Here is a 92680-nt window from a genome sequence, read left to right as displayed (position 1 = left end):
GGCCTGTTGGGCCTGTTATTCCAGTTACCCCCGTTGGACCTGTTGGGCCTGTTATTCCAGTTACCCCCGTTGGACCTGTTGGGCCTGTTATTCCAGTTACCCCCGTTGGACCTGTCGGGCCTGTTATCCCGGTTACTCCCGTTGGACCTGTTGGGCCTGCTATCCCGGTTACTCCCGTTGGACCTGTTATTCCAGTTGCTCCCGTTGGACCTATTGGGCCTGTTATTCCGGTTACTCCCGTTGGGCCTGTCGGACCTGTTGCTCCACTTGCTCCCGTTGGTAGAGTAAATGAGGAAATCGGTGGCAATGTCGGTCCTATTAAACTCGAATCCAGTGAACTAGCAGATAGATTTTTAGAGTTTAATCCTTCCCATTTCTTTTTCCTCTCCATATATCTCACTCCAAATAAAAATCATTTCTTAATTAAGAAAATATTAATTGTACAAAATATGATATATACAAGATGTACTATTCCAAATAAAATATTTTAAATAAAAATATTTCCTTAAATATACAAAATTCTTTTATAAAATTAACTTTTGTAAAAAACAACCAATATATTAAATAATCAATTCTGTTCATATATGGTAAAATATATCCATCGCTGATATGTCCAACTATGTAATTTTCATAGCAGCAAAATTACAACCAGACTTATACAACATGATTCAAAACAAATGAAGGAGTGTTTTAAGTGAAAGGACATATTCGAAAAAGAGGAAATAAATACTGTATCGTTATTGATATCGGTCCTGATCCAGAGACAGGAAAAAGAAGACAGAAGTGGTTTTCTGGATATAAGACAAAAAAAGAAGCACAGGCCGATGTAGCAAAGAAAATTACAGAGTTGAATGAAGGAACTTTTATAGAGCCATCTAAAGTTACGTTAAAGGATTATCTAAATCATTGGCTAGAAATTAAAAGTATGAGCATAGAAAAGAGCACCTTTGCTGGCTATAGGGCATTTATCAACCAACATGTTATACCTAGTATAGGAATGGTCGCGCTTCATAAATTAAATGTTATGCACATTCAAAAATGCTATAAGACTACGATAGATAAAGGGATTGCAAGCAATTCTATTCTGCTTATGCATAGAATTTTAAAAAGCGCTTTAAACCTAGCCGTAAAACAAAATATTATGTCTCGAAATCCAGCAGATTTTGCTGAGATACCTAAAAAAGAAAAAACCCCTATCCAGACTTGGACAGAGGAAGAAGTAAAAAAGTTTTTAGCTCATTCACAAGAATCACGATATCACATTGGGTATCTACTTGCAATAACTACAGGTATGCGTCTGGGAGAAGTTTTAGGTTTACGATGGCAGGATGTTGATTTTGAAAAACATACCGTTACAATAAATCAAACATCTGGTCATGACAATAAGATCAAAAAAACTGCAAAAACAAATTCTTCAAAACGCACAATTCCTGTACCTAATGAAACAATAGCCGCCTTAAAAAAACATAAAATTTTAATTAATAAAGAGAAATTAAGGTTTGGTTCTGCTTATCTAGATCAAGATTTAATAAATTGTAATGAGTTTGGAAGAATCATAAAAAGAGCACCTTTCAGAAAAAGTTTCATTAGGGCGACACACAAAGTAGGTATAAAAGAAATTAAATTCCATGATTTAAGACATACACACGCAACTATACTATTGAAACAAGGAGTTAACCCTAAAATCATCAGTGAGAGATTAGGTCATACAGATATTTCAATGACATTAAGTGTCTATTCTCATGTTTTACCGAATATGCAAGAAGAAGCCGTTAAAAACTTTGGTAAAAGCATCTTTGGATAACGTATGTTTGCAAAATGTTTGCAATTCATAAAAACAGGTCAAACAAACGTTGTTATATCAGGGCTTGTTTAACCTATCATCTTATATTCTTGATAAAATCTCCGAATCCCTATTGAAATATTTAATAATGGAGCGTTCTCACCACCGCGGGTTATGCATTCGAATCGATATACATAGGAGAAAAAATCTTGTGTTTTTTCATCTTTTATCGGCCCTGACATCGCCTCACAAATATTTTGTGATCTAAGAGGGGAAAAATAGATTTCTTCTTCATTTGTATTTTCTAAATATATAGGACGCTCACAAAAAATATGTGAGATTAAAGCGGGCACCCACTTAGAATACGTTTCATTATCATGTAGTACTGGCAAATTAGAAATCAAATCGGATTGCCATTCATATTTTGGTGGTTCTACTAATCTATTTGGTTTCCAATCATGAATAATCTCATACCAACTTTGAAAAATATAATCGAGCTGCTCTTGTCTAATAGGTTCTTTCGATACAATCCATGGTGTATTTTCATTTAATACGTACGGGTTATGCTGAATAAACAATATATCCGAAAACATATCATACAATCTTTCATTCAAACGTTTCAACTTACTCGTTAATAAAAATGTCTTATAATGTATCTCTACGATGTCCAGCCATTCAATAGGAAAGTATATAAATGATACCTTTTCATTTAAAAGGGGTTCTACTATATTTTCAAATGTTAGCAGCCTTAATTTTTTCATAAAATGATTCCTTCCTTTCTTCAGTTGTCTTGATTATCAAAAAGCTAGAACAATAGTTACTTAATCTCATCCATTTAAACCAAGTATTTAAAAGAAACGTAAAAACTGTTTATCTACATAAATTATTATCAAACCGACTCTTTTAAAAATTCAAAGTAATTATCATGTATAACACCTCTATTATATTTGAATTTCGATACATTCGAATTATACATTACACTTAATGCATTGTACTTATCATTTACAATATCTTTACAAAAAAACCAAAAAAGAACACCTTAATTCGGTGCCCTTTTTACAAATATCAACCTTTATGTAATTGAACATATAGATAACAGTAATCCCCCAAATGAAATTGCTCCTAGTAAACCTACTACAACTCCTGTTAAACAAATACAATCAGCAAGACAAATAGAAGACTGCGATAATGGAACAAATGACCTACTTGTACTCGAACCATATTGTTTTATTTTCTCATAATTCACATCTAACATTAGATGTAAACATGTTACACCATCCTCAATAGTATGTAGAGGTTCTTTTTCTAATCGCTCCAATAATTTACTATCAAAAGCAACTGATAGAGGATACTGCTTATCTAATTTCATATTTTGATAAATTAGTTGCAAACGAGATAATATATTGTTTTTCTTCTTTTCAGATGTTACTGTACATTTCATTTTATTAAATTCATTTAATAACAGTGTCAATTCATCTCTTTTTCCGTATAAATCTTTAGCTATTTTTCTCTTTAGTTTATACGAATGGATAATAGATTTTAGTTCAATCATATTCATACACTTCCTAATTACATATTATTTACCCGATTATTTTATAGATAAACAGTACTTTTTAATCTTATTTAAATTACACTCAAGCATCTTCATTTACTATCGATTAACATTACATTAACCTTACAAAGTTGTAATAAATTCATTAGCTAGAAGAAATCAATCCCTAAACCAGACAGATATTTGATGATAAAACCATAAGAAAAAAGCAATGATTAGATTTTAAATCTAGTCATTGCTTTATCCATCACCTCTTGATTACACCTATATATCTTATTGTTACTCTTTCACTTGAATGATTGAATATATCCATTAATAATGGCTATATTCTTTGTCGGCACGTACATATATAAAACTAATGTTTTTTAATTGATAAGGTGAAACTTTAATTAGCCCTCACCAATTGGGCTTTTATGGGTAGTCCGCCATCTAACTTCTCTTTGCTCCCGCTGAATTTTTTTAGGGTCTTACTGCCCTGCAAATAGCAGGATAAATGCAATCAATATTCATACGTTATAATAGTATCAGTAGTACCACTAAAACCATCAAAACAGTTAGAGCAACCACCACAACCTCCACAACCTCCACAACCTCCGCAACCAAAACAACCGAAGCAACCAATACAACGGAATCCACCACAACGGAATCCGCCACAACGACCTCCACCACAACCACCACAACGACCACAACCGCCACAGCGACGAGCTGCATCTTCAATATAGTAATATGGATATTGGTTTTGCTGGTCCCAATAGACAATATTTCCAGACCGGTAATCATTAAGACTTAACGCTTGTAGTTCTTGTTGAAACTGATTCATTTTCATAACCTCCGTTTATAAAATACAACCTCATTGATGCTTCCCTATATTTCTGTTCGTTACATCTAAGTAAAAATAGTGCTATAAACTAAGTTCAATACGTACACCAACAAAGTATGACTTATCACTAAATGATGCACCTTGTTCATATACCTATTTTTGCTATGGGCTCATTTTTATAAAGTGAAACTTTAATCAGTGGGGGGGAGTTCATCTCCCGCTGATTATTAGTCCTCACCAATCAGGCTTTTACGAACAGCCCGTTAATGCGGGATAAATAAAAATTAAAAAATATGAATTCTAGCGTCATATCTTCATACCTACTAAATTCAATTAATTTCTCAATAATTATGTTGTCATATCCTATATATTTCCGTCTGCCGCTTAGATTTTTCTGTACTGTAAATGCCTTTCACTATAACACCTCCAAGTAACCGGTTTCTATGACAGATAAGAAATTCCTACAAAGAAAAAAGCCCTTATTAGGGCTTTTCATTCTATTTCTCCAGCAAAACTCTCTATGAAATTCCTAATAGAAAAAAGACACACTTAGATTGATGCGTCTTTTTGTGATGCCTCTTTTGTGAAATCATATAAAGCAATTGCGCCTAAAAGAACAAGTATACCTTGAGGAACATCTAGTAAAATAGTTTTCCAAATTTCTGGAATTACCCATTTAATATCTGCTGCTGTTTCAAGATATGTTTGGAAATAGCTGATTGTGAAATTAATTATCCCTAAAAATACAAACAACGATAAACCAAATCGAATTAATTTCTTATTTGTAAACATATAACACCTCTCAAAATTCATTGGATATTCCTGCTTTTGCTTCTTTATATTTCCATATCTTTATATCTAATTTTAACACATAAAGAACTCAAAAAAATACGATATGCATATTTGCATATCGTATTAACCACACTCCATGATAATTTAGAAATTCCTGCAAAGAAAAAACAACTCCGTTACAGCTAACAGCTCAGGTTTCTTTTCTTATTTAACTTCATACCACCAACATTAACGTTCTTTGATTGTAAAATAAATGTGACAGAAGTTTATCCAGTTAATGCGTAGACAAGTAAATGAGCTAAATTATCGATATTCTATTTCGCCATATCCGTAGCACTAATGACTTTACGCAAATTTGACAAGAAAAAATATATAGATAGGTATGATCCGTACCTATCTATAACATTACTTCTATTCTTTATCCAATTACGTCTTTTACGTCTGTATCCACTGCCCACTTTTCTAATGTATAAGCCATTTCCCAAAATGAATATTCATATTGACTGCTAATAATAAAATGCTGTTTCATACGTTTGCGGTCTGCCTCTGTTACTTTTTCAGCGATAGTATCTAAACGTGTAATTTGTTCTTCAACTAGCGTACGGAACCAATCAGATCCATAAGCAGAAATCCATTCGTTATAAATTGGCTCTTCCGGCTGGCACTCTTTTAAGCGTTCGCCAATTTCATAATACAACCAATAGCAAGGTAAAATTACTGCAATGATATCTCCTAAATGCCCTTCATACGCAGCACGATACATATGTGAAGTATACGCATATGCAGTTGGCGCAGGAATAAAATTATCTTTTTCTTCTTTTGTTATCCCTAGCTTTTTAGCAAAATTCTCATGTAAAGATAACTCGGCCTCATATGTATTTTGAGCATGATGTGCCATACGAGCTGTCGTCTCTAATTCAAGAGCTTTTGCAGCTCCTAAAGTTTGTACTCTAGCAAAATGACTCAAATAATATGAATCTTGAAGCACATAATAGCGAAAACTAGCTAAATCTAATGTTCCTTCACCAAGTTTTTTTACAAAAGGATGGTTAAAACTCGCTTCCCAAATTGAATCTACTTCTTTACGTAATGATTGTGAAAAAGTCATTTAAATCCCTCCAATAATGTATAAAATATAAGTATTTATCCACAATTATTAAAGCTGTAAAATAAAAAAACTTTCTTTACAGGCGTAAAGAAAGTGAAATTGACAGTATTTATTTACTCATTAAATAGCAACGTCTTTCCCACTTCCCTACGCTGGCATTAACCAGATCAGGTACTAAGAGTCTCAAAATCACATTTGATCTCAGCCTATAAAAGGCTCCCCTAGTGGATAAATATTTTGTTTTTATAATGTATTCATCATAGCATACTTCGTGAAACTGTCAAAAGAATTAGTTATATAATCTCCTTAAAACCCTTCTTCATTTCTAACTTTTAATGATGTTTCAATAATTATATCTAATAGTTTGCTATAACTAATTCCCGCTGCTTCTGCACTTTTGGGCAATAGGCTTGATTGTGTCATCCCTGGTAATGTATTAATTTCCATTACATATGGAATTCCGTCCTTCACCATCATATCAACTCTTGCATAAACACTACATTTTAATGCTTTATAACAAGTCAGTGAAGCTTTATTTACACGTTCATTAATTTCTGCTGGAAGTTCGATAACTTCCTCAACTGTACTAGTATCATCATATTTTGCATTGTAATCAAAGAACTCGGCTGCATGTCGAATTGAAACTATAGGTAACTGTTTTCCATCCAGAATAGAACATGTAATTTCATCACCTTTTATATACTTCTCAATTACTACTTCAGAATCCCATTCGAATACAGTTTCTAGCATTGAGATCAATTCATTTTTATTGTAAACGATTTTCACCCCGACACTCGATCCGCCAGAGTTTGGTTTTACCACTAATGGAAATCCTAACTTATCTAACTCATCAAGATTTAGATCCTCCATTTTTGTAAGTTCAATCCAATCTGGTGTTTCTACACCTTCATAACGTAAAATCTTTTTCGAAATATTTTTATCCATACATATACTGCTAGATAACATATTACTTCCGCTATAAGGAATCCCTAAACTCTCCAGTGTTCCTTGAACTGTCCCATCTTCTCCGTATTTTCCGTGTAATGCGAGCAATGCAAAGTCAATGTCTTTCGCTTTTTCAATTAAATCCATTTTTTCGTTTAATGTAATTGGAACTATTTCATACTTATTTTTATCTAAATGAGCAATCATTTCATTCCCCGTCATAATTGAAACTTGTTTTTCAGACGATACCCCGCCCATAATAACACCGATTTTCATTTTCTCAACTCCAAATTTCATTTTTTAATGTATCACCAATTATTTTAATTCCCCGAACTATTTCTTCTTCTTTCAAGCGCGAAAACCCTAATCGGAAAGTGTTTGCTCCTTCTCCATCAGAGTAAAAAACATCTCCAGGTGAAAACGTAACGCCTTTCTCATAACACTTTTGTAAAAGTGTGCGGGCATTCATATGCTCTTCTAGCTCTATAAATAAATGAAGTCCACCATCTCCAGTCATTCTTTTAAAAGGAATGTACTGGTTACATGCCCCGACAGCTAACTCATATTTTTTCTTATAAACAGATCTTGCCTTTTTTAAATATTTTTCAAAATATCCCTCATGTAAATATTGAAACAGAACAGCTTGATCTAGCGTAGATGTGTGAATCGTTCTTGCTCTTTTTACGCTTTCTAAATAATGAATCAGCTCTTTATCTGCAATAATCCAGCCTACACGTAAACCAGGGAAAAGCACCTTTGAAAAGCTACTAATATAAATCACATTATTGCCAGCTCCCGCAAAAGTTAATAATGGAGCTAAATGTGAACCTGAATAACGTAATTCTTCATTAAATCCGTCCTCTATAATAGGAACCTTGTATTTTGAGAATAACCACATCAATTCCGTTCTTTTCTCTGAACTCGTAACAATACCGGTTGGATTATGATAAGAAGGAATTAAATAAGCAAAATCAAAATCTTTTTCACGCAAACTTTTTTCAACTTCATTCGTATCAATACCATCCTCATGCATATCAATCCCATGAACTTCAAGTCCATGTAAACGGAAAAGCTTAAGTGCAGCATGGTGAGTTGGATTCTCACAAATGACACGACCGGATTTTTTTGATAAAGAAGAGAGTACAATATCCAATCCTTCTGTAAATCCATTTGTAATTAGAATATCTTTATTCGAAATGTCTACACCTTTCATTTCCATGTAATGAAGTAAATAATTCATTAACGGTTTATATCCCTTTGCATATCCGTAGTTCAATACGATGTCCCCTTCAATGGACATACGAGTAAGAAAAGCTCTTTTGAAATTTTCAACATCAAATAGCTTCTCATCCGGGGCTATACTATTAAAAACAATCATTCCCTTTTCCCAACGAACACCATGTTTCATTAAATCTAATTCGTCCGCTAATGCGGTCACTGTATTAAGTTTATTTTTCCAATCTATTTCAACAGACGAAGTGTTAGATATATCCACCTTCGCAACAAAGTTCCCTTTTCCTTTAACTGCATAAATGAGTCCTTCTTGCTCTAAATCTGCATAAGCAGCGAGTACAGTGTTTCTACTCACACTTAGTAATTCACTTAGTTCCCTTGTTGATGGGATTTTTTGATCCCCGAGCAAATGCCCTTTCATAATCATCTTTTTCAAATAGTCTTTTAATTGAATATAAACGGGACGATCTTTAACAACTTTAAAATCCTTAAACAATTCCTTACCCCCTGCAATCATTTTTGCATATTTATTTCATTCTCAAAAGGTCCACGACATATGTATTTTTTATAAAGGGCGGTACGGTCTTACAAATCTTTTCGATATAAGTTAATTACATCTTTTAAAGCTGCAGCTGCTGCGCCTCGTGGATTAGAAGCCCCGCCAATTGTAGTAACTTGCCCCATCGTATCTGTAAAGAACGTAATTCCTTTTTCGGTCCCATTTACTTTTGCTAACGGATGATCTTTTTCTATTTCGCACGGTTCAACATTTAAATTCACATTGCCACCCTCATCCTTATATATTGATGCTATTAATTTAATAATTTTATGTTGTTTCTTAGCATTTTGTATTTGCTGTTTTGTAACGTGCTCGATTCCTTTTATATGTATATCAGTAAGTGTTTTCTCTGTTTCCATTAAGCTGTTAGTCAAAAGTAACAATTTACACGCACTATCTGAACCACTTATATCTAATATAGGGTTTGTCTCAGCAATCCCTTTATTTTGTGCTTCTTTCAGCGCTTCTTCAAATGTCATATCTTCCTCATACATTTTCGTAAGAATATAATTAGTTGTTCCATTTAATATTCCTTCTATTTTATCAATACTGCAACCGGCTAAACTAAATTGTCCAATATCTAGTGTCGGTAGTGCAGCGGCTGTTGCACCGCTATATCGAATTCGTACATTTGCGCCTCTTGCTGCTTCATTTATTTCTCTCCAGTTTGTAACGAGCGCACCTTTAGAAATTGCTACTATATCCATCTGTTTCTCAATCGCTTGTTTCATATATTGTTTCCCTGGATTTCCATCTTTAAGATTTGTAACCGTTGATTCTACCAATACAGTACCACTTATGCTAGTTATTGCACGTTCCTTCGGATGATACTCTAAATATTTTTCAATTGCAGCGGTACCGCCACCATACATCAATAAATGATGAAGAGATAAGCCTTCTTCATTATGTATTGCAATATTTCTCCCTAATACGCCACTTACAACTAATTGAATCCCATATGTTTCATATATATATGAATATTTTTCATTTAATAATTTTATAAACTCTCTGCCTACTGTTCCGTATCCTGATAATACAACTTGAATTTTCATAATATCCCCCATATTTTTCTACCAAATCCCTCTTTCAATATAATATAAAGCGCTCTCGAATTCCATCGAGAGCGCTTTATTATTACCTATTTCGGTAAACGTGATAGCTTTTCAGCAATTGTTCTATAAAACTCTTGAATGCTAGAAAAACCTAACGAGTCTGAAACACTTAACCCTACCATGTCGAGATGGTCCCAATTCGCTTTCGTTTCGATATGATTCCATTTTCCAACCTGTAATGACTCATTATTATTTACAGCAACATTAGAAGATGGTGCAATCATGGAATTTGTATTTACTACACCATCATTTTGCCACCAAGAAGTATCAACTAACGGACGGTTTTCTTCATATCTCGCATAAGAACCTAAGAAAAACGCATTCCCCATCAACACTTTATTCATCGTTATATGAGGTAAATGTAAACCTGTTATAGGTGCTGCTTGTGATGCATGTCCACTATAGGATAAGTAATACACATCCGGTTGTGTCTTTACCCAATTATTTAACTCCTTTGCACCATCTGTACTTAAATCCCATTGACTTATATCTTTTGTATTTTTCCAAAGTGAACTATTTAGAATACGATTACTATATTGGAAAAAGGACTCTCCAGCATTCTTCTTTATACCCCATTGATCCAATTTGAAATCATATAACGATAAATTATTGTTTCCTCCGAAGCTTGCAGTTGTAATGAGTAAATCTTTAACGAACGGTAGCAGAAGACTCCCATCCGCAAGTGTTGTACCGTTGTGAGGGGTTGCTAATGTTGTAACACTATGAACATATGATTTTCCGCCTTCAAATAGTGGTGATATTTTGGTGTTTGGGTGATTTTTCACATAATTCTTTTCTTCAAAACTGCCTTCTTTTAATAGCTGTACTAATGTTCTAATCGTTTGTCCACCCATGCTATGTCCAACTAAATGAACTTTATTTGTTTCAGTCCAATTCGGTGCAAAACCACTATAAGTTCTGCCAAAACGATTATGTCCATGTTTCTCAGCATGTACGGCACCATAGTCTACTGTCCCACCGTTAATTTGTGCATACAATTCACATGCACGATCCCAGTTACTAGAAACAGGTCCAACAGCAGCGGTATGTACCGTATAACCATTTCGTTTCAAATCTTCCTGTATATCATGAACACCACCCCAATATTTTACGCCCAGCATTTCTTCCCTACCCCATCCAGCAAATCCATTCACCAATATGATAGGATAATTATTTTGTTGCCTTTCTTCAGCGTATGATATTTTCGCTGCGAATGAACATACGGTCACTAATGCGAAAAAACATATTTTTAAAAATAACTTCCCCATACTTTCTCCCCCTAATAAAACGTTTACATTTTTCTTTTCGAAAAATTAACAGAATAATTTAACAACTTAAACATAATGTAAAGTATTTTATATACGTTGTATATATAGAAAACATATACAAATGTTGATAAATATTAATTCAAGTGAACATTTACTTTTTACAATATAACTTGTAAATCTGTTTATTTAGATTTATAATTAGATATAGTTTCCTCATGTTAAAAAGATTTAAAAACCATAAGAAAACTAATCTCATTGCTTCAAAAAGGAGGAAAAAACATGCAAATCGGATCAAATATTCATACATTATCTCAACCTACTAAAATAACTCCATCTACTCTTGAGCATAATACTATCTCTTCTACTAAACTTGAAAGTAAGAAAGTAAATGATCCTATCAAGTTTGATATTCGTTCATCTGAAAAAGAAATGAAACAGCCTGAGCATAAATTTAATGAATTAGATTTATGGAAGATGTTAAAGGATAAAGGTGTTCCTTTATGGATCATCCTTGAAATGCTACAAAAGGCTCGTAAAGAAAAAGAAGCCCAAAATAATTCAGTTCAAAATTCAAATGCGATTGAGGAAACAAACGAGACTCGATTAAATGAAGTAATGTAAAGCATAATAATTGATTTGTCTATAAACTAAAAAGAGTTCGAAGCTGATAAACTTTCTATCAACCTCGAACTCTTTTTTAAGACTTTTCTCCGATCGTTACAAACTGAACTGATACTTTCTCTTTAAAACCTTCAATTAGCTTTCTTACTTTTACTTTTTCATTAATTAATGTATTATCTGTCGACATTTTAGGTTTTTCATCACCTAACGACTTTTTTAAATGTAGAAGTTGCATATTCGTTTCATTCGCTTTTATTTCTTTATACACACTATTTTTCGCCACAATGATATACCATAGTGCTCCATAGTCACGTTTATTGCCAAGCCAAGCATCACTATCATATGCAACTGGTATCTCTTTTCCTTCTATTTTAATACTTTTAATATTCTTTTCTTCTTCATTTATATATAGTAGTGAGCTTTCTTTTGGAAAATTAGGTAACGTATCTACCAGTTTGGAAAGGGCTCCTTGGTCACGTTTACGAAAAATCTTTGCTTTAATCATCGCTTGTGCAGTAGATTCATTTAATATTAATACCTTTCCTTTTTCAAATTCCCCTGTTTTCACTGGGAAAATTTCATGTTCTTTCGTATTTTCCTTATAACGATTCATAATTGCTCCAGTATGATTCTCATCTCCAATGATTAATACACCGTTAGCTGGAAATAATTCTTCACTTTTAGCACATGCACTTAAACTAATTAAAATTAATATACATAATATGAAAATTGATAATGTTTTTTTCATTACAATTCCTTTCATAACTCATATTGTTTTTTTACATGCTTTTCTGCAATGTTACTTGCTGATGTTCTCTACTGTTCCATAGTTTTATAAAGCTTTTGTAGGTAACGCCAACGAGTGATAAAGAAGTATAAAACTTGTATACATATAAATGAAATTAAAATGGCGATAGAGCTATTTATGATAGAAAAGTCGACTAATTGTTGTAATGCCATATAAGCGACTACAGTATGAATCACTGCAACGACAATTGGTAAAAAGAACATTAATAATAACTGCCTCGTTACAACCTTTTTCAACTCACCTTTACTTAATCCCATTTTCGAAATCATTTTATATTGCTGTTGATCGCGATCTAAATCTGTATATAATCGGAAATAAATAAAACTAGCGGCGAATGTAAAGAAGACGATTCCGACTAAAATACTTACCATAAGTAATAAACCATTCTTTTGCTTTGCTTCCAACAAGTTTAATGTTAAAGCTTCAAAGTAGAAATCTCTGTCCCTAAGATCTTTATCAAATATACTCTTTAATTGATTGGAAATCTCTTTCGTTTTTATCCAATCATCTACAACAAATCCGTAAGTACGATATGAAATTTCTTCATTAACTGGGTCACTAGTAAGAGGCATTCCATCATATACTTGATCTTGAACAGCGATATAAATAGTTCTAGAATCATGTGGTAAAACTAAATTTTCTACAGCTTTTTTCACATGAAATGTCTTTGTCCAATCACCTTGAATGACTTCTATATCCTTTTTATACTCGCCATTTTTAAATTCTTGTTTTTGTGATACAACTCCAGGGATTAATAAAATTTCATCTTCTTTTTCAATGGTTTCTTGTTGATAGCCTAGTGCTTTAGCAAGATCGTTGTATTCACTTAACTTCATTACATTTACGCTATTTTCTGTGTATATATATGAAGATGAAGCCATTCGATACGGAATATTAGCATCAGAAAGGTGTTTTTTTATAATAGAAAGATTTTTATTCAATACTTTGTCATTTTCCAAACTTCCATACAAAAATGTATACGGATTTGTCATCCTTACCAAATCCCTATTTCCAATTGCGGCTGTTGTACCAATTGCTGTAAATGCAACTGCTGAAACAATAGATACTATAAAAAACATCGTTGCATTATCTTTCATACGGTAAATTAATTCTGAAAATGTTAATATATTTGTTCTCTTTAAAAAGAAAGATTCTCTCCTTTTAGCAAGGTGCAATATATAAACGCTACACTGAGTATATAAAAAGTACGTTCCTATAATTACTAGAAGCACACCTATTCCAAGCGTAATAAAATTGGTACTTGGTATAAAGCGAAATACTGAAAAATATCCATACCCTATACTAATTAAAGAAAGTATCGATAATAAAACTGAAGATTTCGGTTCAGGTTTTGGCTTTTCCTCTGCTCGAATAAGTTCCACAAGTTCCGTTACTTTTATCATTTTAAATGTAAATAATGAAACAATTAAAAACAAGAAAAGAAATGTAATAACTGTTAATAATACAGCTCGGACTGGTATATAAAAAGGTAAACCATTATTAATCATTAATACACTTGCACTTATCAATAAGACTAGTTTAGAAAATATGAGTCCAATGAAAATCCCTATACAAATTGAACCCAGTCCAATCAACATATTTTCAATTAATAATAATTTCTTAAGCTGTCTCATTGACATACCTTGCATCATTAAAATGCCAAATTCTTTCTTACGCGTCTTTAAAAACGAACTAACTGAATATAAAATAAAGAAAAATGAAAATACAAAAATCAATCCTTGCGAAACTGAAAATCCCAATGTACCAAATGCACTTATTGTTGCACTTGTCGATTTCAACTCACCTTGTAAATCAGGATGAAATAATAAAAGAGCATACGTAAAGAAAATCATAATAGAAAATGCACTACTTAAAAAATGGGCAGCATATGTACGCTTATTGCGAAAAATATTATTAAATGCGAACTGACGAAAAGTCATGCCTTTTTCCTCCTAACAAAGAAAGGACATCCATAATCTTTTGATAAAAAGTTTGCCTACTTTCACCACAATAAATTTCGTTATATAGTTGACCATCTTTAATAAAGATTACTCGGCTGCAAAAGCTCGCTGCATACGGATCATGTGTAACTAACATCATCGTTGCTTTTTCTTCTTTATTTAGAGTATCAAGCATCTCCATTACATCATTTGAAGATTTAGAGTCCAAGTTCCCTGTTGGTTCATCTGCAAGTAATAATTGCGGCTTATGAACGATCGCACGAGCGATTGCTGTTCTTTGAGCTTGTCCCCCTGATATTTCAAACGTTCTTTTACTCAATATATCAGTAATGTTTAACTTCTTTGCAATCTCTTCTACTCGTTTATTCATTTCTTGGACGGAAACACCATCTAAAGTCATCGGCAATACGATGTTTTCTTTTACAGTAAGTGTGCTAAGAAGATTAAATGATTGAAATACAAATCCTAATTGTTTTCTGCGGAATAACGCTAATTCTTCTGATGATAATTGAAAAGGATTTGTACCATTAATAAATATTTCTCCCGATGATGGAGAATCAATAGTAGATACCATATTTAATAACGTTGTTTTCCCACTACCTGACGGGCCCATAATTCCTACAAATTCACCTTCTTGAATTGATAAATCAATATCTACTAATGCTTTATAAGGTACTTTCCCTTTATATACTTTACTAATACTATTTGCCTGCAAAATTTCCATTTATATTCTCCCTTCATTTCCACTGCTCACTATAGAGTGTAAATGAATTGTCTTACAGCTCATATTGATTCACCTTTCATTTATCTTACACGCTTGTAAGATTTCTAAAAAAACTGATAACAAACCTATTTTCAAATCTATAAACAAAGCATATCTATCTTATAATATTTGCATATTGGTTAGAATTACAATGCTATTTTCTAATCTTTATTTTATTAATAAGAAAAGACCGATTTTTTTATCGGTCTTTTTACTTTCAAATATTATATTTTAACTATTGTATGTAGTTGAAGCATATTTGAGTTACCCATTAAATACTATTTCACTTTATAATAACCTCTGCAAAAAAAATGAGTGCTTCGGTTTCATTGCAATCAAAAACGAATTGTAAATATCTGAGGCGGAAATGAATGCGTTTATCCAACATATAAATAATAAAATTGATTTAATATTTCCTGATACAAAGAACGATATCATGGCAGGAACTACTGATAATACAATTATAGGCAAGCTCATAAAGACCCAAAATCTCGTTTTGGGTAAGACTGCATTTGTATTTAACCAAAAAAATCTTTTACTAAATGTTAAGCTAATATCCCCTTTTTTACTTATTACTAAAATGTGTAGACATTCGTGAATGATGAAGACTAACATACCTATTATGATAAGATAAAATATATTAATATGAGTGAAACCTGTTTCAAAAAAATAAGGTATTATAAAAATGATTATCTGAAGTAAATATACAAACTTCATATAATGTTTTCGGTACCAATTATTCTGTATAAAAGGAGTCCATTCTGAAAAATCCATACTTATTTGTGGCAAGTGACGAAACCAAATTATAATATGTGTTCCCCTCCCTCATTTAAACTAATTCCTGGCTTATAGATTTAATCTACCTACTAGCACTCAACCGTAAGTTTTATATGTAGCTCTTTAATAGACTTACCAGCAATTTTTGTTGACTAAGACTAAATGCTTCTTTATACCGCCCACTTTTCCCTTCCATTTTTTAAGTAATTGATTTGTAGAATGATTTGAGTAAGAAATTTGTATTATCATTGATACATAAATTCGACAAAATATTCCAATCACCTTTTCATAAATGATTTTCAACTGGATATCCCATGTACAGCTTGATTTCCCTATTTTGTTGAAAAGCAATTCCTTCAAGAAGTCATTACAATTGTACCTTTCTTATGTCAGCAGGTATAAAGTGAAACTTTAATCAGTGGGGGTTTTACTGCCCGGTAATGCGGGATAAAATGAATATAAAAAAGCTTAGAGTTTTAGCTCTAAGCTTTTTTATGATTTCGTTTTAATTCCTTTTACAGAGAAATATTTTTTATCCATTCAGATTTACTCAATACATAATGATTATATAGTTGATTTTCTATCTTCTGTTCACTCAAATAAGTAAACCCGCATTTTTAATAACTTTATTTGATGGTGCATTGTTAATTAAAGCAATTGCGTTGAGGACATTTAAATTTGTTTCTTTAAACAAATAGTCAATTAAACCTTTAGTCGCTTTTGTAGCATAGCCATGATTTTGATGTTCATTTGAGATAGCATACATTATCTCTCTGTTTGGTGAAGGGAGTTCTTCTTTCATGCCTGTGCAGCACCATCCAATGCATTCATTTGTAGCTTTCTTAAATATTCCTAGCTTTAACATACGATTATCTATGTTATTCGTAGTTTTCACTGCCTCAAGAAATACTTGGTTTGCTGGTATTTCATAATTTGCAATCCAATCCATCCTTTGTTCTTTTGTTGATTTCCAGTCTGGTAAAAACTTTTCTATTTCCGGTTGATTTGCTATTTTATAAATACTCTCTGCATCTTTGACCATAAACTCTTGCAAGTATATATCTCCACAATCTATTCTAAATAACTTAGTCAAACTCTCTTCTCCCATATTAATCCCCCTTACTTACGTTATAGCGCCTTAATCTGCTTCGTAAGTTCTATAAATCGTTCATCAAGTTCTTTATATTCTTTGTCGTTAGAAGTTAAAAAGCTTAATTTTCCTAATACTTCTTGTCTCTCTGTTTCTAACTTTAAACGTAGCTCTTCAATATCATCTCTTGTTTTAGTAGGTTCTTCTAGCTGCTTTTGTATCGTATTGTTTGAAAACACGAGTTTTGTGTTAGTTGTTTTCTCCAGAAAATATCGATCGTGAGATACAATTACTAATGTTCCGTTATACTCAGCTAATGTATTTTCAAGTTGTTCACGTGAAGGTAGATCCAAGTGATTCGTCGGTTCGTCTAAAATGAGTACATCTTTTTCATCTAGAATATAAGCCATTAGCTTACATTTTACTCTTTCTCCCATACTCATATGCTCAATCGGCTCTTTCCATTGAGACGCTTGGAATCCTAAATGTTTCATTAAATTTTGGACTTTTCCTCTTTCTTCAAACGTCTCTTTAAAAAATAAATTTTCCGGTGTTCTATCAAGCGGTAAATCAAAAACTTCTTGTGTTAAATAGCCTATGTTTGCAGATGGTGAAATCCATATTTCTCCTTCAGCAGTTTCCGTTCCCATAATCATCTTCAGTAATGTTGTTTTTCCACTACCGTTTGGTCCAACAATCGCAACTTTCTCACCGTGCTGAATTGTAAAATTAACGTTTTCAAATAATGCTTTCCCATGAAAGTCTTTTTTTAATTGCTTCACTTCTAAAAAGCGTTTTCCTACTTTTTTGTTCGCTTGAATAGAAAACTCAACTGAATATTCTTCTTTCACACGTTCTACTTTCGTTTTCTCCAGCTCTTTTTCGAGTCGTTTTCGTTTTGACTTCACTTGTGCATCCATTCGCTTCGCTTTTACACGATAGAATTCTTTCACACCTTCTTGTTTTGTAGACTGCGCGTGTGCCTTTTGTGACCATGAACTCAATTCTTTTATATGTGTTTCTACTTGTTCTATCTTTTTTTGCTGCTTTTCATATTCACGCTGCTGCGACTTCCTTCTTTGCTCACGCACTTTCATGTAGCTCGTATAATTACCACTATGCTCAATTAATTTTTTGTCCTCAATTGACCATATTTTTGTTGCGACAACATCTAAAAAATATCGGTCATGCGATACAACAATAACAGTACCTTTCATCTTTTTTATTTGTTTAATGAGAAATCCCGTACTGATCTCATCTAAATGATTTGTCGGTTCGTCTAATATTAAGACATTAGGATTTTCGGCAAATCCTTTTGCTAATCGAATTTTCAGCTTTTCACCACCACTTAAAGTATGAAAATCGTTCGTTGGCACGCCCCATTTCGCAAGAAGTTCTGCTTCTTGCGAAATCACATCATTACTAATAAAAGATTCTATTTCTTGCTCAACATATGCGGTTGTCATATTCATTTGCTGCCATTCAACAATCCCTTTTGAAGGCTCAATCTTTCCATTTATTAATTGAAGTAACGTTGATTTACCAGCACCATTTTTACCAATTAATCCGATAACATCCCCTTGTTTCACTGCTACATTCATTTTTTCTAACAAAGTATTTTCCATTATTTCAACGTAAACATCATTTAATTTTAAAATTTCTTTCATATTACCGATCCCTTTCATTAAGGGAGAACAAAAAAATCCTCCCAAAGTAATTTTGGCAGGATTAGTCGTTACATTATTTATACCCAAATAAGCTATTACGCAAATCAAATAGCAATACCGTTGTTTGGAATTGGGCAGACTAATCCTAATTTTTATAAATTGAAATTTATTTCATTTCAACATTTAAAAATAAGATTAGTTAATCATCGTCCACCCATCATTCCTTTCCGTCATTAATAACCATATTGTACCATACTAGTACTGTATGAGTAAATGCAATTATTTGTGCTGTTAAAAAGATTGCTTTCTTTTAGGCTTATTTATCATTTCTTAGCTTCATATTGAACAAGCACAAATTACATTGATTGTAATACGTCCTTTAGATTTCCCCAGTAGTAAACTTCTAAGCACTCTCTCTTATATAAATTTTATATAAAAACAAAATGTTATTCGTTACCCAATAACCACTTATTGTTTTTCGATAAATTTTTATTGATTATTCCCTTGTGATAAGCTATTATATCTTTACAGAAAATAATAATGTAAGGATTGAATTTATGGACAGGACATTAAAAATCACAAAGTTAAATATGTTTTTAAGGATTTTTCTCATCCCGATTATAGTAGGGATTATTGTTGGTATACTAACTAAATTGGGGCAAAGTATACTTCCTGGACACTGGAATTCATTAGCTAATCTAGGAAGCGTTTGGTTAGTTCCATCCTTTTTTGTGGCTAGCTTTAGTTATTCTAAGCGTTCAGCTATACTTTCTGGTATCCTTGCACTACTCGGTATGGTATTAGGCTACTATGGTTATGCAATAGTTATTAAAAATGTAGCTCACTCTATTTATTTTATATCTGTATGGATTGTATGTGCATGTATAGGAGGAACTATCTTTGGAATTGCAGGTTTTCTATGGAAAGATACTACAAATCCACTTCATAAATTCGGAAGCGCACTTTTAAGTGGAGTTTTTGTAACGGATGGACTTCACATTCTTTTAAATTTTGAACACTATAGTCACATGTTACCTGTTGGATATACCGAAGTCATAGTCGGGATTATCTTGATTCTTGTATTAGAACGCTCTAATGCTAATCGAATTTCTTCTTTCTTAATGATGGTTCCTATTACTATTTTAGGATTCATTGGATATAAATTATTAAGTTTGTTTGTTTAATTACAATACTGTATCATGAAAAAATAAAAGACTAATTCTATTATAATCCACAAAAAATATCACGAATTTGAACATTATACTTATTCATGTTAATACACTTATTCAAAGGATGGATACATAAAGCTACCTCTTTCAAAGGGATAGCTTTTTTCTTACAAAATCTATTTATCAATTTATTATTAAATCCTTCTAATTTAACAACCGTATTTATTAACGTGTCATTATACATACTAAGATGACCTTTTACTATTTCATATAATTGCTATAAAATAAGGCTAAAAAACCTATCTCCAAAGTTTTTTAGCCTAGATCACTTATCTACACATTAAAAAATTTAATTCGTACAACTGTACCTTTACTAACCTCTGAATTGATTTCTACACTATGTCCTAATTGTTTCGTAATTTCATATACAAGATATAGTCCCATCCCTGTTGATTCTTTAAAATCTCTACCATTTTCTCCTGTAAAGAAAGGTTTAAAGACTCTTGGTAAATCTTGCTTTGGTATTCCTACACCATTATCGATAATTTCAAGCACAACTGTATTACCTTCCTTACAAGCTTTCACTTTAATCTTTTCTCTACTACCTGATGAATACTTAATCGCATTCGATAGTATTTGTCCGATTAAAAATTGTAACCATTTCACATCACTTTCTACAGTAATATCCTTATCAATTTCAAGCTCTGGATATACAAAATTCCGGATAAAGAATCGTTTATGTTCATGTACCGAATCATTCACTATTTTATGTAGTTGTACCCTTTCTACATAAAAGTCTTGTGTAAACGCTTCTAAACGTGCGACATACAGAGCCATTTCTAATCCCTTTTTTAATCGATCAGTTTCCTCATTTATACTTTCAAAACGTGAATCTACTTCATCCTGTGTAATTAATTCTATTACAGATAAAGGTGTTTTCATTTGATGGATCCACTGATTCATAAAGGTTAAATGGTCATTATTTTTTCTCTCTTGCATTTGCAGCTGATTTTGATAATGTCTATATTGCACCTCAAGTAATTCTTGAAGAGCAGCCGATACAGCTGCAAAATCAGATTTTTGAACAGATTCATCCAAAGATTGCATGGGGTTTGCTAAGCGCTCATAAAAAGAACGATGTGTAAAATAACGAAACATTAAATAACTCCCCATAAAGAAAACACCTAGAAACATTGCATATAACGCCGTTGTAATATGATTATGCCCATCAAACCAATATACGAGAAATATAGCTAGTAGTTGAATTATGGTAAAGCAAATAAGTGGTATATGATCACGTATAAACAACCTTATCATTTTTCTATACCATTATCCCAAGTAATATGAAATCTATATCCAACACTACGAATTGTTTCAATCGCACCTTCTATATGCAACATTTGTAACTTTTTACGCACACGTGTTGTATTTACACTTAATGTATTATCATCAACATAAGATTCACTATCCCATAATTTATTAAGTAACACTTCTCTACTCACAACACGCGGATAATTTTTCATTAATGTCTCTAATAAAATAGCTTCGTTTCTCGTTATATCAATCTCGTCATTTCTAAGTTTCAATACAAGTCTTTCAGGATATAAACAAAGGCCATGTTGCTCAATCATTCGCTCTTCTAGTTTCGGTGCATAATCTCCATATGCACGTCTTAAATGACTACGAATTTTCGCCACTACAACTTCATAATGAAAAGGCTTCGGAATAAAATCATCGCCACCGTTTTCTAACGCCATAACTTGATCCATCGTGCCTTCACGGGCCGAAATGAATAGTATCGGACATGTTGAAACTCCGCGAATTTGACGACACCAAAAGTACCCATCAAAACTCGGTAAATTAATATCTAATAAAACTAACTCTGGTTGTTCTTCTAAAAAAATGTTTAATACATTTTGAAAGTCCGATACAATAACTCCTTGATAACCATATTTCGCAACATGTGTCGATAATAGTTCTGCAATTTTCATATCGTCTTCTACAATCATAATTTTGACCATTATTGAACTCCTTTTTAATCCGCAATCTCAAATATACTTATATAGAATAAATACTACCTCTTTTCACAAAATCCGTAAATTAAAAAAGGATGCTTTTATACAAAAGTATCCTTTTTCGTCCCTTATCTATTTAATATGAAATTTACTAAAAATAAATCCTAGTTTCTCCACATAATCCATTCCTAGTTCCATACGCGCTGTTTTCAGCGGATCCACAACTTGGCAAACTTTTAAATTACCTGCTGCCGATAATAAAAGCGTTGCATCAGCTTTAGACATTGCTAATTCTTCATGTAAAAATGTCACCATATTACGTACAGCACGATTTGCTGCATCATCTAACAATTTCTCTGAAGCAATCGTCATCATTTTTTCTTTTTGAATAGCCGTTGGTAATGGCCATTGTTTTCCTTTTATAATTTGAACTGTTACCGTTACCTCACCAGCAACCTCTACACCACTAACACCAATTTCACCATCACCCATTGCTGCGTGTAAATCACCTAATGCTAATAGTGCTCCTGGGACATTAACTGGTAGTAGTAATATTGTTCCTTCTTTAATTTCTTTACAGTCCATATTCCCGCCGTGATCATGCGGTGTGCCACATGAAATGCTCTCTTCTTTCGGTGCAGTACCAATTACCCCAATCATTGGATTAATCGGGATTTGTAGTTCACTTGAAAACAAAACATATTCATTATGTATTGGGACAATTTTCACTGTATTTTCATTTAACTCATCACTCATTACACCAAGGTTTGCACCTGTAGTTAAAACGCCCTGCTCTGCAATTTCAATTTTTTCAATCGTTACGACTAATATATCGCCAGGTTCTGCTCCTTTAACATATACAGGTCCAGTCGCTGGATTAATTCGGTTCCAATCTAATTCTTGAAACACAACATCTTCAGAATTGATTTGATTTTCAAAGCAATCATATGTTTCAAATACAAGACTGCTCCCAATTTCTACTTCCATACACGGCTTATTTTCTGGTGACATTGAGTAAATGATATGGTCTTTATGAATTCGATACATAATACCTCTCCCTTTTATATTTATCTACTATTACTAATTAGCTTTTTTTATACAAGCTCCTCATAAAATTAAATGTTATTTTTATGTAAAAAAGCACGCAGATTGTTTTATAACATACACTCTTTACTATAACAGAAAGGTGGTATCACTATGCCCCTTATTCCATACAACGAAAGTGATGTTGATTTACTAGCTCGATTAATTCGCGCTGAAGCTGAAGGCGAAGGTCGCCAAGGTGAGGAGTTAGTTGGATGCGTTGTAGTAAACCGTGTATTTTGTGATTGCTTAGATTTTAAACAACTCCGTACCGTGCGAGACGCTGTATATCAAAGCCCCGGCGGATTTGAAGCAGTACAATATGGATATTTTTATCAACGCGCTCGTGAATCAGAAAAAGAAATCGCACGAAAAGTTTTACAAGGTCAATGGCGCTGGCCTGCACGATGGGCTCTTTGGTATTTCCGTCCAGTTGGAGCTTGTCCACCTGAATGGTATAATCAGCCATTTGTAGGACAGTTTAAAAGCCATTGTTTTTATGAACCAAGTGGTGATGAATGTCCGAAAATGTATTCACGATAGTAAAATTTGCAACGCAAGTACTTAGAAATTTTGGTACTTGCGTTGCTTTTAACTGTGTTTTAGAAATCTAATAGTGTGATGAATTTTTCTATGCCTACTACATGTATTAATAATGGTATACGAGGACCATTTGATTGATTCATAATGAGCTTATATATAATAGTGAATAATTGTTTTTGATTTTCTTTCATTATTTTTTTATTTTCATGATGACAAATCGCATATAATTGCTCCATTAAGTTAGAGTAATCTTTATTAGAACGAAGTATTTTACAAACTTCTACTAGCCATTCTTTCTGCCTTTCATCTAATGTGTAGTAAAACTCTGCATTTTTCTCCTCATTTACCGCGATTAATTTTTCAGATTGAAAGTTTCTTATCCAATACTCTGCGCGATTACTTATCGCTCTCATTTCATCTAATGCATAGCTCCTATCTATTTTCTTTAATATCCCCTGTAAAATAGTTGAATCAAAATTTAATAATGGTAACGTTCCTGCTACTTGATTAAATTTCGGATATTCTTTAAACTCACTATCAACTCTAGAGATTTTAATTGCATCAAATAAATCTTCATTTTTGAGCGTTTTATTTTCATAACTATCTTTCAATCGCTCATACTCTGTATAATTACGAATCACATCTTCATCCAACCCAATATGAAAAGCAGCGCCTGGTTTGTATTTTGCAAACATAAAGAGAATTACTTCTGGTATATACACTTTCAATAAATCGCTTGGTGTAATACTATTCCCTGAAGAACTAGACATTTTTTCATGATTCCCTTTAATACCAATAAAATCGTAAGAAACGTAATGAGGCGCTTCTCGATTGAATATTTTCCTTGCAATTTCTTTTGATACATTATAACTACCCGTTTCTGATGAATGATCTCTACCGCCCGGTTCAAAAATAACATCCTCTATCATCCATCTCATCGGCCAATCGATTTTCCAGTTTAGTTTCATTTTATTTGTATTTAATACGGATAACTCTTTTTCATTTCCGCATTCACATTCATACCGCACTGTTTTTAATACTTCATTAAAATGTGTAATAGTTGTTGTATCTTTTCCGCACCTCTCACAATATAATGTAGCTGGATAAAAGCTCTCTCGCTCTTCTTCACTACACTCTCCAGTTTTAAAACCCATTAAAATATCATATATTTCTTTTCGTTTATACAAGGCCTCTAATATATTTTCGTTATATCTTCCGCTTCTATATTCATCATGTTGATAAATAAATTCTACTTCAATTCCAAATGCTTGAAGCGATTTTTCAAACTCTTTTTCAAAATGCTCCGCATACGAGTTATGACATCCATACGGATCTGGAATATCACAGTATGGCATACCAATATACTTTGCAAAAGATGGATCAATATTTTTTGGAACTTTTCTAAACCTATCATAATCATCCCACGAAAATATAAAACGAGTCTTTTTCCCTAAATCTTGAAGTGCTCTTACTACGAAATAAGTCGTTACGATTTCACGAAAGTTCCCAATATGAACAGAACCTGACGGACTAATTCCAGATGCACAAACAAACATTTCTTTATTTGGATGTTTCCTAATTAATTCATGTGCTACTTCATACGCCCAATGCATATATTACTCACCTCAATTATTTTTTGTTTCTCATTTCCAGTTTTATGCAACAAAAAAACTCCCACCCCCAAGATTATTCATCTTGAGGACGAGAGTTGTTAGCTTCGCGGTACCACCTCAGTTTGTTAATATGTCACCATATTAACCTCTTCAGGTACGGCAAAATATGCTTATACCCTATCTCTATAACGGGAGAACCCGTCGCACCATCCCTAAATAAATTAGTTCCTTGCGCAGCTCCAAGTCTTTTTTCATTAAGATGTATACCGCTCTTTCTCAGCTACCAGAGCTCTCTGTACGTATTCTTTCTTAACTACTCTTCTCTTCTATGCCTTAAATATTAGTTTTTTAATATGATAATTTATAACACTTTTATTGTCAAACTTTTCCGAATCGAAATCGTAAAATTATCTAAAAAAATTCTTTATCGCTTCTAATTGAATTTTGTGGCTACACTCATCACAACAATATGTCCCTTTTGGTTTCTCTTTAAATCGCTTATATTTTTCACTACCTTCGTAAACACGAAATATATTCTTACAAGAAAAGCAAACAATCTCATAAAACATCATATGCATTTTCCCCTCCGTGTTTATAAACCTTTTAATCACTTGAGAAGATTAGTTTTCTAGAGCACAAATCATAATATCCTCTGACTAAAAGGTTTACCTCTATTCTTATCGAATTATATTAATATCTTATAACGCGAGGTGAACATCTTGTTCAGTAATATAGACTTAGCTTTAAATGTTAAAGCAAGTTTAGCTGAAGGACCATGTTGGAATGAAAAAAAGCAACTTTTATATTGGGTTGATATTATGGAGAAAAAATTATGCATATATAATCCTACTACCAATACGAACCGAGTAATCGCTCTCAATCAACAAATTGGCTGTGTTGTTCCATATTTAGAGGACATATTACTCTTAGCTATGGAAAACGGCTTTTATTCTATTAATGTAAATACAGAAAAACTGACACATATGTTTGACCCCGAACCTCATTTAATAGAAAATCGTTTTAATGATGAAAAATGTGATCCCGCTGGTCGTTTCTGGGCAGGTACTACAGATACATACGGTATGAATGCTGCAGGTTCCTTATATTGTTTACATAATAATTTGAGTGTAGAGAAAAAAGTTTCACATGTAAATACTTCAAACGGAATCGCTTGGTCACCTGATCATACATACCTTTACTTTATAGATACACCTACTAAAAAAGTGGTTCGCTATCAATATAATATACGTACTGGAGACATTCATAATCCAAGTGATGTAATCATTTTCTCTGAAAATGATGGTCTACCTGATGGTATGACAATTGACGAAGAAGGTTGTTTATGGATTGCACATTGGGGAGGTTCAAAAATAACTAGATGGAATCCCTCTACTGGAGAACAAATATTAAGTATTCCAATTCCTGCGTTATATGTAACATCATGTACATTTGGTGGACCTAACTTAACTGATTTATATGTTACAACAGCCAGAACAAGAATGACGATTGAAATTAATCTTTTAACCGAAGAAATGATAAGTACTTTAAAAAGCATTTATAAAGAATGGAAAGAACTAAAAGTTGAAATAAAAGAATTAGCTTATAATATAGTTCTTAATGAAAGACACATTCGATTAAAAACAAATGCCATTACATTTGTCATTCGGAAATAATACTATAAAAAGTAAGGATATTTCCTCATATATTCATAGGAATACCCTTACCTTTTATTTTCATAAAATTATTTTGTTATTAGTTTTCGCATCATTTAAAATATAATTTTCTTTCGACATACTACTCAGCTATTAATTGAATTCATTAACTGGAAGAAATATTCTGCTTCATGAGTCTCATTCAATTTATACCATGAATGAAGTGTATCCGGCGCAAATACATCTAATTTTTTCAGTACTTCCATGGCAAATTCTAGAGGCGCTACACCCGATGCAGTAATAAGGTTTCTACTAGACGCTACAGGTCCCACTTCATAAAAATTTTCTCCTTTATAAGTAGGACAAACCATTTTCATATACTCTAAACTATTACTTGTGTGATTTATAGAATCCAAGTAACCGTAATTTGCAAGACCTATAGTTGCACCGCAAATTGCTGCTACAATTGTACCAAGTTTTAAAGCTTCATCAACTGTTTTCAAAATAGGTTTATGTATTTCTTCACTCCAAGTATTCCCTCCAGGTAAAATTAATAAATCGTTACTCTCAAGGATACATTCATCTAGGGAAATATCCGGCTTTATATTCAAGCCCCCCATTGAAATAATCGTTTCTCTATTTATTCCAACTGTAACTACTTTAAAAGGCGCTACATCTTTTTTGAAATATCTCCCTGTATTAAGTTCAGCAATTAAATGTCCGTATTCCCAATCAGACATCGTGTCAAATACATATAGATAGGCTTTTCTTGTTTGCATTCAATAACACTCCATTCATATACTACACTCTTAATTAAAACAAGTGCTCTTTTCAGTTTAACATTTTATTCAATATTTATGGTTTAAAATTCCAAATAAAAGAGCACTTGTTTCCGCAAGTGCTCTTTTGGGGATTTTGAGATACCCTATTAACGAAAGTTAAAGTTACTTAAAGTTAAAAGGTATTTATATTATATGCTTGTCCTTTTTATTTGTGCATAATCAATATATAAACATCTTTAATCATTCTTAATAACTTTTAGTTATCGTTCTTTCTTACATTTTATCATTAAGAAATTGATTGAAGGTTTATTTGCCATGTTCTTATTTGGTTCATCAATTTCCGAAACTTTTACTAATCTATATTGATTAAAATCTTTTTTTATAGATTCAGAATCATAAAAGAACATTTTTACACCTTCCATTATCTCATAATAATCTTTATCCAACTGTTTTCCTTTTCCGTACATGGGAGCTTTTTTAGAAACAGTTGTAAAAACCATATATCCGCCTGGTTTTAACTGATTATAACAATCTTCAATAAATTTCTCTCTTTCCTGTTCATTCAACAAATGAAGAAGTGCATGACTAAATATCCCATCATACAGTTTATTATCAAAAGGCATTTCGTTTACTGAACCGTGATACATACTAACATCTTCTAGTCCGTTTTCTCTTGCTAAATCGATCGCTGTTTTCGAAATTTCAATACCTGTTACATTTATACCATTATCGATAAAAACCTTTGCATTTCTTCCATATCCAATACCCGGAACTAATATATTCTTAACGTTCTTTTCAAGAAAAAAATCTTTTGTCAAAATTGCAGATTCTGTAGGTTCAAATCCCCACATCGTTTGTTTTTCGATAAAACTTGATTCCCAAAATTCCATTATGTATCTATCTCCTTATTTTCAATCCATTTTTAGTATCACATTAAAAACTTATAAATTTTAACGCTGCGTCTACCTATGCCAAATTAGTTTTTTACCACATTCACTATAAGTCCATTGAATATAGCACAATTATAAGCCTATATCTATTATAATGATTGGTTTAAAATCCACCCTATTTTATTAATCCTTACGTTTGTAGAAAAATAAAAAAGCCAATACTTCCGTTATAGTATTGGCTTTTTCTCACGAGAAATTATCTTTTTATATTGTACCGATCTAATACTTTTTCTAACATTTCTAAAGTTATTGGTTGTGCTTCTTTTATTAATTGATAACCAATACGACCATTCGGTTCCGCTGTAACTTGCTGTAAACTCTTTACGTCATGAATCCCTTTTTCTCTTAATTCCATATAAAGTTGTTGTTCCGACATTTTTGCCTGCATCAAATTCTCTTTTACAATCTCTCCGTTTTCAACAATTATAATGCTACTTCCATTTAAAAATTGTTCCACCTTCCTTGATTTCAATTCAAAGAAATGAATGATAAGTAATATGCTTGCAAATATGATAGCCGCAAATATAGATGGGACTACTTTTCTACTTAATACAGGTTCTACAATAATACGGCCAATTGATACAACTATAATGATTTCAGCTCTTGTCATTTGGCTCACAGATGTACTACCTGTCATTTTCAAAACAATTATTCCAGTAAAAGTTAATATAATACTTTCCAAAATTATATTCATAACTACCCAATCCTTTAATGGTGTATTTTACTATCATTCCCATCAAAGGTGTGTTTTACTTACCTATTAAGTTGTTAAATCCTTCAGACCATGATGGAAATAAAGGTGTCCATCCATACTCTTTACGTGCCTTATTATTGGAAGCTCCTCTTTCCCAACTATTTTTCCCATCTTGAACTTTAGGCTGAGGTGCCCCTATCGCTGCTGCATATATTGGTAACCATTCTTTACTAGTTGCTGGATAATTATCTACAATATTTACGATTCCTGCAGGCCAATTAAGGGCTAGCATAGTAGCTCTTGCAGCATCTTCAACATGTATAAACGAGCTTATCCCGTCTGATGCGATAATTTCATTATTACGAACTTGATTTGCTATTAATCCGTTTTCCGCATACCATGTTCCTGGTCCGTATAATGTGCCGTAACGAAGTATAACCGATTCAGGTAACTCAGTAACAGCTTTTTCTAATTTCAATATGCCATTAACAGTGACTTGCCGAGGCATAGAAGCAGTAATATGTAGTGAGTCTTTTTCAGTCGCAAATGTATCCCCTGATTCATACGCCCATGAAATACTTTGAGCGATTATTTTCTGTACCCCTACATTTTTAGCGGCATCGACAAGGTTACGAGTGCCTTTTGTTCTAATTTTTGCATTATCCTCAAAATTCCATGAAGACAATGACGTTAATTGATGAATAACTACATCGGGATTTGTTTCTTCTAATACAGAAAATACAGCCTTTCTATTAAATACATCAGCTATTACTGGTATGGCACCAATCTTTTTCATTGCTTCTACTTGCGAAGTATTACGGATCATCGCAAAAACTGTATGCCCATTTTTTATTAACATTGGCAATAAAGAACGTCCTATTACACCAGTTGCACCTGCTACAAATATTTTCATATATGTTCCTCCTCATTTAGTAATCATAAATGTGACGAAACATTTGTAAGGTATGTGACAAATATTTGCTTATTTTTTTCGTTATTCATATGAAACATATACTTTTAATGGTTTAATTATCCCTAAACTCAATTCATCAAAGCATTCTATGAGTGAAGTATAATGTATTTCATGTTGAAAGATCTCTTCTATAAATGGTGTTTTTCCTATTTCTTTAAAAAACCAATCTGCATGCTTTTGATAATCGTATCCGTCACTTGATCCAATGATTTGCAATTCTTTCTGATAAAAGTTAGCAATTAATGTTAGTTCTTCTATATTACCATCAGACAGTATACATATTTCACCATTAGTTTTAAGAGCTTTTTGCAAAGTATGGAACCCACTATTTGTAGCAGAACATTCAAAACCATAATTATATGTTTCTATTATTTTCTCTTCTGAATCATATATGTTTTTCGCACCAAACTTCTTTGCAAAATCTTTTCTATTTTTATTAGGCTCAACAACATCCACGTGCTCAACGCCTACATAGTATTTTAAGAAATAACAAGCGAGTAAACCAATAACTCCCATTCCAGTTATAAGTACTTTTTCATCCTGTCGCAGGTTTAGTTTCAATACTCCTTTAGCGGCATCACACGAAAGAATAGATAATAAAGCAACTTTAGGTTGTATAGAACTAGGCACTCGAATTACTTTATAACCCTTAACTATCCCTATCGTTTCATGTCCATAAAAAGAAACTACTTTATCGCCTACGTTTACATGTGTTACTTTATTACCAACTTGAATCACTTCACCATAACTTTCATATCCAGTTTTTCTTGGATAAAAAGGATTCGTATCTGTAACATCGGATCCATTATACTGTGGTAACTCGGCCCCAATGCTTATCGCTCCTGCGATTGTTTTAACGATAATTTCATCGTCCTGTATGTCCTTAATTTCATTTGTTTCCCACTCAAGTTGTTTAGGCCCTTTTACAATTAACTTATATTGTTCCATTTATATCCTCTCTTTTTATAAAGATGTTATAAGTAATATTGTTATCCATCTAGATTTCGACTAAATTTATTTACCTAATAGATGATAAATTACCCTTGCCCAAGTTTATACCTTTAATGCTCCTGTACATTTCTGTTCAGCGTCTAATACTTTAAAATTACTATTCTGATAACATTTTAAGAAAAGTTGTTGCCGCCCAAATGAAATACGCAAGTTGTGTCACGATATACATCGTAATTTCAAAACCTGTAAGCTTTCTTTCCCTTTTTATTTTCTTTAAATATCTATAAAAACAAAATGAACATAAAATCAGTAAAACAATAGACATTTGATATAGATTTTCCACTAAAAGAACTGCCATTTATTTCATCACCTTTCCAATAAAGTGAAACTTTAATCAGTGGGGGTTTTGTTCATCCTTCACTGATTATCAGCCCTCACCAGTCGGGATTTAACGGGATAAAAAATATATAGTTCAAGCATATCATTTTAACGGAACGAATTACCACAATTTTCAAATTGAATAAACTTCCTAAGTAAAAGAAGTCACTTTTCGGAAATGTTTCAATACAATATTATGTAATTCAATACTCACTATATAATATTAGATTAGGTTTTCTTTTACTGTACATGCTTAGGAGGAAGTTTTACATGCAATTGATTCATAACATACAAAAAACGTTTAATAACCTATGTAACTACGATACGGTCAATTTAATACACGCTATTCAATCATTAAATATTTCACTTCATAAAATATCTCCTTTTATTACTTCACCAGTTAATCTTGAATACGGAAGGAACGTTATCTATCAGTCTGAATTTGTAGAGATTTTAGTATTAAAATTCCCCAGCAAAGCAAAGACTTTTGTGCACGATCACGGAATATCTGTAGGATGTATACTAATAGTCAATGGTACGCTACAAAATATAACGTACGAAAATAATAGCGAGCGGATTGAAGAGTTTACAGAGGGAAATATTTTCACAGTAAAAAAAGATACTGTGCATAAAATGTATAACGCTACAGATTCAACAGCAATAACATTTCACGTATATTCCCCACCATTAAAAGATGTACAAATATATGAGTAGCCTTTAAAAGGAGGAAATATGCAAAATTTGAAGGATTACTATATAAAGAGCTTACAAGATGGTCGTAACGTTTGGCTCTATGGACAAAAAGTAGATGTAACTACAGACAAACATTTTGCAGGTACATTAAGTACCATTTCTAATTTATTTACATTGTTTGATGACCCCATACGAAGAGATTCTATTGGATATGTGAGCCCAAAAACGAAAGAATTTGTTCATACTGCATTTTTAGTTCCGAATTCCTATAATAAATTATTAATGAGAAGAACTGCATTTGAAACGTGGAGTTATGCTACAGACGGTGTAATGAGTAGATTATCTGATTATGCAAGATCGAGACTTACTGGCTGGTACGTATCAAGATATTTTTATAAAAAATTCGATGCACAGTTTCCAGATAAAATTACATCTTATTATGAAAAAGCGAGAGATAATCACTTGTTCTTAAGTGTAGTTCAACGTGACCCACAAATAAATCGTTCTACAGAATCAATATTGAATGCAAAAAATTTAGGGTTACTAAGAGTTACGAAGGAAACTTCTGATGGAATTTATTTAAATGGTGCAAAAATGGTAGGTACTGCTTCTCCTTATTCAAATGATTTATTAATCTATCCATTAGCAAAACTGACTGATACTCAAAAAGATTTAGCTCACTTTCTCATTGTGGCAGCCAATTCCCCTGGATTACATATGGTTTGTAGAGAACCATTTGCGAATGCAAACTCAAGTACAGTTGATTCCCCTCTTAGCTCACAGTACGATGAAATGGATGCACTATTAATCTTTGATAATGTATTTGTACCATGGGAACGTGTCTTACTGTATAACAACCCTGAAGCATTATGGAAATTAAAGTCAGATATAGCTTCTAGTAGTTTAGCTTATCATCAAGCAATTGTACGATTAGTAGTAAAACTAGAATTTATAACTGCAATTGCTTGTGAAATTGCTGAAGCGATCGGTGCTACTACTTATTTGCATGTTCAAGAGAAGCTTGGGGAATTAATTATGCAAATCGAAACAATTCGCGCACTTTTAATTGCTGCTGAAGTTGAAGGTACTACAAATAAAACGAAAACTTATTTGCCGAATTTTAAATATATCGAAACTGCAAGGAATCTTGGTTCCAAATATTATCCCCGTGCAATAGAAATTTTACAATTAATTGGAGCAGGTGGGTTCATTCAACTTCCTTCGAGCTCAAATGACTTCCAGAGTCCTATAGCTGATTTATTGAAAAAGTACTTTAAAGGAACTAATATAGATGCCGAACAACGCACAAAATTATTTAAGTTAGCCTGGGATACCATCGGAAGCCCCTTAGGATCTAGACACGAATTGTATGAAAGATTTTATGCTGGAGATCCAATACGAAATACAGCTATGCAATATGTAAATTATGATAAAAATCACTTTAAAAAGATGATAAGTAAATATTTACATTGATGAAAAAGAGCACTCTTTGCTAAGAGTGCTCTTAAAAAATATATAATTATCCAATTACATATATAATTGCTCCGGCCACAACTGCTACTTTTCTCTGTAATGGTTTCATCTTATTCACTTTTATTTTTATAATTCAGCTTTATTACTTCTGGTATATACTTCCTATCATATTTTCTCGTATAGATTTCTCTATCAGGAGTAACTAATTGTAAAACAATCTCACCATAAACCCCATCTAGTATTTCAAATTCACCTTGTGCATTTGAAATACTGCGTTCCTTACTTTCAATTGAATCTTCATATATTTTCACATTAAATATAGGTTCGTTATTTTGATCTACGATAATACCTCTTGAATACTTAGCAACTGCTATGCATTGATCCTCTTTTTTATAATATGTAATCACAACAATTGCACCTGCCACTATAGCGCTACATACAAACAAGAGAATGATTTTGCGCCTCACAACGAACCTCCTAATTCAAATTATTCTTTTCTAAACTGAAAATTAAACTGTCTTAATTGCTTGATTTCCTCAATTACTTTACGAATACCTTCTTCAATCTTATCTTCTTTTACATTCGAAACATTTAACTTTAACAGTTTTTCTTTAGGAAAATTCCTCATATAATTCTTATCAATAGTATCGACACTTATTTGAATGTCACCTAATTTTTGTATAAGTGTTTCTGTAACTGTGTTTTTCTGCATTTCTAAACAAGTGTGTATTCCAAATGTGTTTTGTCTATTATATGTAAATAATGATGGATTTTCATTTTGCACTTTTTCTAATGTTTCTGCTAGTTTTATTGATCTATTGTAGTAGGAAGAATTAATTTTACTTTTATGACGTTCAAACATACCGCTCTTTATATAAATTTCTAAAGCCGCTTGAGAAATCATTGGACTATCAATATCTAGTATCTTTTTGTATGTATAGAACGCATTTGCAATGGATGGTGGGATGACTGCAACTCCAACCCGTAAACCAGGAAAAATAATCTTCGAATAACTTTTCAAATATATGACATGACTACAATTATCCAAGCTATATAACGGATCTGCTTTTGAATCAGTTTCTAAATCTGCTAAATAATCATCTTCCACTATAAATACATTGTATTTCTTAGCCAATAGTGCGATTTTTTCTTTCTCATCTTTAGAATAAGAAGTTCCAAGCGGATGATGATATCTCGGTATCGTATAAAAGAATTTTATTTTTCCAGTTTGAAATATTTGCTCCAATTCATTCAAATCGATACCTTCATTCGTACGTTTAATACCGATTACAGGAACTTTATTTATTTCTAGATAATCAATATATAGATGATATGTTGGCTGTTCAATTAATACAGTTTCATTTCCATTCGGAAATGGTATAGAAGTTAATATAGCAAGCGCCTGCTGCACACCTGATGTTATAAAAATATTGTCTTCTTTCGTGAACACTTGATAATTTGCCAACTGTTTTTGAATGACTGGAATTAAAGATGGTAACCCTTTCGGTGTTCCGTATACGAACAAATCATTTTTATAAGTATCAATAGCCTTATTAATGCAATGCTGAAAATCTAAATATGGGAAAACATCTGGATCTGGTGCTGAAGAAGCGAAATCAATTATCTCGTTATTTTCTATGGTACTCCCAGATTTCTTAACAACGTAGTATCCACTTTGAGGGACAGAATATATAATGTGACGCTTTTCTAATTCATGAAGCGCACGTATAACTGTTGCCTTATTACATTCATATTGCGTAACGAGTGACCGTATAGACGGTAATTTCTTTCCTTCTTTTATATCTCCATTTTGAATCATATTTTCAATGTCATTTAAAATATGTAAATACTTATACATATTACACCTCCTTCAGCAATTCTATATTTGATTCCATCGGTTTTCTATTCATATAGCATTCATTCCTCAATTAGTTAATTTTCCGATCATCTATATCGTAAATCCCAATAGCATATGAATCATTTTCAATCCATTTCTTTACTGCTTCTATTTTAAGTACAACTTCAACTTCTTTTTCTATTTTCTGTCCAAGTTCTCTCGCCCCTACTTCATCATCGCTAATCTTAGTTTTTATATCAATGGTAACAGGTTGATTCTTTTTATAATTTATTTGCTGAATACCAAACCCTTCATATCCATTTTTTCTGAATACATCATCAAATATATGTCCAAAAACTTGATTCCATCTACTCTCTGCCTTTACAACTTCTCTATTTCTTTGAGTTATATTGATTTTATAAGACGTTACACCTTGTATCACCAATCTTTTATTAATATCATTTTTTATTTCGTTACTATCTTCGCTATCAGCAATCTCTAAATCTACTATCCTTTCTTTTTCATCTCTTATAGCAGCACTAAAAAAAGATTCCTCCTTTACCGCTGCTGTGGCAATATCCATCACTATAGAATCTTCACTTTTAGCATCTTCAATGTCATTCTCACAGGCACATAATAAAGCAAATGGAAATAAAAGTACAAGTAACTTCTTTCCCTTTCTCATGTAGCACCCCTCCAAACATTTTCATTTACGATAAACTTTTTACTTTGACATATAAATACCTTCTTTAATTATTAAATTTAACATTATTTCACATTTTCCCCACTTAACAAGGAAATTACAATTAATAAATAGAATATCTCTATGAATAAATAAAAAGTGAGGGATATATAATGCAACGTGTAAATACGATTGATATTAGTAATGTACTACAATTGGACAAAACTCTTTCGACTTTATTAAATAAAATGATTTCTTCAAAACTAGACCTTGAAAATTGGTTAAAAGAGCAGTCAAAAGTAATTTGGGACATCGAAGAACAATTAAGATCACATTACATCGCCTTTCAATGTAATACGGATGATGAAGAAATAAAGGATACTTTTGAACATGATCAACAATTTGTAAAGCCACTTTTAAAGCGGTACCAAAATTTATTGGATAATAAATATTTAGAGTCACCTTTTCGAATGGAATTAGATTCTAACGTATATGGTTTATTAGATACAAAAATAAAAAACGCTCAAAAGTTATTTTGTGAGGAAAATATTGAATTAGAAATAAAGGAAGACAAATTAATCACAGAGTACTTTGAAATCACTGGAGGATTAAGTGGAATTTGGGACGGAGAAGAAAAAACGATAACAGAATTACAATCCTATTTACAAGATTCGAATCGTGACACCCGTAAAAAGGCAAAAACCATTATTTCTGAAAAATTTTTATCTGTTGAAAAAGAACTCCAAAACATATTAAATCAATTAATTGAAATTCGCCATCAAAAAGCAAAAAATATTCAACTAGAGAATTATCGCGATTATATGTTCAAAAAATACGAGCGTTTTGATTATTCAGCGAAAGATTGCTATGAACTAGCTGAATCCATACGTAAGTATGTTGTGCCTCTTAAAGATAAAATATTGCTAGAGAAAAAAGATAAACTGCAAGTTGATACGCTTCGCCCGTGGGATGTATCAGCTGTAACTCCAGATCAAAAAGTACTTAAACCTATTGCAAATGAAAATGATTTAATTGAAAAGAGCACTCATATCTTTAATAAACTAGATGTTGAATTTTCAGCACTTTTAAACCGAATGTATAAACACAATTGTCTTGATTTAACAAGCCGCAAAGGAAAAGCAGCTGGTGGCTTTTGTGAGTACTTACCAGCTTCACAATTATCTTATATTTTTATGAACTTAAATTATACACAAGATGATATTGTCACTTTTATACATGAAATGGGTCATAGTATTCATAACGAACTCATAAAACCATTAAAATTACGACAGTATATAGAAATTCCAGCTGAAACAGCTGAGCTAGCCAGTATGACAATGGAGTTATTCTCGCTTAATTATTGGGATACCTTCTATACAGACAAAAAAGATTTAAAACAAGCAAAAATTAACTTCTTTAAAGATGTTATTTCATATTTACCTATTATGCTTATTGTCGATCAATTTCAACACTGGCTGTATGAAAATCCAAGTCATACTTCTGAAGAAAGAAATGAAAAATACTTACAACTTCAAAAACATTATCAGTCTAGCGTCATACATATTGATGGCTACGAAAACTGGATAGCAACGAGTTGGCTACCTGTACTCCATATTTTTGAAGTACCATTTTATTATATTGAATATGCGATCGCCCAACTTGGTGCATTACAAATGTATAAACAATATAAAGAGGAACCTAAGCAAGCACTAGAAAATTATAAAAAGGCATTATCACTAGGAAGCTCGCAATCTATAAAAGAAGTGTATGATGCAGCCGGTATTCGTTTTGATTTTTCTGGTGAAACAATTAAAGAACTAATGCTATTTGTAGAAAAAGAATTAGAATTACTTGAGCAATTATAAGAAGAAAGCTGCACCTATATTTTTGGTGTAGCTTTCTTCTTTATTTTATTAATCAGCTCTATGTACTGAGTATCCCCATATCCGATTGTTGGAAAAAGATAAAACAACTTTATTAATAATTCACGAGTTGATAAATCTTTATTTTTAGAGATGAATTTCATTACTGCATTATCTTCTGTTAACATTTCTAAAAATAAGTCTATAGCCTGATACATTACAGGTGGTACCTTATGAGAGGTCTTTTTATGGTTTACTAATACTTCATTGTATATAGAAGAATAATTCCCCAATTCAAGTTCAATTTGATTTACTTTAAATTCATCCTCTCTAAAGCTATTTAAGTATACCTTCCCTTCATAAGCAGACTGTTCAAGGTGAGAAAGTATGGTAAGTAGGTTCATTTGGCAAAACATATCTTCACCAAACCATAGAATAATACATTTATACTTTTTCGTAAAAAGGTTTTCTAACGGATCTATAACCTTTTTTATATAACTTTCTACTGAACTGTTATGTCCTTTCGCTCTTGTTTTAATAAACTCTTCATTAAAAACTTGAGTAGTAGCCGAGTTCACACACATTGCCTCATTAAATGGTGCATAATCAGAATCACCCATTAGCTTTTCGTTTTTAAATTCTTCATACATAACTTGACCATTTAATATGTTAAGTACCTCTTTATCAAATAGCTCACTCTTCCTATTTGGTAACTGTTCAACCTCTATTTTTCTAGAAATATTCATTTTAAACACCCCTTCTTTATTTAAATTTAGTTTAACAAATGATTGAATAGGCATTTTGTTAAGTTGGTATTCTCTTGGATTCATTCCAAAAACATTTTTGAAAGCTCTACTATAAGCCTCTTGGGAAGAGTAATCGTAATCCAACGCTACCTCAATTATCTTCCTACCTTTCTTTAAATCTTCCGTAGATAAATACAACCTTCTAAGAAGAATATAACGTCTAATACTGAAACCCGTTACTTGATGAAATTTAAAAGAGCAATAATAAGGAGAATACCCCATGTAACGAGATAATTCATCTAATGAAAATCTCTTTTTTAAATTGCTCTCAATCCAATTAATCATCTGCTGTATATGTTCATTCATTTCCTTCACTCCTTATTTAAAAGTATAGGAGAAGTGCGTTTCTTTCTTTTGATATTTCTTGTGTTTTATAACATGAGCCTTTCTCTAAAGTCTTTATAATCTATATATAAGTATTAATTTTATATTTTTTCATCTATCTTATTTTGTCATACCTTCTATTCATTTTTCAATTTAGCGTTAATGAGTATGTTGGCAACACCTTACTAATTATCAAAGGTCAATTTACATCATATTTCATTTTAAAGGATTTCAAAAATTAAACACGAATTTTATAAAATAAAATTCTTTTAATTCCCAAGTTAAAAAATTAAGGTTTGGAAAGGACGTTTCAATGAACAAGCTAGAAAAAGAAATACTTCAATTCATAAATGAACAGTATCCGTTGAATTTTATTAACATTAAGCCAATAACAAATGAGATGTATGAATGTCTTACAGAACAAGGTACATACTTCAGTAGAATTACAAACTACAAAACATATGAAGAACAGATAGAGGAAGTTTTATATACAAATTTTTTATATCAAAATGGTTTAGGTGTTCCACCAATAATCCCTTCATTACAAGGGAATTTTGTAGAAAAATTCACATTAGACAAGGAGATTTTTGCTGTATTATATAAAGCTGCTCCTGGTATACATTTACCAAGGTCTGAATGGAATTCTAATATATTTAAAAAACTTGGTAAACAAATTGGAAAATTACATCGTATATCTAAAAGCTTTGAAAAGATTAAACCAGTAAAACATATAAACGATTGGTATGAAAATGAAGAATATAATTTTCTTAAATATATCCCTAAAGAAGAAAATACAATAAGAGAAATTGCATCTGACGTTTTAACTTCCATAAAAGAGCTACCAAAATCCCCTTCAAATTACGGCTTAATACACGGAGATTTATGGTTAGAAAACATTTTAGTCGAAAATAATTCAAACTTAACAATGATAGATTTTCAAGACTGCGAAAAACATTTTTACATATTCGATTTAGCCGTTCCTATTTATAGTGCGATAGAATATTCATTTGCTGGAAATGGGAATATCGTTGACTATGAGTATTCTATTACAAAAGCACTATTTGAAGGCTACCAAGAGGAAAATGAGCTACCAAAAGAGATGAAAGACAAGTTTCCGTTATTTATTAAATTAAAGGAGATTTTTGAATATAGCTTAATGCATATGTATTGGGATAAAGAAGAATTAACGGAGGAACAAGTACGGATTATGAACCTTTATAGGATGAAGATCGAAAATAAGAATACCTATATCAATATTTAAGAATGCTGTTGTTTAACTGCAAGGAAACTTTGGTTAAACAACAGCATTTATTAATTAGCTGACAACCTTTTTTATGACTTATAAATACTGATTCAATAATCTTCTCAAATACACTTCATTTTGCGGTGATACTTTTTCAGAAAATCTAGCTGCAATAATAATAGGAGCCCATTGAAAAACTTCATCTCTTGATATGCCGGTACGACTGCAATATATATGTAAATACATCTCAGCTAATTCTACCGAAGATTTTGAGTACAACAAGTATGTTCGAAATACATCTGCGCGAATATCACCTGAACTAGCATCTACCCAATCTATAACTTTCACTTTCTCTTCCTTACTCAAAATCAAATTAAATGGATGAAAATCTCCATGACATAGCCTAAAATCAAATGTAATAAAATCTAATTTTTGTAATATATCCTTCTTTTTGCGTTCATCCAATTTATGCACAGATTTAATTTGACGCTCTAACCTTCCCCTCATTAACTCCATTTCATCTGTATTCACATGTATAGCATGGATCTTTTTTTGCTCATTAACACAAAGGCTGATATAACGCTCTGCCTCATTTAAATTATTAAGCAGAAGATCACCAATGTTGTCCCCTTTTACATGTTCCATAATAATTGCCTGTCTATTTTGTATCTTTTTCACTTCAAATACGTTTGGAACTGGCAACCCACATGAATACGCATATTTTTGTTTTTTTGCTTCATTCATAGACTCTGTATCTGGGAGGTAATCTTTCAATAATTTTACAACCTTATCATCAGTTAAATAAATTTCTGCTGTATTCCCTTTTGCAATTGGATTACCTAAAACCACTTTATTTCCCCCCTTAACATAAATTAGAATAACACCTTATACTTCTCTTTAAATTCACTATAATCCTAGCTAAAACCTTCTTCACGAATATACAAAAAACTTACCGCTTTCCATCCTTAAATAGAAAGCGGTAAGTTTAATTGTTTAGGAATATCCGAATGAAACTCTGATGTATGCACAATTGAAAATGTATATCCTTGCTCAATAAATGATACTTCATTACGTTTACATTCAAATGGTACACTATTTTTCTTAAAGTTATTTTGGATTCGCTGTAAAAATGCGACGTCTGGTGTTCCGAAAGAAACGTGTACTTTCGGTGATAGAGCTTTCATTGCAATTGGAATCCAAGGTCGCTGCCACCAAGTCGCGACGATATATGCAGTGCCACCTATAACAAAGTTAAAAATATCCCCATCTTCCATCGTTTTCATATTTAGATTTGATTTTAACCATTCCGTAAAAACAGGTACACTTTTAACAGGAAGACCAATTTCCCTTACGTATAAAATGTTTAAAGGTGAGTGTGGTACTAATACATCCTCTTTAACATAACTATGTGCGATAATTTCGAGTAGATTTCCATCTCCGTCTTTAAAGTATAAATTGAATAGACCATTCTCTTCACCAATTACATTTCCATTTTGCCATTTTACAATGAGTAATCCAGAGTCCTTTAACCATTTTGCTGTTTCATGGAATTTTGAATATGGGATTTCAAAAGCAAAATGTGCAGGTGCGATTGGTTCATACACTTCTTGAAAACTAATTGTTGTATAAGGTGTTACTTCAAATTGAATGAAGGATGCTGTTTCTTTTTTTATTGGAAAAGATAATATGTCCTTATAAACTTGTTTTACCCCTTCTATGGAAACCGTTTGTAGTTTTATATCTGATATATGTGTAATCACTTTACATTCCCCCTCATTTCTTATTATCTATTCGTATTGTATTACACTTATAAATAGATAAAATCAAACGGAAGGATGGATTTTTCATATAGAAACTACAACTTTAGTATGAATATGTTAGCTTCTTTTATTGCTAGTACACTAACGTTTCAAAACAAATATCCTCCATATTTCGGTTTTTAATTAACACTTTACTTATTTCTATTTTTTCAAATTTCCCCTGCATTGTTTCCATATAAAAAAGCTGCCTTTCCTTAAATGAAAAGCAACTTTTACGATAAAATACATTAAGGTTTTACAGCAATAATCATAAATCTTTTTGAATTAGTACGAATCCCTTTTTCAGAACTATACGTATCAATGAACTTTTGTAAAATAGTAAAATCCTCTTCCTGTTCTCCAAATCTAGGAATAATAGGAGTATGTTTTAATAAGAAAATGAGATCTTCAGACCTACTGTAATAATTAGTAACATCATATTCACGTACTTGCACGAGATCAAATCCTGCACTAATAAGTTCATTCATATACTTTTCTTTTAAAGTACCATCCCGTTCACCTAAGCATTGTCCTCTACCAAATGCTTCTTTCAGGTTTAATTTATCATTCTCACTTACTTGTTGTGTTAAGAAAAAGGCACCCTTTTTCATTACTTTTGCTAACTCAGATGCCAGAAACGGGGCATGACAACTTGAAGTAATATCAAAATGTGCATGTGGAAATGTTAAAGCTTCAGAACCCATTTGAAGAAACTCAACATTTTGTACACCTGATTTTTTCAAGTTAGAATGTGCCGTCTCAATCATGTCGTTAGAATTATCAATTCCAATCAACAATTTAGCTGATGATGCTATGTTAAGTACATTTTCTCCTCCGCCTGTACCAACATCAAGTAAAATATGTGATGGTTTACATCTTTCTTTTACCTCACTATAAAAGTCCCATGTATCTCCTACAGTTTCACATTTTATTTTGCTAAAATCCCATCCATTTAATCTTCCTACTTTATCATAGAAGCTTTTATACTCTAATTCGTTCATCTTATTACTTCCCCTTTGTAAAAATAAATTAAATATGTATAATAACCTACGACACTCCTTAATTATATATTATAAAATACAAATTATTAAAACAATATTTCCCTTCACACTACAATAAGTTTACATAACATTTTTATGGTTTATCTTTATCTATATATTCTAAATGCCCTCTTCCCCAACTACACATACTATCCAAAACAGTACTGACTGTTTTTCCATGTTCAGTTAAGCTATATTCTACTTTAGGTGGTATTTCTTGATAAATTTCGCGTTTTATTAGTTGATCTTGCTCTAATTCACGTAATTGCTTTGCTAACGTCCCTTGAGATATATCTGGTATTAATTTCTTTAATTCACCAAAACGTTTCGTTCCATCTGTTAGCAAAATAAATAAAATGAGTGGCTTCCATTTCCCACCGATTATTTGTAATGTTGCTATTACTCCTTTTAACTTCGGTTCTTGTAAATCCATTTTTCTCACCTCTCCTCAGATATCATAAAGTGAAACTTTAATCAGTGGGGGTTTTGTTCATCCCACACTGATTATTAGTTGAACCAATCGGGCTTTTACGGGCAATTGATCTCTTACCTAACTTCCTTACATTTTCCTAACTTTGAGGTGGGAGTTTTACTGCCCGTTAATGCGGGATAAACCATATTTAGAAATTTTTCCTATTACTTATCCGCATGTATAGCGATTAGTACGAAATTTGCGACTATGTACATACAAAGTGCGTACTTTTCACTTGCTACCTTTTAGCGAATAATAAAAGCATAGCAGTTATATTCTAATTTTTTTATTAAAGGAGTGGCTAAAATATGTCTATTACTACATTAAAAGATAGTCGTATCGTTATTATTGGCGGGAGTTCTGGTATTGGATTAGCAACAGCAACACAAGCAATTAAACAAGGTGCACATGTTATTATTGCCGGACGCTCGGAAGAAAAATTAAAAGTTTCTCGAGAAGTAATAAATAACAATCATCTTCAAACTTATATATTGGATAATCAAAATAAAGAGCAATTACAAAATTTTTTCAAGATAGTTGGGAACTTTGATCATTTATTCACACCGGGAGCCTCTTACACACTTGGACCGATTACCTCTACAGAGGAAATTGCTGAAAGTAGCTTCATCGGAAAGTTTTGGCCTCAATATTATGCCGTAAAATATGCAATTCCTTTTCTTTCAAACTCTGGATCGATTGTGTTAATGTCTGGTGCATTTAGTCAAAGACCACTTAAAGGGGCACCTGCTTATGGAGCTTGCAATGGTGCTATTGAAAGTTTAGGGAAAGCTTTAGCTGTAGAATTAGCTCCTATTAGAGTTAATGTTGTTTCTCCTGGAACAATACAAAGAGAGAATGAACAAAACGAAAATAGACTAGCTGCTTATGAATCTTATAAATCTCTTTCTCTTGTAAAAAGGCCTGGCCATAATAATGAAATTGCACATACTGTTCTATATTTAATGCAAAATAGTTTTACTACGGGTAATGTATTGTTTCCTGATGGAGGGTACACATATCATTAAATTATTTAAGACAAAAGCCCCTTATTACGGCGGCTTTTGTTGCTCATTTAAACATTGCTGAAATTTCCAATTAGATGATTACATTACTTTAGTACCAACTGGTTGGTTTTTAGATGATTCATTACAATCCGCTCATTTTGTACATTTGCAAATAAAATTGTGCTAGTAGTTGACGAATCGAATCTCGAAGTAATTTGTCTTGATATTTATGGATAAGTTTCCAAAGAAAAAAGGCATATAATTAATGCCTTTTTTCTTTATCATTATTTAACTGGATAACAAACTTCTGTAACCCACTTATTAGGATCCGATTCCATCGCTGGGCTCACATGATAAATATTAAACATCGGGCCTGCTAATTTGTAACCTTCTGTCTCAATCCATTTTGCCGCAGCCTCATTTACAGCTGTCATCTGTTCATAACTTCCATTAACTGTTATAGAAGCTACATTGGTTGATTTCATATTTTTAAATGTAACGTCTTTTGTATTTTCGTGCTTACCTAGAATACTTAGCTGTATTTCTATATCTACATCATTTTCTTTGTATTCACGATCATGGAAAACCGCAATACTATAACTCGGATGGGCAATACTAATATTTTTCATTTGAATTTCTTGCATTAATACACTCCATAAATCACCTTCGCAATTATACGATGGAATAATCTTTCTAACACTAGCTACAGTTCTTTCTGGAATTTCTTTTATTGAAACATGATAATTCATCTCAACAACATCCTCTCTCATCGTTTTCATTGAGTCTTCGAGGAGACGTAATTGTTTTTGGAGGTTATTCATGTCTTCTTTAATTTGAGCACTACGATTTAAAAATTGCTCTTTTATGCTATCTACATTATCGCATTCTATTATTTCTTTGATGGTAGCAATATTAAACCCCATAGCTTTTAATGTTTGAATTTGATTTACCTTTTTTAATTGGTCAGCTGAATAAAATCGATATCCACTCTGCTCATCGACTTTTACTGGTTGTAATAATTCCACTTTATCGTAGTGTCTCAACATACGTATACTAATGGAAGATAGTTTCGAAAAATCCCCTATTTTAAACATGATTTCCTCCTATAAGTTACATCTACTTTGAAGCTCAACTTCATCATAAACAATGACATTATGTGAGGGTCAACTATTTTTAACGATTTAAATAACAATTTAACATGTTATATTTATATAATTAAAAACCTATATTCCTGTTTTTATGACTACTGCAATTGACAATCCATCACTAGTTATTTTTCTCAAGACATTCATAAACCGCCATCATATCTCGTTTATCCAACTCACGAATACGATTAAAAATTGGTATTTGCCCAACAGCTTCTGTTAATACGCTTTCATTCACAACATCACTTACTTTTCCAGTTAACCACGTTTGTACATCCACGCCCTCGACAACTTCTTTTAACCCTTCGTCATTAATACCACTTGCATTACAAGTTACACATGGAATTGTTAGTTTAAAGACACCATCATGTAGATTATCTTCGGTTATCACTTTCTTACCTTTACAAAATGGACATGGATTACTTTTTTTAATTTTATTAATTTGGGTAAATATTTTTTTGTATCCAAACGCTTCGTATACATACGTAAGTTTTTTATATTTACCATTTGTGAAATACTTATTTATAATGTTTTCTCTCGTTTCATAAACATTAGGGAAATCACAAACAGTTACTTGATTATTAACACTAATGGATTCGATATTTCCTTTTATTTCACCCCAGAATGGTAAAACATTTTGTAACACCATTTCATAGTTTGAAAAGCTTGCTTGTTCTAATTCAAACATTTTCAATGCAACTTGTGCTTTTCTTGGCAATAAAGAAACATCTTCTGTCAATACCATATCGCCACCAACAATAGATTTCAATTTAACAAGTGTCGGTAAATCACCAACTGTTTTCAATACTTCATTAATAGGCTGATTGATTATTTCACGAATATCTACGTTACCAAATTTAAGTGGTTTATGATGATTTAAAACCGTCCCCTCGCAAATTGGACATTTCATCATTTTTTTTGAACTTTTAATTTCTTCTTTAATAGGTGCTTTTGAAATAACAATATATCCACCAATAATTGTATTAAATCCTACCCATGTTCTGCGTGTCTTTCCTTTTTTATCATAAAATGATTTTTCAAAATACCCGTACCAAAACGTATGCTTTTCTTCTTCTGACATATCATTATAGCTCTTTGACAAATCGTGACCAAGCTCATTTTTTATTTCTTCGAATAGAAATTCTATTTTTTCATGCTGATAAAATTTTAATACCTTCATGATTTCTGGATCGAATAGCCCATCCCAAAATGGAACACTTTTATCTTGAATGGCAATATCTTTATCAAAAACTTCAATTTGAAGACGTCCAGAACAAGATGGACAATGATTGTCCTGTGAATAGAAATCAAAACTTCTCGTATCTTTATTAATTGGATGAGCAGCTACAATATGATTAATTAATCCACCAATCTCATATAAGAAACTATATTGACTATATAAATGTCTTTCAAGATCAATAGCAATAACAGGTGCGATTGTATTAGATTCATATTCACCATAAATTAACCTAGCCATTGATGATAAACTTTTTAAAATACCGCCCTTATAAATATTTTCGGCATTTTTAAAATAGTTAATATGATTTTCTTCTAAATAGTGAACCCCTTTTTTCTGCTTAAGCATTGAAGAGATGTGTATTTTCTCTGTGCTATTCACATTACTTTTTTGACGATAGTAATCCTCATGATTGACAACATCCAAATGCTCTATAGATTCATTCTGCCTTTTTCCAAAATCAACTATATAATCAGAGCTTTCTAACATGTAACGATTATGCTCAATCATAATGATCGAAACTGATTCATCTTGCAGAATACCTCTAATACTATCGATAAATTGATTTAAAATATTTTGTGATAAACCTTTTGAAGGCTCATCAAAAATAAATAATGTATGTGGATTTCTAGTGTTTGCAAATAATTCCGAAACTAAATGAACACATTGAAACTCACCTGTCGATAATGTTTGTGTTTTTCTCTCTAATGTTAAATAGCCAAGCCCTAATTTAATTAGTAGGCTCAAACGTTTATAAGCGATATCTTCATTTGGAAGTTCATCAATAATATCCTCAATCGAGCGCTCAAAAATATCATCAATGTCTTCACTATACTTTGTCAGTTTCTTTTTAATATCTAGGAAAGTTGCTACAGTTGATCGACTTGTAATTGATTGATTTCGGTCTTGTCCTACCATAACTAATTTATCTTTTGGATATCGTTTCAAAAAATCTGTAGCTAGACATTCGTTGACAAGTGTAGATTTCCCACATCCTGATTCTCCTGTAACTGTTACAAGCCTGTTTTTAGGAATTTGAAACTCAGCCATTTGGATATTACGGCAATATAAATCATACAATGTATAATATTCTGTTGGTATTTCTTTATTTCGATCCCACAGTATTGACTTTGGTCTTGGTGATTCTTCCACAATTTTCCCGCCATATTTTCCGCTACCAGGTCCAAAGAACAATTGCTCATCAGTTGTAACTAGTACTGTATCTGAATGATCAATAAGCCAAATTTGATTTTTACACCCTAATCGTTTAATCTCTTCTAAAATTTGTAATAAAGTTTCATGATCAAGTCCAACTGAAATCTCATCAATAATAATTACAGCATTTTCACTTACTGCCATGAATTCGGCCAAATAAAGTCGTGTTAACTCTCCACCTGATAACGTACCCATAATTCGATTTAATGTTAAATAACCAATGTTCATATTAATAATATTTTGCAGTATATGCTGTTTTTCTTCACTAATATTTAACTCTTTTGCTAGTGAAAGAATAGATTCAATACTTAAATCATTAATATTTGAGATTGAATGTGGCTTGTCCAACAAATCAATTTCATGTTGTTCAATTTCTTCACTATAACGTTTTCCCTTACATTTTTTACACTCAACATTTTTTGTAGTACCACGGCCTTTACAACCAGTACACCAGCCTAATTGATTATTAAATGAAAAGACCTCTGGAGAAAGATTAAATACCTCAGCAAGTTTTTCCCGAACCTCTGTAAAAACACCAGTTTGAGTACCAATCGTTGAACGCGGATTAGACGAAATCGATGATTTTCCTAGAAAAAGTACTAAAGGTATTTCTTCCATCTTAATGGCACTAAAATTTGTTTCCATAATGTTAGGAAATAAATATTGATATTCAGCCTTTGGCAATAAAGAAACTAATCGTTTTTTTGATTCTTCACCAATTGTTTGGCAAAAAGTTGTTTTACCCGATCCAGATAAACCAGCAATTCCAAACGATTTATTAAACGGTATAGTTGCATCTAATTTATTTATGTTATTAGCAATTAATTGATTTACTTTCATATTAACCTCTATTCTTATTTATTCACAAAAGCATTTTTACAATACAATAATTACATAATGAATATTACCTATTATGCAATTATCCTCTCACTTCATTAATCTTATCCTTGTATATTTCAAACCACTGTTGCCATTCATCTTTAGAAAATTCTTTCTCTTCTCCTTCTAAAACGTAAGAAAAAAGATTTAAACAAATATGCCAACCAGCTATATCTCTCGGTGTATGATCTGTTAATTCATGAATGTACTCTTTTAGGAATAAAAGAGTACCATTTTCCTCTTTATGTATTTCAAATCGGACACGGTCTTTATCCCAAGTAAATTCAAGTACTGAGTTTAGTTGACACTCTAAAATATCAATGTTTATGAATGAACCGTCCATCATGTCGAACTTTATTATTCCACCAGTTTTAAGGCTTTCAATCTGTAAATTGGACATCCATTTTTTCAGCTTACTGTTTTCTGTTAATACAGACCAAACTTCCTCTACCGTACATGGAAATTCGCGTTCAAATTTTACAATATATCCACCAGTTAGTTTCCCAATTTCAGCTATCATTTTAATTGCCTCCTTATATAGAATATATGTTCTCATCTCATTTTACACGAATATAAATATAAAATAAATATTTATGTCAGCGAAGTGTTAATTTAAAGTGAATGGTGCTGAGAAAAACTTAAATATTTTCTAAATCGAGTTATATAATATTGAAAATTAAATATAGATTTGCGTACAAATAAAAAAGCCGCATTTGCGACTTATGAAATCATAGGATTAACTCCTGTTTTGTTGAATGATTAACGCTTAATCGCATCGACAATTAGCGATGGAAAACCAAGTTTATCGCCTTTATTTCTAGAATCATACCTTTTCGAACGGAAAATAACACCGTCGTTTGCATCCCATTCGTTGTAATAAAACCGACCATTTTCATCACAATATTCAAGTAAAACTACCTCGAATCCAGCAGTTTCAAACATTTTCGTTAATGTTATATAATTATGAACGATTTTATGACTTGCTGCTGGATGATCTTTCGGACCGGGTCCCCCTATTTGAACTATATTTTGATATACCTCATCCTGAAAGAATGCATCAGGGACTCCGCACCGAATATGACCAGATGGTTTTAAAAATTCATAACAGATTTCAGCTGCTCTTACACCTTCTTCAAAAGTAAGGTGTTCCCATACATGCTCAGCTAAAATAGCTGAAATAGAGTTGTATTCAAATCTTTCTTCCCACGTAGCTTTATCTAGTAAGTTAAGTTCATCTTCTTGCGTTTGAATCCAGCCTGGATTATTATTAAACACTCCAGCTCCGACAACTACTTTAATTTCGTCTTGTTTTATTGCCACCATGTTCACCTCTTAAACATTTTAATTCATTAATATATTCTATGTTTACTATTATCCTTCCTCCTTCAACAAATGTAGTAACATGAGTCCAGTACAATACCGAACTCATGCCCTAAAAACTCTCTAACGCAACAATCTGTCTAACTCTATAAAATTAGTTCATAATATACGATTTTTCTTACAGAAATATAGCACAGCAAACATTAGCATAATACCAATTACGTAAAAAATTGTTGTTCCGCTCCCACCAGTATTAGGAATTACCCAATTATTCTTCGCATTTTTCACTGTTATTTTTTGTGTCTTTACTGCTTCTGTAATTTCTATTTCTATTGGATCTCTAAGTAACATGTATCCGTTCGGTGCTTTTATTTCTTTAATCGTATACTTTCCAATTGCTAATTGGTTGGAAATTACCTTTCCTTTTTCATCCGTTATTAATCTACTAAGTTCTTTCCCTTCTTTATCTAACACTTGAAATACAGCGCCTTTTAGCTTTAATTCACTATCCTTATCATCAACTTTTTCAATTTCAAATTGCCCAGTCGGATCTGGCAATTTCTTATTTTCTATTTTAATTTCTACTACTGTATCTTTTTCTATTTTTACAGCTATTTTATCTTTTAATAATTCATAACCTTTAGGTGCCTCTATTTCCACTAGGGTATAGTTTCCTATTGGTAAGTCCTTTGATATCATTTCTCCTTTTTCATCTGTTATTAACTCTCCAACTACTTTTCCTTTTGCATCTTCTATATGAAACTTTGCCCCTGCTAGTTTTTTATTTTTATCACTTATGTCTACTTTCACAAGCTTCATTTTTCCCATTGGATCTGGCAATTTCTTATTTCCTATTTTAATTTCTACTTCTGCATCTTTCTCTACTTTTACAGCTATTTTATCTTTTGATAATTCGTAACCTTTAGGTGCTTCTTTTTCCACTAAAGTATAGTTTCCTATTGGTAAGTCTTTTGATATCGCTTCTCCTTCTTCATTTGTTACTAGTTCTCCAACTATTTTCCCATTTAAATCTTCAATTTTAAACTTTGCTCCCACCAATTTTTTATTATCATTATTACTATCAACCTTTTTTATTTTTACTTTTCCTGTACTAGGCTTGTTCCAATGTTTCCAGTTAAATTTGAAATTGTGAAACTCAAATCCACCAGTTTGTTGTACCGCACCAACAAATGCTTGTCCATTAATCGAACCGCCTTTTGTTTCTAATACAGCATTGGGAGCAAACACACTCCCAACTACACCATATCCCTCTGTTGTAATTTTTTTCGCATTTGGAAAAACCCAAATCATTTTCCCATATAGCTCAGTAAACGGGGAATTAGGCGAATATGGTTGTGATGTAGGAACTATATCTGTAGCCTTTCCAATATTGTTCGTGTCATATAGAATAGACCCATTTTTAAATGTAACCTCTATTGCATCTGAATACATTACAATAAAATCTTTGTCCTTAGCATTGGGCAAAAATACATCTCTTATATCTAAATTAATTTTCCCTGTCAATTCTGATGAAACATAAATATTAGGATTGTTTATATCTTTTCCGATTCCATGACTCATATTTGGAATTGGGGTATTCGTTTTATATTGACCTGCATTTTTACTGACTTGGTTCACTATATTGCGAAATTCATTAAATTTCGCGTCAATTTCTAGTTTTTCTTTATAAACGATACGATCATAAGAGGATTGTATGATGCGATCTGGATCACTCTCTTTTGTCATTACGACTATTCCGTTTTGAATGATAAAAGATTCTTCTCTTGATTTCTTAAATTTTCCAGACAATAACAAGGACGGATATCCCTCATCACCCCATTTTTCACCTACTATATTAGATGTTCCCGCTGCAGCACCTACAATTGTATACCCCGATGCATCCATATCACCTTGAACTGCAGTTGCTCCTTCAATGTCGCCACCTATTGCTTTATGGTTACCAAAGACAACTGCATTATAACGCGATATATCACCTAGACCTTCTAAGTTTGTCGTGGATCCATATACTTCTTTTGGTACATATATGACAAAACTTACACTTAACATTAACAAAACAATAAAATGAATACTTACCAGCTTTAATCGTAGCCTCAATTCCTTTGTTCCCACCTTTACCGTATTTTTTCTATAGTCGAATAAAATGACATATTCACCAATGAGGATTTACTTCATCTTTTATATACTTTATATACTTTATATACTTTCTTTACTTATCTCTGAATTTCCGGTCCCACTTCCCATTAATGCAGGATAAATAAATACATTCTATCGAGTTAACCTTTTCTTATAAATTACGACTAGAAACACACATAACAATAGGATTGGAACTATTACAGTCCACTTATTAAATATAAATATCTCTGTACTCACTTTTTGTTTTTCTTTCTCGTTTAACTCCACACGCACACCTCGAACTAGCAACCTATTGGTGTTTACTCCATAAGGCGTACACGTAATTAAAGTTGTATAATCTTTATTTTCTACAATTTGTAGATCGTCCGTTTCGTGTGGTAACACTACTTTAATTTGATCTACTTTATAAGCAAGAACTTTGTCTAAAGAATGAATATAAAAAAGATCTCCTTCACTCAACTTATCTAAATCTGTAAATAAGTTTGCTGATGGTAAACCACGATGCCCTGTTAAAATAGTGTGCGTATTTTCTCCACCTATCGGGAGCGAAGAAAAATCTAAATGACCTATCCCGCGGCTCAATACTTCCTCAGATGTCCCTTGATAGATTGGCAGTTTTATATTAATTTTCGATATTTCAATATACCCCATTACATCTCCTAAATTTAACGCATCAGCATATGCTTGATGATTACTTTTTTTTTCAGAAAATGGATCAGTAAATGTTTTCGTGGAAGTGTGAACTTGTTTATTATATTCAGCTGCTTCTTTTTCCCTACGTTCGACTTCTTTCTTTTGTAATGCTTTGATATTCTTATCGTAAGAGCTAATCTCAGAATAATGTGCACGAGTCGCCAACCAATTACTAATAGTAGGATATAAAAAAACACCTAATCCAAATAAAAAAATACCTCCCAAAACAAGATTTCGTTTCATATTTCCACCTCTGTATATGCTTAAATATCGAAAAGAGGGAAGCATTTTGCTTCTCCCCTTTTCCCATAGTTACATGTTCCTAAAATCTTAATTATTAGCAGACTTTTTTCTAAAGAAAACAAATGCCGCTGTAACCATTAACGTAAGACCTATTACAGTAAAAAGAGTCGTTCCTATGCCACCCGTTACTGGAAGAACCCATCCACTTTTATTATTTTCAATCGTTAATTTAACCGTTTGATTATTTTCGCTAATCTTTACATCAATGGGATCTTTTAATAATTGATAAGAAGCTTTTGTACCATCTTCTTTTGTATATGTTGGAGCTTTCGTTTCGAAAATTTGATAGTCTCCATATGGAATGTTAGACCATTTAATAACACCATTTTCATCTGATACACCTGTTACTTCTTTTCCTGCTACAACAACTATTTTTCCATTTTTATCTTTAAGTACAAACTCTGCACCTTTTAATTTATTCTTATTAGCACCATCAATTTTTGTTAACTCAATTATTCCAGTTGTTGGAACAACAACTACAGGTTTAGATTCCTTTTCTCCAATTACATCATTTTTATTTGTAAAATGTATTTTTGCTGTATTTAAAATTTCCGAACCAGATGGTACTCCTTCTTTTACTTGAGATTTAATTTGCAAATGAAATTCTTTTTTACCATCTAATTTTGTGAAATCTTTTACTGTAGCTGTTATCTTTTGACCTTCTATAGCTACCTCTACAATGCTTGCATTTACTTCTGCTCCATCAATTTTCACGATTGGCTTTCCTTGAATCACTAAACGATTATCCAAAGTATCTGTTACCACATATTTTTTGTATTCCTTAATGTCTTCTGGAATTAATGTTTTAATATCATAATTATAATTAGTTAACGGATTGATTGGTAACGCTTCCAATTTTCCGTTAATCTTTTTATCAATTGTTGGTTCTTCATAGTTTTTCACTTCTAATTTAACTACTGTACCAGAAGTAATAGTTCCATCTTCATTAATTGTTCCGGAGTTCTTAACAAAAAACTCACGTTTAGTTGGATCTATTACATAGCCTTTCGGAGCTTTTGTTTCTTGGAAATAGTATTCTCCATACACCAATCCTTGCACGCGAATATGACCATTAGCATCTGTTACTAACTCTTTTTTCACTTCTGTACCGTCTTTTTTAAATAAAGAGAATACTGCACCTGCTAATGCTTTTTCATTTACACCAGTTTTTATTAAATCCACTGCACCACGTTTAATCTCATTTTTTGGATACATGTGAACATCATAGTTTAGCACCTTACCCTCTTTATTCGTTAATGGAATATCCACTGTATACGTATTGGGATTTAGATTCACATGTGGAGGTCCTGCCACTTCTTTCACCTCATAACGTCCTAGCGGAAGATCTTTTAATACAGCTTGTCCGTTATCATCTGTTACTACTTGATTTGGAGTGGCTCCCATTACAGGTTTCACGTCTTCTTTTACGATTTTCCCATCGTTTGAAATTTTTTCAAAAGAAGCAACCCTTTTTACTTCAAACGTTACACCTTTTAATGGTTTCGCATCTTTTGGCACCTCTTGATTTGCAGAACCGTCACCTTCTAGTCCCTGCGCTCCATCTTTTTCTTGTTCATACTTATGAATCGTTAAAGTACCTTTAGATGGTGAATCCGCCTTTACTAATACACTAGACCATGTAGAAAATGTTAAGAAAAACACTAAAAGCACACTAAATATTCTTTTCATTTCTCTTATCCCCTTTACTACTTCTATCATTTTAAAAATCTCTTTATTACTATTACCTTCTTAAAAGCAATAGTGTGCCAAGTATCAGATTTAAACGAATAACATAAAACATAGTCGTCCAACAATCCATTGTTTACAATCACTTATTCACTTTTCTTATCTTCTATTATTACGTTGTCTCTCCACATGATATATGTAATTTTCTCCCCTAAATTACACTTATATCCCTATTTCAAGAATCATTACATTTGTTACATAATAGCTTTCACTACTAATTTCGACTAGTCACTTACTGTCAATCTATTAATTTCTCACTTCCTATCCCTATTTAAAATCCAATCTTAATCATTTTTTAATACATATAAGTAATAACCAACAAATAAGTGTGACGATTCATATTTTACGCTACTGTCCAAAACTATTACCTGTATATTCAAATAATATGTGCTATTCATGTTAAATTATGGTATTATTCTTAGAAGTTTATAACTTTTATTTATATTTTTTATTAATAAAGGTTTTCCGTTTCTACTTATGAAAAAAGGAATATATGTTTATTTAACTATTACGCATAACTGTAAGGAGGAAGAATATGACTAAAAAGCTCAATCTAGTTGAGATAGAGTACATTTGCAATATGTTTTTCCAATCTTTTGAAATTCCAGTTTGTTTTTTAGATTGTAACAAAAATATTCTTTTAGAATTCACATCAAAAAGTGATTCACATTCGTTGTATACATCAAAAATAGAGCATTTACATGTGCTTTTTCAGAGAAATGATACATATAATTTCCCCATCTTCAGAACTCACGAACATCTAGGGCACTTCATTTTAATTCACATAAAGAGCGATTATATGGTGAACGGTACTGTTATTATTGGGCCCTTGGCACATGTAAATTTTTCTACAAGTAAAACGGATAGTAACCTTAATTTCATTCCAAATTATAAAAGAACAAGAGACCATTATTTTTCATTGTCAGTCAAAGATCAAAATTTTTTTGTAAATATAGCAATATTGTTCTATAACATTTTCTATAAAAAAAATTCAGATGTAAGCACCTTTTCAAATAACAGTGACTCACTTCATATAAGTCATAGCAGAATCTTAAACGAAGATGTATATATTTCAATGCAAAAAGACGAATCCATTTATCATAATTTATATATAGAGCAGCAATTACTTGGTTCTATAGAAAACGGGGATAAAGAAACCGTACTCAAATATTATTACGAATTCCAACAAGAGACTCTTTCATCTTTATCTTCATTCCATCAATTAAGACGTCATAAAAACATTTGTATTTCATCCATCACGCTCGCTACTAGGTATGCGATAAAAGGGGGACTTCCATCTGGGATTGCTTACAAAATTTATGATTTACATATTCAAAGAACAGAAGATTTAAAAGACAAAGAATCTGTTTGGGATTTGTTAAAAAATGCTTTTTGTACCTTTGCAGACCGTGTAAAGGCACAAAAAACACAGCAACATTCACAGACTATCGCTATTTGCAAAAACTACATTTTTAAAAACATTTACAATCCAATATCTGTTAAACAACTTGCTAAATTTGCAAATGTGAATTCAGATTATTTATCTATATTATTTAAAAAAGAAGTCGGTATTTCATTAATTGAGTACATTCAACGTGAACGAATCGAAGAAGCAAAGAAATTATTAACTTTCACCACCCATCCCTTATCAGACATATGCGCTTCGCTTAATTTTAGCGATCAAAGTTATTTCACTAAAATTTTTAAAAAATTCACCAATGAAACACCTGGTAAATACCGAAAATCTCATGTTGTCATTTAGAGTGACACTTCCATTAAAACAAAGTGTTTTCAGTAACTTATCAATGGCAAATTAGAAGTACTCCTATATTCATGAGCTATAGGATTTATGCTATTTTCAAATCAAAAAACACGTTACTATTCTTTTATTTTAATGAGAATAGTAACGTGTTTTATATGTAATATAGTTCTGTAGACAGAATAGTATCCAACTGCAAATTTTTATAAAAGCCAAATGTACCGCTTAACTATTAAAATCTTAATAAGTAAAAAATCCATATTTCGTTTTATTTACTTTCTACTTTATTTCTTTTGAATACTCAACTCTTTTCTTCAAACGAATAATCCCTACTATTATTTTTGTATCTTTCTAGATTTGCGAATCAAAGTGAGTACTGTACCTGCAATAATCATCAATATGCCGATTGCTGCACTGTTAGTTGTACTTACACCCGTCTTTGGCAGCTCCTTATATGTATATTCTTTTTTATCGGTATTACTGTTATTTGAGATATTATTGTTATTTGTCTTATTAGCAAGACCATTAGGTTTGCTAGTTTCTTTATCTTTCACTAATACTTTTTGTATTGTATTTACCTCATTACCCACGGAATCTCTTACACTATATATTATTTCATAAGTACCAGCTTTAGTTGTATCTATAGTTCCTTCATACGCTACTTTAGAAGTAAGGTCACCGTCTTCTTTGTCAGTAGCTGATACTCCTACCAACGGATCAAATTGATCACCCTCAGTAATTGAAGTTGTAGCAGGTACTTTTAGTATTGGTTTATCATTTTTAACTTCTTCTCTAACTTTGACCGTTACAGTTTGCTTCGCCGTTACTTCATGACCTTTAGAATCTGTAACCGTGTACGTTAATATGTAAGTACCGGCTTTAGATGTATCTACTTCACCATCAACTTTGATTTTAGAAGTGAGATTACCGTCTTCTTTATCGATAGCTAATACTTCTGCCATTGAAACAAATGAATCTCCTACATGAATTGTCGCTCCAACAGGCACTGTTAATTTAGGTTCTAAATCTGATGTTTCTCCATTTTTCTCTACAATTACAGTCTGTGTTGCCGTTGCATTCCGCCCTTGAGAATCAACAACCATGTATTCCATAATGTATGTACCTGATTTTGAAGTATCTACATCGCCTTTATGCTTTACTTTATTTGTTAAATCACCATCTTCCTTATCAACAGCTTTTACATTTCTCATTGGATCAAACGTATCTCCTACACGTAGTGTAATGGTAATCGGTACAGTTAACTCTGGAGCTTGGTTTTCTATTGTTTTTTCGTTTTCTTTCACTGTTCCTGTAATTTTTGCCGCATCAAAAGCATTTTGGATTGCTTGAACTTCAATTGAGTTCGTTCCATATTTATTAGTTGCAACTGTAAGGCATGCCAATCTCAATTCAGAGAAATCAGAAGTCATGTTTAATTCATCAGTATTTGCATAATAGAAAATATCAAACATTTTATCTTCACCAATACCATTTACATTTACACCGTTATGAGTACCACCTTGTGCAATTAAATACGCAACTTTATTAATAATACTTGAGTTAAAATGAACGCCTCCATAATCCTCTCCATTTAAATCATTATATTTACTATAATCATCAGGATACGGTAGTCCTTCTGAAAAATTAATTGCAGTTGGATTTTTCATATTACGAAAAGTCGATCCAGTTTGTTCTCCTATTGTCCAGTTAAATTCCCCATTATTTATGTATTTCTCTATAGCCGTTCCCATAATATCAGATAATGCCTCGTTAATCGCCCCAGATTCTCCTGAAAATTCAAGGTTAGATTCGCTTGATGTAACTGCATGTGTAAATTCATGACCCGCTATATCGAATGCTTTTACCATAGGATCTCCATATAAAAGCATACTAATGTTATTAATATTAGTACTAAATGCATTCTCCCAATTTTCAGGATCATTTGTTCCTCCAGAATCCCATGCATGTACAACTGAAACTACTTTTTTTCCTTTATTATCAAAACTATTACGCTTATATTTTTCTTTATAAAAATCGTATACCTTTGTTGCTAAGAAATGAGCGCTTACCGCCTTTGGATCATTAAATGTTGTTGAAACACTAGTTGCTAGTATACCGGGATAATAACTTTCTTCATTTGTAATATCTCTATAATTTACATCATATGTCTCAATTCCTTGTCCTCTTGTGTAATCAGCAAGCGCATAATTCCCACTGGTCTGTTTAGAAATACCAAATGTACGAGTTACGCCTAAATCATCTTTTCCTGTTCCAGTTAATGATGTAAAATTGCTAGTTTTATTTTCCTTAACGGATTCAACATACTCTTCACTTATTTTCAAACTTGATTCTTGTACCATATCTTTTAACATTTCACCATTATGAGCATTCACTAAATAAGTTCCAGATACATAATTTGGTGTTGTAGCAGCAAATGTAACTTGATATGCATTGCTAGCCTGCCCATGATTTTCATCAACAAAAATAACTGCCTTAACTTCTGGCTCAGAAATAAATTTAGTATCGTTTCCGTACTTTTTATAAATATATTGTTTTGCTTCTTCTTTTGATAAATTAATAGGTTTCTTTAAATCTTCTTGTGTTAAATTTTGTGCGCTAGCTCCTGAAATGCTTTTAATAATACCTTTTTTATCTACGTGAGCAGTCAACTGGTGGCCATATACTTCTTTTCCTTCATATATTTGTTGCATGCGCACAAGTGTAGTTCCATCATAAGAACCACGTTTTTGAAGAACCTTGTAATCTACTCCTGTTTCTGCACTAACTTGTTTTGGAGACAAAGCATGCTCCGTATTTTCCTTAAGTGCATCTTTCACTACATTCTCTGGTGCCTTTTTTGATGGTTGTGTCAGATCACCTGTACGGAACGAATCCTCTTGAATTTCAACTTGCATTTGACCAGGTTCCTCTGCATGACCTACTCCATATGGTGTTACACTTGTTAAAACGAATCCTGTTGTTAATGCTACTATAGCTATTTCTTTTTTATTTCCCATGATATTTACCTCGTATAAATTTCTATTATTTATATGAAACTGCTAAAATGTATACAATCTATTCCTAACATAAAAAGATGACTTTTGTAATCTACAAAAGCCACCTCTTCAATATGTAATATCCCTAAAATGTTTTTAATACATAATTTCTATACAAAAAGAAAAAAGCATTCATTAACGAGCATTTTGCAATACTTTTATTAGGTCATTTATATTTTCAACTTTCTGCTGAAACTGATCAAGTCTGCTATGTAGCGATGAAGGATTTTTATCTTCAGTTGAAATAACTTGTTTTAATTCGTTTTCTAATTTATCATACATATCAAAGAAATTATCAAATTCTACACTTACAAGCTCTTCATTTTCGCGATAGAATCTTTTTGCTTCTATATAAGTCATATATGATTTATTTAAAAATCCTAATGAAATTAAATATTTAGAAGTGTTTTCTTGATAAATAGCAATATCACATGCCATTTTAATATCAGAATAAGTCTTTTGAACGAGACAATGCAATTCAAAAATCTTAAACTTTAATCCATTATTCATTTCATCCCCTCCCATCGTATCTATTCTACATAAAATTAGAATATTATACAAAGAAAATTATTAGTATGAAATTGACAATTTAAAAAATAACTTAAGGATAAACAAACTCCCTCGCATTATAAATTATAGTTACGGAGCATTTACCAACATAACAGCAAAATAAAAAGCGAAAAGAATAAATCTTTCCGCTCTTAGAGTAATAAATACATTTCATATTGTGCTAAAGAATTCTTTTCAAATCTACATTTCTTTAAAAAACCCTCCAGTAAATTATTGTTAGGAAACCCAATTGATAAACTTGATAAATGTAATTCTTCTCTTGCTACTTCTAATAATTTCATCCCAACACCAATATTTCTATAATCTTTATCTACGAAAATAAAACTAATTTTACCTTCTTCATTTACACATAGAGAGCCTTTTAAGTCATTAGTGACATATGCACCATAAAATACATTATTTGTTTTTTCGATATAATCAACATCATTTTGCCAATTTATATGGAAGTTTAACCATTTCTGAATTTCATCTTTAAAAGTTGGAAATTCTAATTGTTTTACTTCAATATCCTTACAATCTTTATTCATTATTTTAGTCAAATCATTTAAATTATAATAAGAAAGATCGTACACTTTTTCATAGCCCAACTTATTATAAAAATGAATCGCTCGGTCGTTTCCTACAATGACTTCGAGAAAAAGTTGCTTACATCCATGTTGAATCGCCTCTTCTTTATGCAGTTCAAATAATTTTTGACTCACACCAATACCTCGGTAATTAGGATGAACCGCTAATGTTCCACAGCGCATAGTCTTTATACTTTCATAATCCTTTATACCACCTAATATTACGCCAACTGATTTGTCACCGTCTAAAGCAAGAAAAGAATGTTCTAGCAAATTACCTTCTGGTCCCAAAAAACGGTGTATAAAATCACCTTTTGAAACTTCCATCTTAATAATATAATCGGAAAATCCATCTTTAAAAGCTTCATATACTAAATCAATATTTACTTCACTACATCTTTTATATTGAATCATATAAAATTGCCCTCCAATTGCTTGTATTAACCGCAACATGTACCCATATAATATATTCCATCTATTATAAATTTCAGCTCTTAATTTGAAATGAACGGACATTTCCCTACATATAACCCACTATTAATTTGTTTTATAACAAACTATCTATTATTTACTACATTAATCTCATAAACACGCAAAAAAGCAATTAAATGCTCACATGCTCTTTCGCATGCTAGCATTTTAAAGATTTTTTGTTCTTCTTTCGTTTTATCATTTGCTTGATCTGAAGCAGCTTTTAAACATAGAAATGGTTTTTTATTTATTTGGCATACATAGGCGAAAGCTGCTACTTCTTGATCAACTGCCAATGCTCCATATACGGTATGGAGTAAATATCTCATTTCTGAACTACGAATACGTTGATCTCCGGATAAAAATGTACCGAAATGTATTGGATCATATGATCGTATTTTTTTTATTCTTCTTACAAGTGATTTTGTTGTTTCAATAGGTGCTGTTCTACCGTTATATAAATTAAAAACATCTTCCCCTGAGCCAGCTGCAGTAACATCGTGTTGTATTGCGTTTAGTGCCACTACAATATGACCGTTTTTCACCTTGTTTGATAAACTTCCGCATATTCCTGTCATAAACAACTCATCTGGCTGAAACTCACTAATTAACAATTGTACACAACTAGCGCAGCTTACTTTACCAACACCAGTAACAACTGATATAATTTCCAGCTCATTAATAGTATGAAAATGAAATTCCCAAGCTGCTCTTTTTTCAACACGTTCACTCGGATAATGTTGATGCAAATACGTCAGTTCTGGTTCCCATGCAGATACTATTGCAATACGTTTCATTACACGCTTCACTTCCCCTATTGTCATTTAAATAAGTTATCTATACTTTCTCGTTCATAATCTGGAATCCATTCTTTGTATTTCTTATATAAATCTCGTATTATTTCTTTATTCTTCGCAATTACTTTACATCCTCTATCATCACACATAAACATGACAATATCTTTCGTTGCATTTATGAGAAATACATCTGGATAAGAAATTTCTTTTTTTCGTCCAAATCGAGGATACAGAGCAGAGAAATCCTCGTGATTAGCAGCTTGTATAAGCAATTCATACTTAATATCTTCCGCAAGACATTTTAAAGAAAAATGATATGTACAATATAAATCTGCTTCTTCATCTTCAAATAGAAACGGTAACGTTTCTTGTCTTATATGAAATCTTAAATCTCTTTTCTTAATATATTTATTGTATACATTTATTTTCTGTGGAGTTTTTATGTTTTCCTTTTTAAATCTATAAACATTTGTCACTACAAACACTACATCTTCTTTTGAAAATATGTCTTCAAATAAGAATTTATTATATGTATATAGTTGAGAAAAGTATTCCATATTTAAATCGTTGGTTCCTTCTACAATTTGATATTTATCTTTTCCGAAATCAAAATGTAAATGATTTCCCCACTGAGAATATAAGTAGGGTCCTAATGTAACTCCTGGAAATGTTTGATTCATATATTCTTTTAATTGCATTTCCTTGTCCTTTCTACTGTAAAATTCCTTTTAAATCCCAGTATGCTTCTTCTAGCCACGGATGTATAACTTTCAATGTATCTTTCCTTTCCCACAAATATGAAATATATACAAAAGCTGCTTTTTCCAAAGATTTTTCCAATCCTTTTTTTATTTCTATTAAATATGGTGGTGTCCCGTTTTGATCCCATTCTATTTTATCTGCAACAAATAATACTAAATCCATCTTCGTTGCATGTTTACGCAACGTTGTATGGCAACAAATTGCATTTAAAATTTCTTCATTTTCTACTTTAAATATTTCTTTTGCGATTACTCTCGATAATTTTTGATGAATAATCATAGGAAACTTTTTTTCTGCTTCCACTATCTCTACCCCAAACTCTTCAGCAACTGCAATCCTCTCCTCGTTCGGAAAAATGCCACTAATATCATGTAAATATCCTGCAATTGCTGCTTTTTCTTTATCTACGTGAAACTTTTCTGCAATCTTTTTTACCTCATTTGCCACACGAATTGAATGTTTATATGTAAACTCTTTATTATATTTTAGTAGAAAGGCTTTAATATCATTTTCTATTTTTCCAGTTGGAGTAAATGAATATATATCACTATATAACATAGAAAATCCCCCTTATAACTAACTTACATTATAATGTAGAATCTAAATATCCTTTTTATTTTATATTCGATATTAATCTTTTTACTCCTTTTTAATACGTTACATGAAATTTTATACAAAATCATCGCTACAAGTACATAAATGTTTGATATTATAGTAATGTTGATGATTTGTAAGGAAAGGAACTACACAATGAATAAAAACATATTAATTATTGATGATGATAAAGAAATTGTTGAATTACTTGCTGTTTATTTGCGAAATGAAGGCTATAACATTTATAAAGCTTATGATGGCGATGAAGCATTGCAAAAGGTTTCTACATATGAAGTTGACCTTATGATTTTGGATATTATGATGCCAAAACGAAACGGATTAGAAGTTTGTCAGGAAGTACGTGAAAATAATACTGTACCAATTCTAATGCTTAGTGCAAAAGCAGAAGATATGGATAAAATATTAGGCCTTATGACAGGTGCCGATGATTATATGATCAAACCATTCAATCCATTAGAATTAGTAGCTAGAGTGAAAGCTTTATTACGAAGATCCTCTTTCCAAAATGCTACTTCGCAAAAGAATGAAGATGGTATTATTCGTATTCGCTCTGTTGAAATACACAAACATAATCATACAGTTAAAGTAAATGGAGAGTATATTAAACTAACCTCTATTGAATTCGATATTTTATATTTACTTGCGAGTAATACAGGAAGAGTATTTAGTTCAGAAGAAATTTTCGAACGCGTTTGGAATGAAGATGGTTATGGTTCAAATAAGACGGTAATGGTCCATATTAGCAACTTACGAGATAAACTTGAAACAGTAATGAATGGAGAAAAATTGATTCATACTGTTTGGGGAGTTGGCTATAAAATTGAGAAATGAAGCATTTGATATATTAAAAGATATTCCTAAATGGAAACTTATTTTTTGGCTTTTATTAGCTATCACACTCACTCCTATTACTGAACTAATTATTTATCGCCTCGTTACGAGTGTAATTGAGAGTTCACTTACTCTAACTGAACTCGGTAAAGAATTCATTCGAATTTTTGGTTATGAAAAGTATAAAGGGATTAAAGAGTCTTTATGGATGATGATTGTATCTTATTTGTTTTTATTTTCTATTTTTTCATCCTATCTTTACATTTTTTATCGTCACGAGAAAAAACTTTATTATGAAACTTGTATAAAAAAAATGATAGAAGAAATTCGTTATATTGCAAATGGAAACTTCAATCATAAAGTTTCTATTGTAAATCATAATTATCTAGAAGAATTAGCAATCGGGGTCAATGAAATTGTTGAACAATTAAAAGTCTCAATTGATGAAGAAAGACAAGCGGAACAAGCAAAAAGTGAACTTATTACAAATGTATCACATGACTTACGCACCCCCCTTACTTCTATAGTTGGATACGTAAATTTAATCCATCATGATAATTATAGAGATGAAGTGGAATTGCGATACTATATTCAAGTCATTTACGATAAAGTAACTCGTCTTAATGCATTAATGAATGACTTGTTCGAATATACACGTGTTCAAAATAAAGAATTAAGCTTGTATTCTGTTCCTATTGATATTGTAGAGTTACTTGGACAATTAACTGTTCAATTCCGCATACAGGTTCAAGAAGCTAATATAGAATGTCGGCCTTCTTTCCCGTCTCAAAAGCTTATGGTATTAGCTGATGGTGACAAATTAGTGCGTGTGTTTGAAAATCTTATTATAAACGCTATCGCTTATGGAAGCGAAGGTCGCTATATTGACCTTACTGCTTATGAAAGCAATAATATGATTACAATTGATATAACAAATTACGGACAACCTATTCCTAGTACGGATTTACCTCATATTTTTGAACGTTTTTACCGCGTTGAGAAATCTCGCTCTACAAACACTGGTGGATCTGGACTTGGATTAGCAATTGCAAAAAGTATAGTCGAGTTGCATAAAGGAACAATTGAAGTATATAGTGATGACGAAAAAACAACATTCACTGTAAAACTACTTCCATACAAATGTTAATATTACAAATAAAAAGTTCAATTTCTTATCATATAAGAAATTGAACTTTTTCTATTATTTCCCTAAATTTAATAATCCTTTATAATTATTTAGAAATTCTTTACCTTTTCTTTCTTCCTAATTAAGCATTCCTTTTTACAATACTATTATTGATGTCATAATAGGAGGATCACTTATGCAATTCTTAAAAAAATTCGCTATTTTATTATTATCTTTTTTCATTACTGCACTTATCGTTTTATATTTTTATCTTTATGTAAATGGTCCGATTATTCAGGCTAAATCAGCTATTTTAATAAATGCTAATTCAGGTGAAATTGTTTATAAAAAGAATGAAGAAACCCCAGTACAATCAGCTACTTTATCTAAATTAATGACGGAATATATCGTATTGGAACAACTAAATGATAGAAAAATACAGTTAGATGACTTCGTACAAATAAGTAACGAAGTTTTCCGAGTAGAAACAAGCCCTATACAAGTAACATCGAATGATAAAACAACGGTTCGTGATTTACTTCATGCATTGCTACTGGCAGGGAATAATCGTTCTGCACTCGCTCTAGCAGAACACATTGCTGGAAATGAAGACAACTTTACAATATTAATGAATAAAAAAGCAAAAGAACTACAGTTATTACAACCATCTCCATTTCTAAACTCTACTGGAATTAATCATGATACAAATAAACAATCAACTACAACAGCAATAGACGCAGCTAAACTAGCTGCACGATTAGTAAAAGATTTTCCAGATGTATTGAATATTACGAAACTAACCTCTTACCAATTTACCTTCAAAGATTCCCAGGTTTTCAATACGAATAAAATGATATATTCCCTTAATGAAAACATTAAACTTCAAGGTGTTGATGGCTTACAAACTAGTTTTTCAACTAACGGTAATTATAGTTTTGTCAGTACAGCAAAACTAGGAGATACTAGACTAATTTCAGTAATATTAGATGCAGATGAAGAAAACATCTCATTTATTGAAACAAAAAAGTTGCTACAGTATGGTTTTGATCCTTCCTCGTACTCTGCACTCCAAGCTTTTAAAGACGCCCTTACATCTTGGACAATATTGCTTCAGTTTAAAAATTTAATTATACAAACTATAATGATTTTTTTAATCATTACCACCTTAATGTTTTTACATATACGTCAGAAAAAATCCGAGGATTTCAATTAAGAAATCTTCTTATATATAACCGACTTGCGCTTGAGATGCAAGTCGGTTTTTAATTCTATCATCCTCTTCCAATTAAATTTGCTGAAACAGGTTGCAAGTTTAACTCCCTCGCCCATATAGATAGCTGACCAATATGATGAATTTCATATCCCATTACATGTCTTAAACCTATGTTTTTCGAGGCATACATCCATCTCTGTTTCCTTTCGTTGTATTCGTTTGTTTAGTTTAAATGGGTTAATCTATTAATTCTATTAAATCCAACAATTGAACTATTACACTTTAAAGTTCTATACATATACTATAGTAGATTACTAGAAAGGAGGTTTAACTATGGATAGTTGCGTTGTATTTGTAAACGGACAACCTTTTTTAGTTCTTTCAGTAGCTGGTATTGAAATTGCTAGATTAGAGATTTCCCTTCAAGTAGCATTAGCTCTAAGAGTGCTTGGGATACCAATCTGTGATTAATTACCAAATTAATAAAAAAAGAGGGCATTAGCCCTCTTTTTTTATTTTCTTCTCACCTTTTCTTAACAACAAATAAAATTTAAATTTTATTTGTTATATTGTAATGAAAATCCGAAAAATCAACCCATTTTATTCAATAAAAAAGAGCACCACCCATACCTCATTATCCGTTTCTATAATATTCAAGTTTGATTAATAATAAAATTAAAGTATATGAACGTTACATGAAACACTTGTTAAGATAGCTCTCCTTCACACTATTTATTTCGCTGACGCTATATTATCAAAGCACACAATGATTAACTTTTTATACGGCTTATTTTAAGTGTGCTTGCCAATACTTTTACTTGTATGTTCTATACACTCATTCTCTACGGTATACTGATACCAACTTATATTTTTTGATGAGGGCCCATTTCCCTATATCCCTCTTTATTCCCATGTACTTTTTTTCTCAAATCCAAGCTAAATAATCTAAATTGTTATCTTTTAAAATCAGCTCACTATCTGATTATATTAATAACCTATCACCTGGTAAAATCCTATTACCTAATTTATCTTCAATTGAATGGTCCATCATTTATACTTACGGATTGGCTTTCCCGTATCTATTGTGCATGGATATTGGATTTTCTAGCATCTAGCTCATTTCTTTAAAAATGTCGGATTTTTCGTCTATTATTAAATGAATAATGTTTGGAAGGGGATATAATATGACAGAAATTAAAGTAGGGCTTACACAATTTTTAGACTTCACACTGAAAGGTAGTACAGCTAAAACAACCTTTATAAAAAATCTAAAATCCCAACCTGAATATCAACCAGCTTTTGATTACTGGAAACAATTACGAGAAACTGTTATTAAATTTCATCAAAACAAACTATCTTTTGAATATTTCGAAACATTAGTACAAACGGTTGATCAGAAAAAAAAACAAAACTACATTGATGTCATAAAGCAATACAAAAAATTCATTAAAAATAAAGACATCTCTTGGTTTGATCCAGGTAAATCACATTGGAAATCAGATGATTTAATCGTCCGTTCATCACCTGAACTTGGCTTATTCATTAATAATGAGCCACATCTTATCAAACTGTTTTTCAAAGGAAAAAAAGAGCGAATTGATAAGTACAACATTAACTCGACACTTACACTATTAAATGAATCAACATTTTCAAATGAACGAAACGATGTGAATTATACGGTACTTAACATCCAAAAGAACAGAATGTATACGAATAACTCTATTAATAATAATCATTTAGTAGCGCTTAAATCAGAAGCTAACCAGTTTTGCTATATATGGAATAATCTATAAAGGTTACTATTCATCCCTTTTAATACCTTGTTGATGCATACTTTAGTTACAATTTTTACAGATTCATTCAGTTTCGTTTAATTAGGGCTCACCCTCTTATTCCTCAGAAACAATGCAGGTGGGCCTTTTTCAAAAATGGTTTCTTTGTCAGTTTTAACATACTAGCTCTCCCCCGAAACAGCTGCAATTGAAATTATTTTTGTTTTATTATTCACTATACCCACCAAGCCCCTTTTGTTAACATAATATAATTATAAATTACTATCGTTGCTACTTCTTCCATTCATATTCTAACATACTCATTTCCCATAAATTCCAATACGTTTCTCCTACTCTTTTTGACTCTCTTAATAAGCCTTCTTTTACAAACCCTATTTTTTCGTAACATGAAATGGCCGATATATTAAAATCATACACACCAAGAGTTACTCTATGTAGTTTTAATTCGTCAAAAGCAATATGAAGTACTGCTTTCATCATATGTTTTCCTATAGAACGTCCCCTCATCTTCGTATTACCAACTAATACTTTTCCAATTCTAGCGGACTTATTAATATTATCTATTTGCCCAAGCGAAATATGACCAATAACGTCTGAAGTCTCTTCATCTACCACTTTGAAAGCGAGTGTATTTGCACTTTCTATATACTTCTCTAATTGCTGTTCGTCTAAAGGGAATGTGAATGCATTTCCTGACCATTGTATTAGAAATTCTTCGGAATTAATCCAATTTATTAATTGTTTAAAATCAGATTTTTTAAAGGTTTTTAGTTTAATCACTTCCATGCTCCTTTCGTACATCATACTTTATAACCTCAAACTTATTTCTATATAAAGAATATATTCTCCTTTTATATGAAATTAAAATAAAGCCATTCATGTGAATGGCTTTACAAAAAAGCAGCATAATTATGCCTTGTTTGCTACATCAATACCATTAAAATCAAAGTCAGCAGTAACCGTTGTAACAGGTGGGAAAATTGCTTCAATTTTACAAATGGAAATAATTACTCCAACCGATCCAGGAATAGCCGCAAGCCTAACTACATCACAACTTACAGACGAAACAGTACCTACATAAGTACGTCCCTCTGTATTAATTTGAACTGTTCGATTAATTAATTTCTTAAGTTCATCTCTAATTCCTTGTACACAAGAATTATCACATTTCTCATGCTGTTCTTTTTTACACTCTTCGAATACTTCCCAACAATCATCTTGTTTACATGTACACTTCTTTTTACAATTATTAAATCGAGAACCCAATACCTCACCCCCTAATCCTTTCTATTAGTAAAGTATGTCCACTAGCTTAAAAGGGTACGAGGCAAACACATAAAAAGAAAAAAACAAACAATTGTACCAAACCTTCTTTTCATTATTCATTATAAAAACAGACTTCTCCTAATTAAAATCTTGTTTAATGAGCGGCCGTGAATTTAGTCCTACTCCATTTAATGTTTAGACACCACTTTCTAAAACAAATCTTTTTCTTTTAATAAGACGCCCCTTAAAAACACACTAGATTTTCCCATTAACTCACATATACATAGACTTTATTTGTGGATTTCCCATTTTTCATTGTGAAATATACATTTAAAAAGCGTACTCGAAAATAAGATATTATTTGTAATCAGAACATTTTCTTCAATAAATGTTTATTGAAAAATACCATAACTAGTAGTAGTTCTCTCCACTTTCTCTTAAAAATTAGCATAGTTTGTATGAATTCTATATCGAGTAGAAGACACTCTATCATATAAAGATAAAATAGTAGGTTAATAAACAAGCCATTTTTTTATTAAAACATAGAATAATATGAACACTATTGAAAGGAGGTAGAAATAAATGTCCTGGAAAAATGATTGCTGGAGTTCTCAGAAAAAGCATTGTTGTGATGATTGGTGGAAATCTAAAGAAAAGCATCATTGTGATGATGATTGGAGTTCTCAGAAAAAGCATTGTAATGATGATTGGTGGAAATCTAAAGAAAAGTGTCATTGTGATGACGATTGGAGTTCTCAGGAAAAACATTGTAATGATGATTGGTGGAAATCTAAAGAAAAGTGTCATCGTGATGATGATTGGAGTTCTAAACGAAATAAGTGTCGTTGTAAATGTTTCTTTATTTGTTGCCATTGTAAAAGAAAAAATTGGTAATATTTTCAATGTCAACGTAAAGAAAAAAATATGTCTTTTGGAATCAATCAGGCTTTTCCGGAAAGTTGATCCCTCACCTACTTCCTTGCTTTCGCTGAATTTTTAGGTGGGGGCATTACTGCCCGGCAAATAGCGAGATAAATACTAGGATGTAATATATAAAAAGGTTTAAACCGGCATATAAGCAGTCGCGCTTTGTCATCACCTTGTTGTTGTAAATTAGTATTTCTCCATTGAATAGACATTCCATAATATCGTATTTTGATTAAAACAAAAAACATACTTAACACCAATAGTAGAATTTTTCTTCTTCATCAACTTCACTTCTTCTCTTTTTATAAACATAAAAAAGGATCTCTATTTATATAGAGATCCTTTCTAATTTTATAATTTACTAGACTGTAACCCCTGAATAAACGGAACTACTTCAGGATTTACAAGTGAAGACAAATCACCTAATTCTTTTCCTAAGTAAGCTGCTTTAATAACACGGCGCATTACTTTAGAATTACGTGTTTTCGGTAAATCTTCTACAACGTGGATGTCTTTAGGACACAACGCTTTTCCAATATGAGAGTTTACTAAACTCATTAATTCTTTCTTTAATTCCCCTGTGAATGTTACATGGTCTCTTAACACTACAAAACAATGACAAACTTCACCTTTTACTTCGTCAGGTACACCAATTGCAGCAGCTTCGATTATATCGTTATGTTTCACAAGAATAGATTCATATTCAGCAGGTCCAATACGTTTACCTGCAATATTTAACGTATCGTCTGAACGCCCTGTGATGATATATTGTTCACCATCGTAAATGACCCAGTCACCGTGGACCCATTTATTTTCAAAACGCGACCAATATGTGTTTACGTAACGTTCATCATCTTCCCAGAAGCTTTTCGTCATACCTACCCAAGGTTTCTCTAAGCATAATTCTCCGACTTCATCTCGAATTGGTTTACCTTGATCATCCAGTACGACAGCTGCCATTCCTGGTAAAGATGCGTTAAAACTAATCGGTGCGATTGGCTTAATAAGAACATTGCCGAAAATCCCACCAGAGATTTCAGTTCCACCTGAGTAGTTACAGATTGGAACATTTCCTTTTCCAACTGTTTCAAACAGCCACATCCATGGATCAGGATTCCAAGGTTCTCCTGTTGATGCGAATACTTCCAAACTCTTTAAAGAATGTTTATTGACATACTCATCACCTTTTGCCATTAATGCTCGGATTAACGTTGGCGAAATACCTAGATGAGTAATTTCATATTTATCAACTGTCTCCCATAACCGGTCTGCTTCTGGGAAGTCTGGAACACCTTCGTACATAACCATCGTTGCTCCATTAATGAGTGAACCGAATAATAGAAACGGCCCCATCATCCAGCCCATATCAGTTACCCATAATACACGATCACCTTGTTTAATATTCATTCCAAATCCTGCATCAAAAGCTGCTTTCAAAGGAAATCCTGCATGCGTGTGTACTGTTCCTTTCGGCTTACCAGTCGTTCCTGATGTATAAATGAGCATTAATGGATCATCACTTTGCATTTCCTCGGCATGTATGAATGGTTTTTCTTTTTCTAGCGTACTCCACGAAAAGTCATAGTTATGTGGTGTAAAATCATTTCCTGCATGACGAACGATAACAACTTTTTCAACAGTTGGGCAATGTTCACAAGCTTTATCTACTTCATCTTTTAAAGAAACAATTTTACCGCGGCGTGAAAATCCATCTGCGGTAATAATCATTTTTGAACCTGCCGCTTGCACACGTGTCATAACTGCATCAGACGCAAAGCCTGAGAATATTGGTGAAATAATTGCTCCAATTTTCATTACAGCTAGCATCGCAACAACTGTTTCTGGAATCATCGGCATATAAATTGTTACACGGTCACCTTTTTCAATACCCGCGTGTTTCAAACCATTGGCAACACGGCTTACCCAGTTATCAAGCTCTTCATATGTAAATGATTTTGAAGTTCCATTTTCTCCTTCGTACTGAAGTGCTGGCTGTATTCTTGTCTCTTCATCCGCAAGCCAGCGGGATAAAGCTGATTCTACAACGTTACATGTTCCGCCATTATACCACTGTGCAAACGGTGTACCATTTTCTAAATCTAACACTTCTGTATAAGGTTTCATCCATTGATAGCCAACTGCTTTTTCTGCCTCTCCCCAAAGCCAAGCTGTTTCCTCAATAGATTTATTATAAAAAGTTTCATAGTCTTCATATCCCAATGATTTCATCCAACTATATAAACGTGTTTTTTCCTTGTACTCTTCTGTTGGAAACCAAACTGCTTGTTTCAATGTTTTCCCCTCCTTAACTTTTTGAGCAAGAAAGCCCTAAATAGGGCTTTTAAACTGGATATACAGGATGTTTACGATCCGTGAATACTTGATATTTACTCATATACATTTCGAAACGTCCTTTTAACTCTTCACGTAAATTGTTTGGATGAACAATACCATCAATCACCATCTCTGATGCTAAATGATAAATATCAATATCTTTCTTATACTCTTCACGTTTTTCAGCAATGAAGCTAGCACGCTCTTCTTCTGGTAAAGCTGCAATTTTATTTGCATATACAGCATTAACCGCAGCTTCTGGACCCATTACCGCAATAGAGGCTGTCGGTAATGCCAGGCAGCAATCTGGTTCAAATGCTGGACCTGCCATCGCATATAAACCAGCGCCATATGCTTTACGAACAACGATAGAAATCTTCGGTACAGTCGCTTCACTCATTGCAGAAATCATTTTTGCACCGTGGCGAATAATACCAGCACGCTCTACTTTTGTACCGATCATAAATCCTGGTACATCCGCAAGGAATAATAATGGAATATGATATGCGTCGCATAAATTAATAAACTTAGCAGCTTTATCAGCTGAATCATGGAATAATACGCCGCCCTTCATACGCGGCTGATTTGCAATAATACCAACTGGCTTACCATCAATACGTGCTAAGCCTGTAATTAGCTCTTGAGCAAATAATTTTTTTACTTCATAGAATGAACCTTCATCAATAACTCTATTAATGAGATCTTTCATATTGAAAGGAGCATTTTGATTTTCTGGAATGATTTGTTCTAACGTTTTATCGAATTGTTTCGGTTCTTGGGGTGTAACCAATGGAGTCTTTTCTAAGTAGTTATTTGGAAAATATGAAATGTATTGCCTTGCTTGTGTAATCGCATCTTCTTCTGTCTTACATAAAACATCTCCGCATCCTGATACAGAGCAATGCATACGAGCTCCGCCCATCTCTTCTAAAGTTACCTTCTCACCGATAACCATCTCAGCCATACGAGGAGATCCTAAATACATAGATGCATTTCCTTCTACCATCATTACAACGTCACAAAAGGCTGGAATATACGCACCACCAGCTGCAGAAGGTCCAAATAACAAGCATACTTGAGGAACTTTACCTGATAACTTCACTTGATTATAGAAGATTCTTCCTGCACCGCGGCGCCCTGGGAACATTTCTACTTGATCTGTAATACGTGCTCCAGCAGAGTCGACTAAATAAAATAACGGAACACGTAGTTTTTCAGCTGTTTCTTGAATACGTAAAATCTTTTCAACTGTGCGTGATCCCCATGATCCAGCTTTTACAGTAGAATCATTGGCCATTACACACGCAGTACGACCATGTATTTTACCCGTTGCCGTTACAACGCCATCCGCAGGTAAGCCTGTTTGTTCACAGTTAGCAAATAATGCATCTTCTACATATTCGCCATTATCAAATAGAAGCGCTAAACGATCTCGAACAAATAATTTTCCTTTTGCTTTATTTTGCTCATGATATTTCGGTGCCCCGCCTTGTTTAATTGTTTCAACTCGTTCTTCAAATGAATTAGATTGTTGTTTTTGGTCTAACATATTTACTCCCCCTTATACATCGGTTTGCGTTTTTCTTTGAATGCCTGTAATCCTTCTATTCGATCTTTCGTATGGATTACACCTTCATACGCTTGTTTTTCCATTTGTAATCCGGTATGTAAATCAACTTGAATACCATTTGAAATTGCCTCTTTTGCTAATCGAACAGCAATCGGTCCATTACTAGCAATTTTCTCTGCTATTTCAATCGCTTTCTCTTCAAGTAAATTAGCTGGTACAACAAATTCTACTAAACCGTATTCTTTTGCTTCTTGCGCTGAAATACGTCTACCTGTATAAATTAATTCTTTCGCTCTACCAACACCAATTAATCTCGGTAAGCGCTGTGTACCACCTGCTCCTGGTATAATTGCAAGTGTCGTTTCAGTAAGACCAAGACTTGCAGATTCAGCAGCAATTCTAAAATCACAAGCTAAACTTAATTCCGTACCACCACCAAGTGCAATTCCATTTATAGCAGCAATAACTGGCTGTGGTAATTGTTCAACCATCTCCATAGTAGTGCGAATCATACTAACAGCATGGCGAACTTGTTCTTCGTTCATATCGGCACGCTCTTTTAAATCTGCACCAGCACAAAATGCTTTTTCACCAGCACCAGTCAAAATAACTACACGCACGTTTGAATCTTCACTTATTTGAGTTAATATAGTTTGTAATTCATCTAATAATGCTAAAGATAATGAGTTTGCTTGTCTTTCACGATATAACGAAATCTTTACAACGTGAGGTGTTACATAATCAACTGAAATGTTTTGTAATTGTAGCATCTTCTCACCTACTTATCGTTTTATGTTGAAGCGCTCTATACACATGACTCGGTAATTGGATATTTAATTTACTTTGAATAAATTGACTTGCTCTCAATAACTTCTCTTCATCAATATTCGTTTGGACTCCTAACTTATGGAGCATATGTACTAGGTCATCAGTAGCAACATTACCTGATGCTCCTGGTGCATAAGGGCAGCCCCCGAGTCCACCACAAGAACTATCAAACGTTTTAATACCGTATTCTAATGATTTAACTACATTCGCTAGAGCCATTCCATACGTATTATGAAAATGCATTGCAAACTGCGAAGCATCATACTTCTTTAATAGATGTTCTAATACTTGTTCTACTTGTAATGGATTCGCTACACCGATTGTATCCCCAAGAGAAACTTCATAAATGCCGTATGAAAATAGTTGATTACATAATTCGTCAACTGCTGTGACACTTATATCCCCTTCATAAGGACATCCAAATACAGTAGAAACATAGCCTCTTACCTTTTTCCCTTCGAATAATGCCTGTTTTGTTATATCTTCAATTACAACTAATGCTTCTTTAATCGATTTATTAATATTACTTTTATTATGAGATTCACTTGCTGATAAAAAAACATTCACCTCATCTACATTTTGCAAAAAAGCTCGTTCCAAACCATTTTGATTCGGAACAAGCGCAGCATATGTAACATTTGGGTCCCTTTTCAGCTCAGAAAATACATCATTTGCATCTGCTAATGCAGGGACCCATTTTGGGTGAACGAATGAGGAAACTTCAACATACGACAATCCTGCTTCTGTAAGTAGTTGAATCCATTTTACTTTATCTTTTGTGCCAACAATCTTTTTTTCATTTTGTAAGCCATCACGTGGCCCGACTTCTTTAATGACAGCAAAATTAGGTAGTTTCAATTCGCTTCCCCCTATATCTCCCTATTCAATTTCTAATAATACATCTCCTTCATTTACAAAATCGCCTTCTTGCACATTAATTTTCATAACTGTGCCAGCTTCTTCTGAAATGATTGGAATTTCCATTTTCATAGATTCCAAAATGACGACATCCTGCTCTTCCTCTACTGTATCTCCTACTCCTACAACAATCTTCCAAACGTTTCCTGCCATCGATGCGTATACTTTCGTCATCATTTTTTCCCCCTTAATATTGTTAAATCTTATTTTTTAACGAGTTGTTTCGTTACAAACCCCGTTGTATAAATACCCTCTTTGAACACTTCGTCTTCCAAAACTTGCAGTAGCATTGGCGTGTTCGTTTTAATACCTTCTACTTTTAATTCTTCTAGAGCATCATGTAATTTCGAAATTGCTTCTTCACGAGTCTCGCCATGTGCAATGACTTTCGCAATCATTGGATCATAGAAAGGTGTAATCGTTACATGATTTTCTAAGAAGTGATCAATCCGTACATTTGACGGTAATGTTAAATCTGTAATTTTCCCAGGTGATGGGAAGAATGTTTTCGGATCCTCTGCATAAATACGAGCTTCAATGGCATGACCACTACGTTTTACATCATCCTGAGTAAATGATAGTTTCTCTCCACTTGCGATAAGGAGTTGCTGTTCTACAAGGTCTAATCCCGTAATTTCTTCTGTCACTGGATGCTCTACTTGTAATCTCGTATTCATCTCTAAGAAATAGAAGTTCTTCTGATCATCTACAAGAAACTCAACTGTACCTGCATTTGTATAGCCAAGTGCTTTGGCAGCTTGTACAGCAACTTCTCCCATCGCCTTTCGTGTACCTTCATCTAAAAATGGTGAAGGTGCTTCTTCGATTACTTTTTGATTTCGGCGCTGTACCGAACATTCACGCTCCCATAAATACACTGTGTTACCATGTGTATCTGCTAAAAGCTGAATTTCAATATGATGCGCATCTGCTATATATCGCTCTAAATACATTTCTCCGTTACCAAAGAAGTTTTGCGCTCTTGTTTTATTACTTTCAAACGCTTTGGTGAGCGTTTGCTCAGTTTCCATCAACTGCATACCAATGCCTCCGCCGCCTGCGGATGCCTTAAGCATTAAGGGATAACCAATTTGTTTTGCAATTTCAATTGCTTCTTCAGCAGTTTCAATATTTGTAGTAATACCTGGGACTACTGGGACATCTGCTGCTTGCATTGCGATACGTGATTCGATTTTACTTCCCATCTTCGTAATGATTTCTTCTGAAGGACCGATAAATACGATTCCTTCTTCTTTGCAACGAACCGGAAAAGACGGATTCTCTGATAATAAACCATAACCCGGATGAATCGCTTCTGCATTTGTCTTCTTAGCTATTTCAATAATTTTTTCAAGGTTTAAATAACTTTCTTGAACACGCGGTCCACCTACTAAGTAAGCTTCATTTGCCATCTTCACATGAAGGGCATTTTCATCTGCTTCAGAATAAATAGCAACAGTGCGTATGCCAAGTTTTTGACAAGTTTTCATAATACGAACAGCAATTTCCCCGCGATTCGCAATTAATATTTTTTGAAACATAGTGATTCCTCCCTTTTATCTACATCCTAAATGTCTAGCAATTACGAGACGTTGAATTTCAGAAGTTCCTTCACCAATTTCTAATAGTTTCGCATCACGAATATGTCGTTCAACTTCATATTCACGCATATAACCATATCCACCATGAATCTGTACTGCTTGATTCGCAATACGGCTTGCTGCTTCCGATGCAAATAGTTTTGCCATTGCCGCTTCTTTGCCGAAAGGTTTATCGTTATCTTTTAACCAAGCTGCTTTATGTACTAAATTGCGTGCTAGCTCTACTTCAGTCGCCATATCAGCTAATTTAAATTGAATCGCTTGGAAATTAGAGATTGACTTTCCAAATTGTTGACGTTCTTTCGCATATTGTAATGCACGTTCAAAGGCTGATTGCGCAATACCAACTGCCAATGCAGCGATTGAAATACGCCCTCCATCAAGTGTATATAAAAATTGTTTAAAGCCTTTATTTACATCACCAAGAATATTTTCTTTCGGTACACGAACACCATCAAGTACGATTTCACAAGTATTAGAAGCGCGAACACCCATCTTATCGTAAGGACTTGAAATCGTTAATCCTTCACTCGTAGTAGGCACGATAAATGCAGAAATACGTTTTCTACCATTCTCTTCAATACCGTTGACAGCGGTTACTATAATTGTATTTGCATACTCTGCGTTTGTAATCCAACACTTCTCACCACTGATTACATACTCATCACCATCTAATACCGCTTTCGTTTGAGTACCACCTGCATCTGATCCAGCATTCGGCTCCGTTAATCCGAAGGCACCTAATGTTTTACCTGACGCCATTGGAACTAAATACTTTTGTTTTTGTTCTTCTGTACCGAAATAATAAATTGGAGAAGCACCTAATGAAATTGTTGCAGCATAGCTTAAACCGGTGCCACCACAAGCGCGACCAATTTCTTCAACTGCTAAAGCATACGATACTGTATCGCCACCTGAACCTCCATACTCTTCTGGGAATGGGATGCCTAGTAATCCTAGTTCGCCCATTTTTTGAAATGTTTCATATGGAAACTCTGCAGTTTTGTCATAATATACAGCTTTCGGTGCGATTTCCTTTTCAGCAAAGTCACGTACCATTTCTTTAATCATTTGTTTTTCGCGAGTTAGAGTAAATTCCATTCCGCTACACACCCCTTATCGAATATTGAGTTTCGACAGCGTGCGAGTTTCTACTACAAACATAACAACTTAAAAGACAAGAATATTAGTTAGACAATTGCTATAATTCTGTCATAACTTAATTTTAAAACAGATTCTGTACTAATGCACAAAAAAATTCCTACATTGTTCTACAACAACATAGGAGGTTTTGTGTCGAATTATGTAATTTATTGTTTAATAATCTCTACCTTTTCCGGAATCAGAAATTTCTACTAATGCTTCAGGATATGGTTCGAAATATGTTTGTCTTAATAAATACTTTTCATCAAATCGAATAGCCCATGATTTTAAAATTGTAAGTAAACTACTAAGTGGTATTTTCTTTTCTGCATACTTTTGTAACAGTTCTATAAAATGATCTTTTTCTTGTTTTTTTAACTTTGTTTTAAAATATCCAAAAATGTGCTCGCATACATTTACATTCGATGTATAACGGGGCGCACGCATAAATAATTCATATAAAGTCTTCTCATAGTTTTCAAATACCACTTCAATCTTTTCATTTTTTTGATTTGCAATTATACGACCTAATTCCTTTTGTTTCACCTGATTATATGCCATAAATAAATATTTATTATCCGACTGAAACGATACAAGTTCTTTCATATTTTTATTGTGTTTAATCATTTTGTAATATGCGATTGTAAATAGCCTTGTAAAGAAATGCTCTCTAATAATAAAATTCGACAATCTACCTTCCTCTTCAATAGGAAGATACGAAAAATTTTTTACTACTGCTCCGCCAAATAAGCCAGCTCCTTTTCCCTTTGCTGGCGCTTTTTCAAAACCAGAATAAATTTTCACATCACGCGTACCACAACTTGGTGAACGATTCTTTAAAATAAAACCATCCACATCCGATATCGTTTGTAAAAAGTCATTTGAAAACTGCTCCATTTTTTCAGTTACATCTTCTCGTGTCGACGGTTGCACAAGTCTATTCTCACCATTTTCTTCTACAATTCGTATCGTTTCACGAGGAGTCCCCAATCCAATCTCGACTTCTGGACAAACAGGTATAAATGTAACAAATGGCTGCAAATTTCGTATTGTTACATCTGGAATCATCTCTCCATTATAACGACAAGCATCAAATTCTAAACATTTACTTACGACGATTGTAGGTTTTGCAAATTGTCGCATCTTATTACCTCCTTATTACTAGTCCGTATAATATAAATTGTACTAAGATTAACATTTTAAGCAAAGTTTGATTCAGTTATTTTTATGAGAAATATAAATCCAATGATACATTAACAATCATTCAACTCTATTTTCTATAAATGTGCGCCCTATTAATGAGGGTTTAGATATTGTGAAATGAATAATACACACATGCTTCGGAGAAATTAATGATTAAGAAAGGAGGGATTGTTATGAAAAAGAAATTATCATCTATTTTGAGTGTTTTAACACTATCTATTATGTTTTTAGGTACATCTACGCAAGCTGAATACGATGGAAATAATATGAATAGAGTTAATAACACTGATATTTCAACTCGAGTAAATGACAATAACTTAGACAGAGTTAATAATGATGTAAGAACTCGAAATGTAAATACAACAAATGATTTAAATGATAATCGTGATAAAAATAATAATTGGGCTTGGCTTGGTTTATTAGGACTAGCAGGATTATTAGGTCTTAGAAGAAGAGACAAAGAAACACGCTGATTTAGAATGTTTTTAGTAAACAAGCACTTATTTATCAAAAATATATAATGAAAATAAATCGCCTTTTTAAAGGCGATTTATTTTTACTTAAAAGTAATGTATGTAATTCACACTTCAACGATTAAAATCGTGGAGTTAATCCATACAATATAAATTGAATCGTATTTTCAATTTCCGCTTCATCATTCCATTTTTCTTCAGGCAATAATAAAAATCGTGTTAATAATAAACCTAATACAGCTGATAAAGTAAGACGTAGTACGGAAGATGGTGATATCTCAATAATTTCCCCTTCTTCTTGAAATTTCACAATCAACTTTTTGAAATGTGAAAACAGTTCTGTTTCTACTAATTGCTGTATTTCATTTTTCAGTTCTGGTTGGAATGGCACCTCTTGAATTAATATTTTTATCATAGGAAAGTGTTTTTGAGCAAATTTAAACCTATTATGAATTACAACCCTTAAAAGTCTTTCATATGATTCATACTCCGATTTAAATATTTCTTTTGCAAAGGTTTGTACGAAAAATGGTGCAGCGAACTTAGTTAAAGTTGGCATTACGACCGCTAGTAATAAATCTTTTTTCGTCTTATAGTAGCGGAAGATTGTTCCTTCCGCTACACCAGCCCGTTTTGCAATTTCACTTGTTGAAGTTGAAGCGTATCCTTTTTCTCCAAACATATCAACAGCCGCCTCTAATATTCGCATTTGACGTTCATTTCTTTTATCCGTATTAGTTGCAGCTATTAATTCCTCCAGCCAATCCTTCTGCATTTATAAAGCTCCTTTTTGTCATTATTATATTTTGCGATGTTTCTTTAAAGCAAATACATTTCCTACTGCAAATAATATTGAAAAAAGTAATAATACAGCAAGATCTAATGCAATCTCTGTAAACCCTTGATTCCGAATCATCACTTGTCTCATTGCGTCAGCGCCGTATGTGAGTGGAAATACTTTCCCTAACATTTGTAGCCACTTGTTCATAGATTCCATTGGAAACAATCCAGAAAAGAAGATTTGTGGCACAATAACAAGCGGTATAAATTGAATCATTTGAAATTCATTATTTGCGTATGCCGATAAAAACGTACCTAATGTTAGTGCAGTTAAAGAGAGCATACATGTAATAAGTAGCGTTAGCCATATAGATCCAGCTACGTATAAATCTAAAATATAAACGGAAAAACTTACGATAATAATGGATTGTATAAAGGCAAAGATTCCAAAACCAATAATATAACCTGCGACTATTTCCCATCTTCTTATTGGGGTGGATAATAACCTTTCTAGCGTACCACTTAAACGTTCTCTTACGAAGGATACACCTGATAATATAAATACAAAGAAAAATGTAAAGAAACCAATTAATACAGGACCAAGCCCATCAAACATCGTAAAGTCTTTAGAGCCATGTAAAAAATTTACTTCAGGTTTCATAATCGATACATCATTCTTCTCTGTGCTTTTTTGCAATACTTGAAGTACAGCACGATTTTTTGACGAATCACTACCTTCCAACAGAAGTTTCATTTTTCCATTCTCTATTCGAAGTATTGCATCTACCTTTTGTTTTTCTAACTCAGAAATCGCGTTTTCTTTACTGTATTCATAAATTGACGCTTCTTGATTTTTCATCACTTTTACTATTTGAGCGGGCATATCAACAACAGCAATTTGCGGTATATAGTCTTTTTGTGTAAACACTAGCGATAATAGCCAAAGTAATAACATTGGTGCCCCAAACATCATCGCTAACGAACGCTTATCTCGAAAAAATTGGCGAATAATACGAATGATTACACCAGTAACTCTCATGATGACACCACCTCTTCCAACAAAAAGACATCTTCAATCCGTCCAGATGACACGCGTTTTTTCAATTCTTCAGTTGTTCCAACCGCAACTAGTTTCCCTTCTCTAATTAATCCTAGACGCTCACAAAATTCAGCTTCATCCATAATGTGCGTCGTTACAATAATCGTTGTGCCTTTCTTTTTAAGATCATAAAATTTTTCCCAAATCGTTTTCCTAAGAAGCGGATCTATCCCCACTGTAGGCTCATCTAAAATTAATATTTCTGGTTCATGGAGGAGTGCTATTGCTAATGATAAGCGTTTTTTCATTCCACCTGAAAATTGTTGTACTTGCTTTTTCATATACTGTGACAATTGTACAAGTTCAAAAACCTCTGCAATTCTTGTCTTTTTACTTTTTCCCTTTAATCCATACATCGTTGCTATAAAATCTGCATTTTCATATGCTGACAATTCTTCATATAATGCATCCGCCTGGGCCATATAACCAATTCGTTTCATTTCATTTAAATTAGGCATATTAGTATTATTAACAAGTACTTCACCTTTCGTTGCCTCATTAATACCTGCAATCATTTTAATGAGCGTTGTTTTCCCCGATCCAGAAGGTCCAACAAAACCAAAAATCTCTGCTTTTTCAACTTGCAATGAAAGATTGTGTAACACTTCTTTTTTTCCAAAACTTTTTGATACAGTCCGTAAAATAATTGAAGGTTGTTGCACGTTTCATCCTCCTTTTCCAATAAAAATGAGTGAGTACTCACTTTTATTTTACTCTTGCTTAATTATATGTCAAACTTCGTTGATTAGTATGTATGTTCAATCACCGATATTAAAAAATGAAACAGAGTCGACATTAGAATTTCATTTCCTAAAGTCGACTCTGTTTCATTTAAACTATAAATTTCACTTTACGTTTTTAAATTCATATACTTCCGAATTCTAGCAACGTCTAAAGAATATTCGATAACTAATTGCTGTAACGGTAAAATAACTGTGTCAGGATATAAATGTGCATATTGTAATGTTTCTGCATATTTTTCTAACCTTTTTTCTAAATACTTTATTATTTGATCAGGATGACTTACTAATAAACATTTACAATAATAATGGATTTGTTCCTCAATCGCCGTGTATTCTTCAATTTCATATTCTTTATGCATGTGTACACCCCTTTAAGTTTTTTATATGAATTACTTATCACAATTTTCACTCGACAAATTTTAAGTTTTTTGATTATTTACACTATAACAAACACTGAGGGTCAAATTTTGTTACTTTATGTAACGTAGAAAATTTTTAACAAAATTGTAATGTTTACTCCTGCAAAATACAGAAAGCCCCTTTACTCATTTTTGTATAAAAAAAATCGTACAGCTTAATTTAGCTGCACGACTACAATTTCTGGCCTATTCAAAATCCTTTGCGGAATGATACTATTTCCTAATCCTCTACTCACTACCATTGATGTATTTTGTTCTACATATAAACCCGCTGTATATTTAGGTAAAACACCTTGATTTGGCGCAACTAATCCTCCGATAAATGGCAATCTAACTTGCCCTCCATGAGCATGTCCCGATAAAACCAAATCCAACCTCTCATTCGTATATTCCTTTATAAATTCAGGCCGATGGGATAATAATACATTATATTTATCTGGCTGCATTTCAATTTTCGCTTTTTTAATTTCATCTATTATAATATTTCCTTCATCACGGTTTCCAGTAACAAACTCTGGATCATCAATACCGAGCAAGTTTATTTCTTGCTCACCCTTTCGAATGCCTACATGTTCATTCCTTAAAACATTGACATCATATTTCTTCAACTCTTTTTCTAAATTGTTATACTTTCCAGACCATTGTTCATGGTTTCCTGTCACAAAATATACAGGATATTTCTTTACAATTTCTCGTATTAATTGCATACTAACTTCTGCATCGCATGATTTACTGTCAATTAAATCACCCGTAATCGCAATAATATCTGGGTCTATACTTTTTATTTTTTGAATTAACACATCTTGATTATCGCCAAATTTTTTATTGTGTAAGTCTGAAATTTGTAGAATTTTATACCCTTTAAAAGAGGATGGTATTTTACTAGAGGTTATTTTAACCTCAGTTATACTTATTAAATTGTTCTGTAAATATAAAAAGATACTACAACCTACTAATGTAGCAATAAGTAATATACTTCTTTTAATCTTCTTGCTCATATTCCCTCCTAAAATCTTCATCAATACTACAATTCTCAAAAACATTTCAATAGATTATTCTTTTTATCTAACGGTTCTCTTTTAAAGTGAAATCGATTTAACTACGATAATCAAGTACAAGTTTCTAATTTTAGGAACTGAAGAACTTATATCACTCTGTTGAAGTAAACATGCCCGGTTCTGTTCTAATCGTAACTCTATCATATAACATTAAAGCCGAAATTCCCAAGTTAAGGAATTTCAGCTTTTTGAGTTCGTATGAATATCTTAGTTTTAGTTCTATGTATCTTGCCGTTGTACATCATAGTACATACCAGTTGTCTCTCTATATGTGGTGAGTTTTTTATCTTTTTCAATAATCAACTATGTATAAAACATTTAACTTAGTTAATACCCTTAATGAATATCATGCTTTTTAAAGTTTCCGCCTTGTACTTCCGCAACATCATATACAGTGACAAAGGCATTTTCATCAATTTCATGAATAAGTTCCTTCATTGTTTCTAAATTTTAAAATTATGTAGCGTCATTCCATTCAGACTTCAATATTGAATATTGATATTCATCAATCCACTGCCCTTTTAGCATGTAATTCTGTAATAAATGACCTTCTCTCCTCAACCCCACTCGTTCTAGTACAGAAATAGACTTATTATTTCGAACGTCCGAAAATGCAATCACTTTATGTTTCCGTAATGAATGAAATATGTAATTCAGTAAGGCACAAACAGCTTCAGTTGCATAGCCTTTCCCCTGATATTCTGGAGAAAGAGTAAATCCAATTTCTACGATGCGAGGTTCATTTACAAGTGTGTGAAGTGCACAATCTCCAATTATTTTGTTATTTTCAGCCAAAGCAATTGCGAACTGGAACCAAGTACCTGGTAGATTAGGATTATTTTTAACTTGTTCATTTACAAACGTTTTAGCCTCATGATATTGATAATTAACCCATGACTGAAATCTAGCCACTTCTGGATTAGAACGATAAAAATGAAAGTAGTTAGTGTCATCCATACTAAACCTTCTCAAAACAAGACAATCTGTTCTCCAAAAGACTTGATTGTCATTCTCCATAACTATTCACCCTCTTTTCTACATTAATTATATCTTTATAATACATAGGTATAAATAGTTTACATGCTTATAAAAAAGCGATTCTTTTCACATTAAAAAGAATCGCTTTCCAAGTTCTTATTTTTAATTATATTACATAAAGAATTGAAAGATTATTACTTAAGAGCCTTAACTATAACTTCCGTTGCCTCTGCAATGAGTTGATTATCATAGCTAGCCTCTTTCTCATCTTTACTAGATAAAATTGCGATGATAATTGGTGCTCTATTCGGAGGCCAAACGATAGCAATATCATTTCTTGTTCCGTAACTGCCAGCACCTGATTTATCTCCAACTACCCAGTCAGTTGGTACGCCTGCACGAATAAGTTTGTCCCCAGTAGCATTTCCTTTCATCCACTCTGTAAGAATTTTACGTTTTTCAGCTGGAAGTGCATTTCCGACCGTAAAAGCTTTAAGATTCGTAGCAGTTGCTTTCGCTGTACTAGTGTCACGAATGTCTCCTGGAATAGCTTCGTTTAATTCTGTTTCAAAGCGATCAGACATAGTAACCCGATCCCCCATCTTTCTAAGCGCTTTTTCATATCCTTTAGGTCCGCCTATTTTATTAAATAAAATGTTCCCTGCAGTATTATCACTTGAACGAACAGCAGCCTCAGCAATTTCTCCTAGTTTCATTCCAGTATCTACATGTTTCTCTGTAACAGGTGAATAATCCACTAAGTCTTCTTTCGTAAATGTGATTACTTCATTTAATGTATCAATTGAGTTTTGCTGTAGTAATACTCCTGCTGCTAAAGCCTTGTAGGTTGATGCGAAGGCAAATCTTTCGTTAGATCGATAAGAAATTGTTTGATTTGTACCAGTATCAATCGCATATACACCTACTCGAGCATCAAATTTTTTCTCAAGTTGAGAGAACTCTTTATGCGTCGCCTGATTTTTATGTTTCACTTGTCCAGTCTTTTCTTTCGCTTCAACTTGCAGTGCCCCTCCTGTAAAAGCTTCTAGGCTTGTAATACTTAAACCTAATATACCAACGCATATTCCTATTTTTAGCATCCTCTTATTTTTCAAAATCATCATTCCTTCCAAATTTTTAGCACCTTTTTATACGTACACATAATAGACAATCACCGAACCAAATTTGTTCCATAAACTAAAAAAATTATAGCTAGTATGAGAGTTATTAACAAAATAAGAGATAGTAGCTACGACGCCTCTATCTCCTATTTCATATTTCATATTTTTACTTATAAATGGCTTTATATGAACAGGTTCTTTCCCTGAGAAAAGTACTCTAATTTTGCTTAGAACTACCTGTACTAGTAGCTTCACCATGTATACGTTGCTGTTTCAAATCAAAGTATACATCTAATACTTCCTTTCCGATTATAGAATTAATTCCATTTTTATCATCATGAAGCCATGGAACTACTACGGAAAATGCTACTTCTGGATTATCATATGGAGCATATCCAACTAACGTTAAGTTGTAACATTCCATACGTTCTCCTTTTGCATTTCTACCAATCGGGTCATCTCCACCATATACAGTTTGGGCTGTTCCTGTCTTTCCTGCTGGTTTATATGGCGCGTTTTTGAAATATTTCACGCCAGTTCCATCACCTTCTTGGAATACCCATCTAAACCCTTCTTTTATCCGATCAATATGTTCTTTCTTCATATCAATTCGATTTAATACGACAGGCTCTATGGAACGTATAACTTTGCCAACCTCTTCTTTTATTGATTGTTCTCGTATTTCTTGTACAATTTGAGGTTGCATTCTATAACCACCATTCGCAATCGTTGAAATATATTGCGCTAATTGCAACGGCGTATACGTATCATACTGACCGATAGAAAAATCTAGTAAAAACCCAGGTTGACTATCTACTTTTCTCGTTTGTCCAATTATTTCATTCGGTAAATCAATACCTGTTGGGACACCTAAACCAAATTGCTTGAAATAATAGCGCATCGTATCAAATGCTCCTTGTTTAATATCCAATGAGCCATTTGGTACGTAATTAACTCCCGCAATTTTTAAAGCTGTCTGGAACATGTATACATTCGAAGATACTTGTAAAGCCCGTAAATCATTAATATTACCAAATCCGGATACATTCCACGATTTCTTAGCTTGTGTACCTTTAAATTTCATCGGCGCGTCATAAAATTGATCTCCTGGATGTATTGCGCCTGTCTCATATCCAGTTAATAAAGTAGCACCTTTTACAGCTGACCCTAGCTCATACGAAGTTGTCATGTTTCCTAATGCCAAATCCTCAACTTCTATTTTCCCTTCTTTTTCTACAATCTTTTTGCCTGCCATTGATAAAATTTGTCCGTTATTTGGATTCGTCATGACAACAAAAGCTCGATCGAGCAGTGGCTCTGAACTCTTAAAAGCTCTCAAGTTTTTCTCTATACTTTCTTCCACTTTCTTTTGTAATTCCATATCAATCGTTAATGTTAAACTATTGCCACTTTTTCCTTTAGAGATTATTTCTGTGCTAACAATGTTTCCTGATTTATCAGTAATATTTTTCACTTCTTCTTTTGTGCCGTGTAATACATCTTCATATCGTTGTTCAATATAACTTTTTCCAACACGATCATTACGGTTATATCCACGTACTAAATAAGAATCTAAATTTTCTTTCGGTAATCCTTCTTCACTACTCGTAATATTTCCTAATACAGAACGAAATAAATTACCGTTTACATAATTACGTTCCCAATCAACAGTTGCATCTACTCCTGGAAAATTCGCAAGATTTTCGCTTATCCGCGCATACTCTTCATCTGTTACATCTTTTTTAATGATTTGTGGTGTTAGTTGATAACCTGAACTCATTTTACTTTTAATAACTAACACCTTTAAATCTTGTGCTGTTAATTCTGCTAATTCTACCTCTGTAACACGACCTCGTCTTAAGTCTTCTATTTTTTTATCTAACTCTTTTCCCTCTATACCCTTTTCTTTAAACTTTTCTATATCTTTCTTAGTAATCTTTGTCTCCGCACGTTTCGAATTCAACTGCATCCAAAAATCTTTTTTATCGATATCTGTTAATTTATTTATATCTTGTTCAGGCATTTCAAGTACTTTCGCCAAGTCTTTTGCTGTTTTTAAAATATCTTCACTCGTAATTCCCTTCACCCTTGTATACGTAATTGTGCGAAGAGATTTATTATTAACAACTGTTTTCCCTTCTCGATCTAAAATTTGTCCACGTGGAACTGGAATACTAGTTATTGCATTTTGACTACTTTCCACTTGGTTCTTATAAGCCTCTCCCTCAACGATTTGTACCTTTCCTAGCTGCATAATAATAGCTGAGAATAGTACAAATATGCAAAGGAACATTATATTTAATCGAATAGATATATATGTCTTCTGCTTGTTGCCTTTTTGTTCTTTCATAAATCCTCCATTTAATCCTTTCAGAAATTGCTACAAATACTAAAAGCATTCCTTATATATTAGATACCGATAATCGGTTATAAATATTGCCTCAATTTTTTTGCTTAATCCTTGTAAGCAACCATTTCTTTTCGTTTAGATACGGAATTAATAACTCTCCCTTCCTGTTTTCTCTCTATTTTTTTTGCCACTTGCATGAGAAGTGCTAAACTGTATAATGACTCTTATTAAACTCACATATAAACTTGCTAGTAAATTTTCATGCTAATTATTCCTTTCTTCATGCTGTAATACTTAATAGACAACCTAAACAATAAAGTTGTTCCACATTTACAAAAAAAATAATTAAATATAAGATGAAATAGGCTACATAAGGGAGGGTTATATGTTACATATAAAAAGATGGAGATTTTTTGCGGTTTTTTCTATCGTAGGTTTGATTTTACTAATTTTATTAAAAATCAACTTCATTTCAATTACTATCGCAACTTCTTCAGCTGAAAGAGGAAAGATTTTTGATCAAAATGGTGTAATACTAGCTACAAATAAGAAAGTTAAGTCTCTATATTGCACTTCTAATGACGAAAAGCTATCGAAACAAGATACATCAAACACATTAGCTTTTTTTAATCAATTTTCAAGCGAATTTCAACATGATATTTCTACAGAGAACATAAAATCTCAATTACAACAATCTTGTAAAAAGCAGACTATGAATGATATACCGTTATACTCTGATATAACTGAGAATGAACTTGCATTCATAAACAAAAACAAACCCAATAATGTAATAATTAAAGATGAATGGATTCGATATTATCCTAAACACGAAATTGGTTCACAAGTAATTGGGTATGTAGAAAATGACCTTAATTCAAAGCATTTGGCTGTTGGAAAAAGCGGGATTGAGCTGCAATATGAAAATGATTTAAAAGGAAAACCAGGTAAAACTCTTATTTTTAAATTGAATAATAAAAAGTTCTTATGGAACATTCAAAACGTACAAAAAGGTAAAGATGTACGGCTAGCTTTAGACTCTGAGTTGCAGCAAAAGGCAGAAGAAGCATTAAAATCTCAAATTAAGAAAACACCTGATGCTAAAGCTGGTTATGCTGTAGTGAGCGATGCGAAAACTGGCGCAATTTTAACTATGGCCAACTCGGTAGTTTTTGATCCAAATATATTAAATACACATGTATCTTCTAGAAAAGAAAACATTAAATCTCTTTCGCAAAATAAAGCAATTCAAAAATTAAAGTATGGTGAATCTTATGTAAATATGGCTTCTACTATAAAACCACTTACTATTTTAATTGGATTAAATGAAAAGCTTTTCCAACCCGAAGATACTTATTTAGATAAAGGTACTTTTCAGTATGATAATCAAAATAACATTACGAATGCGCCTGGAACACCAACAGGGGAGATTACACCGAGGCAGGCTATCATTAATTCATCTAACACATTTATGACAGCAAAAGTAGCTCTGCCCCTATTCAACCAAAATAATGGGAATATAGAAAAAGTGGCACATATATGGACAGATTATTTAATGCAATTCGGCCTACGTTCTAAAACCGGGATTGATTTACCCTTTGAAGAAGACGGACAATATGAATTCCATCCATCTAATAAGTTTGAAAATGGAATCTCCGCTTTATTAAACGCCTCTTGGGGAGGAAATGAAGTGCATACCCCTCTTCAACTCGCTCAATATGCAGCAACTTTGGCAAGTAAAGGTGATAAATATAAACCTCAAACTGTAAGTGCAATTATTAGTCCGGACGGTAAGGAAACAAAAAAGTTTAAACCAATTTTAGAAAGTTCAAATCGTTACCCGATGACCTTTTGGAGTGTCGTGCAAGGTGGAATGAGTCAAAATATAGAGGAAATTAAAAAGTTGCCCTTTGACGTCGCAGGTAAAACAGGTATTACAGGTTTTCCGAATGAGCAAGAAAGAATGATAAATCATTCTCTTTTCATTGCATATGCTCCTACCGAAGATCCACAAATTGCCGTTTCTGTCGTTATTCCTGGTAGTAATTCAGAAAAAAACATCGCTGCTCTCGTTACATCAGAAATTTTAGAGTCTTGGCATACACTTCAAAAAGAGAATAAAAACAAAGAGGAAGGTTCATTAAAGTGAACCTTCCTCTTTTACCAAATAGAATCTATATTTATTATTTTCCATTCACCATTATCATTTTTTTCGAACATAAATGAATACTTAATATCAGTTAAAACATACTCTTTTTGTACGTATCCAGTATTGCCATTAATTGTCGATATTTTTATATATCCATCATTTTGCACTTTTTCTGGAATCCAAGCTTTTACCATTTCATTAGATACTTCATATAACACTTGTGATTCTCGTTTTGGTTCAGCTAAAATTTTCGTTTTATTTCCAGTAACCGTTGCATATATAAAATGCGCTTGCTTTGGTTGGTTACTTTCTGTCAATCCACTTGGTACTTTGTATACTTTTTTTGTATCATTTGCAAACTCTCCCCCCATTGTAAGAGCGACTTGCAACTCATGAAAAATATCTTCATCAAACTTCAGTTCATCCTTTTTATAACTCTTCCCTTTAAATAGAACTTCATCATTTAACGCTTTGTACAGGTCATTTTCATTTTTTGAGTTCGTACTTTGATATAGTTCATTCATAAATTGTTTTAATGATGGATCTTGAGCAGACTCATCTTTTGTTTTAGGCTT

General features: G+C 32.5%; 83 protein-coding genes, 6 pseudogenes, 1 riboswitch and 1 other annotated feature. Of the genes and pseudogenes, 19 read left to right on the top strand and 70 right to left on the bottom strand.

All coding sequences use genetic code 11. The features are described 5' to 3' along the window. A partial coding sequence (locus AC1Q8L_RS14435; RefSeq protein ID WP_492339450.1) for an exosporium leader peptide-containing protein occupies positions 1-391 on the bottom strand: 391 nt, incomplete at its 3' end. Positions 392-694: 303 nt separating this feature from the next. Here AC1Q8L_RS14435 and AC1Q8L_RS14430 point away from each other — a divergent pair. Next, positions 695-1804: a site-specific integrase gene (locus AC1Q8L_RS14430; protein ID WP_098283028.1), complete on the top strand. Its 1110-nt coding sequence runs from the start codon at positions 695-697 to the stop codon at positions 1802-1804. A 68-nt stretch (positions 1805-1872) separates the two neighbouring features. Here AC1Q8L_RS14430 and AC1Q8L_RS14425 read toward each other — a convergent pair whose 3' ends face one another. The 10 genes and pseudogenes from AC1Q8L_RS14425 to AC1Q8L_RS14380 all read right to left on the bottom strand — a co-directional run bounded on the left by AC1Q8L_RS14425 (position 1873) and on the right by AC1Q8L_RS14380 (position 11172). Beyond that, positions 1873-2544 (bottom strand): pPIWI_RE module domain-containing protein, encoded by a 672-nt coding sequence (locus AC1Q8L_RS14425; protein WP_000736204.1) that lies wholly within the window; start codon positions 2542-2544, stop codon positions 1873-1875. A 311-nt stretch (positions 2545-2855) separates the two neighbouring features. Then, positions 2856-3341: a hypothetical protein gene (locus AC1Q8L_RS14420; RefSeq protein ID WP_002041181.1), complete on the bottom strand. Its 486-nt coding sequence runs from the start codon at positions 3339-3341 to the stop codon at positions 2856-2858. A gap of 209 nt (positions 3342-3550) precedes the next feature. After that, a pseudogene (locus AC1Q8L_RS14415) lies at positions 3551-3682 on the bottom strand (site-specific integrase); the annotation flags it as partial. A 152-nt stretch (positions 3683-3834) separates the two neighbouring features. Beyond that, entirely contained in the window at positions 3835-4155 is a 321-nt protein-coding gene (locus AC1Q8L_RS14410; RefSeq protein WP_001071363.1) for a heterocycloanthracin/sonorensin family bacteriocin, read from the bottom strand. Positions 4156-4704: 549 nt separating this feature from the next. Continuing rightward, positions 4705-4968 (bottom strand): DUF3937 domain-containing protein, encoded by a 264-nt coding sequence (locus AC1Q8L_RS14405; protein ID WP_002082716.1) that lies wholly within the window; start codon positions 4966-4968, stop codon positions 4705-4707. 397 nt (positions 4969-5365) lie between these two features. After that, complete coding sequence (gene tenA, locus AC1Q8L_RS14400; RefSeq protein WP_000144516.1) at positions 5366-6055, bottom strand: thiaminase II; 690 nt, start codon at positions 6053-6055, stop codon at positions 5366-5368. Positions 6056-6182: 127 nt separating this feature from the next. Continuing rightward, positions 6183-6288, bottom strand: a riboswitch (TPP riboswitch). Positions 6289-6361: 73 nt separating this feature from the next. After that, on the bottom strand, positions 6362-7276 hold the full coding sequence (locus AC1Q8L_RS14395; RefSeq protein WP_002094034.1) for a D-alanine--D-alanine ligase: 915 nt from the start codon (positions 7274-7276) through the stop codon (positions 6362-6364). A 4-nt stretch (positions 7277-7280) separates the two neighbouring features. Next, positions 7281-8729 carry a MocR-like pyridoxine biosynthesis transcription factor PdxR gene (gene pdxR, locus AC1Q8L_RS14390; protein ID WP_098312036.1) on the bottom strand — a complete coding sequence of 483 codons (1449 nt, stop codon included), beginning with the start codon at positions 8727-8729 and terminating at the stop codon, positions 7281-7283. Between the two features lie 89 nt (positions 8730-8818). Beyond that, on the bottom strand, positions 8819-9844 hold the full coding sequence (locus AC1Q8L_RS14385) for a homoserine dehydrogenase (RefSeq protein WP_000701769.1): 1026 nt from the start codon (positions 9842-9844) through the stop codon (positions 8819-8821). A gap of 86 nt (positions 9845-9930) precedes the next feature. Beyond that, positions 9931-11172: an esterase/lipase family protein gene (locus AC1Q8L_RS14380; protein WP_000517062.1), complete on the bottom strand. Its 1242-nt coding sequence runs from the start codon at positions 11170-11172 to the stop codon at positions 9931-9933. Between the two features lie 279 nt (positions 11173-11451). On the opposite strand from AC1Q8L_RS14380, the gene AC1Q8L_RS14375 reads away from it, so the two are divergent. After that, positions 11452-11793: a DUF3914 domain-containing protein gene (locus AC1Q8L_RS14375; RefSeq protein WP_001165517.1), complete on the top strand. Its 342-nt coding sequence runs from the start codon at positions 11452-11454 to the stop codon at positions 11791-11793. A gap of 76 nt (positions 11794-11869) precedes the next feature. On the opposite strand, the gene AC1Q8L_RS14370 is transcribed toward AC1Q8L_RS14375, so the two are convergent. The 6 genes and pseudogenes from AC1Q8L_RS14370 to abc-f all read right to left on the bottom strand — a co-directional run bounded on the left by AC1Q8L_RS14370 (position 11870) and on the right by abc-f (position 18859). After that, complete coding sequence (locus AC1Q8L_RS14370) at positions 11870-12541, bottom strand: lipoprotein BA_5634 family protein (RefSeq protein WP_002094033.1); 672 nt, start codon at positions 12539-12541, stop codon at positions 11870-11872. Between the two features lie 68 nt (positions 12542-12609). Next, positions 12610-14541, bottom strand: a complete 1932-nt coding sequence (locus AC1Q8L_RS14365; RefSeq protein ID WP_000144151.1) for an ABC transporter permease — start codon at positions 14539-14541, stop codon at positions 12610-12612. Beyond that, positions 14516-15286 (bottom strand): ABC transporter ATP-binding protein, encoded by a 771-nt coding sequence (locus AC1Q8L_RS14360; protein WP_000404441.1) that lies wholly within the window; start codon positions 15284-15286, stop codon positions 14516-14518. The genes AC1Q8L_RS14365 and AC1Q8L_RS14360 overlap by 26 nt, the downstream gene beginning before the upstream one ends. A gap of 317 nt (positions 15287-15603) precedes the next feature. Then, positions 15604-16099, bottom strand: a pseudogene (locus AC1Q8L_RS14355) (DUF3267 domain-containing protein). A gap of 518 nt (positions 16100-16617) precedes the next feature. Then, positions 16618-17210: pseudogene (locus tag AC1Q8L_RS14350) on the bottom strand (GNAT family N-acetyltransferase). A gap of 20 nt (positions 17211-17230) precedes the next feature. Continuing rightward, positions 17231-18859 (bottom strand): ribosomal protection-like ABC-F family protein, encoded by a 1629-nt coding sequence (gene abc-f / locus AC1Q8L_RS14345; protein WP_002152855.1) that lies wholly within the window; start codon positions 18857-18859, stop codon positions 17231-17233. 557 nt (positions 18860-19416) lie between these two features. On the opposite strand from abc-f, the gene AC1Q8L_RS14340 reads away from it, so the two are divergent. Next, complete coding sequence (locus tag AC1Q8L_RS14340) at positions 19417-20043, top strand: DUF6518 family protein (protein WP_098312035.1); 627 nt, start codon at positions 19417-19419, stop codon at positions 20041-20043. Positions 20044-20361: 318 nt separating this feature from the next. Here AC1Q8L_RS14340 and AC1Q8L_RS14335 read toward each other — a convergent pair whose 3' ends face one another. From AC1Q8L_RS14335 to AC1Q8L_RS14325, 3 genes are all read right to left on the bottom strand, one after another. Continuing rightward, a complete protein-coding gene (locus AC1Q8L_RS14335) occupies positions 20362-21345 on the bottom strand; it encodes a sensor histidine kinase (protein WP_002094028.1) in 984 nt (327 codons plus the stop codon). Next, on the bottom strand, positions 21342-22049 hold the full coding sequence (locus AC1Q8L_RS14330; RefSeq protein WP_000238993.1) for a response regulator transcription factor: 708 nt from the start codon (positions 22047-22049) through the stop codon (positions 21342-21344). Before AC1Q8L_RS14330 ends, AC1Q8L_RS14335 begins: the two co-directional genes overlap by 4 nt. Positions 22050-22175: 126 nt before the next feature. Beyond that, positions 22176-23090 (bottom strand): acetamidase/formamidase family protein, encoded by a 915-nt coding sequence (locus AC1Q8L_RS14325; protein WP_098312033.1) that lies wholly within the window; start codon positions 23088-23090, stop codon positions 22176-22178. A 150-nt stretch (positions 23091-23240) separates the two neighbouring features. On the opposite strand from AC1Q8L_RS14325, the gene AC1Q8L_RS14320 reads away from it, so the two are divergent. Further along, the gene (locus AC1Q8L_RS14320) at positions 23241-23669 is read left to right on the top strand and encodes a cell wall hydrolase (protein WP_001128402.1); all 429 of its coding nucleotides are present in this window, start codon (positions 23241-23243) and stop codon (positions 23667-23669) included. Between the two features lie 59 nt (positions 23670-23728). Here AC1Q8L_RS14320 and lysS read toward each other — a convergent pair whose 3' ends face one another. Together lysS and AC1Q8L_RS14310 are read right to left on the bottom strand one after the other, a co-directional pair. Next, positions 23729-25282, bottom strand: coding sequence for a lysine--tRNA ligase (gene lysS / locus AC1Q8L_RS14315; RefSeq protein WP_000558590.1), 1554 nt, complete (start codon positions 25280-25282; stop codon positions 23729-23731). 81 nt (positions 25283-25363) lie between these two features. Beyond that, positions 25364-25620: a binding site (T-box leader), on the bottom strand. Between the two features lie 69 nt (positions 25621-25689). Further along, the gene (locus AC1Q8L_RS14310; protein WP_098312032.1) at positions 25690-25860 is read right to left on the bottom strand and encodes a DUF2197 domain-containing protein; all 171 of its coding nucleotides are present in this window, start codon (positions 25858-25860) and stop codon (positions 25690-25692) included. Positions 25861-26001: 141 nt separating this feature from the next. Here AC1Q8L_RS14310 and AC1Q8L_RS14305 point away from each other — a divergent pair. After that, a pseudogene (locus AC1Q8L_RS14305) lies at positions 26002-26787 on the top strand (SMP-30/gluconolactonase/LRE family protein); the annotation flags it as partial. 293 nt (positions 26788-27080) lie between these two features. Here the strand turns inward: AC1Q8L_RS14305 and AC1Q8L_RS14300 are convergent. From AC1Q8L_RS14300 to AC1Q8L_RS14275, 6 genes are all read right to left on the bottom strand, one after another. Then, on the bottom strand, positions 27081-27713 hold the full coding sequence (locus AC1Q8L_RS14300; protein ID WP_001194780.1) for a type 1 glutamine amidotransferase family protein: 633 nt from the start codon (positions 27711-27713) through the stop codon (positions 27081-27083). Between the two features lie 263 nt (positions 27714-27976). Further along, positions 27977-28606, bottom strand: a complete 630-nt coding sequence (locus AC1Q8L_RS14295; RefSeq protein ID WP_000397611.1) for a class I SAM-dependent methyltransferase — start codon at positions 28604-28606, stop codon at positions 27977-27979. A 256-nt stretch (positions 28607-28862) separates the two neighbouring features. Continuing rightward, complete coding sequence (locus tag AC1Q8L_RS14290; protein ID WP_001021414.1) at positions 28863-29360, bottom strand: DUF421 domain-containing protein; 498 nt, start codon at positions 29358-29360, stop codon at positions 28863-28865. Positions 29361-29415: 55 nt separating this feature from the next. After that, complete coding sequence (locus AC1Q8L_RS14285) at positions 29416-30273, bottom strand: NAD-dependent epimerase/dehydratase family protein (RefSeq protein ID WP_000689430.1); 858 nt, start codon at positions 30271-30273, stop codon at positions 29416-29418. Positions 30274-30354: 81 nt separating this feature from the next. After that, on the bottom strand, positions 30355-31281 hold the full coding sequence (locus tag AC1Q8L_RS14280) for a zinc-dependent alcohol dehydrogenase (protein WP_000438845.1): 927 nt from the start codon (positions 31279-31281) through the stop codon (positions 30355-30357). 160 nt (positions 31282-31441) lie between these two features. Further along, complete coding sequence (locus tag AC1Q8L_RS14275; protein WP_000279697.1) at positions 31442-31642, bottom strand: hypothetical protein; 201 nt, start codon at positions 31640-31642, stop codon at positions 31442-31444. A 290-nt stretch (positions 31643-31932) separates the two neighbouring features. Here AC1Q8L_RS14275 and AC1Q8L_RS14270 point away from each other — a divergent pair, with 290 nt between their 5' ends. Together AC1Q8L_RS14270 and AC1Q8L_RS14265 are read left to right on the top strand one after the other, a co-directional pair. Further along, entirely contained in the window at positions 31933-32376 is a 444-nt protein-coding gene (locus AC1Q8L_RS14270) for a cysteine dioxygenase (RefSeq protein WP_001176002.1), read from the top strand. Positions 32377-32394: 18 nt separating this feature from the next. Then, the gene (locus tag AC1Q8L_RS14265; protein ID WP_001180378.1) at positions 32395-33828 is read left to right on the top strand and encodes a 4-hydroxyphenylacetate 3-hydroxylase family protein; all 1434 of its coding nucleotides are present in this window, start codon (positions 32395-32397) and stop codon (positions 33826-33828) included. Between the two features lie 110 nt (positions 33829-33938). On the opposite strand, the gene AC1Q8L_RS14260 is transcribed toward AC1Q8L_RS14265, so the two are convergent. The 3 genes from AC1Q8L_RS14260 to AC1Q8L_RS14250 form a co-directional block, all read right to left on the bottom strand. Further along, positions 33939-34295, bottom strand: a complete 357-nt coding sequence (locus AC1Q8L_RS14260; protein ID WP_001253117.1) for a hypothetical protein — start codon at positions 34293-34295, stop codon at positions 33939-33941. A 20-nt stretch (positions 34296-34315) separates the two neighbouring features. Then, entirely contained in the window at positions 34316-35686 is a 1371-nt protein-coding gene (locus AC1Q8L_RS14255) for an aminotransferase-like domain-containing protein (RefSeq protein ID WP_000280111.1), read from the bottom strand. A gap of 70 nt (positions 35687-35756) precedes the next feature. Continuing rightward, complete coding sequence (locus AC1Q8L_RS14250) at positions 35757-36350, bottom strand: DUF4030 domain-containing protein (protein WP_001225390.1); 594 nt, start codon at positions 36348-36350, stop codon at positions 35757-35759. A 170-nt stretch (positions 36351-36520) separates the two neighbouring features. On the opposite strand from AC1Q8L_RS14250, the gene AC1Q8L_RS14245 reads away from it, so the two are divergent. Next, entirely contained in the window at positions 36521-38212 is a 1692-nt protein-coding gene (locus AC1Q8L_RS14245) for a M3 family oligoendopeptidase (protein WP_001190012.1), read from the top strand. Positions 38213-38226: 14 nt separating this feature from the next. Here the strand turns inward: AC1Q8L_RS14245 and AC1Q8L_RS14240 are convergent, their stop codons facing one another. Next, positions 38227-39321 (bottom strand): helix-turn-helix domain-containing protein, encoded by a 1095-nt coding sequence (locus AC1Q8L_RS14240; RefSeq protein WP_025118315.1) that lies wholly within the window; start codon positions 39319-39321, stop codon positions 38227-38229. Positions 39322-39652: 331 nt separating this feature from the next. On the opposite strand from AC1Q8L_RS14240, the gene AC1Q8L_RS14235 reads away from it, so the two are divergent. Continuing rightward, positions 39653-40600, top strand: a complete 948-nt coding sequence (locus tag AC1Q8L_RS14235; protein WP_001037123.1) for a phosphotransferase enzyme family protein — start codon at positions 39653-39655, stop codon at positions 40598-40600. 78 nt (positions 40601-40678) lie between these two features. Here the strand turns inward: AC1Q8L_RS14235 and AC1Q8L_RS14230 are convergent, their stop codons facing one another. From AC1Q8L_RS14230 to AC1Q8L_RS14215, 4 genes are all read right to left on the bottom strand, one after another. Then, positions 40679-41431 (bottom strand): aminoglycoside phosphotransferase family protein, encoded by a 753-nt coding sequence (locus AC1Q8L_RS14230; protein WP_000242844.1) that lies wholly within the window; start codon positions 41429-41431, stop codon positions 40679-40681. A 116-nt stretch (positions 41432-41547) separates the two neighbouring features. Beyond that, entirely contained in the window at positions 41548-42342 is a 795-nt protein-coding gene (locus tag AC1Q8L_RS14225) for a VOC family protein (protein ID WP_000627922.1), read from the bottom strand. 287 nt (positions 42343-42629) lie between these two features. Then, positions 42630-43382 (bottom strand): class I SAM-dependent methyltransferase, encoded by a 753-nt coding sequence (locus AC1Q8L_RS14220; RefSeq protein ID WP_001003868.1) that lies wholly within the window; start codon positions 43380-43382, stop codon positions 42630-42632. Positions 43383-43515: 133 nt separating this feature from the next. Further along, on the bottom strand, positions 43516-43854 hold the full coding sequence (locus tag AC1Q8L_RS14215; RefSeq protein ID WP_000365523.1) for a winged helix-turn-helix transcriptional regulator: 339 nt from the start codon (positions 43852-43854) through the stop codon (positions 43516-43518). Positions 43855-44201: 347 nt separating this feature from the next. On the opposite strand from AC1Q8L_RS14215, the gene AC1Q8L_RS14210 reads away from it, so the two are divergent. Then, positions 44202-44918, top strand: a complete 717-nt coding sequence (locus AC1Q8L_RS14210) for an SDR family oxidoreductase (RefSeq protein WP_000029101.1) — start codon at positions 44202-44204, stop codon at positions 44916-44918. A gap of 263 nt (positions 44919-45181) precedes the next feature. Here the strand turns inward: AC1Q8L_RS14210 and AC1Q8L_RS14205 are convergent, their stop codons facing one another. From AC1Q8L_RS14205 to AC1Q8L_RS14175, 7 genes are all read right to left on the bottom strand, one after another. Then, complete coding sequence (locus AC1Q8L_RS14205) at positions 45182-45991, bottom strand: MerR family transcriptional regulator (protein WP_000472642.1); 810 nt, start codon at positions 45989-45991, stop codon at positions 45182-45184. A gap of 172 nt (positions 45992-46163) precedes the next feature. Further along, complete coding sequence (locus tag AC1Q8L_RS14200) at positions 46164-49334, bottom strand: ATP-binding cassette domain-containing protein (protein ID WP_492339449.1); 3171 nt, start codon at positions 49332-49334, stop codon at positions 46164-46166. A gap of 79 nt (positions 49335-49413) precedes the next feature. After that, on the bottom strand, positions 49414-49893 hold the full coding sequence (locus AC1Q8L_RS14195) for an SRPBCC family protein (RefSeq protein WP_000559848.1): 480 nt from the start codon (positions 49891-49893) through the stop codon (positions 49414-49416). 239 nt (positions 49894-50132) lie between these two features. After that, a complete protein-coding gene (locus AC1Q8L_RS14190) occupies positions 50133-50693 on the bottom strand; it encodes a class I SAM-dependent methyltransferase (RefSeq protein ID WP_025118314.1) in 561 nt (186 codons plus the stop codon). A gap of 159 nt (positions 50694-50852) precedes the next feature. Then, positions 50853-52808 carry a SpaA isopeptide-forming pilin-related protein gene (locus AC1Q8L_RS14185; RefSeq protein WP_098312029.1) on the bottom strand — a complete coding sequence of 652 codons (1956 nt, stop codon included), beginning with the start codon at positions 52806-52808 and terminating at the stop codon, positions 50853-50855. 171 nt (positions 52809-52979) lie between these two features. Continuing rightward, positions 52980-53783: a class C sortase gene (locus AC1Q8L_RS14180; RefSeq protein ID WP_086388034.1), complete on the bottom strand. Its 804-nt coding sequence runs from the start codon at positions 53781-53783 to the stop codon at positions 52980-52982. An 87-nt stretch (positions 53784-53870) separates the two neighbouring features. After that, a complete protein-coding gene (locus AC1Q8L_RS14175) occupies positions 53871-55532 on the bottom strand; it encodes a SpaA isopeptide-forming pilin-related protein (protein ID WP_000821089.1) in 1662 nt (553 codons plus the stop codon). Positions 55533-56124: 592 nt separating this feature from the next. On the opposite strand from AC1Q8L_RS14175, the gene AC1Q8L_RS14170 reads away from it, so the two are divergent. After that, positions 56125-57351: a helix-turn-helix domain-containing protein gene (locus AC1Q8L_RS14170; protein WP_000162818.1), complete on the top strand. Its 1227-nt coding sequence runs from the start codon at positions 56125-56127 to the stop codon at positions 57349-57351. A 332-nt stretch (positions 57352-57683) separates the two neighbouring features. Here the strand turns inward: AC1Q8L_RS14170 and AC1Q8L_RS14165 are convergent, their stop codons facing one another. The 6 genes from AC1Q8L_RS14165 to yqeK form a co-directional block, all read right to left on the bottom strand. After that, positions 57684-60365, bottom strand: coding sequence for a M4 family metallopeptidase (locus AC1Q8L_RS14165; RefSeq protein WP_492339448.1), 2682 nt, complete (start codon positions 60363-60365; stop codon positions 57684-57686). Positions 60366-60539: 174 nt separating this feature from the next. Then, the gene (locus AC1Q8L_RS14160) at positions 60540-60914 is read right to left on the bottom strand and encodes a hypothetical protein (RefSeq protein WP_001059026.1); all 375 of its coding nucleotides are present in this window, start codon (positions 60912-60914) and stop codon (positions 60540-60542) included. Positions 60915-61105: 191 nt separating this feature from the next. Beyond that, a complete protein-coding gene (locus AC1Q8L_RS14155) occupies positions 61106-61954 on the bottom strand; it encodes a GNAT family N-acetyltransferase (protein WP_000617067.1) in 849 nt (282 codons plus the stop codon). A gap of 143 nt (positions 61955-62097) precedes the next feature. After that, complete coding sequence (gene mtnN / locus AC1Q8L_RS14150) at positions 62098-62835, bottom strand: 5'-methylthioadenosine/S-adenosylhomocysteine nucleosidase (RefSeq protein ID WP_000151939.1); 738 nt, start codon at positions 62833-62835, stop codon at positions 62098-62100. Continuing rightward, a complete protein-coding gene (locus tag AC1Q8L_RS14145) occupies positions 62832-63506 on the bottom strand; it encodes a DUF3885 domain-containing protein (RefSeq protein ID WP_001176119.1) in 675 nt (224 codons plus the stop codon). The genes mtnN and AC1Q8L_RS14145 overlap by 4 nt, the downstream gene beginning before the upstream one ends. Before the next feature lie 13 nt (positions 63507-63519). Beyond that, entirely contained in the window at positions 63520-64128 is a 609-nt protein-coding gene (yqeK, locus tag AC1Q8L_RS14140) for a bis(5'-nucleosyl)-tetraphosphatase (symmetrical) YqeK (protein ID WP_000966967.1), read from the bottom strand. Between the two features lie 192 nt (positions 64129-64320). Between yqeK and AC1Q8L_RS14135 the strand changes: the two genes are divergently transcribed. From AC1Q8L_RS14135 to AC1Q8L_RS14125, 3 genes are all read left to right on the top strand, one after another. Further along, entirely contained in the window at positions 64321-65016 is a 696-nt protein-coding gene (locus AC1Q8L_RS14135) for a response regulator transcription factor (RefSeq protein ID WP_001038809.1), read from the top strand. After that, a complete protein-coding gene (locus AC1Q8L_RS14130; protein WP_001243312.1) occupies positions 65006-66163 on the top strand; it encodes a sensor histidine kinase in 1158 nt (385 codons plus the stop codon). Before AC1Q8L_RS14135 ends, AC1Q8L_RS14130 begins: the two co-directional genes overlap by 11 nt. Before the next feature lie 175 nt (positions 66164-66338). Then, a complete protein-coding gene (locus AC1Q8L_RS14125) occupies positions 66339-67355 on the top strand; it encodes a D-alanyl-D-alanine carboxypeptidase family protein (RefSeq protein ID WP_001160059.1) in 1017 nt (338 codons plus the stop codon). Positions 67356-67413: 58 nt separating this feature from the next. Here the strand turns inward: AC1Q8L_RS14125 and AC1Q8L_RS14120 are convergent. Continuing rightward, positions 67414-67506, bottom strand: a pseudogene (locus tag AC1Q8L_RS14120) (DinB family protein); the annotation flags it as partial. 182 nt (positions 67507-67688) lie between these two features. Between AC1Q8L_RS14120 and AC1Q8L_RS14115 the strand changes: the two are divergent. Together AC1Q8L_RS14115 and AC1Q8L_RS14110 are read left to right on the top strand one after the other, a co-directional pair. Then, a complete protein-coding gene (locus AC1Q8L_RS14115) occupies positions 67689-67826 on the top strand; it encodes a DUF3956 domain-containing protein (protein ID WP_000376554.1) in 138 nt (45 codons plus the stop codon). Between the two features lie 713 nt (positions 67827-68539). Further along, entirely contained in the window at positions 68540-69148 is a 609-nt protein-coding gene (locus AC1Q8L_RS14110) for a hypothetical protein (RefSeq protein WP_000136053.1), read from the top strand. A gap of 270 nt (positions 69149-69418) precedes the next feature. Here the strand turns inward: AC1Q8L_RS14110 and AC1Q8L_RS14105 are convergent, their stop codons facing one another. Both AC1Q8L_RS14105 and AC1Q8L_RS14100 read right to left on the bottom strand, forming a co-directional pair. Next, positions 69419-69952, bottom strand: a complete 534-nt coding sequence (locus AC1Q8L_RS14105) for a GNAT family N-acetyltransferase (protein ID WP_000990089.1) — start codon at positions 69950-69952, stop codon at positions 69419-69421. Positions 69953-70057: 105 nt separating this feature from the next. After that, the gene (locus tag AC1Q8L_RS14100; protein WP_000535577.1) at positions 70058-70414 is read right to left on the bottom strand and encodes a hypothetical protein; all 357 of its coding nucleotides are present in this window, start codon (positions 70412-70414) and stop codon (positions 70058-70060) included. A gap of 562 nt (positions 70415-70976) precedes the next feature. On the opposite strand from AC1Q8L_RS14100, the gene AC1Q8L_RS14095 reads away from it, so the two are divergent. Beyond that, positions 70977-71414, top strand: a complete 438-nt coding sequence (locus AC1Q8L_RS14095) for a hypothetical protein (RefSeq protein WP_170956753.1) — start codon at positions 70977-70979, stop codon at positions 71412-71414. Between the two features lie 278 nt (positions 71415-71692). Here the strand turns inward: AC1Q8L_RS14095 and AC1Q8L_RS14090 are convergent, their stop codons facing one another. The 8 genes from AC1Q8L_RS14090 to AC1Q8L_RS14055 all read right to left on the bottom strand — a co-directional run bounded on the left by AC1Q8L_RS14090 (position 71693) and on the right by AC1Q8L_RS14055 (position 80878). Beyond that, the gene (locus tag AC1Q8L_RS14090) at positions 71693-73633 is read right to left on the bottom strand and encodes an AMP-binding protein (RefSeq protein WP_000806505.1); all 1941 of its coding nucleotides are present in this window, start codon (positions 73631-73633) and stop codon (positions 71693-71695) included. Between the two features lie 49 nt (positions 73634-73682). Next, positions 73683-75224 (bottom strand): acyl-CoA carboxylase subunit beta, encoded by a 1542-nt coding sequence (locus tag AC1Q8L_RS14085; protein ID WP_000886744.1) that lies wholly within the window; start codon positions 75222-75224, stop codon positions 73683-73685. A 2-nt stretch (positions 75225-75226) separates the two neighbouring features. Next, positions 75227-76015, bottom strand: a complete 789-nt coding sequence (locus AC1Q8L_RS14080) for an enoyl-CoA hydratase (protein WP_000939814.1) — start codon at positions 76013-76015, stop codon at positions 75227-75229. A 4-nt stretch (positions 76016-76019) separates the two neighbouring features. Further along, on the bottom strand, positions 76020-76931 hold the full coding sequence (gene mvaB / locus AC1Q8L_RS14075; protein ID WP_000775435.1) for a hydroxymethylglutaryl-CoA lyase: 912 nt from the start codon (positions 76929-76931) through the stop codon (positions 76020-76022). Between the two features lie 21 nt (positions 76932-76952). After that, positions 76953-77168 carry an acetyl-CoA carboxylase biotin carboxyl carrier protein subunit gene (locus tag AC1Q8L_RS14070; RefSeq protein WP_001987345.1) on the bottom strand — a complete coding sequence of 72 codons (216 nt, stop codon included), beginning with the start codon at positions 77166-77168 and terminating at the stop codon, positions 76953-76955. A gap of 26 nt (positions 77169-77194) precedes the next feature. Then, on the bottom strand, positions 77195-78532 hold the full coding sequence (locus AC1Q8L_RS14065; protein ID WP_000486742.1) for an acetyl-CoA carboxylase biotin carboxylase subunit: 1338 nt from the start codon (positions 78530-78532) through the stop codon (positions 77195-77197). Between the two features lie 15 nt (positions 78533-78547). Continuing rightward, positions 78548-79693, bottom strand: a complete 1146-nt coding sequence (locus tag AC1Q8L_RS14060) for an acyl-CoA dehydrogenase (RefSeq protein ID WP_000397279.1) — start codon at positions 79691-79693, stop codon at positions 78548-78550. Between the two features lie 216 nt (positions 79694-79909). Then, complete coding sequence (locus AC1Q8L_RS14055; protein WP_001248644.1) at positions 79910-80878, bottom strand: YbgA family protein; 969 nt, start codon at positions 80876-80878, stop codon at positions 79910-79912. 233 nt (positions 80879-81111) lie between these two features. On the opposite strand from AC1Q8L_RS14055, the gene AC1Q8L_RS14050 reads away from it, so the two are divergent. Continuing rightward, positions 81112-81411 carry a WGxxGxxG family protein gene (locus AC1Q8L_RS14050; protein WP_000728159.1) on the top strand — a complete coding sequence of 100 codons (300 nt, stop codon included), beginning with the start codon at positions 81112-81114 and terminating at the stop codon, positions 81409-81411. Positions 81412-81532: 121 nt separating this feature from the next. Here AC1Q8L_RS14050 and AC1Q8L_RS14045 read toward each other — a convergent pair whose 3' ends face one another. From AC1Q8L_RS14045 to AC1Q8L_RS14005, 9 genes and pseudogenes are all read right to left on the bottom strand, one after another. Next, the gene (locus tag AC1Q8L_RS14045; protein ID WP_001168196.1) at positions 81533-82186 is read right to left on the bottom strand and encodes a TetR/AcrR family transcriptional regulator; all 654 of its coding nucleotides are present in this window, start codon (positions 82184-82186) and stop codon (positions 81533-81535) included. A 24-nt stretch (positions 82187-82210) separates the two neighbouring features. Further along, positions 82211-83230 (bottom strand): ABC transporter permease, encoded by a 1020-nt coding sequence (locus AC1Q8L_RS14040; protein ID WP_001266734.1) that lies wholly within the window; start codon positions 83228-83230, stop codon positions 82211-82213. After that, positions 83227-83952 carry an ABC transporter ATP-binding protein gene (locus AC1Q8L_RS14035; RefSeq protein WP_001187075.1) on the bottom strand — a complete coding sequence of 242 codons (726 nt, stop codon included), beginning with the start codon at positions 83950-83952 and terminating at the stop codon, positions 83227-83229. The genes AC1Q8L_RS14040 and AC1Q8L_RS14035 overlap by 4 nt, the downstream gene beginning before the upstream one ends. A 188-nt stretch (positions 83953-84140) precedes the next feature. Further along, entirely contained in the window at positions 84141-84392 is a 252-nt protein-coding gene (locus AC1Q8L_RS14030; RefSeq protein ID WP_000548621.1) for a hypothetical protein, read from the bottom strand. A 215-nt stretch (positions 84393-84607) separates the two neighbouring features. Beyond that, complete coding sequence (locus tag AC1Q8L_RS14025; RefSeq protein ID WP_000037685.1) at positions 84608-85450, bottom strand: metallophosphoesterase; 843 nt, start codon at positions 85448-85450, stop codon at positions 84608-84610. A 396-nt stretch (positions 85451-85846) separates the two neighbouring features. Beyond that, positions 85847-85948: pseudogene (locus AC1Q8L_RS14020) on the bottom strand (DUF2179 domain-containing protein); the annotation flags it as partial. Positions 85949-85966: 18 nt separating this feature from the next. Continuing rightward, complete coding sequence (locus AC1Q8L_RS14015; protein WP_025118371.1) at positions 85967-86527, bottom strand: GNAT family N-acetyltransferase; 561 nt, start codon at positions 86525-86527, stop codon at positions 85967-85969. A gap of 155 nt (positions 86528-86682) precedes the next feature. After that, complete coding sequence (bla, locus tag AC1Q8L_RS14010) at positions 86683-87609, bottom strand: class A beta-lactamase Bla1 (protein ID WP_002094022.1); 927 nt, start codon at positions 87607-87609, stop codon at positions 86683-86685. A gap of 217 nt (positions 87610-87826) precedes the next feature. Next, entirely contained in the window at positions 87827-89959 is a 2133-nt protein-coding gene (locus AC1Q8L_RS14005) for a peptidoglycan D,D-transpeptidase FtsI family protein (RefSeq protein ID WP_025118372.1), read from the bottom strand. 385 nt (positions 89960-90344) lie between these two features. On the opposite strand from AC1Q8L_RS14005, the gene AC1Q8L_RS14000 reads away from it, so the two are divergent. Then, the gene (locus AC1Q8L_RS14000; protein WP_000902381.1) at positions 90345-92105 is read left to right on the top strand and encodes a peptidoglycan D,D-transpeptidase FtsI family protein; all 1761 of its coding nucleotides are present in this window, start codon (positions 90345-90347) and stop codon (positions 92103-92105) included. 11 nt (positions 92106-92116) lie between these two features. On the opposite strand, the gene AC1Q8L_RS13995 is transcribed toward AC1Q8L_RS14000, so the two are convergent. Then, on the bottom strand, positions 92117-92680 hold a 564-nt coding region (locus AC1Q8L_RS13995), incomplete at its 5' end, for an SH3 domain-containing protein (RefSeq protein ID WP_492339447.1).

Source organism: Bacillus sp. GW823-FHT06A11 (genome assembly GCF_058795355.1).
Note: the sequence above shows the minus strand (reverse complement) of the source record. Positions and strands in the feature narration are given on the sequence as shown.

Coding starts and splice junctions, on each gene's coding strand:
- AC1Q8L_RS14425 (WP_000736204.1), bottom strand. CDS start 2,544: ATGAAAAAATTAAGGCTGCTAACATTTGAAAATATAGTAGAACCCCTT.
- AC1Q8L_RS14420 (WP_002041181.1), bottom strand. CDS start 3,341: ATGAATATGATTGAACTAAAATCTATTATCCATTCGTATAAACTAAAG.
- AC1Q8L_RS14410 (WP_001071363.1), bottom strand. CDS start 4,155: ATGAATCAGTTTCAACAAGAACTACAAGCGTTAAGTCTTAATGATTAC.
- AC1Q8L_RS14405 (WP_002082716.1), bottom strand. CDS start 4,968: ATGAATTTTGAGAGGTGTTATATGTTTACAAATAAGAAATTAATTCGA.
- tenA (WP_000144516.1), bottom strand. CDS start 6,055: ATGACTTTTTCACAATCATTACGTAAAGAAGTAGATTCAATTTGGGAA.
- AC1Q8L_RS14395 (WP_002094034.1), bottom strand. CDS start 7,276: ATGAAAATCGGTGTTATTATGGGCGGGGTATCGTCTGAAAAACAAGTT.
- AC1Q8L_RS14385 (WP_000701769.1), bottom strand. CDS start 9,844: ATGAAAATTCAAGTTGTATTATCAGGATACGGAACAGTAGGCAGAGAG.
- AC1Q8L_RS14380 (WP_000517062.1), bottom strand. CDS start 11,172: ATGGGGAAGTTATTTTTAAAAATATGTTTTTTCGCATTAGTGACCGTA.
- AC1Q8L_RS14375 (WP_001165517.1), top strand. CDS start 11,452: ATGCAAATCGGATCAAATATTCATACATTATCTCAACCTACTAAAATA.
- AC1Q8L_RS14370 (WP_002094033.1), bottom strand. CDS start 12,541: ATGAAAAAAACATTATCAATTTTCATATTATGTATATTAATTTTAATT.
- AC1Q8L_RS14365 (WP_000144151.1), bottom strand. CDS start 14,541: ATGACTTTTCGTCAGTTCGCATTTAATAATATTTTTCGCAATAAGCGT.
- AC1Q8L_RS14360 (WP_000404441.1), bottom strand. CDS start 15,286: ATGGAAATTTTGCAGGCAAATAGTATTAGTAAAGTATATAAAGGGAAA.
- abc-f (WP_002152855.1), bottom strand. CDS start 18,859: ATGAAAGAAATTTTAAAATTAAATGATGTTTACGTTGAAATAATGGAA.
- AC1Q8L_RS14340 (WP_098312035.1), top strand. CDS start 19,417: ATGGACAGGACATTAAAAATCACAAAGTTAAATATGTTTTTAAGGATT.
- AC1Q8L_RS14335 (WP_002094028.1), bottom strand. CDS start 21,345: ATGATAAGGTTGTTTATACGTGATCATATACCACTTATTTGCTTTACC.
- AC1Q8L_RS14330 (WP_000238993.1), bottom strand. CDS start 22,049: ATGGTCAAAATTATGATTGTAGAAGACGATATGAAAATTGCAGAACTA.
- AC1Q8L_RS14325 (WP_098312033.1), bottom strand. CDS start 23,090: ATGTATCGAATTCATAAAGACCATATCATTTACTCAATGTCACCAGAA.
- AC1Q8L_RS14320 (WP_001128402.1), top strand. CDS start 23,241: ATGCCCCTTATTCCATACAACGAAAGTGATGTTGATTTACTAGCTCGA.
- lysS (WP_000558590.1), bottom strand. CDS start 25,282: ATGCATTGGGCGTATGAAGTAGCACATGAATTAATTAGGAAACATCCA.
- AC1Q8L_RS14310 (WP_098312032.1), bottom strand. CDS start 25,860: ATGCATATGATGTTTTATGAGATTGTTTGCTTTTCTTGTAAGAATATA.
- AC1Q8L_RS14300 (WP_001194780.1), bottom strand. CDS start 27,713: ATGCAAACAAGAAAAGCCTATCTATATGTATTTGACACGATGTCTGAT.
- AC1Q8L_RS14295 (WP_000397611.1), bottom strand. CDS start 28,606: ATGGAATTTTGGGAATCAAGTTTTATCGAAAAACAAACGATGTGGGGA.
- AC1Q8L_RS14290 (WP_001021414.1), bottom strand. CDS start 29,360: ATGAATATAATTTTGGAAAGTATTATATTAACTTTTACTGGAATAATT.
- AC1Q8L_RS14285 (WP_000689430.1), bottom strand. CDS start 30,273: ATGAAAATATTTGTAGCAGGTGCAACTGGTGTAATAGGACGTTCTTTA.
- AC1Q8L_RS14280 (WP_000438845.1), bottom strand. CDS start 31,281: ATGGAACAATATAAGTTAATTGTAAAAGGGCCTAAACAACTTGAGTGG.
- AC1Q8L_RS14275 (WP_000279697.1), bottom strand. CDS start 31,642: ATGGCAGTTCTTTTAGTGGAAAATCTATATCAAATGTCTATTGTTTTA.
- AC1Q8L_RS14270 (WP_001176002.1), top strand. CDS start 31,933: ATGCAATTGATTCATAACATACAAAAAACGTTTAATAACCTATGTAAC.
- AC1Q8L_RS14265 (WP_001180378.1), top strand. CDS start 32,395: ATGCAAAATTTGAAGGATTACTATATAAAGAGCTTACAAGATGGTCGT.
- AC1Q8L_RS14255 (WP_000280111.1), bottom strand. CDS start 35,686: ATGTATAAGTATTTACATATTTTAAATGACATTGAAAATATGATTCAA.
- AC1Q8L_RS14250 (WP_001225390.1), bottom strand. CDS start 36,350: ATGAGAAAGGGAAAGAAGTTACTTGTACTTTTATTTCCATTTGCTTTA.
- AC1Q8L_RS14245 (WP_001190012.1), top strand. CDS start 36,521: ATGCAACGTGTAAATACGATTGATATTAGTAATGTACTACAATTGGAC.
- AC1Q8L_RS14240 (WP_025118315.1), bottom strand. CDS start 39,321: ATGAATGAACATATACAGCAGATGATTAATTGGATTGAGAGCAATTTA.
- AC1Q8L_RS14235 (WP_001037123.1), top strand. CDS start 39,653: ATGAACAAGCTAGAAAAAGAAATACTTCAATTCATAAATGAACAGTAT.
- AC1Q8L_RS14220 (WP_001003868.1), bottom strand. CDS start 43,382: ATGAACGAATTAGAGTATAAAAGCTTCTATGATAAAGTAGGAAGATTA.
- AC1Q8L_RS14215 (WP_000365523.1), bottom strand. CDS start 43,854: ATGGATTTACAAGAACCGAAGTTAAAAGGAGTAATAGCAACATTACAA.
- AC1Q8L_RS14210 (WP_000029101.1), top strand. CDS start 44,202: ATGTCTATTACTACATTAAAAGATAGTCGTATCGTTATTATTGGCGGG.
- AC1Q8L_RS14205 (WP_000472642.1), bottom strand. CDS start 45,991: ATGTTTAAAATAGGGGATTTTTCGAAACTATCTTCCATTAGTATACGT.
- AC1Q8L_RS14200 (WP_492339449.1), bottom strand. CDS start 49,334: ATGAAAGTAAATCAATTAATTGCTAATAACATAAATAAATTAGATGCA.
- AC1Q8L_RS14195 (WP_000559848.1), bottom strand. CDS start 49,893: ATGATAGCTGAAATTGGGAAACTAACTGGTGGATATATTGTAAAATTT.
- AC1Q8L_RS14180 (WP_086388034.1), bottom strand. CDS start 53,783: ATGAAACGAAATCTTGTTTTGGGAGGTATTTTTTTATTTGGATTAGGT.
- AC1Q8L_RS14175 (WP_000821089.1), bottom strand. CDS start 55,532: ATGAAAAGAATATTTAGTGTGCTTTTAGTGTTTTTCTTAACATTTTCT.
- AC1Q8L_RS14170 (WP_000162818.1), top strand. CDS start 56,125: ATGACTAAAAAGCTCAATCTAGTTGAGATAGAGTACATTTGCAATATG.
- AC1Q8L_RS14165 (WP_492339448.1), bottom strand. CDS start 60,365: ATGGGAAATAAAAAAGAAATAGCTATAGTAGCATTAACAACAGGATTC.
- AC1Q8L_RS14160 (WP_001059026.1), bottom strand. CDS start 60,914: ATGAATAATGGATTAAAGTTTAAGATTTTTGAATTGCATTGTCTCGTT.
- AC1Q8L_RS14155 (WP_000617067.1), bottom strand. CDS start 61,954: ATGATTCAATATAAAAGATGTAGTGAAGTAAATATTGATTTAGTATAT.
- mtnN (WP_000151939.1), bottom strand. CDS start 62,835: ATGACAATAGGGGAAGTGAAGCGTGTAATGAAACGTATTGCAATAGTA.
- AC1Q8L_RS14145 (WP_001176119.1), bottom strand. CDS start 63,506: ATGCAATTAAAAGAATATATGAATCAAACATTTCCAGGAGTTACATTA.
- yqeK (WP_000966967.1), bottom strand. CDS start 64,128: ATGTTATATAGTGATATATATTCATTTACTCCAACTGGAAAAATAGAA.
- AC1Q8L_RS14135 (WP_001038809.1), top strand. CDS start 64,321: ATGAATAAAAACATATTAATTATTGATGATGATAAAGAAATTGTTGAA.
- AC1Q8L_RS14125 (WP_001160059.1), top strand. CDS start 66,339: ATGCAATTCTTAAAAAAATTCGCTATTTTATTATTATCTTTTTTCATT.
- AC1Q8L_RS14115 (WP_000376554.1), top strand. CDS start 67,689: ATGGATAGTTGCGTTGTATTTGTAAACGGACAACCTTTTTTAGTTCTT.
- AC1Q8L_RS14110 (WP_000136053.1), top strand. CDS start 68,540: ATGACAGAAATTAAAGTAGGGCTTACACAATTTTTAGACTTCACACTG.
- AC1Q8L_RS14105 (WP_000990089.1), bottom strand. CDS start 69,952: ATGATGTACGAAAGGAGCATGGAAGTGATTAAACTAAAAACCTTTAAA.
- AC1Q8L_RS14085 (WP_000886744.1), bottom strand. CDS start 75,224: ATGTTAGACCAAAAACAACAATCTAATTCATTTGAAGAACGAGTTGAA.
- AC1Q8L_RS14080 (WP_000939814.1), bottom strand. CDS start 76,015: ATGCTACAATTACAAAACATTTCAGTTGATTATGTAACACCTCACGTT.
- AC1Q8L_RS14070 (WP_001987345.1), bottom strand. CDS start 77,168: ATGATGACGAAAGTATACGCATCGATGGCAGGAAACGTTTGGAAGATT.
- AC1Q8L_RS14065 (WP_000486742.1), bottom strand. CDS start 78,532: ATGTTTCAAAAAATATTAATTGCGAATCGCGGGGAAATTGCTGTTCGT.
- AC1Q8L_RS14060 (WP_000397279.1), bottom strand. CDS start 79,693: ATGGAATTTACTCTAACTCGCGAAAAACAAATGATTAAAGAAATGGTA.
- AC1Q8L_RS14055 (WP_001248644.1), bottom strand. CDS start 80,878: ATGCGACAATTTGCAAAACCTACAATCGTCGTAAGTAAATGTTTAGAA.
- AC1Q8L_RS14050 (WP_000728159.1), top strand. CDS start 81,112: ATGAAAAAGAAATTATCATCTATTTTGAGTGTTTTAACACTATCTATT.
- AC1Q8L_RS14045 (WP_001168196.1), bottom strand. CDS start 82,186: ATGCAGAAGGATTGGCTGGAGGAATTAATAGCTGCAACTAATACGGAT.
- AC1Q8L_RS14040 (WP_001266734.1), bottom strand. CDS start 83,230: ATGAGAGTTACTGGTGTAATCATTCGTATTATTCGCCAATTTTTTCGA.
- AC1Q8L_RS14030 (WP_000548621.1), bottom strand. CDS start 84,392: ATGCATAAAGAATATGAAATTGAAGAATACACGGCGATTGAGGAACAA.
- AC1Q8L_RS14025 (WP_000037685.1), bottom strand. CDS start 85,450: ATGAGCAAGAAGATTAAAAGAAGTATATTACTTATTGCTACATTAGTA.
- AC1Q8L_RS14015 (WP_025118371.1), bottom strand. CDS start 86,527: ATGGAGAATGACAATCAAGTCTTTTGGAGAACAGATTGTCTTGTTTTG.
- bla (WP_002094022.1), bottom strand. CDS start 87,609: ATGATTTTGAAAAATAAGAGGATGCTAAAAATAGGAATATGCGTTGGT.
- AC1Q8L_RS14005 (WP_025118372.1), bottom strand. CDS start 89,959: ATGAAAGAACAAAAAGGCAACAAGCAGAAGACATATATATCTATTCGA.
- AC1Q8L_RS14000 (WP_000902381.1), top strand. CDS start 90,345: ATGTTACATATAAAAAGATGGAGATTTTTTGCGGTTTTTTCTATCGTA.